This is a genomic window from Desulfonatronum lacustre DSM 10312, from assembly GCF_000519265.1.
In the GTDB taxonomy this organism is placed as follows: Bacteria; Desulfobacterota; Desulfovibrionia; order Desulfovibrionales; family Desulfonatronaceae; genus Desulfonatronum; species Desulfonatronum lacustre.
Genome location: NZ_KI912608.1, coordinates 3,209,427 through 3,324,769 on the forward strand (window position 1 = coordinate 3,209,427; position 115,343 = coordinate 3,324,769).

The window sequence follows — 115,343 nt, forward strand, 5'->3', positions numbered from 1 at the left end:
ATCGACCGCTTGCCCTTTTTCGAAGCCCGAAAGATGATCCCGATCATCTTGGGATAGAAGATCGGGCTGGGAAAAGTTTTGGCGAACCAGGAGAGATTGCGGTACGGGGAGGTGTAATCTTCCGTCGGAAGGGCATCGAACATGCCGGGATTCCTTTTTTTAAATCGAGACGTCCAACTGTTTTCGGAAAAACTTACCGGGAATCGAAAAAAAGGCAACTTCGTTGTTCGAGGACTCGTTGATTCATGAATACGGGAATCGCACTGACATCTTCAGGCTTGTCGGGCGGCTACTTTCCGGGCTCAAACGCCGAACGCATGAACTCGATCTCCCGCCTGCTCGCTCCCCAGCTCGACCCTTCGTCTTCCCAACTCTGAACGGCCGCGGCAATGGCTTTGGCCAGCGTTTCGGCCTCCCTGGCTTCCACTCCGAATTCGGCGGCCACGTCAAAAGCCAGTTCCAGGCTGGCCGTCCCGTCTTGATAATCGATCCGGGTATGCAGGATGCGCGGTTTGACGTGTTCCGGAGTGGGTTCCAGATCGTAAAGAGGAGAAAGCCGCCAGCCTTCCGGTCCGGAATAAAGAAAGGCATGGTTGCGTAAATGGTCGTCCACATTGGCGATCAGAATATTGAACACCAATCGTTTCCAGAGTTCCTTGAGGTCCGCTGCCGGTCGCGCACCATATTCGCGCAGAACCTCGGCGATCTCCAGATAGCTGCCGTGCTCTCCGTCGGATGCCCCGAGCATGCTCAAGGCTGAGAGAAAAGGAATTCGGGAGCCATCGGCGTTCCGATCAAATCGACGCAGGAGCAGGATGTTCTTGTCGGCTATCCGCTCCAGACGCACGGCTGGCACGTTCAGGCCGGCCTTGTGCGCCAGGCGATGGGAGACGAACTCCCAGAGCTGTACATCGTGGTCATCGCCGCTGTTGGGAAACTTGGCCACCATCAGTGTCCCGTCGTTGTCCAGCACCGATGCTTTGGGCCTGGCTCCGCCCAGTGAGGAGCCGGGGCCGACGAGTTGCTTGAGGTCGTCATCTTTTTCCGTACGCGACGTCGTCCGTTCGGCGGCTGCCAGAAGACGGCCGAGACGGACCAGGGGCGGGATGGGGTCATTTTTGTCGGTGGCCAGAAACGGCCCTTGCTTGTGCAATGAGAAACGCAAAGCGCCCTGTCTGGCCAAATCGTTGACCATGAGCAGATAGTCCGCCTCCAGGAGCATCCGAGGTGCACGCTGTTCCAATTTGGCCAACCGGGCTTCCCGACGATCCATCAAGGTCCGCCCCCAGCGGTCCGGGGCTGAATCACCAATGGCTCCGAACAAGGCCTTGTCCGTGTGAAACGTGCCTTTCCGTAGTTCCAGGGCGGGCTCCAGGGAAAAGCCCGTCGCGCAGCTTCTCCAGGCGTAATCGTATTCGAATGTGGCGCTTTGCCGACCCCTGGCTTCATGAACCCAGAGCGTGCCCACGAAAATTGGGCCGTTACGCGAGTCGACGTGAACGAAAATTTCCCTGGACAAGACGAGTCACTCCCCCAGCTTTTTCAAGCCTCGGGCGCGCTTGGGTAGTCGTTCGGCCTCAAGGGCCTGACCAACCGGGTCGTTGCCGATATCGGCCAGCCTCATCCATTTCGTGCCCATGCCCAAAGCGAAAATCACCGCGGCATAGGACCCCATGCCCACCCCGGGATCGCCTTTCTGGATTTTAGCCAAGGTCTCCCGACTGATCCCGGCCCGTTCCGCTACCAGGGCCATTTTCAGCCCGCGACGCAATCTGGCTCTGCGGAGGTCTTCTCCGAGGTGGACAAGCCCTTGACGGACGCTGAGCGGAGGTTTGAGTTTCGGCATGATATGCTCATAAAAATTGGCATGAGATTAGATAATGCCAAAGATCTTCATCATTAAATAAAAAGGGTAAACCTCGTTACAGATAATCGTTTCTGCCGAAGCCACGGCCCTGTTCGGGGCATCTGTGCCGTTATGCCTCTTTCAATTTCTTCTTGGAGGTAGCAGGGTTTACCCAAACTTACTCTTCCGCAAAGGCCATTTGAGGGGCATAGTGCCGTATCACCCGGCCTGATGCGGCAAATGGATGTCTGGTCGGTAACCAAACTCGACCAAAGCGAGAGAATAAAACGTCGGTTGCGGGCAACATTTCATAGCACCTGGATTTCTCAAGCCGGGATGTTCATCTCCGTGCTGAGATTTAACGAGTCTGTTGAGCTATGCCTGTCAAACAATATGGACCTCTCCCCAAGTTCTCGCCTATTGCCTTTCTTGCAACATGCCTCGCTGTATCAAATCAATATTTTGACTCGGACAGATCCGGACCACGGATTATCAATCGACAAGTTTCCAAATAGAACTTGGGCCTCTTCCTGATCGACGCACATATGAAGCGGACTTGAGAAAGGCACTTGTCTGTGATGTATGCTTGAAACCAAGATGGTGTTTTATGTCAGCATTGCTCGCCTTGCGGTGGCGCATGAGATACTTATACATTGCTACATGCTTCGAACTTGTAGATGTTACTCGAAATAACTTGGTAACACTTAAAATTTTTGTCCATTCCTGCTTACAACGAATGAAAATTCCTGCCTTTATCCCACAAAGCTCAACACTGGCTAGCTTTTCGGTAGCTCGTTCTATCGCTTCCCAAGGATTGTCAACAAATTTGGCCAACTGTTTCATTAAAACTTGGACAGACACTGCACCTATTTCATAAACAGAATTCAATATTAATAACTCAGAAATTCCATACTCTTCCACATCGTCATTTGCCAGAACAAATACGCCAATACGTAAAAACTCACCTTGCATTGATACTTCAATACTATCATCAAGTTCTGTAAATTTAGGGAATGCACGTCCATATCTTAGAGAGTTAATGCTCATCCGTAAAACGCCCATTCCTGCTCTGTCAACTAGATTGTATTCCGTAAGTAGTTTAGCAAGTGCCTTGTTCCTGTGTCGAGGTTCGTGTTTTGCTATATTTTCAGCAGTAACACCACCATAAAAAATTCCTGGACTTGTGATGATGAGTTTGTCTGAAGTGAAATTCACGGAAACCATGCCATCGACGGCATAATCACGATGGACAAGTGCGTTCAGATATGCCTCATGAAATGCGATTTTGTCTAGAAGTTGAAATGTGTACTTTTTTTCTTGAAACACAATTAGTTTGAATTCGTTACAGACGTCAAAGTGTGTCTTACACGTTTTATAGTCTCCCAAAGGCAATCCTCCCAGACATCATTAATGTGGAGACATCCCGATGTGGTCTTACGAGAATATCGATATTCATACTTTCCCAAGTGCTTCCGTATCGCGGTGGCCTTGCCAAGGAACAGAAGGCCACTTTTTGTTAAGATACCGTTACATGTAGCGCCAATAGCCTCCAGAAAGGATGCCCTATTTATCCCGTCTATCTTCCTACGAGTGAGAAAATCTGTAAGAGCCTCTAATACAGCGCTTTCGTTAAGCAATTCACTTGGATCGCCATCGATATATTCGGCGCTCCAATCATAGTCTTGGAGGTTCTTGACAGCAAGTTTAATTTCGTCTGGTGTCATGGGACGGCTGGACTTGCCGTCACGGATGCAAACCTTTCCGCTAGTTGTAGCAACAAGCGTATCTCGCCGTCGCGGAATTTGGATCACTAAGTAATTTTTCCCATCGTAGGGAACCATAGCAATTTCAATATCAACTGCTGGCTTTAGTTTACCCCGTAGTCTTTCTCTCGTTGTATGAATGTCAATAGGACAGAAACCAGCAAGTTGATCCTGCCATCGACCGTGAGTTATATTGCTGCTATCCTTGACTCCGATTAATATAATACCACCCAAATGGTTCGCTAGCGCTGAAATTTCCTCCGCTAAGTCTTTGGCATTGTGAAGCGCACTTTCTGAAGCATAATGTTTAAATTCAAGTATGTCGGATTCGTACTTTTCGCTCGGTTCGTTCCTTAGTTTTTCGAACAACTGTGCGTATTGTGTTAAGTTCATGCTCTTCTCCCGATTTCGTAATTGTTCCTATCGTGGTGCTGTATTGTAAACTCGCTGCTTGTCAAGGGGTCAGATTATTTTTTTCTCTAATGATATTTTTGATCGCTGTGGCAGTAGGAACTCCCTGTACCGCAGACTGTGGTGCAGGGGCAATAAGTATGATGGGCGAGGCGTCAAACTTGCGGCCATTGGCGGTGCCGGTGAGGTCGGCTACCAGGGCGGCAAGTAGATTCTCGCCAGCGGTGCGAGAGGCGGCAAGCCGGGCTTCCAACTCGTCCACCAAGGCCATCAGTTGATCCACTTTGGCCACGATCCGGCGTTGTTCAGCGAGGGGAGGAAGGGGAATTGGCAAGCTGCACATAACAGTGCGCCCAACGTTTTTCATTGAACTACTGGTACCGGATGCATTGCGGGCATAGTACGCGCGTGATTGATCGGATGAATTCGCTAAGTTGATGAATGCTTTATCAATCTCATCCGGAAAAGTGAAGCGGACGATTTTGTCACTCATCATCAGGCGTGGAGGTGTTTGGCCGACAACAACGCTTCGGGCGACAAGTTCTTCTGTATTGGCTCTTGACAATAGAAAGTCACCAGGGCGAACCTCACAACCAGGGCGTGCATCGACTCCTAGCGGAAGAGCCTTATTTTCCTCTGGTTTGAAGACGCTCCAAGAAACTGCGCTGACTTTCAGAACACCCCAATCAGTTCCTGATCGTGCTTGGGGCACGCATTGCGGGCTCCAGCCCGAATCGCTGGAAAGGGAAATGTTCCCTAGGCGGACCCAGGTCCAAGAAAACGGGACTTCGTACGGGACGTCGTCCTCTAATACCGGCTCGTATTGTTTTGCCTTCATTGCTTGCCGAATTTTGGAAATACGAGTGATCAACTCCTCCACCGGTTCATCATCCGGATATTGAGGCACAAGTTTCCCCTGCACCGCCAGGGTAAGGATGGTTTTGCGCAGGTCGGCGGGTGTAATCGTGTACGATGGATGGAAAAGAAAATTGAGGTTGGCCGGGGTGGGGGCGTCGGCAAAGCGGGCCAGGGTAGCGCGGGCGAGGTCGTTGTGTTGGGTTTCCCGTTCCTGCTGCTGCGCCTCCAGTTGATCACACAACGCCATCAACTCATCCACCTTGGCCACGATCCGCTTTTGTTCAGCGAGGGAAGGGAGGGGAATTGTTAGCTCTTTCAGTGTATTGGAGTTGACTGCGGCCTGATTGATCCATCGAGTACAGATTTTCGCAAAGTAGCCGCTATTGCGGAGCAGGGTGAGATAGTAAACCACGTATCCCGGATATATGCCTTCCTTGAGTCGAAGCCGTGTGATGTGATTGCTGAAACCGTAGTCATAGTCGTGATCCACCAAGCTCGTTTTGCCCACAAGCTCCTGGCTGTTCGTGTTGTTGAAAAGAATGTCGCCTTGGCGAATCGAAGCCTTCTTGGCATCTATCATCTTTGGATCAACACGGACAATCAGGTCAAAATTCAACGTTCCCAGAGTGGAGATGTTGTGGGTGCGTAGGTGAACGTGACCATCCGCGGTTTGGTGGCTTCTGGAACACGCGAAGCCCGGAGTTATTGAGGAACAAATTGATGCAATTGTCTGATCCTTCCATTCTGACAATAAACCGTCATGATCGAGCATTCTGCCTGTGAACCCGCCGGAGAATGCGAGGCGCAGCACCAGCTCCCGCATCTTCCCCACCGCTCCCGGCGCGTCGGCGAACAGCTCGAATTTCTCGAAAAACGTTTCCAGTTTCATGAAGCCTGCTCTTTTCCGGATTCTTCGCTGTCCAACACTTCGCGGTAGCGTGGACATAGTTGGCGGTAGATCAATTGTGGTGTCGCTGTCTCCACAATCTGAGATTCGGGAGTCACTGACTCCCGAATTGGGATCAGCAGAAAATCACTCAGAGGAAAAAGCGCGTTAAAACCCGCTTGCGCTTTCATCGGCTCAATGCCTCCATCAGCTGGGCCTTCAACTTCCCCCGCGTTGCGGCAATCTGTTCCAGCAGCTTTTCGTACTCCGGCAGCAGTTGCTCCACGTCCCCCGGGCCGGTGTCGGCATTGTGCGGATTTTTCAAATCCAGGTTGTAGTTTCCGGCCTTGATCTGATCGATGGGTATGCGCCAAGCTCGTTCGTTCTCCATGCGACCGGCGAAGCCGTCCTGTTCCCTCCCCCACCACGCACGCTCGGCTTCGAATTCCTCGATGCGGATGGGTTTGCCCTTGTTGTAGCTTTTGGCTCCGGGCGGGTACGGGTGCTCGTAGTACCAGACTTCCCGGGTGGGTGCGCCCTTGGTGAAGAACAGGAGGTTGGTGCGGATGCTGGTGTACGGGTTGAAGACGCCGTTGGGCAGGCGGACGATGGTGTGCAGGTTGCACTCGGTGAGCAGGGCTTCCTTGATGCGTGTTTTCACGCCTTCGCCGAACAGGGTGCCGTCGGGCAGGACGATTCCGGCGCGTCCGCCGGGTTTCAATATCTTCATGAGCAGGACCAGGAACAGGTCCGCCGTCTCGCGGGTCCGGAACTCGGCGGGGAAGTTGGCTTCGATGCCGTCCTCCTCCATGCCGCCGAAGGGCGGGTTGGTGACGATGACGTCCACGCGCTCCCTGGGACTCCAGTCGCGCAGGGGGCGGGCCAGGGTGTTGTCGTGGCGGACGCCCACAGGCACGTCGATGCCGTGCAGAAGCAGGTTGGTGATGCACAGGACGTGGGGCAGGTGCTTTTTCTCGATCCCGGCGAAACAGACCTGGATGCGCTGTTCGTCCGCCGCGCTTTTGGCCTGTTTGCGCAGGTGCTCGATGGCGCAGACCAGAAAGCCGCCGGTACCGCAGGCCGGGTCGAGGATGGTTTCGCCCAGGCGCGGGTTGACCTGTTCGACGATGAATTGGGTTACGGCCCGGGGAGTATAGAATTCCCCCGCGTTTCCGGCGGACTGCAAATCCTTGAGTAGCTTTTCGTAGATGTCGCCGAACATGTGGCGATCATCCGAAGCGTTGAAGTTGATGGCGTTGATCTTGTTGATCACCTGGCGCATCAACGTGCCGTTTTTCATGTAGTTGTTGGCGTCCTCAAAGGACATCCGGATTAGGCCGCTGATCTTGTCCCCGCCCACGGTTAGGGACTTGAGTTTGGGCAAGAGCGCGTTGTTGACGAAATCCAGCAGCGCCTCGCCGGTGACGCCCTCCTCGTCCGCGGCCCAGGCGGACCAGCGCAGATTCTCCGGCAGGGGCGAGCGGTAGGTGTCGCGGAGAAGCTGCATCTCCTTTTCGCGGTCGTCGAAGATCTTCAGAAAGAACATCCAGCCGAGCTGTTCCAGGCGCTGGGCGTCGCCGTAGGTTCCGGCGTCCTTGCGCATGATGTCTTGGATGGATTTTACGATGCCTGAGATGTTGGGCATTAATTTACAGGGGATGGTTCAAAATGGGTGAGCAGGTTGTTCCTGGCCGCGATGTTTCCGGCCACGGCCAGTTGTCGGACTTCCTTGTTGATGCGTTCTGCCAGTGCGTCCTCAGCCATATCCAGTTCGTAGTCCATCTGCAGGCCCAGCCAGAAACTGGAGGAATTGCCGAAGTATCTGGAGAGCCGCAGGGCCGTATCCGCCGTGATGGCGCGTTTCCCGTGAATGATCTCGTTGATCCTGCGCGGGGAGACCGCAAGATCCCTGCCCAGCCGATTCTGGCTGATGGCCAGCGGCTTGAGGAATTCCTCTTCCAGAATCTCACCAGGATGTACGGGAAGAATTTTCTTCATTTCTCACCCCTTGTGATAATCGACGATCTCAACGTCATGCGCGCCGCCATCGCGCCAGACAAAGCAGATTCGCCATTGGTCGTTGATTCGGATGCAATGCTGTCCCTGGCGGTTGCCCATGAGAGCTTCCAATCGATTTCCCGGGGGGATGCGAAAATCATCAAGGCTTGAGCTGCGATTCAGCATTCGCAGCTTCCGGAAGGCGGTTCTCTGGTTTGCCAGACGTGCTTCCTCGAATCGTTTTTCCCTGGATCAAGCACAAGGCATGCATCGTGTCAACGCGCTCGGTTACTTGACGCGCTCACGTCCAAGTCATTGCCAGCACCGACCAATCCGACTATTCTTGTGCCCTTAATTCGCGCTTGAACCGCGTAACGTCCCGTCGTTTATACTCCTTGCCCGTTTAGTCTCAGGAGGTTCCGCTCATGGAAGTCGCCGCCGTGGTTGACCAGGTCGCCAATCTACAGATTCTGAATCAATTTTTGCTGTCCCTGTTTTTGCTCATCCCCATGGTTCTGGTGGCCAGGACGGCCGTGGCCGGAACGCGCTATTCGCCGATCCTGATCATCGTCATTTTCGGCCTGACCATGGGCTACGTCCTTGTCTCCAGCGGCGTATCCACGCCGGGATTGCCTCAGTTTTCACTGATCGACCTGATCAGCCGCTCCACGATCGTCGCCCTGACCGTCTCTTTTTTCGTGGGCGGACAGGAACTGCGCAAGATTTTGGGGGGCATCGAGCTGGACCCGGACGACATGGTGACTCCGTCCCAGGAAGAAACCTTCCTGGGTACGGGCCGGACCCAATTGATCTTCATCGTCCGGGCTTTTTTTCTGCTCATCGGGATTGAGGCCTTGTACCGGTTGACCCTGGGGTTGAGTTTTTCGGACCTGAGCCGATTCTATCCGCTGATCGCTTATCTCGGCTTGGTGGGCGCGGTGATCATGATCGACCACAAGGCCCAGGTGACCAACAAGCGGCTGTACATCAAGATGGGCATCGTGGAAATGGTGGCCATTCTCGGCATTCTTCTGGGGTCCTACACCATCGCCATGTGGATCAAGCCGCTCATCGCCTTGCCGCAGATTTTTTTCGCCATGATCATCTCCGCCGGGCTGGGAGCGCTGATGTACCGCTGGCGTTTCGGGCCGACGATCCGGGCCTTGCTTTTCGCCGGAATTCCCGTGGTGTTGGCGGCCAATTTCATGATCGGTGGGTCACGAATCACCGAGGCCTTCGCCATCACCGGGATGAACGCGGTACTGGCCTACGGCTTTTTCGGTCAGATGTTCTGGATGTTCGGCGGCATTGCTCTGCTGATGCTCTTCGGGAAGACCGACCACGCCCGAAATTTGGCTCCGGGTATGGCCGGGGCATTGTCTCACTCCGGCCTGACCGGGGCCTGTACGGCTGGAGATCTGGGAAAAACCGCGGCCTACCGGGCGCCGATCATGATCAACGTCCCGTTTTTCGGGCACATTTTTGTCTTTTCCGTTCTGGCCATGAGCGCCCAACAGGGGAGCCTGATGATGTGGCCCTCGCTGCTGATCGTCCTGATCGGAGTGGGCCTGACGATTTATTCGCTGAAAACCATGGGCAAGGCCGACGGCAAGGACGCCAATGAGGTCAAGGGGCTGATGCAGTTCTCCTTCGGCTGGCAGTTGTGCGCGGTGTTCGGCGGTTTCGTGCTGCTCAGCGCTGTCGGCATGCCCTTGGGCTTCACGGCCATGTCCGTCTCCTCGGGTATTTCCCACTTCGGTCTTTTTGCCGCCACCCAGGGTGGAATGTTCGGTGAGGAAGCGGCTTTGCTGATCCCCTTCATCTTTTCCATGCCGTTTTTGGTCCATCCCCTGGTCTTTTTCATGTTCGGACGAGCCATGGAAAGTGATGGTGAAATGCCCCGCATTCCAGTCTTCATCCTGGCGGGCATCGGCTTGCTGGGCGTGCTCTATTCCATGATTGCGGTATAACAACAGTCCGTTGAACCATCCACCACCATGTCCGACCATCGCGTAACCAAGTTCGCCATTCCGGAAATCATCTTCGGCCAGGGCAGCATCGGCTATCTGGCTCAGTGCTCTCGTCGGCTGGGAGCGAAGCGGGCCCTGTTGGTCACGGACCAGGGGCTGATCGATTCCGGGTGGGCCGGGCATGTGATGGATATTCTGCGGGACGACGGGGTGGACTTCGTGCTTTTCGACAAGGTCAACTCCAATCCCCGGGATTATCAGGTCCATGAGGGCGCGGATCTGTACGTCCGGGAAAAGGCCGACGTGATCATCGCCCTGGGCGGGGGCAGTCCCATGGATACGGCCAAGGGCGTGGGGACCATCGTGGGCAACGGCGGACGGATCGCGGACTACGAAGGGGCGAACCGGATCATGCGGCCCCTGCCGCCGATGATCTTCATCCCCACCAACGCCGGCAGCGGTTCGGACATTTCCCAGTTCTGCATCATCACGGATGTGGAGCGGCAGGTGAAGATGTCCATCATCAGCCGGTCCCTGGTGCCCAACGTTTCCATCATTGATCCCAACCTGTTGATGACCAAGGGCGATCAGCTGGTCGTGTCCTCGGCCATTGACGCCCTGGCCCACGCCATCGAGTCCTTCGTCTCGCCCCTGGCTTCGCCCTTTACGGAAAATCAGGCCTTAAAGGCCATTGAGCTGATCGCCAAAAATCTTCAACCCGCCCTGGAGAACCGAACCCCTGAACTCATGGAGCAGCTCTCCATCGCCAGCACCGCCGCGGGGATGTCCTTCAGCAACGCCGGATTGGGCATCGGCCACGCCCTGGCGCACTCCCTGGGCGGAATCTTCGACACCCTGCACGGCCTGGTGCATCCCATCGTGCTGCCGGCGGTGATGCGCTACAATCTCCCGGCCTGTCCGGAAAAGATGTGCGCCATCGGGCGGATCATTCAGGGTAATCCGAAAAGCTGCTCTTCGAGTCAGGGAGAAGAAGGCATCGCCCAATTGGAGGAACTGTTCGCCCGGCTGGACGTGCCGCACCGGATGCGGGACATCGTACCCGACGATTCCAAGCTGGAACAGATCTGCCGGATGGCGGTGCACGACGCCTGCATGTTGACCAATCCCCGCAAGGCCGACTGGGAGGATCTGTTGGCCATTTGCCGGGAGGCGTGGTGATGGTCCAACCCACGGACCTGCAGGATCTGATCGGCATCGAGCACAGCAAGCTCGGCTTTTTTCAGGAACTGCGCCAAAAGGTCGAGGAACTCAAGGAGTCCAACAAGCGCTCCGAGGAGCAGCGCCGGGAAATCGCGGCGATTCTGGACGGGATCACGGACGTGATGATGGTCTTGTCCGAGAATCTGCGGATCATCTCGGTGAATCACGTCTTTCGGCATTTGTTCGATGATCCCCATCCCGAGGGAAAGTTCTGCTATGAACTTTTCCGTCATGAGGATCACCCCTGTCCGGAGTGTCCGGCGTTTCGTTCCCTGGCCACCAACTCCGTCTGCCGAGACACGGCCATCTTCAAGCTCAAGGGCCGGAACCTGCAATTCGAGATGGTGGCCTCGCCGCTGAAGAATCCTGAGTGGCCGGAACATAGGGTATTGATCTTCAAGCGTGACGTGACCTTGGAGAAGGAGTACCAGGCCAAGTATTATCAGGTGGAGAAGATGGCCACCATGGGCATGCTGGCCGCCGGCGTGGCCCATGAGGTGAACAATCCCATGGCCGCCATCCGCGGCTTCGCCGAAGGCCTGCAGCGCCGTCTGCCGCGGATCGAGGGAGAGGTGGACCCGGAGCTGGCCCAGGATTTTCGCGAGTATACGGACATCATTCTCAAGGAATGCAATCGCTGCCAGAAGATCATCCAAACCTTGCTGACCTTCAGTCGGCCGGTTTCCGCCGCCTTTTCCCCTCTGGCCCTGAACCAGATCGTCACGGACACTCTGCGCCTAGTGGACCATCATCTACGCAAGCGCGTCGGATTAAAGATCGACCTGCGTCTGGCCGACGAACTGCCGCTGATCTACGGGGATGAATCCCAGCTCAAGCAGGTGATCCTGAATCTGCTGGTCAACGCCCTGGACGCCATCCAGGGCGAGGGGACCATCCAGATTCGAACCAGCTTCGTGGGCGAGGCGGAGGTCTGCCTGTGCGTCGAGGACACCGGCTGCGGCATTCCTCCGGAAAATTTGGACAAGATGTTCGAGCCCTTTTTCACCACCAAGCCCGTGGGTAAGGGAATCGGGATCGGGCTGGCCTCGTGTTACAGCATCGTCCAGGAACACGGCGGGGATATCTCCGTCGTCAGCGAGGTGGGCAAAGGGTCCCGATTCACCGTCTGTCTCCCATTGAACGCGAATGAAGGATCTCGTGAGCGAACACTATTCGGTCCTCGTCGTTGACGACGAGGAATCCATTCTCAAGCTGTTTCAGAAGGAATTCTCCCGACCGGAACGGAGCATTCACGTCGCGCCTTCCGCGGCCCAAGCCCGACAGTTGTCCCGGCGCAACGTCTACGACGTGGTGATCCTGGACATCCGCCTGCCGGACGCGGACGGATTGGACCTGTTCACCGAGTTCAAGGAACGGCTCCAGGATGTGGAAATCATCCTGATTACCGGCCACGGCAACATCGACAACGCGGTCCAGGCCATGAAGCTGGGGGCCTACGACTACATCACCAAGCCCTTCAATCTGGACAAGCTGGAATTGGTCATCGAGCGGGCTTGGCAGCGGGCCTGCATGCAGCGGGAAAACCGCGGCTATAAGCTGTCGTCGGTCAACCAGCGGGCGCACCGGATGGTGGGCACTTCGGAGAGCATTAAACAGATCCGTTATCTGGCGAGCCGGGCTGCCCCCACGGATGTCCCGGTCCTGCTGACCGGGGAAAGCGGGGTGGGCAAGGACGTGGCTGCCCAGGTCATCCATTCCGACAGCAAGCGGGCGGACAAGCCGTTGATCATCAAGAACTGCGCGGCCCTGGTCAAGGAACTGGCCCGCAGCGAGTTGTTCGGCCACGTCAAGGGCTCTTTCACCGGGGCCACGGAATCCCGCGATGGCCTGATGGCCTTTGCCCACAAGGGCACGCTGTTCCTGGACGAAATCGGCGAGTTGCCCATTGAGGTCCAGGCCTCGCTGTTGCGGGTTCTGGAGAACAAGACCTATCGCCGGGTGGGGGAAAAAGAGGAGCGGACCATCGACATCCGGTTCATCTTCGCCACCAGCCGCAATCTGTTCACCGAGGTGGAGGAGGGCCGATTTCAGGAGGCTCTGCTGCACCGGATCAACGTCTTCAACATCCATACGCCGCCCCTGCGGGAGCGCAAGGAAGACATCCCGCTGCTGGTGGAGCACTTTCTGGCCAGTTTGCCTTCCACGCCGACCCGCTACCGGATAACGGACAAGGCCATGCACTGTCTGCTGAACTATTCCTGGCCCGGCAACGTGCGCGAACTGCGCAACGTCTTGGAGCGGAGCATGATCCTGGCCGACGAAGGGATCATCTCGGACCGGGCCTTGCCCCGAGAACTGGTGGACCAATCGCCGCATTTGGAGGACAGGGCGGACGGCGATGGGCTCTTTTCCCTGCGGGTCATGGAGCGAGAGCATATTACGCGGGTTTTGAGCCATTTCGAGGGCAATCGGCAGCAGGCGGCCAGGGCCATGGGCATCGGTCGGAAAACCCTCTACCGGAAAATGAAGGAATACGAACTGAACTGACGAGATTGTTTGTGTATCTTTTTGACCCAGGGGAGGGCTTGTCCCGTGTCAAGGTGATACACGGTTTTTAACCATATGAAGAATAAAGCTATTATTTGTCTTGGGCGGGAGGTTTGTTTCTGGAAATGGTGGACTGCTCCTCGCCGCGTCCTCCAAAATGTCCCCTTGGAGTCGGGGCATGGCGCGGAGATGTGAACGACCTATTCGAATTTGCTGGATTTTTTTGTATGGCCCGGAAGTTGCTTAAGGGGAGCCAATAGTCGCTGCAGCGGAAAGCAAGCGTGAATGTTGTGTTTCTTCTCCCCTTTAACCAAAAGGATGGTTAGCATTATGGCCGTACGTGAACAAGTTTATGGATTTTTCATTCCCAGCGTGACATTGATCGGCATCGGCGCCCACAAGGAAATCCCCGCCAAGATCAAGGCTCTGGGCGGCAAGAAACCCCTGCTGGTCACCGACAAGGGCATCACCGGAATCGGCATGACCGACCAGATCGTGAAGTTGCTCAAATCCGAGAAGATGGATTGCGTGGTCTACGACGACACCATCCCCAACCCCACGGACGAAAATGTCCACGCCGGCGTTGAAGTCTACAAGAAAAACAAGTGCGACAGTCTGATCACCCTGGGCGGCGGCAGTTCCCACGACTGCGGCAAGGGCATCGGCCTTGTCGTGGCCAACGGCGGCAAGATTCACGACTTCGAGGGCGTGGACAAGTCCACCAAGCCCATGCCTCCCTATGTGGCCGTGAACACCACCGCCGGTACCGCTTCGGAAATGACCCGCTTCTGCATCATCACCGACACGTCCCGCAAGGTGAAGATGGCCATCGTGGACTGGCGCGTCACCCCGGGCGTGGCTGTTGACGATCCGCTGCTGATGATGGGCATGCCCCCGGCGCTGACCGCCGCCACCGGCATGGACGCCCTGACCCACGCCGTGGAAGCCTATGTTTCCACCATCGCCACCCCGATGACCGACGCCTGCGCCGAGAAGGCCATCGAACTGATCTTCCAACACCTGCGTCCCGCCGTGGCCAACGGCCAGGACATCAACGCCCGCGAAGGCATGTGCTACGCTCAGTACCTGGCCGGCATGGCCTTCAACAACGCCAGTCTGGGCCACGTGCACGCCATGGCTCACCAGTTGGGCGGCTTCTACGACCTGCCTCACGGCGAGTGCAACGCCATCTTGTTGCCCCACGTGGAGAAGTTCAACCTGATCGCCAAAGTGGAACGCTTCGCCAAGATGGCTCAGCTGATGGGTGAGAACATCGAGGGTATGAGCCCCCGCGCCGCCGCCGAGAAGGCCCTGGATGCCATCAAGCAGCTTTCCACCGACGTGGGCATCCCCTCCGGCCTGGTCGAGCTGGGCAAGCGCTACGGCAAGGACGTGAAGAAGGAAGACATCGCCGTGATGACCGGCAACGCCCAGAAGGACGCCTGCGGGTTCACCAACCCCCGGTGCCCCAAGGACGCCGACGTGGCCGCCATCTTCGAGGCCGCGCTGTAAGACTCGCTTTTGTGGTTTGGGCAGGAAGGTCGGGCCGTTGGCTCGGCCTTCCTGGTTTTGAGTGGTGTTCACGGTTCAGGAGTTCAACGGTTCAGCGGTTGACATGGAAATTGCCGGACAATTCAAATGTTCCGCCGTCGTCAGGTATCTACTCAGCACATTTTGTATCCGCCCTTGCTCCGGCAATCGGGAGTCGGGGTCGCTATCGGAATCGGAACAGGAAAAATTTTGAACGCTTCCCAGCGATTTCGATCCCGATACCGATCCCGACTCCGACCCCGACAACGGCATTACTCTATGCTGAATAGTTACGTCGTCAGTATGTCTTGAACGGCTTAATTGAACCGTGAACCATGATCCAATCAGATGTCGAGGAGGTCCGGTCGTTGACGAAGTTCGTTCGGGTACGCTACCTGACTTGCTTTCAAGGGTCCGATCTCCTTTTCCTCTGATTCCCCCGCCAACCCTCCCTCCAAGGAGCCGAGAACACATGGAAGTCGTCGACATTCATGCTTCGTGCGATCACGAATTCATAGCCCAGGTCGAAGCGGAGAGCGAACAAAAAGTCCGGCTCTGCTATCAGTGCGGCAACTGTACCGCCGGGTGTCCGTACACCTTTGTTTATGACATATCGGTCAGCCAGGTGATGCGCTTGTTGCAGGCCGGTCAGAAAGAGCGCCTTCTCTCCTGCAAGTCCATCTGGCTGTGCGCCACTTGCGAATCCTGCACCACCCGCTGTCCCAATGAAATCGACGTGGCCCGGATCATGGACGTGCTCCGGCACATGGCCCGACGCGAAGGCTACGCCACGGAGAAGAACGTGAAGACCTTCTGGGACACGTTCCTGGGTTCCGTGGAAAAGCACGGTCGGGTCTTCGAGATGGGCCTGCTGGCGACGTACGTGGCCAAGACCGGTCGGTTCTGGACGGACATGGACCTGGGCCCGAAGATCCTGCCCAAGGGCAAGCTCTCCTTCAAACCTCATGAAATTCAAGGCAAGGACAAGGTCGCCGAGATTTTCAAACGCTTCAGGGAGATGCAGCAATGACCAAATACGCCTATTATCCCGGTTGCTCCGGACAGGGCACCTCCCAGGAGTACGACTCCTCCACCCGGGCCGTCTGCCGCGCCCTGGGCGTGAATCTCGTGGATATCCCGGACTGGAGCTGTTGCGGCTCCACCCCGGCGCATACCGTGGACCATCTGCTCTCTTCGGCCCTGGCGGCCCGCAATCTGGCCCTGGCCGAGGACCTGGACGCGGCCGCGGTGATCACGCCCTGTCCGAGCTGTCTGACCAACCTGAAGGTCGCCGTGCACCGGATGGGCGATCGGGAGTTTCGGCTTCAAGTGAACAAGCTGTTGGACAAGCCGGTGGACCGAACGACCCCGGTAAAGTCCGTGCTGCAGGTTCTGGCCGAGGACGTGGGGCCCGCCGCCGTGGCCGAGATGCTCCCGAACAAGCCCCTGGCCGGGCTGAAACTCGCCCCGTACTACGGGTGCATCATGAACCGCCCCCCCGAGGTGATGCAATTCGACGACCATGAGAATCCCACCGCCATGGACAAACTGATGGCCGCGTTGGGCGCGGAAGTGTTGCCGTTCCCATTGAAAGTGGAGTGCTGCGGCGCCTCCTTCGGCATTCCGCGCAAGGACATCGTGGCCAAGCTTTCCGGCAAACTGCTGGAAGCGGCCGCGGACCTCGGGGCCCACGCCGTGGTCACGGCCTGTCCGCTGTGCCAGATGAATTTGGATCTGCGTCAGGGCCAGGCCTCCGCCGCCATGGGGCGTAAATTTCAACTGCCCGTGTTCTACTACACGCAGTTGATCGGTCTGGCCCTGGGTGTTCCGCAAAGCGAACTGGGGTTGTCCAAACTTTGCGTCAATCCCCGGCTGGCCCTTGACGCCATGCACGCGGCACAAGCCGAGAAACGAGAGCGGGAAGCCAAAAACGAGGCCGGCAAGCAACAAGCGCCCCAGGCCAAGGCCGCCTAGCTGTCCGTTGCATTTGGAATTTTTGAGTAACTACTCAGCACAAAATAATTCTGTTGCCGGGGTCGGAATCGGAATCGGAATCGGGATCGGGATCGAAAACGCTGGGATGCGTTCTAAATTCTTTCTGTTTCGATTCCGAATCCGATACCGACCCCGATTGCCGGAGCAAAAACGGACACAAAATGTGCTGAGTAGATACATTTTAGAACACGAACAGCAAGATACGTTTTTTTCAACACTCAGCTAGAGCGTAGGGCGAAGCTGGAGGAACGTTCATGAAGATTGGAGTTTTCATCTGTCACTGCGGCAGCAATATCGGTGGGACGGTGGACGCGGCCAAGGTCGCCGAGGCCGCTCGCGCCTTTCCCGACGTGGTTTTCACGTCGGATACCATGTACGCCTGTTCCGAGCCGGGACAGGACGGCATCATCCAGGCCATCAAGGACAACCAGCTCGACGGCGTTGTGGTGTCCTCCTGCACGCCCAGGATGCACGAGCCGACGTTTCGGCGCACCGTGGAACGGGCCGGGCTGAACCGGTTCATGTTCGAGATGGCCAACATCCGCGAGCACGTCTCCTGGATCGGCAAGGACAAGGAGGCGAACACCAACAAGGCCATCGAACTCACCGGCATCGCCGTGGAAAAGCTGCGCCGGGATCAGCCCCTGTTCGCCAAGCAATTCGACATCAACAAGCGCGTCTTGGTCATCGGCGGCGGAGTGGCCGGGATACAGGCCGCCCTGGACTGTGCCGACGGAGACCGGGAAGTGATCCTGGTGGAGCGCGAATCCACCATCGGCGGCAAGATGGCCAAGCTGGACAAGACTTTCCCCACGGTGGACTGCAGCAGCTGCATCCTCGGGCCGAAGATGGTGGACGTTGCCCAGCACCCCAAGATTCAGCTCTATGCCATGTCCGAGGTGGAAGAAGTCGGCGGGTACGTGGGCAACTTCGAGGTCAAGATCAAGCGCAAGGCCCCCTACGTGAATTGGGAATTATGCACCGGTTGCGGCCTGTGCATGGAGAAATGTCCGAGCAAGAAGTCCCTGGATCACTTCAACGAACAGGTGGGCACGACCACGGCCATCAACATCCCTTTTCCCCAGGCCATTCCCAAAAAGGCCGTGATCGACCCGGAGTTCTGCCTCAAATTCACCAAGGGCAAGTGCGGGATCTGCGCCAAGGTCTGTCCGACCAATGCCATTGTCTATGACCAGCAGGAAGAGATCGTCACCGAAAGCGTCGGGGCCATTGTCGCGGCCACGGGCTACGACCTGTTCGACATTTCCAAGTACGGTGAATACGGCGGCGGACGTCTGCCGGACGTGATCACCGGCTTGCAGTACGAGCGGCTGCTCTCGGCTTCCGGTCCCACGGGCGGGCACGTCAAGCGGCCTTCCGACGGCAAGGAGCCCAAGACCATTGTTTTCGTGCAGTGCGTCGGCTCCCGGGACAAGAGCGTGGATCGGCCCTATTGCTCGGGCTTCTGCTGCATGTACACGGCCAAGCAGGCCATCCTGACCAAGGATCACATTCCGGATTCCACGTCCTACGTCTTTTACATGGACATCCGTGCGCCGGGAAAGATGTACGACGAGTTCACCCGCCGGGCCATGGAGGAGTACGGTACCCAGTATGTCCGGGGCCGGGTCTCCATGATCTACCCCAAGGGCGACAAACTGCTGGTCCGGGGCGCTGATACCCTGATGGGCACCCAGGTGGAGGTGGAGGCGGACCTGGTGGTCCTGGCCGCCGGGGCCGAAGCCGCCGTCGGCGCGCCGCAGCTGGCGGAAAAGCTGCGCATTTCCTACGACAAATACGGTTTTTTCATGGAGAGCCACCCAAAGCTGCGGCCCGTGGAGACCAACACCGCCGGGGTGTACCTGGCCGGCGCGTGCCAGGGACCCAAGGACATTCCGGCCTCCGTGGCCCAGGGCAGTGCCGCCGCGGCCAAGGTTCTGGCCTTGTTCGCCAAGGACAAGCTGGAAAACGACCCGATGATCTCCTTCGTGGACATCAAGCGCTGCGTGGGCTGCGGCAAGTGCATCCAGGTTTGCCCCTTTGGCGCGATCAAGGAAGTGGACTTCCGGGGCGAGCCCAAGGCCGAGGTCATTGAAACCGTGTGTCAAGGCTGCGGTCTGTGTACGGCCACCTGCCCCCAGGGCGCGATCCAGCTCTCCCATTTTACCGACAACCAGATTCTCGCCGAGGTGAACGCCTTATGTCAGCTCTAGCCGGAAAGGAACTTCGTATCGTTGGATTCTTGTGCAATTGGTGCTCCTACGGCGGGGCGGACACGGCCGGGGTGGGACGGTTTACCCAACCCACGGACCTGCGGATCATCCGCGTGCCCTGCTCGGGCCGGATCAACCCCCTGTTCGTGGCCAAGACCCTGCTTTCCGGGGCCGACGGCGTTCTGGTCTCCGGCTGTCACCCCCGGGACTGCCACTATGCCGAGGGGAATTTCTACGCCCGCCGTCGGCTGGAAGTCTTCAAGCGGCTTTTGCCGACCATGGGCATTGACCCGGACCGGTTTGAGTACACCTGGGTTTCCGCTTCCGAAGGGCAACGGTGGCAGAAGGTGGTGACCTCCTTCACGGAGCAGATTCACAAGCTCGGCCCGGCCCCCCGGTTCGGCTTGACTCCTGATCAGAACCCGGCAACCGCGGCGGCGTGCTAAGGAGCGCAACAGTGACGATTCTCACGCAACTCAAGGAACAGATAGCGGCGCAACTGCCGAAGCTGGACATGGTCATCGGCTGGGAGCGGGGCTACGACGCGCTGCACGCCACGCCCTTGTTCATCCGCGCGGCGGAGGACGTGGAGCGGCTGCAAATCGGGCCCCTGGCCGTGCACAACACAGCGACCTACCTCACCGGCCTGAAGAACAAGAAGGTCGGGCTGGTGGTCAAGGGCTGCGACAGCCGGGCCGTGATCCAGTTGCAGCAGGAAGGGTTGATCAACCGCGAAAACGTGGTGGTCTTCGGCTTCCCCTGCGACGGGGTGGTGGACCTGACCAAACTGCGCCGCGAGGTCGGCGACCTGGGCCGGGTCACGGAGGTGGACGCCTCGCCCACGGAACTGCGGCTGAACCTGGACGGCCAGGAGCGCAACGTCGCCCTGGCCGACGTTCTGGCGGACAAGTGTACGCGCTGCCGGTTTCCCAACGCCCTGGTCCACGACCATTTCGCGGGCACGCCCCGGGAAGCCCATGCCGTGGACGACGACTACGCCGACGTCCTGGCCTTCGAATCCCAGCCCCTGGAAGCCCGGTTCGAGCACTGGCAACAGGAAATGAGTCGCTGCATCCGGTGCTACGCCTGCCGCAACGCCTGTCCGATGTGCGTCTGTCGGGATCATTGCGTAGCCCAGAGCCGGGACCCGCACTGGATGACCCAGGACGACGCGGTCCGGGAAAAATGGCTGTTCCAGGTGATTCATGCCATGCACCTGGCCGGGCGCTGCGTGGAATGCGGGGAGTGTCAGCGGGCCTGTCCGGTGGATATCCCGATCCTGGCGCTGAAGCGCAAGCTGAACAAGGAAATCAAGGAAGTCTTCAACCACGATGCCGGTGTTGATCCCAACGCAATACCGCCATTGCTCTCCTTCCAGGTGGAAGAGGAGAACATCAACGAGCGAGGTTGGTGATGGCCGAGGCCAAATTCATAGCAAACGACAAGCTGACGGCCTGGCTGGACGAATTGTCCGCGACCATGCGGGTGCTCGCTCCGGCCAGGCAAGGCGACGCGGTGGTCTTTGTCCCGTATGTCGCGGGCCAAAATGTGGAATTGGGACAAGAGGCAACGGCCCCGCCCAAAAGCACCGTCTTTCCGGCCAGCGAGGATCTGCTGCGCTACGACTACCGCAAGAACCCGGAAAACCTGGGTCAGGTGGACGTGGAACTGTTTCCGACCATCACTCCGGAACCGACCTTGGTTTTCGGTTCCCGGCCCTGCGGCGCTCGGGGATTCCTGATTTTCGACCGGGTCTACGACGGCGCGAAGTATAAAGATCCGTATTATCTGGCCCGCAGGGAAGCCACCCTTTTCGCGACGATTGCCTGCCTGAAGGCGGAGAACGCCTGTTTTTGTCACAGCGTGGGCTCCGCTCCGGGGGACGCCGCGGGTTCGGACCTGCTCCTGACGCCCATGGACGACGGGTACGTGGTGGAGGCGGTCAGCAAGAAGGGTGAAGCGTTGCTGGGCAGTTCCCTGTTCACGGCCGGGAAGAAAAAAGCCGGACAGGCCAAGAAGCTGCGGGAGCAGGCCCTGAAGGACATGGGCGAACCGCAAGACTTCGGCCCGGCCAAGGACAAGCTGTTGGCGCTGTTCGACGACATGGGCTTCTGGGAGGATGTCTCGGCCAAGTGTATCAGTTGCGGGGCCTGCACCTATCTTTGCCCGACCTGTTACTGCTTCAACATCACCGACGAAAACGCCGGGCTGACCGGTCGACGGGTGCGGTCCTGGGACAACTGCATGTCCTTTCAGTTCACCCTGGAAGCCAGCGGCCACAATCCCCGGCCCACCAAGGCCCATCGCCTGAAGAACCGGGTCGGGCACAAGTTCAGCTATTACCCGGCCCTGCATGAGGGGATCATCGCCTGTTGCGGCTGCGGCCGGTGCATCAAGAGTTGTCCCGTGAGCGTGGACATCCGGGAAATCGTGACCAAAGCCATGGCCCATCAACCACCGGCTGTCGAGGAGGCCGCGAAATGACCGAGAATCCGAAACAGTCGCCTCTGACGGCCAATCCCTATCTGCCGGAGATCGGCACGATCATCGAGACGATTCAGGAGACGCACAACATCAAGACCTTCCGGATCGTCCTGGGCAGTGAAGAGCGGATGCAAAACTTCCACTACGAGCCGGGTCAGGTGGGGCAGTTGTCCGTGTTCGGCATCGGCGAGTCCACCTTTGTGATCAACTCGCCGCCCACGCGCAAGGAGTACCTGCAGTTCAGCGTGATGCGCGCCGGTGAAGTGACCACCAAGCTGCATTCCCTGTCCAAGGGTGATCGGATCGGCGTACGCGCTCCGCTGGGCAATCACTTCCCCTACGAGTCCATGAAGGGCAAGGACGTCGTCTTCATCGGCGGCGGGATCGGCATGGCCCCGTTGCGCACCCTGCTACTGTTCATGCTGGACAACCGCGAGGACTACGGCAAGATCAGCGTGCTGTACGGCGCACGCAGCCCTCAGGACATGGCTTTCAGCTACGAACTGCCCGAATGGCTGGAGCGCAAGGACATGGAGACCGTGCTGACCATCGACCGAGAGGCCGAAGGCTGGGAGCACAAGGTCGGGCTGATCCCCAACGTGCTCCTGGAGATGGCCCCCAAGCCCAAGAAGGCCGTGGCCGTGACCTGCGGCCCGCCGATCATGATCAAGTTCACCCTTCAGGCCCTGAAGAAGCTGGGCTTCAAGGACGATCAGATCGTCACCACCCTGGAAAAGCGCATGAAGTGCGGCGTGGGCATCTGCGGACGCTGCAACATCGGCACGAAATACGTCTGCGTTGACGGGCCGGTGTTTACCTACGAACAGTTGCGTGAATTGCCCAATGAACTTTGATCCGGGCTCGCCCGGATTCGGTTTGCGACGGATGTGAACCAAGGAGAGAAGCTATGGCTGAATTTTTTCAGGCGGCCGAGATCGCCGAAGCCGCGGTGACCATCGAACAACAGGGGCAGGCCTTTTACATCAGCGCGGCCCAGGCCGCGAAGAACCCGGATGTGAAGGACTTCTTTCTGTATTTTGCCAAGGAAGAAGCCCGGCATGAACAGATTTTCCAGCAGCTCAAGGACCGGTTGGGCAAGTTCGAGCTGCCGGCCTGGAGCACGACGGAAGAGTATGGGATGTATTTGAAGGCCCTGATTGATTCCCACTCGATCTTTTCCCCGGAGCTGCAAAGACGGTTGGCCGAAGCCACTAGTGAAAACGAAGCCATTCGTCTGGCCATGGGCTTTGAAAAGGACACGATTCTGTTTTTCATGGAAATGAAGGAGCTGGTCCCGGACACTGAAAAGAAATTCGTGATGCAGTGCATTGACGAGGAACGCTCGCATCTGCGCCAGCTCTCGAAAATGCTGACGTAGGGGGCGGATACGTAGGGATGTCATGTTGCACTGTGTTCAGCGAAACGGCTGAGCACGAACACGATACATGCTGACGGACTGTTGGGGTAATTTGCGTTTGAGCCGGGCACGGTGACTCAGGGAAGTATCTGGCTCGCCTGTTTACATCCCGATGCTCGGGACGTAAATTTGAACGGCTGGACGGATAATCGGCGACTTGGTGATTGGCTGAGTGTTTTTGCATGCAGGCATAACATATTAAGGAGGTTCTTTGATGGACAAGATTTTACGCATTGATGTCGGCGCACAGGGCGGACCCAAGGCGACCGTGGAGCCGGTGGGCGACTACGCGGGTATGGGCGGTCGGGGCATGACCACCATGGTGGTGTACAAGGAAGTCCCGGCGGATTGTCATCCCTTGGGACCGGAAAACAAGCTGGTTATTTCCCCCGGCTTGATGAGCGGTTCGGCTGCCTCTTCCTCCGGCCGCCTTTCCGTGGGCTGCAAGAGCCCGTTAACCGGGACCATCAAGGAATCCAACGCCGGCGGCACCGCTGCCCAGGCCCTGGGACGTCTCGGCTACGCCGCGGTGATTCTGGAAGGCGAGCGCCAGGGCGACGACATGTACAAGGTGTTCATCGACGATCAGGGCGTGAAGATCGAGAAGGCCAACGAGCTGAAGATGTTGCCCAACTACGAGCTGATCGACAAACTGAAGCCCGTTTACGGGGAAAAGGTTTCCGTGATCTCCATCGGCACGGCTGGCGAGATGCGCTTTTCCAACTCCTCCATCGCCGTGACGGATCCGGAATTCCGGCCCACCCGGCACTGCGGACGCGGCGGCGTCGGCGCTGTCATGGGCTCCAAGGGCATCAAGTGCATCGTTGTGGACGCTTCCAACACCAAAATGCGTCAACCCGCAAATCCGGAAGGGTTCAAGGAAGCCAACCGCAAGTTCGTGGAAGGGCTGAAGCAGCACGCGGTCACCGGCCAGGGCCTGCCCACCTACGGCACCAACGTGCTGACCAACGTGCTCAACGAAGCCGGCGGCTATCCCACCTACAACTTCCGTGAAGGCCGCTACAAGCACCACCAGAGTCTGTCCGGCGAACTCCAGGCCGAGAACATGAAGAACCGCGAAGGCGGCCAGCCCACCCACGGCTGCCACCGCGGCTGCGCCATCCAGTGCTCCGGAATCTATACGGACAAGGACGGCAACTACATGACCAAGCAGCCGGAATACGAGACCGTCTGGTCCCACGGCGGCAACTGCGGCATCGACGATTTGGACGTGGTGGCCAAGCTGGACTACCTGGACGATAACTATGGGGTGGACACCATTGAAATGGGCGTGACCATCGGCGTGGCCATGGAAGCCGGAGTGATTGAGTTCGGCGACGGCGAAGGGGCCATCAATCTGGTCCACGAAGTGGGCAAGGGCACTCCGTTGGGTCGCATCCTGGGGGCGGGCGCCGCCACCACGGCCCGTTGCTACGGCCTGGAGCATGCTCCTGTCGTCAAGGGTCAGGCCATGCCGGCTTACGATCCTCGCGCGGTGAAGGGCATTGGGGTGACCTACGCCACCACGACTCAGGGAGCTGACCATACGGCAGGTTATGCCGTGGCCACGAACATTCTCAAGGTCGGCGGCGATGTCGATCCGCTCAAGCCTGAAGGCCAGGCCGAACTGTCCCGGAACCTGCAGGTGGCGACGGCGGCCTTGGACGCCACGGGCTACTGCCTGTTCATCGCCTTCGCCATTCTGGATCAGCCCGAGACCTTCAACGCCATGGTCGATTCCATCAACCAGATGTACGGCCTGAACATGACCGGCGACGACGTGGTCGCCCTGGGCCAGAAGATCCTGAAAATGGAGCGAGAATTCAACAAGAAGGCCGGTTTCGGTCCTGAGCATGACCGTCTGCCCCGGTACTTCTCCCGCGAGCCCCTCGCGCCCCACAATGTCGTGTTCGACGTGTCCAATGAAGAATTGGACAGCGTCTACAACTTCTAAACGTAAGAACGATCTTTTGTTCGGCACCCCGGGAGGCGGCCAGCCTCCCGGGGTGCCGCTGTTCTGTTCAGGACCCGTTTTTATTCATTTGCTTATTTGCGTGGCAGGGCGGCGTTTGCCGCATCTAACGTCAATTTCCAAACCTGACTTCGGAGAGATCAGCCATGCCGTACACCGCTCCTTATCCTGAACCCTATGACAAAACATTGGACAATCTGCCTCTGATCGTGATGGAGCACGATGCCCCGGAATGGTTCGGCATTCTTCTCCAGGGCTTTGACATGCCCGTGCCCAAACCCTGCACGCTCAGGGAGTTTTTGTGTGAACTGGTCGGCGTTTGCGGGGTGTATACGGAAAAATACTTGCAGACGATTTTCCTCAACGGGAAGGCCATTGACGATCTGGACCGGGCAATGATCGTTCCCTCCTCGCGTTTGGCTTTGTCCGCGGCCATGCCTGGCTTGGTGGGGGCGACAATGCGCCGGGGCGGCTATTACAGCAGAATGCGCGAGGGGATCTCACAGTCCAGGGAGAACACGACCGACTCGACGGAAGAACAGCCTTTTCGCCTGCAAGTTCGTCTCTACAATGCCGTAGGCCGTGAGCTTGCCGGCTTGTTTCTGCACCAGGGGGTTTTTGTCCCCTCGGAATATCTTTTGAAGTTTTTAAAATCCCAACCCCCGAAATTTTTTGACCACTTGCATAAAGTTGTCCTCAACGGCACGCCTTTGCCCGTCACGTCATCATCCCTCGATTCTTGGCAACTTCCCCAGGGCGACATCGCTCTGAGAGTAACGGCCGTCCAACCGTAACACCCCATCCCCCCAGCTTTGGGGATATGTTCGTCGCAGGGTTCCTGGGCAGTAAGCCACCCTGTCCAAAAATAGTTTGACGATTTTACGGATAACAATTATCCATAAAGAAATGTTTTCGCAAAATGGGACGTGTCATGGAGAAACCACTTTCGAGTACCAATGAACGCCTTGAGCAGATGATCGCACGGCTCAAGGAACGCGATTTTCGGCTGACCCCGCAGCGGATGGCCGTGCTCAAGATCTTGGCTTCCAGCCACGGACATCCATCGGTGGAACGGATTTACGAGCAGGTTCGCCGGGATTTTCCGACTACGAGCATTGCCACGGTTTACAAGACCGTGGCCCTGTTGCGAGAATTGGGCGAGGTGCTGGAATTGGGCTTTCCCGACGGCAGCAACCGCTACGACGGCAGCAAGCCGTATCCCCATCCCCATGTCATCTGCATTAAGTGCAAGACGATTCTGGACCCAAAGCTGAACGGTCTGACGGATCTGACTAAAGAGGTCAGCCAGGAAACCGGCTTTCGGGTCACCACGCATCGTGTGGATTTTTTCGGGGTCTGCCGGGCCTGTCAGGGGGCTGCATCCGGAAAAGAGACGGAAAACATCGGTTCGTAGGAGATGGCAACCAAATCGTTATCAGAACCTCAACCGTTCATGGAACGAAAGGAGATCTCGGTATGAGTGAAACAGGCAAATGTCCCGTTACGGGCAAGACGCATGACCACCCGGCCGCCAAAGGCACGTCGAATCGCGAATGGTGGCCCAATCAACTGGACCTGGACATTCTGCACCAGCACGCCCCTGCCTCCAACCCCTTGGGGCCGGATTTCAACTACGCCGAGGAGTTCAAGAAGCTCGACCTGGACGCGGTGAAAAAGGATCTCGTCGCCCTGATGACCGACTCCCAGGAGTGGTGGCCGGCGGACTGGGGCCATTACGGCGGGCTGATGATCCGCATGGCCTGGCACAGCGCGGGTACCTACCGCACCGCGGACGGACGCGGCGGGGGCGGAACCGGGAACCAGCGCTTCGCGCCCATCAACAGCTGGCCGGACAACGTCAATCTGGACAAGGCCCGACGATTGCTCTGGCCGATCAAGAAAAAATACGGCAACAGGATTTCTTGGGCCGACCTGATGATCCTGGCGGGCAACTGCGCGTTGGAATCCATGGGTTTCAAAACTTTTGGGTTCGGCGGCGGACGTGAGGACATCTGGCAACCGGAGGAGGATATCTACTGGGGCTCGGAGGCCGAATGGCTGGGCGACAAACGCTACAGCGGGGATCGGGACCTGGAGAATCCTCTGGCCGCGGTGCAGATGGGCCTGATTTACGTGAACCCCGAAGGCCCGGGCGGCAACCCGGACCCGGTGGCGTCGGGCCGCGACGTGCGGGAAACTTTTGCCCGCATGGGCATGAATGACGAAGAAACCGTCGCCTTGACCGCCGGCGGCCACACCTTTGGCAAATGCCACGGCGCGGGCGATCCGTCCCATGTCGGCCCGGAGCCCGAAGCCGCACCCATTGAGGAGCAGGGCTTCGGCTGGAAGAGCAGCTTCGGTAGCGGCAAGGGCGGCGATACGATCAGCAGCGGCATCGAGGGCGCCTGGAAGCCGAACCCGACCAGGTGGGACATGGGTTATCTGAAAGTGCTGTTCAAATACGAGTGGGAGCTGGTCAAGAGTCCGGCCGGCGCAAACCAGTGGCTGGCCAAGGACGTGGAAGACGAGGACATGATCGTGGACGCCCACGATACCACGAAGAAGCGCCGCCCCATGATGACTACGGCTGACCTGTCGCTGCGCTTCGACCCGATCTATGAGCCCATTGCCCGGCGCTACCTGAACGATCCGGAAGGCTTCGCGGATGCGTTCGCCAGGGCGTGGTTCAAGCTGACCCACCGGGACATGGGCCCCAAGGCCCGCTACCTCGGCCCGGAAGTCCCGGCCGAAGACCTGATCTGGCAGGACCCGGTCCCGGCTGTTGATCACCCCCTGGTCGACGCCAAGGACGTCGCCGACCTCAAGGCCAAGGTTCTAGCCTCCGGCCTGTCCGTGGCGGAACTGGTCTCCACGGCGTGGGCCTCGGCCTCCACCTTTCGGGGCTCGGACAAGCGCGGCGGGGCCAATGGCGCCCGGATTCGCCTGACGCCGCAAAAGGATTGGGCCGTGAACCAGCCGGACCGGTTGGCCAAGGTGCTGGGCGTGCTGGAATCCATCCAAAGCGACTTCAACGCCGCCCAATCCGACGGCAAGAAGGTCTCCCTGGCGGACCTGATCGTCCTGGCCGGATGCGCCGGTGTCGAGACCGCGGCCAAGGCCGGCGGACATGCTGTGGAGATGCCCTTTTCCCCAGGCCGTACGGACGCCTCGCAGGACCAGACCGATCAGGAATCCTTTGCTTTGCTGGAACCCGAAGCCGACGGCTTCCGCAACTATCAGAAAAAGGCCTATTCCGTATCCGCCGAGGAGATGCTGGTGGACAAGGCCCAGTTGCTGACCCTGAGCGCTCCGGAAATGACCGTGCTCGTCGGCGGGTTGCGGGTGCTGGGAGTCAACGTCGGCGGATCGGCCCACGGCGTGTTCACAGACCGGCCCGGAGCTCTGACCAACGACTTCTTCACCAATCTGCTGGACATGGGCACTGTGTGGAAAGCCATGTCCGAGACAGGAGACACCTTTGAAGGCCGAGACCGCAAGACCGGGGACCTGAAGTGGACCGGCACCCGCGTGGACCTGATCTTCGGCTCCAACTCGCGATTGCGCGCCCTGGCCGAAGTCTACGCCCAAAACGACGCTCAGGAGAAATTCCTGCGCGACTTCGTCGCGGCCTGGACCAAGGTCATGAACCTGGACCGCTTCGACCTGACTTGATCCCGGCTTAACGGTCTTTGGGAGTAGGGGCGACCGGCCGGTCGCCCCTACGGCTCCCCCGCTATTGCAGCGTCATGCTCCGTTGGACATTCGGTCCTTGTCATTTAAATGATCGGCCTTATCTCTTGTCTCGAACAGCTTGACGATTGTCGCTGTTCATGATTGCAAGGCTCGCGGTGAACATTGTGCGTTTTGTGGGTCACAGGCCTTGACCATCCTTTCATCAACCAAATTGCAAGGAGATTATGAAAATGTCCGAAAAGCGTTGCTGCCCCCATTGCGGCGTGGAGTTGACCTCGACCTTGGGACCGCCGGAGTCCGGCTGGGGGGCGCTGTTGGTCTGTGAAAACAATGATTGCGCAGTCTTCAGGGGCTCCAATGAGAACATCAAGTACAAGCCCGGCGACTCTCCACTGGGTTGCCGCTACGCCGAAGACGTGGAAGGCGGCTATAAATCTTTCAATATGCTGGCTTTTCGTGGATTCTAACCTTTCGCCTCTCCGCTCAAATTCCCTGGGAACGATTGTTCTCAGGGAGTTTTTTTTGTATCGTCAAGGCCATGGAACATGACCCACCCACCCCATGGCTGAAGTGGTCCAGAGAGATTCAAGCACTGAGCCAGACCGGCCTCGCCTTTGCCCAGACCCACTACGAACGAACCCGCTATCATCGCCTGTTGGAGTTGGCCTCGGAAATGGTTTCCAGCCGGACTTGTCTGGAAACCGACGACGTCTTGCGTACGTTTCTGGTGCAGCCCGGCTACGCCACGGTCAAAGTGGACGTGCGCGGGGCCGTGGTCCGGGACGACCGCATTTTGCTGGTCCGGGAGCGGGCCGACGGCAAGTGGGCCATGCCCGGCGGCTGGGCCGACGTGGGCGAGTACCCTTCGGCCATGATCGCCCGGGAGATTCTCGAGGAAAGCGGATACGAGGCCAAGCCGGTCCGGCTGATCGGCGTGTACGACGCCAACCGGGCCGGACGGCCCATGGAATTCTTTCACGCCTACAAAGTGCTGTTTTTGTGCGAACTGACCGGCGGAGCGCCCTCGGCCAGCGATGAAACCTCGGACGTGGGCTTTTTCTCCTTCGATGATCTCCCGCCTCTTTCCGAGCACCGCACCAACCACGTCCATCTCTCGGAGGTCCGTCGTCACCTGGCGGACCCGACCCGCCCGGCTGCGTTCGATTGATCGCGGCCATGACCCTTGTCCAACTCCGCGCCGCTCTTTTCAGCGGACAACCCGTCGGATGGTGGAGTACACGGATTGATTCATGAAATCGATTGTTCTGCTTGCCGTGATCCTGATGACCCCCCTTGTGGCCGGATGCTCCGGCAAGAACCCGCACTACGACCCTGACAAGCCGCACCATACCCCCACGGGCTTTCAAAACAACTATCCCCATTCCCGGCCCAGCGGCCCGGACTTCTGGCGTTGGTTCTTCCAGAGGCGGCTGGCCGGACTGCCAAAGAAGCCCACATTGGAACTGGCCCCGGTGGCCCCGGACCTGGAATACCTGCGAACCAACCTTTCCGAGCCGGCCGTGACCTGGGTCGGGCACGCCACGGTACTGATGCAGATGGGCGGGCTGAATATCCTTACGGACCCCGTCTTCTCGCAGCGGGCCTCACCGGTGCAATGGGCCGGACCAAAGCGGTGGCAGCCACCGGGGGTGGCCCTGGATGAGCTGCCGCGCATCGACTTGGTGCTGATTTCCCACAGCCATTACGACCATCTGGATTTGAACTCGGTTCGGGAGTTGGCGGCGCAACCCGGCGGCTCGCCGCTGTTCATGGTTCCCTTGGGCCTCAAGGAATGGTTCGAGCGCAATGTTCCCGCCTCCCGCGGCCATGTGCGGGATTTCGACTGGTGGGATAATCTGGAGATGGATGGCGAAGAGTGTCGGACCACGGTCCACTTCGTCCCGGCCCAGCACTGGTCTCAACGAACGTTACGGGATCGAAATCAAACCCTGTGGGGTGGCTGGGTGGTGGAGCAGCCGGATTTCGTCTTTTATTACGCCGGGGACATGGGTTATTCCCAAGATACCAAGGACATCGGAGAACGCTTCGGCGGCTTCGACCTGGCGGCCATCCCGGTGGGCGCGTACGAACCACGGTGGTTCATGCAAAGCCAGCACATCAACCCGGAGGAAGCGGTGCTGGTGCACCGGGACGTCCAGGCTCGCCGTTCCATTGGCGTGCATTGGGGAACTTTCCATGGAATCACGGATGAGTCTTTGGATCAGCCTATTGTCGACCTGGCCGAAGCCCGGCAGCGGCACGGCCTGGCTGAAGACGACTTCTTTTTGCTGCGCCACGGCGAAACGCGGCGACTTGACGACAACAGGTGACCAAGGAGTCTGATCCATGCCCGGAATTCGCAAAAGCCTTTTACAGCTTATCTTCTCCGGATCGTTCATGAAGCGCTGGAACGACAAGCTGCGTCCCATGGAACTGATGGAGGTGGACAAGCAGGCCCACAAGATGATCGTGGCCTGGATGCTCTTTGAACTGAACACCCGTGAAATGTCTGCAGAAGAGAGGCTGGCCATCGGCGAGCGGATCGTTGAGGGGGGGATTTTCGAATATCTGTACCGCCTGGTGATCACGGACATCAAGCCGCCTGTGTTTTATCAGATCAAGGCCAATCCGGCCCATTACCGCCAATTGACGGACTGGGTCCTGGACCGGCTCAAGCCGCGGGTGGAGTGCCTCGGAACGCCCTTCTGGGACCGGTTGCGGCTGTGGCTGGACCATCCGGAGGAAGGGGACTTGGCGCGGCGGATTCTGGACGCGGCCCACAGCTATGCCAGCCGATGGGAATTCCACCTGATTACCCACGTCCAGAACTACGACGACGAGTTGGAGGAGATAGAGGAGAGTTTTCGCGGGCAACTGGAGACCCACCGGGACTTGGAGGGCATGCCCGAACTGCTCCAGGGCACGGGAAGTCATCTGGGCCGACTGGCCCATCTCAGCGGACAACTGCGCTTCCAGAAGCGCTGGTCCCAGACCCCGAGGGTTCCGGAAACCTCGGTCCTGGGACATATGTTCGTGGTGGCCTGCTTCGGCTACTTTTTCAGCATGGCCGTGGGCGCCTGCCGGGCCAGGGCGCAAAACAACTTTTTCGCCGGACTGGTCCACGATCTGCCGGAGCTGCTGACCAGGGACATCATATCACCGGTGAAGCGCTCGGTGGCCCGGATCGGCGATCTGATCCGGGAGTATGAGTTCAAGGAGCTGGAGCGGCGGGTCTTCGCTCCCCTGGAAAAGGGCGGATATCGCGACCTGGCGGAACGACTGTCCTATTTTCTGGGCCTGGACGTGGGGTCGGAGTTCGAGAGCACGGTCATCCTGGACGGTTTGATCCGGGAGGTGAACTGGGACCAGCTGCAGACCGCCTACAACCAGGACCGCTTCGACCCCAAGGACGGCAAACTGCTCAAGGTCTGCGACAACCTGGCCGCCTTCATGGAGGCCTACACCTCCCTGCGTAACGGCATCAGCAGCGACCAACTCCAGCAGGCCCTCTGGCGCATCCGGTCCGAATACCAGCAGACCAGTCTGGGCGAAGGGGTACACATCGGCGCGTTGCTGGCCGATTTCGACTGATCCGTCTCCCGTTTGTCCGTCTTTATCCCATCAGCATGCCCATCAAGGCGCGGACCATTTTGTCGTTGTAGCCAGGGCTCTGACTCAGCGCGTTCAGGGCGCTGCCCGAGGTCAGAGCCTCGGCGTACGGACGATCGGTAATCATGGCGCAATAGGAATCCACCACCGCGCACAACTGGCCGACCATGCTGATCTCCTTGCCGGGCAGCTTTTGCGGATAGCCCTTGCCGTCCAACCGTTCATGGTGCTCCAGGGCCTGCTTGAGGATCAAGTCCGAGCGGACTTCCAAAGAGTGGAGCACTTTCCCGCCGATCCAGCAGTGTTCTCGAATTTTTTCCAGCTCATCCCGGGTCAGCGGCATGGTCTTGGCTCGAATGAAGGCCGGAATTTTGGACATGCCCAGGTCGTGGGTCAACAGCCCCATGGCTACCTCGTCCAGGTGCCTGCGTCGCAGATCCCCGTCATTAAGGCGCAGGTACAGGGCCAATCCGATGAAAAGGGAGTTGACGCCATGATTGGCCAGGGCATGTTCTTTCCAGAGGTTTTTTCTGAGTTGCTTGATCCGATGCTGATCCTGCCACAGGTATTCGGTCAGAACGAGCAGGTCGGTTTGCAGGGCCGAGAACACCGGGGCCACGGGTTGATCCAAAAAGGCGTTGAAGCGATCGGTCAAACCTTGTTGGAAAATCAGGGCGATTTCCGAGCTTTTCAGGCTGGAGTCCACTAGGACCAGATCAAGCTGCTTGCTGATATGCTCGGCGTAAACCGGGTGGTCTTTGCGGGCGACAAAAACCAACCCTTGGGCGCATTTGTCCAGGATCATCTGCCGTTGTTCCGCCGAGATCCGCTGGCCGGACTGGGTCAAGGGGATCAGTTGGGCGACCTGTTCCCTGAATTCAAACGTGTCCAGGGGCAGGCGAAATTTCGGAAAACTCTCCAGGATCACCGGGCTGACCTGATAATATTCCTCATGCAGGTCTTCGCTCGGTTCTATGGCTTTGTTCCGCATGCGCGTTCCTCGTCAGACAATGGTGCGTCTTTTTTTCATTCTTTCCTCGCTGCTCCACTTAAGGGCAATCCCCATCAAAAGCAACCTGTTCCCTCCTTGCTCCATGGGCTGATTTTTCTGATTCTCATGCTCTATCGGATCAGTATCGAAGTGAATCGTGATTGAAATCGGCCACGCCACTTTTTTCACCTCTCGGAACTTGATGTGCCTCGTGGTCTCTATTTTTGGTATTTATTTGTGAATGCTTGGATTTCCTGGGAAATTGAAAAATGCTTGACATTTAGTAAGATGTGCGGAAGATGGTGGGAAAAAGTGGGAAAATGTGGGGATGAGTGGAAAGCCGATGACCTTTCGCGGACATGCATATCGCAGCCTGGACCCCAAGGGGCGTCTGGTGCTTCCTACGGAATTTCGGGATGTTATTCTTTCTGCTGGGACGCATGGCCGGGTCATTCTGACGAATTTCGACGGATGCGTGGTGGGATACTCGCTTCAGGAGTGGGAACGCATCGAAGAGAGTTTTCAGCGCATCAACATGCTGAATCGACAGCTGCGGGATTTTCAGCGGTTTTTCATATCCGGGGCCATGGAAGTGGAACTGGACAAGCAGGGCCGGATTCTCATTCCTCCACATTTGCGCACCTACGCCGGTCTCACGCGGGAAGTCGCCCTGGCCGGCGTGGGGCGAAAATTCGAAATCTGGGACTTGGAGCGGTTTGAAGAACAGCGGCGCAAAATGGAAGAAAGCTTTGATCTGGTCATGGATGCCCTGGCTCAGACGGAATGCGACCTACGCCTTTAGGCGCGCAGGCTCGGTCCGGCGGTGTTCGTCGCGGATGTCACTATCCGTGATTTCGCCTTTACGTCTTGAGAGGTCGTCGTGACGTCCATGCCCGAATCCTCTGCTCTGCCCGCGCATCAACCGGTCCTGGTCGAAGCGGTCCTGACACATCTCGCTCCGCGTCCTGGCGGACGCTACCTGGATGGGACCCTGGGGCTGGGCGGGCACGCCGGGGCCGTGTTGGAGGCCACCGACGGAGCGGCCAAAATATTGGGACTGGACCGCGACCCCTTGGCTTTGGAGACGGCGAGGAAAAGGCTTCATGAGAGGTGGCCGGCCGCTGAATTGACCTTGCGTCACGAGTGCTTCAGCCGATTTTCGGACGTCATGGACGAACTGGGCTGGGAACTGCTGGACGGCGCGTTGCTGGACCTCGGTTTCTCTTCTTTTCAGGTGGACACTCCGGAGCGCGGGTTCAGCTTTCTCGCGGACGGCCCCTTGGACATGCGGATGAATCCTCACGGGGCGGGAGTGACGGCGCGGGAAGTGGTCAACGCGTATCCCGCGCGACAACTCGCGAAGATCATTTATGAGTTTGGTGAAGAACCTCTGGGCGGAAGAATCGCCAGAGCCATCGAAACAGCGCGGCGCGACGATCCCATCGAAACCACCCTGGAGTTGGCGCGCATCGTCGAGCAGGCCTACCCTCCGGCCCGAAGGGCTCGGGCCCGCAACCATCCGGCGACTCGCACCTTCCAGGCTCTGCGTATGTTCGTCAACGACGAGACCGGAGAAATCACCCGGTTTTTGGGTCAGATCGTACCGCGACTGGCTGAAAGCGCACGAATCGTGATCATCTCGTTTCATTCCATCGAGGATCGTATAGTTAAACGATATTTCGTGGAGCAGGCCAAGGCCTGCCTGTGCCCGCCCAGGCAGCCCTTTTGTTTGTGCGGCCATCGGGCGACATTGAAAATACTGACCAAGAAGCCGTTGATCGCATCCAGCGCCGAACTGACCGCCAATCCGCGCAGTCGCAGCGCGAAGCTGCGGGCGGCCGAACGGATCGCCGCTTGATGATGTCTTTTTTACTCCGAACTTTCAGGGTCGCGTCATGAGTGCAAACGTCAACGCTCCCAGAAAAAACCAATCAACCGGCTGGTATTGGGCCACGTCCTTGTTGGGGATTTGCGGATTGGTCCTGGGGTTGGCGGTGGTCTGGGTCAATATTGAACGTCTGGATCTGGCCTATGAATTGAAGCAGCTCCAGACCGAACTGGAGCGCAAGAACGATCTCCAGGCCAAGCTGGAAGTGGAACGAATGAACCTCTTGTCTTCGTCCCGGCTGCGGGCGTTGGCTGAAGAAAACGGACTCCGCCAAGCCGAACCCGGCCGGATCAGGCTCCTGAGTCCCTGAGTTCGACAGGCCGTTCATGGTGTTAGACGCATGAAAAACGACCGACTGAATAAATCCTCGTCCCGTGATTGGGTCCGGATTCGCATGGCCCTGCTGGGGGCGTGCGTGCTCTTGATCTGGGGCGGGCTGTGGTATCGGGCGTTTCAGGTTCAGGTCGTACGCGGGCCGGAGTTGACGGCCATGGCCGCTAGACAGCACAAGGCCGCGGAATTCGAGCGCGGGATGCGCGGTGAAATTTTCGATCGTCAAGGGCGACTGCTGGCCAAAAGCACGGGAATTCAATCCGTCTACGTCCGCCCCTTGGAGCTGGAGGACCCGGAGGCGGCGGTTCCGATTTTGGCCGCTGCCCTGGAGATGCCCGCCGGTCAGGTCCGGACCTTACTCGGAAGACCTCAGAATTTCATCTGGCTGTCCCGCCAGATCAGCGACCGCAACGCCCGGAACATCATCAACGCCGGGCTGCGGGGGGTATACCTGACCGAGGAGTCGGCCAGGTTCTATCCTCATGGACATTTGGCCGGGCAGGTGCTCGGCTTCGTGGGGCTGGACGGGGAAGGACTGGAGGGCGTTGAAAAGACCTACGACGAAATGCTGGCTGGACGCAAAGCCACCTTCGTGGCCCAGCGGGACGCCTCCGGACGGCGGATGTATCTGGACGCCCAAGGCCGTGAAGAGGATCTGCGGGGCCGCAACGTCACCCTGACCCTGGACGCGCAGATTCAGTTTTTCGCCGAGGAAGCCCTGGCCGCCACCGTCACGTCCTTCAACGGGAAAACCGGGATGGCTCTGGTGGTCCATGTGCCCAGCGGAGATATTCTGGCTATGGCCAACTATCCGTTCTTCAATCCGAACATGCCGCGCCAGAATGCGGAACAGTGGCGCAACCGAATCCTTTCGGACGCCCTGGAGCCGGGGTCCACGCTCAAGCCCATGTTGATGGCCGCGGCCCTGGAAGAACGCGTGATTACCAACGACACGATCTATTACTGTGAAGAAGGTCGGTGGCGACTGACCGGGGTAAACATTCGCGACGTCAAGGGACGGGGGTGGCTCCCGGCGAACAAGATCCTGCGGTATTCCAGCAACATCTGCTCGGCCAAGATCGGTCTGGATCTCGGAGCGACGAAATATCACGACTATCTCCAGAAAATGGGTTTCGGCGAGCGATCCGGCTTGCCGTTGCTCGGCGAGAATCCCGGTCTCCTAAGGCCTCCCAGATCATGGTATCCGGTGGACCTGGCCGCCGTCTCCTTCGGACAAGGCATGTCCGCCAACGCCCTGCAGATGGCCAGGGCGTATCTTGTTTTGGCCAACCGCGGGGTGATGCGTCCTTTGCGGCTCGTCCGCGAACCTGAACAGGACGTTGGCACTCTTTCCGTGGTTTTGCGGGAAGAGGTCGCCCAGACCGTGATGCGCATGCTTCAGGAAGTGGTGGAGGAGGACGGTACGGGTACGCAAGCCCGGATTCCCGGCGTGATCGGCGCCGGAAAGACCGGCACGGCCCAAAAGGCCACTGCTTCCGGCACCTATGGCGACCGGTACGTGGCCTCCTTCGCGGGATTCTATCCGGGCGATGAGCCGGAGTATTTCATCTACGTGGTGGTCGACGAGCCCCATCCCCAACACTATGGCGGCGTGGTGGCCGCGCCGGCGGTGCGGGACATCGGACTGCGCTCCCTGGCGTATGCCGGGAAGCTGCCGGAGGGGAGCGTTTTTGTCGCCCAAGAAGATGATCGGGGTCAAAACCATGGTGTGGCTCAGAATGCGCGAGTTGAGAGGGTCAGCCTGGAACGGAATGTCGACACTTCCCTGGAAGGGGCCGCGGCAATGGAATTCGACTTGGCGGACGCACTGGATCTTGGCCGGGATATGGTCCCCAACGTGACGGGGATGAGCGTGCGCCGGGCCGTGGAGCGACTGCGCGGCTACGGTGTGTTGCCCGAGGTTGAAGGCGGCGGCGGGATTGTCTCCAGGCAGGCCCCCGAGCCGGGGCAATCGTGGCCGCAACATGAGCGGCGGTTGACTCTGTGGCTGGAGGTGTCATGAGGCAGATGACCAAGCCGCGGGTTGAACTTTGGGAAACGCTTCTCCAAAAGGTCCGCGATGGTTTGATGGTCCGGACTCACTCCAAAGCGGTCCAACCCGGCGAAGCTTTCCTCGCGCTGTCGGGGTCGCGAACGGACGGGGCGGCGTTCATCGCGGAGGCGGTGACTCGCAAGGCCGGATACGTGATTGCTCCTGAGGGATATCTTCACGGTTCAGGCAGTGAAACGCTGAAAGGGACGGCGATTCTGGAACACCCCGATCCTCGGCGGGCATTGGGCGAACTGGCCGCGGCCCATCACGGCACGGACCGGGCCTGTCCGGTGTTGGTGGGGGTGACCGGGACCAACGGAAAGACCACGGTGGTTTTCCTGACTGCCCATCTGTTGCGATCAGCGGGGCTGCGCGTCGGGACCATCGGGACCATCGGCGCTCAGTGGCCCGGCGGGGAATGCGATCTCGGCATGACCACGCCGGATTGCTGGCGGCTGCACGGAATTTTGGCCCGGATGCGGGATGCCGGGGTGAGCCATGTCTGCATGGAGGTGTCCTCCCATGCCCTGGCCCAGCAGCGGACCGCCGGATTGCGCTTCAAAGCCGCGGTGTTGACCAACGTTACCCAGGACCATCTGGACTACCACCTCGACATGGAAAGCTATTTTCAGGCCAAGGCCTTGTTGTTTACTCCCGGAGCCTCGGGGCCCAAGCATCGCGTGGTCAACATGGATGACGACCATGGTCGCCGGTTGTTCAGCCGTTGGGGCGGCCTGGGGTACGGCCTGGAGCAGGGCGAGGACCTCGTTTCTGATGAGAACCAGCCGGATGTGGACGGCGAACCCGCGGAAGTTCTTCGGGGCGAAATCCTGGCTTGCGACCGGGCCGGGCTGCACCTGGGCATGAACTGGAAATCGTCCGCATGGTCGCTGCGTTCCTCCTTGGTGGGCCGGTATAACGCGGCCAACCTGCTGGCGGCCCAGGGAGCCGGGTTGCGGCTGGGAATGGAACCGGAACAGATGGCTGCGCTGGAACGATTTCCCGGCGTTCCCGGGCGACTGGAGCGGGTTCCCAATCGACAAGGTCTGGATATATTCGTGGACTACGCCCACACCCCAGACGCCTTGGAAAGCGTTGCCGGCGCGTTGCGAAAAGCGGGATTCAAACGTTTGATCATCGTGTTCGGGTGCGGTGGGAATAGGGACAAAACCAAGCGCCCCTTGATGGGGCAAGCCGTAGGCCGCCATGCGGACGTGGCGGTCCTGACCTCGGACAATCCCCGGCATGAAGACCCGAAAGCGATCCTGGCCGATGTCCTGCCCGGACTCGCGGCCTGTCCGCGGGTGATCACGGAAGTGGACCGAAGGTTGGCCATCCAACTCGCCCTGGACATGCTGCGTCCCGGCGACGCGCTGTTGGTGGCGGGCAAGGGGCACGAGTCCACGCAGCAGATTGGCGAAGAAAAACATCCTTTTCACGACCCCACGGTCATTCGTGGGATTCTGGGCGAGGCCGATGCCGAATTTGCTTCAACCGACGCGGGGATGGTCCCATGCGCATGAGTCTGAGCCGAATCGCACGAGTCCTGGGGCTTGAAGCACCGGTCGGCGACGCTGACGTGCTTGTCGCCGGGGCTTGTATCGATAGCCGGGACATCCGGCCTGGAGACCTGTTTTTCTGTCTCCCTGGCGAGCGCAGCGACGGCCATCATCACGCGGCCCAAGCCGTGGAAAGAGGGGCCGTGGCCGTGGTAGCGACGAGGGCCGTGCCCGAATTGGATGGGCGGGCTCCGATGCTGGTGCTTCGCGACGGGATGACCGCCCAGGCCGCCCTGGGCGAGGTGGCCTCGCTCTGGCGCGAAGGGTTCGCGGGACAGGTGATCGGCGTGACCGGCTCGGCCGGCAAGACCACGGTCAAGGAGATGGTGGCCCAGGTCTGTTCCCAAGCCGGCGCGACATGCCGAAACCGTTTGAACTGGAACAACCAGATCGGAATGCCCCTGTCCCTGTTGTCCTGTTCCGGAGAAGAGGCTTTTTGGGTCATGGAGGCCGGGATCAGCCGCCCTGGGGACATGGACGAACTGGGAGCGGTCCTGCGACCGGATCTGGCGATTCTGCTCAATGCCGGGGCCGCGCACGTGGCCGAACTGGGCGGCGTGTCCGGTGTGGCCGCGGCCAAGGCCCGGCTGGTCAGGTATCTCAATCCGGAGGGCAGAGCCTTGGTCAACCAGGATTGCCCGGAATTATGGCGGGAAAGCCTGGCCTTCACGGACCGGATTCACGGATTTTCCACGAAAGACCCCGACGCGGAGTTTTGGTCGGGAGAACCGTTCCAGGTCGATTCGGACCGGATGGGGTTGGCGTTGCGCCTGCGTGGCCGGAGTCTGACATTGTCCTGGCCGGTGGAGCGGGCTCCCGTGGCGCAAAACGTGCTGGCCACGGCTGCCGCGGCCGCCTTGCTGGGCATCGACACGGACGCGATTCAAAAAGGGTTGAGCGTCGATTTGGCCCTGCCGGGGCGCTTCAATGTGGAACGGCGCGGAGCTTGGGTCCTGGTGGACGACACCTATAACGCCAACCCTCTGTCCATGCGCCTGGCTCTGAACAGGGCTCATGCCCTGGCCGAGGGACGCCGCCTGGTTTGCGTTCTGGGAGACATGCTGGAATTGGGGGCCTCGGCCGGGGCCGAGCACTACGAGCTTGGCCGGGTCTTGAGCGGAGTCTGCTCCGAGGTCTACTACCACGGCGGACACGGCGCGGACGTGCGGGACGGACTGGCGGCGGAGAAGGCACCGGCGCGGTTCACGGCATGCGAGACTCCGGAACACTTCCTGAAAACGTGGCGCAAGTCCGTCGTTGCCGGAACAGCCGTGGACGGAGCCGACCAAGATGAGAGTGGAGGCGTGATCCTGTTCAAGGGGTCCCGGGCCGGAAAAATGGAACTGTATCTTGAAGCCCTGCGAACGGAGCCGAGCGCATGATCTATCACTTACTTTACCCGCTGGGGAGCGAATACATCGTTTTCAACGTGTTTCGCTACATCACCTTCCGCTCCGTGTACGCTCTGCTCACCGCGTTGCTGATATCCATCGTGCTGGGGCCACTTTTCATCGCCTGGCTGCAACGGCTGAAGTTCGGCCAGCACATTCGCGAGGACGTGCCCAAGCACAACGGCAAGGCCGGGACTCCGACCATGGGCGGCCTGCTGATCGCCTTTTCCCTGCTGACCAGCGTCCTGCTCTGGGGGGATCTGACCAACGTCTACCTCTGGTTGACCATTTTCGTCTTCGTGGGCTTCGGCTTAGTGGGCTTTTGGGACGACTTCCTGAAGGTGGTCAAAAAACGCAACCAGGGCTTGAGCGCCGGAGGCAAGCTGCTGGGACAGATCGTGGTGGCCCTGGGGGCGATATCGTTGTTGCTGTTGCAACCGGCCTATTCCACGATCCTGTATTTTCCGTTTTTGAAAATGCTCCAGCCGGACATGCTCTGGATGTACATCCCCTTCGCCGTGCTGGTGATGGTCGGCTCGTCCAACGGGGTGAACCTGACCGACGGCCTGGACGGCCTGGCCATTGGGCCGTTGATCGTGGCCGCGGCGTGTTTCGGTATCTTCGTTTACGTGGCCGGTCACGTGCAGATCGCCAAGTACCTCCAGGTGGCCTACGTGCCCGGCGTCGGCGAGGTGACGGTGTTCTGTGCCGCCCTGGTGGGCGCGGGGCTGGGCTTCTTGTGGTTCAACGCCTACCCGGCCCAGGTGTTCATGGGCGACGTGGGCAGTCTGAGCCTGGGCGGCGTTCTGGGATTCATCGCCGTGTTGGCCAAACAGGAATTATTGTTGTTGATCGTCGGCGGGCTGTTCGTGGTGGAGACCCTCTCCGTGATCCTCCAGGTGGGGTATTTCAAGATGACCGGGGGCAAACGCATTTTTCGAATGGCCCCCCTGCATCACCATTTTGAACTCCAGGGCGTACCGGAGTCCAAGATCATTGTCCGATGCTGGATTTTTTCCATCATCATGGCCCTGATTTCCCTGAGCGCCTTGAAACTTCGCTAAGGTCGAGCACAGCACATGTCCAGCCTGCACCAATCATTGCCCGGCTCAGGGCCGTCACGGATCCAACCCGGAGAAACAGCCGTGGTCGTCGGCACGGGCCGGTCCGGTCTGGCCGCGGCCGCTTTGCTGGACCATCTGGGCTGTGCTGTTCGGTTGGTGGATTCCGGGAAGGTGAGTCGGGAGGTCCGTGACCAGGCTGAAAAGCGGGGCTGGGACGTGCGGGAGGGCGGTCATTGCACGGAGCAGTTCGACCGCGCCGCTCTGGTGGTCCTCAGTCCGGGCGTGAACCGGCGCAAGCTGGAACCCTGGTTGACCGGCCTCGGGGCGGATCAGGTGATCGCGGAGCTTGAACTGGCCCTGGGTTTCGTGGACGCGCCGATCACCGCGGTGACCGGGACCAACGGCAAAACCACGACGACCACCTTGATCGGACGCTTTCTGGAAGCCATGGGCCGCCGGGTATTCGTGGGCGGAAACATCGGGACCCCGATGTCCAGTTATGTTTTGGAGTGCTTGAGCGCCGCGGATGCCGGGTCGTCCTCGAATTTCGAGAAAGCCGACAACCTCGTTTTGGAAGTGAGCAGTTTTCAGCTCCTGAACACGCGTTCGCTACGTCCCAGGGTCGGCGTGCTGCTCAACGTCAGTCCGAACCATTTGGATTATCATCAGGACATGGAAGAGTATCTGCAGGCCAAGCTGTCCTTGTTCGCCACCCAGGAACCCGAGGATACGGCTGTTTTTCCCGAGGAGATGCGGGAGCTGGTCCAGGCGCGTCGCGTGACCCGGGCCCGGACCGTGTATTTTGGGACGCAATCCGATTTGACCTGTCCGGCCCTGCCCGGACGGCACAACCAGGCCAACATCGCCGCCGCGTTCCAAGCCTGCCAGCCCTTCGGCCTGACCCGCGCCGCGGCCCAGACGGTCCTGGACGGTTTTTCCGGCCTGCCTCACCGGCTGCAAATCGTGGCCGAGCAGGGCGGCGTGGTTTTCGTGGACGACTCCAAGGGCACCACGGTTCAGGCCCTGAGGGCCGCTCTGGAGGCCTTTGACCGTCCGGTGCTGCTGCTGGCCGGAGGTGTGTTTAAAGGTGGCGATCTGGCTGGTCTGAAACCTCTCGTGCAAAGCAAGGCTCGGGCCGTGGGGCTGTTTGGGGCCGGTCGGGAAATTTTCGAGGCGGCCTGGGGCGACCTTGAAACGCCGCTGTTTTGGGAACCGACCCTGGAACGGGCCATGGACCGGCTCTGGCTCCAGGCCCGTTCCGGGGATGTGATGCTGCTCTCGCCGGCCACGGCCAGCTTCGACCTCTTCCGGGATTACAAGCATCGCGGCATGACGTTTCAGAATCACCTCCAGACCCTTGCGGAGCGTGGCCATGAATAGACTTGCCGCGGTGTCCGCCCGCGGGCCCGGAGTGGGGCGCGGCGAAGGAGTTGATTTCTGGTTGCTGTCCGTGGCCCTGCTGCTCTCCGGTTTGGGCTTGGTAATGGTGCTCAGCTCCAGCGGGATCATGGCCGAGCGCTTTTATGCGGATAAATACTATTTTTTCAAGCGACACTTGGTCTTTCTGATTATCGGGCTGGGCGTGATGAGCGCGGCCGCGGCTATTCCCCGTCAGTTGTATCTTCGGTTCACGTATGTCTGGCTGACCCTGGCCGGAGGTTTGCTGGTCCTGACCCTGGTTTCTCCCCTTGGAGTGCAGGCCGGAGGGGCGACACGCTGGCTGTCTTTGGGACCAATCATGATCCAGCCCCTGGAAGTTGCCAAAGTGGCTTTGGTCCTTTATCTGGCCTCGTTTTTCAGCCGCAAGCAGGAAATGATCCGCACCTTCGGGGTGGGCTTCCTGCCGCCGGTGTGCATCACCGGAGCGTTGAGCCTGCTGCTCCTGGCTCAACCGGACTTCGGCGGCGCGGCCTCGTTGATGCTGATCCTCTTCTGCATCAGTTTCGTGGGAGGGACCCGGCTGGTTTATTTGGGGGCGACTTCGTTCATGGCCCTGATGGGCGCGATTTTCCTGGTGATGAGTTCGCCCTACCGTTTTCGGCGCTGGTTCGCGTTCTTAGATCCGTTCCAGGACGCCCAGGACGTGGGCTATCAACTGGTTCAATCCCTGTACGCCCTGGGCGGTGGAGGATGGCTGGGCGAAGGATTGGGCGCCGGGAAGCAGAAGCTGTTCTTTCTGCCCGCGGCGCATACGGACTTTATTTTGGCCGTAATCGGCGAGGAGCTGGGTTTTATCGGTGTATCCGTGATTTTCGTTCTGGTGGGCGTCTTGCTTTGGCGAGGACTCCGAATCGCCAGGTTGCAGGACGGCTTGCAGGAACGGTTCGTCGCCTTCGGGATGCTGTTGGTTCTGGCTTTGGGGGCCATGCTGAACATGGCCGTGGTTCTGGGCGTGGTCCCGCCCAAAGGCGTGCCCATGCCGTTTCTGAGCTACGGAGGCTCCAGCCTGGTCATGTCCCTGCTCTGCGTGGGCGTGTTGCTGAACCTGTCACGGAGCGCCGGTTCGCCGAGCCGACGAAACGGAGCAACGCCATGAACCGGGTGATCCTGACCACCGGGGGAACCGGAGGCCATATTTTTCCGGCATTGGCCGTGGCCGAAGAGCTGCGGGAGCGGTATCCCGACATCCGATTGCTCTTCGTGGGCGGTGGGCGTGGGCCGGAGGGAAGATGGGCGGCAAGCGCCGGTCTGGACTTTCAGGCCCTCCCGGTCTCTGGAGTTTTTGGGCGAGGTTGGCGGGCCCTGGGCCTATTGTGGTGGTTGCCGCTGAGCGTGTCGCGGGCCATGATCATTGTTCGCGGGTTCAAGCCCGACGTGGTGTTGGGTTTGGGCGGCTACGCCGGGTTTCCCCTGGTTTTGGCGGCCTGGTTGCTCCGCGTGCCCACGGCGATTCACGAGCAGAACGGCCTGCCCGGAATGACCAACAGGCTGCTGGGCAGACTGGTCCGTCGGGTGCTGCTTTCCCTGCCGGACGATCACCATCTGTTCGACCCTCGGAAGGTGGTGGTCACCGGGAATCCGTTGCGCAAGGCGGTCCGTCAGCTGCGCTCCGCCCAGCCCGAAGGGGACAGCCCGCGGCGCAACGTGTTGATCCTCGGTGGAAGCCAGGGTGCCAGAGCCCTGAATCAGGCCGTGCTGGATTCCATGGATGGGTTTCGCGAAGAGCGGATTTCCCTATGGCATCAGACCGGGCAGGCGGACTGGGAGAGGATTTCCGGGGAGTATGCCCGGGCCGGTTGGAATCAGGTTCGTGTGGAGCCGTTCATTGAGGACGTGGCCGAGGCCTATGCCTGGGCGGACTTGGTGGTGTGTCGGGCCGGGGCGACCACGTTGGCTGAATTGACGGTCATGGGCAAGCCCAGCGTCTTGGTCCCCTTTCCCTATGCCACCCATGACCACCAGATGCTCAACGCTCGGAAGTTGGAGCAGGCCGGAGCGGCCATGGTGTTGGTGGAAAGCTACCTGACTCAGGTCCAACTGTGGACCGTGATCAAGGATTTGTTGGATATTCCCGGCAAGTTGCGGGACATGCGCAAGGCGGCCTGGGCAATGGGATGTCCGGAAGCCGGGGCTGACGTGGTTCGAGAACTTGAAGGATTGGTGCAACGCGGATGAAGTCGAAGGTCACGTCCATCCATATGGTTGGTCTGGGCGGTTCCGGAATGAGCGGAATCGCGGAAGTGCTGCTTAACTTGGGCTATAGCGTCTCCGGTTCGGACGTGGCCCCCGGTCCGGTGCTGGACCATCTGCGGACCCTCGGTGCGGTCACGTATGTCGGGCATTGCAAGGGCCGATTGGACCAAGCCCAGGTGTTGGTCAAGTCCACGGCGGTGCGGGACGACAATCCGGAGGTTCAGGAAGCCCGCGCCCTGGGGATTCCGATCATCCCCAGGGCGGAGATGCTGGCTGAACTGATGCGCCTGCGGACCGGGATCGCCGTGGCCGGAACCCACGGCAAGACCACGACCACTTCGATTCTGGCGACTATTTTCAAGGAAGCGGAGTTGGACCCCACGGTGATTATCGGCGGACGGCTCCGCAGCTACGGCAGCAACGCCCTACTGGGGCAGGGGGAGTACCTGATCGCCGAAGCGGACGAATCCGACGGCTCGTTCCTGTGCCTGTTTCCAATCATCAGCGTGGTGACCAACATCGACGCGGACCACCTGGATTTTTACCCGGACTTGGCGAGCATCAAGGAGGCCTTTGTTCAGTTCATGAACAAGGTGCCGTTCTACGGCCTGAACGTGGTCTGCGGCGACGATCCGGGGGTCCAGGCCGTTTTGCCCCAGGTCCGTCGTCCCGTGGTGACCTATGGGTTTGGAGCGGACAACGACGTGCGCGGCGAATTGCTGGAAGGTCGTCCGGGCAATCCCTTCCGGATTAGTTGGCGCGGTGAACCCTGGGCCGAGGTCAACCTGGCCCAACCGGGGCGGCACAATGTTTTGAACGCCTTGGGCGCGGTGGGCGTGGCCATTGAAATCGGCATGCCCAAGGAAGCGGTGCTGCGCGGTCTGACCAACTTCGGCGGCGTGGGGCGGCGCTTCGAGATCAAGGGTGAGCGTGAGGGCGTGACCGTGGTGGACGACTATGGACATCACCCCAAGGAAATCGTCGCGACCTTGCGCACCGCACGGGAGTTTTTTCCAGGGAGGCGGTTGATGGTGTTGTTCCAGCCTCACCGATTTTCTCGGACCAAAGCGCTGTTCGGTGATTTCTGCCGGGCCTTCGACCAAGCCGACCGCTTGCTGTTGCTGGAGATTTATCCGGCCTCCGAGGCCCCCTTGCCCGGCATCAGCGGGAGCAGTCTGGCTCAGGGCGTTCGGCAGGTCAGCCAGACCCCGGTGGACTTTTTTCCGGACATGCGCACGGCAAGTGAGGCTCTGCCGGACATCCTGCGACCGGGCGACGTGCTGTTGACGTTGGGGGCCGGCAATGTGTGGCAGGCCGGACAAGGTTTTTTGGAGGCCGTGTGAGGATGATCCCGTGAAGGTGGTCCCATGAAGGTGATTAAAGGCCCGCTTCTGGCCGACCGGACGACTTTGAGATTGGGCGGCAAGGCCATGGCCGAAATCGTGGTCCGTGAAACGTCGGACCTGGCCGATCTAGCCGGCTTGTTGGCCGAGCAAACGGCCAGACTCGGCGGCCGGTCCATGGTCCTGGGGGAAGGGAGCAATATCCTGGCAGCGGACCGGGATTTGGATCTGGTGTTGGTCCGGCTGGAAGGCGGCGGTGATCCCGAGATTATGGAACAGGGTGACGATGGAAACCGGATTTCAGAGGTGGACCGGGAAGCGGTCCGAATTCGGGTCCCAGGAGCCTTGCGGCTTCCACGGCTGTTGGGATGGTGCGCGGCTCGCGGCCTGCGTGGTTTGGAGCCATGGACGGGGATTCCCGGTTCCGTGGGCGGGGCCGTGGCCATGAACGCCGGTTCGTACGGGCTGGAGATGGCCCAGGTTCTGGAACGAGTCCTGATCTGGACCCCGGACCGGGGCGGCCGGTGGCTTGATGCCGCTGCTCTCCAATTCGGATACCGACGGTTCGATTCGGGGCTTGACGATGCGGTTCAGCTGGTGCTGGCCGCGGAACTGCGGGTCGAACGGGACGAGCCGACTGAAGTGCGAACACGGATGCGCAACTGGTTCGACCGTAAAAAAGAGACTCAGCCGATCACCGTGGCCTCGGCCGGGTGCGTGTTCAAGAATCCCGACGCGGAAAACCCGGCGGGCAGGCTTTTGGACCGGGTCGGGCTGCGCGGATTTCGAAAGGGCGACATGGCCTTTTCCGAGCGGCACGCGAATTTTTTGATCAACCTCGGCGGCGGCTCGGCTGACGACGCCTTTGCTCTGCTGGATCTGGCCCGGGAACGGGTCGCGGCTCGTTTCGGCCTGGAACTGGAAACCGAGGTCAAGGTGCTGGCATGAGCGTGGCCGCCGCAAGACTCCGACCCGGCGGCTGGTTCAGTCCCGGGACCCGCAAGAGCAACAAATGGGCGGGCGGAAAAAGTGCCCCGTCCGTGCCCAAGCGAGCCGCGAAACCGTCGGTAAAGCCGGCCCGGAACAAGGCCGCGAGGCGTCCGGTACGCATCGGGGGGCTGCTGACGGCGCTTATTCTGTTTGTATTGAGGTTTTTCGGTTGGACCTTGGGGTTGCTGCTGGTGGCGACGCTTCTTGGAAGCATCAGCCTCGGGCTGATCTACGGTTACCGGGCGTTGACCACGTCCGCTCATTTTGCCGTCTCCCACGTGGAGATCATCGGCAACAGGCAGCTCAGCACGCCGGAGGTGCTGAACCTGAGCGGCGTGACAGTGGGGATGAACCTCCTGGAGGTCAGTCTGGGCGAGGTCAGCCGAAAACTGCAACACAACCCATGGGTCGAAAGCGCCACGGTCCGGCGGGTGCTCCCGGACGGGGTGGCCATCGACATCGTGGAACGTGAACCGTTTTTCTGGGTTCAGCAGGGCGGGACCTTGTTTTACGCGGATCGCAACGGAGTTCCCATCGCCGCACTGGAACTGGGCCGCTTCGTGTCCTTGCCGGTCCTGATTTTGGAGCAAGGCGTGGAGCCGAACTGGCGGTTGATGGAAGAGTGGGTGCGGGCCGTGGAGCGGTTGGAATTCCCGTTTGGTTTTTCGGACGTGGCCTGGTTGAAGGTGGAGGACGCGAATCTTCTACGCATCCACCTGGAAGATCGGGGCTTGGTGATTCATTTTGATCTGAGCGACTGGCGCGGGCATCGCGCAATAATGAATCAAGTTTGGGAAGATTTGCGCTCTCGTGGAGAGCTGAACAATATTGAACGGTTGACTGTCATGTCGGGCAAGGCCTGGGTCCAGTTGAAACAGTCCTGACAGCGAAATCGAGGAGCGGAAAATGGCGAAAAAATCATCATCCAAATCCGATCTGATCGTCGGGCTGGACATCGGAACCACCAAAATCTGCACCGTGGTAGGGGAGGCTACGCCTAACGGCGTAGACGTGGTAGGCATCGGCACGGCCCCGTCCTCGGGACTGCGCAAGGGCGTGGTGGTGAATATCGAGCAGACCGTGCAGTGCATCAAAAAGGCCTTGGAAGAGGCGGAACTGATGGCCGGCTGCGAAATCCGTTCGGTGTATTCCGGCATCGCCGGCAGCCACATCAAGGGCTTCAACAGCCACGGCGTGATCGCGGTCAAGGGCGGAGAGGTGACGCCCAAGGACATGGAGCGGGTCATCGACGCGGCCAAGGCCGTGGCCATCCCCCTGGACCGCGAGGTGATCCACATCCTGCCCCAGGAGTTCATCGTCGACGAACAAAACGGCATCGCGGACCCTATCGGCATGGCCGGGGTGCGGCTGGAGGCCAAGGTGCACATCGTGACCGGAGCGGTGAGCAGCGCCCAGAACATCATTCGTTCCTGCCATCGAGCCGGGTTGGACGTGGCGGACATCGTCCTGCAGTCCCTGGCCTCCACCGAGGCCGTGCTGACCCCGGAGGAGCGCGAAATCGGCGTGGCTCTGGTGGACATCGGCGGCGGGACCACGGATGTGGCGATTTTTTCCAACAATTCCATCAAATATACGTCGGTCCTGGCCCTGGGTGGAAGCAACCTGACCAACGACATCGCCTTCGGCCTGCGCACGCCGATGTTGGCCGCGGAAAAGATCAAGATCAAATACGGCTGCGCCCTGACGGACATCGTGCAAAAGGACGAGATCATCGACGTGCCCAGTGTGGGCGGTCGCGAGGCGCGGCGGGTTTCCCGGCGGGTGCTCGCGGAGATCTGTGAACCGCGGATGGAGGAAATTCTGGCCCTGGTGGAACAGGACCTGAACCAGTCCGGGTGCAAGAATCTTATCGGGGCCGGAATCGTTCTCACCGGCGGGTCGGCTTTGTTGGACGGGATGGCCGACCTGGGCGAGCAGATTTTCAACCTGCCCACCCGCATCGGCTATCCGCGGGAAGTGGGGGGGCTGAAGGACGTGGTGATGAACCCGATGTATTCCACCGCCGTGGGACTGCTGATGTATGGAGCGCGCAAGGAAGGGCTGGACCAGCGATTCCGGATCCGGGACACCCATATTTTCAACCGCATCCTGAACCGGATGCGCAAGTGGTTTTCCGATGTTTCCTGAGTGGGAAACGCGCATTGGAATTTCAAATTTGAGATTTGAAATTTGAAACTCATGGAAGTGCGCGTTGATGCGTCGCGGGAACGCATTTGACTGAGATGGCGAACGGTAATGACGAAAAGAGATGCCGAGAAAAGATGCCTGAAAAGATGACAGACGGGTGCGACGAGCGAGACGGACGGGAACAACGCCGAGGGATGCGGAACAACAATTTTTTGACCATCAGGTAAGCGAACAGGGAGGAGAAGCGTATGCAGTTCATGGAACTTGAAAACGACATCAATGCAACGATCAAGGTCGTCGGGGTCGGCGGCGGGGGCAGCAACGCCGTGAACAACATGATCAGCTCTTCGTTGAAGGGCGTCACGTTCATCGCGGCCAACACGGATTTGCAGGCCTTGAACAGATCTCGGGCCGAATTCAAGATTCAATTGGGCGAGAAGCTGACCAAGGGGCTCGGAGCCGGGGCGAATCCGGACATCGGTCGCGAGGCGGCCCTGGAAAGCGTGGACCAGATCCGAAAGATACTGGAGCCGGCGGACATGGTCTTCGTCACCGCGGGCATGGGCGGCGGCACCGGCACCGGAGCGGCCCCGGTCATCGCCGAGGTGGCCCGGGAAATGGGCGCCCTGACCGTGGCCGTGGTGTCCAAGCCGTTTTATTTTGAAGGCAAGAAGCGGTTGCTTCAGGCCGAGAAAGGGGCCGCGGCCCTGGCTGACGCCGTGGACACGATCATCACCATTCCCAACGACCGGCTGCTTTCCCTGGCCGCACAGAAGGCCGCCTTCCTGGACATGCTCAAAAAGGCCGACGAGGTGCTGTTCTACGCGGTCAAAGGCATTTCCGACCTGATCATGGTCCCCGGGCTCATCAACCTGGACTTCGCGGACGTCAAGGCGGTCATGTCCGAGATGGGGCTGGCCATGATGGGCACGGGTATCGCCAAGGGCGAGGGCCGGGCTCGGGAGGCCGCGCTGAAGGCCATCAATAGTCCGTTGTTGGAGGACGTGAGCATCGACGGAGCCAAGGGCGTGCTGCTGAACATCACCTGCGCTCCGGATATGACCATTGATGAAGTCAGCGAGGCGGCCAGCATCATTCACGAAGCGGCCCACGACGACGCCAAGATTTTCTTCGGCACCGTGTTTGACGAGGATGCCGGCGACGAGATGCGGATCACCGTGATCGCCACGGGCATCGGCACGAACGCCGCCACTGTCGGGCGAGGCGAGGATTCGTCCCGAGTGATCGATCTGGGCGGGGTGCGCAACAACGCGCGCAACTCCGGCAATATCGTCCGGCGTCCGTACGTTCCTTCCAGCGCTGAGGATCGCAGCATCCCGGCCTATCTGCGCAAGGGGCTGCGCAGTGAACATGGACAGCTCAACCAAGGACATTCACACGGTTCTTCCAAGGGGATGGCCCAACCCCAGACCCAAGCGCCGAACCGGATGCTCCGCGTGGCCTCCGGCGGGGGAGGAGAGGATTTCGTCTTTGATGAAGAGGAGTTCGAGATTCCGTCCTTCCTGCGCAAGCAGGCGGATTGATCCAGGCTGCGGGGTTTCGAAGCCTGACCTCGATAATCAAGTGGACCATGGTCGGCGCGTCGTCGGTGCGCGTGCCGCCTCAACAACGCCGGAGCAACGGGTGAAGCGCGATCGCCGTCCCCCCGGCTCACGGGCCATTCCAGAGCAGGAGTGGGGCGGTCGCCTGCCCATGGCCCTGGTCTTTCCCCAGAAGCCTGCTCTGGCCTATTCCAGCCTGGGATGGCAGGCGGTGCTGGAGTTGTTGCGGTCTCGTCCGACATTGGCCTTGGAGCCGGTGTTCTGGGATCCGGACCGGCATGAGTTGGTCCGGCCCTTTGGAAAACGCGGACTGGACGCCTTTGGCGTCGTGGCCTTCAGTCTGACCTACGAGTTCGATTACCTCCATCTGTTCCGTATCCTGACGGCGTCCGGGATCGCCCCCGACGCCGCGCGACGCCCCTCCTGGCCACTGGTCATGGCCGGAGGGGCGCTCGCGTTTATGAATCCCGCTCCCATCGCCCCCAGCGTGGATCTGTTCTGGGTGGGGGAGGCCGAGGCAGGGCTGGTCGACTGTCTGGAGGTCCTGGCTGAAGCGTATGTCCGAAACGCTTCCCGTGATGACGCTCTGGACTTGATCGCGGCCATGCCCGGGGTCTACGTTCCCGGAAAGAGCACGTTGCCCGTGCATCGAGCCGTGCATCTGCATCCCTCGTACCTGGGTGGACTGGAAGCCCCGGTCAGTTCCTGCTTCATTACTCCGGACGCCGTGTTCCGGGACACCCTGCTGTTGGAGGTCAATCGTGGCTGTCCGCACGGTTGCCGATTTTGCGCAGCGGGATACGTGTACCGTCCACCCAGAATGGCTTCCCTGGACGACCTCCAGGAAATCGTGCTGCGCAAGCGGCCACGTAAAGTGGGGCTCGTGGGCACGGCCCTGACGGACTGGCCGGATCTGGGGCGTTTTCTCGCCTGGCTTGGCGAGCAAAAAGTGGACGTCTCCCTGTCCTCCTTGCGGGCCGAGGGACTGACCGAAGAGCTGCTGGACATCTTGCGCGCCCTGGGAACGCGTACGATCACCCTGGCACTGGAGGGAGCAAGCCGGACGTTGCGGGACTCGATGAACAAACATGTTCGAGAAGAGGCTTTTCTGCGGACCGTGGAACGCCTCTCCCGCAAGGGGTTCAATCATCTGAAAATTTATTTGCTGGTCGGTTGGCCGGGAGAGACCGACGCGGACTGGGAAGAGTTTGGTCTGTTTCTGCGGGAAGTGGACCAGGCTCGGACTACTGGTGGCGGGCGAGGGAAAACCAACCTGAAGCTGATCACCCTGGGACTGGGCTGCCTGGTGCCCAAACCCTGGACGCCCTTGCAATGGGCGGCCATGGCCGATGAACAGGCCTTCAAGGATCGAGTATCCCAAATCCGTAAGGCGACCAAAAGCATGACCGGGGTACAAGTCCGCTCGGACGCGCCGGGGCTGGCCAGGATTCAAGGACTCTTGGCCCGAGGCGACGAGCGGGTCCACGAGTTGATCCGACTTGCCGCCGGCCAGAAAGGTCGCGAGCTGGAGGTGTGGACCGCGGCCTTGGCGCAGTGGCCGGGCGATCCGGCTTGGTACCTGGACCGGGAACGGGCGCGGGACGAGATTTTTCCGTGGGAAGTGATCGATCCGGGACTGGACCGGGAATATCTGTGGCGGGAATGGGAGAAGGTTGGGACGCGGCGCACGTCGCCGCCCTGCCCCATGGATTTCGCTCCGGACGGACTTCAGGCGGGGTGCTTGAAGTGCCGCCGTTGCGGGCTGCAAAAATGGCTTCAGACCTGAAGCCGACTACACGCCTCAGGAAAAACCCCTTCCCGGAGTACAGCCGGAAGTTGGAGCAAAGCCGGAGGATGATGCTTCGGAGGACCGTCCAGATGTGGATGCACGGCAGACGGACATAACTTTTACGGCTTGTCCCGAACCACACTTCGGACAGGGCTTGGCTTCCTGGTCCGAAAGCCGGGTCAGTTCCTCGAAAACATGGTTGCATTGGGGACATGCGTATTCGAAAATGGGCATGGAGTTGCTCCTTGGGATTGAGAGTTTTGTTGGATTGCGTCGCGTCTGACTCCAGGATGTTTACGCAGCAGGCTCGGATGTCAAGTAACGCTCAAAGGATGATCCGGCGTTGACGAGGTTTCGGCATGCGTCTTTGCGTCATTAATTGTGCACTGCAAAATGAATTGCAATCCCTGGGGAACACGGTTCTGGGGCTGCATCCCAAACCCGGAATTCACGATCTGCCCCGCCTGCTGGAAGAGCATCGCTTTGAGCCGGACGTGGTGATTCAACAGGAAAGTCTTGGTCCGCGCGTGCTTCTGAAGGGCCTGGAGAACATTTCCGGGCTCAAGGTCTTCTGGTCCATCGACACCCATTTGAACGCCTTCTGGCAGATGGAGTACGTCCGTCTGTTCGATTTGGCCTGCTCCACGCAGCGGAACTGGAGCGAGTATCTGCACAAGCAGACCAACGTCCCGGCATTCTGGCTGCCCTGGTTCGGACGTCGCCTGCCTTGGAAGGGGTGGAATCAGCGTCAGCGGGCGGTCTGTTTCGTGGGCCGAGTGACCGAGCATCGCCCTTCCCGCAAGCGATTCGTCGATTTTTTACGCCGCGAGTTCCAGATGGAGCTGGTCCAGGACGTCTCTTTTCAACAAATGCTGGAGGTCTACCGGGAAGCGCGGTTGGCGCCCAACGAGTCCATTTTCGGGGAAATCAATTTCCGGTTGTTCGAGGCCGCGTCCTGCGGCTGTCTCGTGCTCAATCCTTCCGGGATTCCAGGGCTGGAAGAGACCTTTCTTCCGGACAGGGAAATCGGGGTATTCAGCCACGCCCTGGAACTCAAGTCCAAGGTCAACCATTACTCTCGGAATCAAGGCCTGGCAGAGCAAATGGCCAAGGCGGCCTGGGCCAGGATCCAGGAGGAGCATCTGGCGATCCATCGCGCTCAAAAGCTGCTTGAGGCAGTGACCCAGGCCACGGGTCGGTCATCAAGCCGACCCGAACCTCCAGCGCTGTCGTGGGCCTTGACGCTGTACCGATTGTGGCAGGCTCGGCGGGTGCCCATAGCCACGGAAGTCTTGGAGAATCAGCTATTGGCTCTGCCGGAATCCCCTCGCAAGCGCGAAGCCTTGTTAGGGTTCTGGCTGGGAACGAATCGACGGGATCTGGTTCTTCACGACCTCATGACATTGCTGCAGCCCGACATCGCTTATGGAAACGAACCGTCGTTGGCGAGGAACGCCTCCCTTGCTGCTTTGCATTTGGGAGAGTTTACCCTGGCTACCGCCTTCTGGATGCGCTACCGGAAATCTACCGGACGCATGGCCAAGAAGCCGCTTACGCCTCATCGACTTTACCTGGAGTGGTCACGCGAAATGATGCGGGATGATTATCGAGTGCGCCGCGGATTTGTGTACGACCACGAGCGCCAGATCCCGGAGTCCGCCCTGGAGTGTCTGATTATGGGCCACCGTCTCAATCCTCATGATATGGACATCTGCAAAGCCATGGATGCTCTTTTGCAAAAAGAACCCGGGTTTGAGCCGACTCGCTTGGCTCTGCTGTCCCACGTGACCCTGCACCAGCCCCTCAACTGGCAGGCAGGGCTGAAACTGGGTCTGGTCAACCTCCAGGACTTCAGGCTAGAACAAGGTCTGGAAGAGCTGCTTCTGGCCGCTTCAAGGGCTGAGGAGCAGGGTGAATCACGAAAATTCAACAACGCCCTGGCTGCGGCCGATCCGGACGGCTCGATCCGCGCGACTTTGAATCTTTAACCCGGTGCGGAGCGATTATCCGTTCCTCTTTCCCATGCTTGAACTGCTACGCATCCGCAACCTCGCCCTGATCGACGATCTGGAACTGGAATTCGGCCCCGGCTTGAACGTGATCACCGGAGAAACCGGGGCCGGCAAGTCGTTCATTCTCCGCGCCCTGGATTTCCTTCTGGGAGAGAAGCTGGCCGTGAATCTCGTTCGTCCGGGCCATGACAAGGCCCGGGTGGAGGCGGTCTTCGCGGGCGGAGAGAACGGCTCCTCCGCCGAAACGGTGATCCGTCGCGAACTGTCCGCGCAATCCGGTCGCTCCCGTGTCTGGGTCAACGACGAGTTGGCCTCTCAAGACGGTCTGAAACGGCTGCGTTCCAGGTTGATCCTGCACGCCAGCCAGCACTCCCAGCAGCAACTCCGTCTGCCGTCCTTTCATGCCCGCCTGCTGGACCGGTTCCTGGAGCAGCCGGAACTGGTCAGGGAAAAGGATCGCCGCTTGGCCGCGTTGTCCACCCTGGTGGATCGCCAACGCGAACTGGAGGAGCGCTTGCGGGGCTTGCGGGATCGCAAGGATCTCCTGGAATACCAACGCTCGGAGATCGCCAAGGTCGACCCCAGGCCCGAGGAGGAGGAGGAACTGGAGGCGCGCAAACAAGTCCTGCGCGACCAGGCCCAAGCCCAGCAACACGTCGATTCAGCCATAGAGCTGCTTTGCACTCCGGATACCGGGCTGCACGACGCCCTGGGCAAGTTGCGCAAGGCCGTGCTGAACCTGGAGAATGCGGGTTCGCCGCGGATTTTGGAGACGGTCTCGGAGGTTGAGGGGGAGTCAAGCGAAACGGCTCCAGAGACGGTATCCGATGCCGAAGCGCTGCTTCAGTTCGGCGAGCACCTCCACGATTTGGAGCGCCGCCTGCGCGGCATGGCCAGGACCCAGACCGCCCAGGGCGAGCTGGAGTCCATCGAGGCCCGACTCTGGGATCTCTCTCAACTTAAACGCAAATTGAAACGACCGCTGGAGGAAATCGTCCGGCTCAAGGAGGAAGTGGACGCCAACCTCTCCTATCTGGACGCTTCGGGGTTGGACCTGAAGCAGTTGGAGCGCGACATCGACCAGGCGCGAAACGATCTGGCCGGAACCCTGGCCGCCCTGGACGAGGATCGACGGCGTACCGCCACGGACGTCGGAGGCCGCTTGGGCCGGGACTTGCGGGAATTGGGCTTTTCCGAACATCTGAATATCGAATTCACCTTCGCCCCCCTGGAAATCTTTCCCGGGCTGACCGAACACCGCCCCCGGCTGCTCTGGGCCCCCAACCCGGGCCAGCCTTTCCAGCCCCTGGAGGAAATCGCCTCCGGCGGCGAACTGTCCCGCGTACTCCTGGCGATCATCGGCCTGATGGCCGACGCGGACAATCCGACCCTGATCTTCGACGAAGTGGACGCCGGCATCGGCGGCATGACCCTGAACAAGGTCGGTGACCGCCTGCGCTCCCTGGCCGCGGTGCAGCAAGTTCTGGTGATCACCCACTGGCCGCAGCTTGCGGCCCAGGGCGACATGCACTTCCAGGTCCGCAAGGAAGTGGTGGACGGGGCTACCTTTACCCGCTGCACGGCCCTGGAAGGGGCGGAACGGGAAGAGGAGTTGCGGCGGATGACCGGTGGCGGATGGAAAGCATAGCGGCTTTTCTCACTCCAGTGGTCAATACATTAAAAACATTGTGAAGGATTTTTACCCAACCGGCAATTCCAGAGTAAGAGCATTTCATCCGAATTCGCGTTGTAAAAATAATCTGCGGTCATGGCTTTCTCCTGGCTGTCCGTCATGGGCCAGGACATCGGCACATCATCCCTGTTCGACCAAAACATGATCCTGCAATATTCTCCTTGCGTACAGATTTGCTTGATTGCATCGAGATACACGTTCTCATCCGCCTCTTTTTCTTTTGCGACGACGACAAATTCCATCATCCCCCGACTTTTGATCTTTTCCCAGTCTTGCGCGTGTCCTGCCGAAAGAAGCAAGAGAAAAAGCGCGATTGTCAGAATCCAGTATTTGAAAATGGCAAACATGATATTCTCACTTCGCTGTTTGTTCGGTAAGAAACGCTGCTTAATTGGGAAATCGCTCGTTGCATGGAGACGCGTTCTTCATGCCCCCACCTGAATGTCCAATGTTGATAGTTTTTTTTCCCTGCCGAACGCGAGAGCCACATAGATGCTGATCTCGTAAAGGATTATGAGCGGCACGGCCATCAATATTTGGGTAACGCCGTCCGGTGGAGTCAAAATGGCGCCCACAATAAAAGCAAGAAGTATGGCGTACTTGCGTTTTTTGCGTAAATAATCGGCCGTAACCAACCCCAGTCTGGCCAGGAAGAAAATGAATAGGGGCAGTTCGAAAATCACGCCAAAGGCCAGGAGCAGTTTTACGGAAAAGCTGAAATATTCACGCAGGCCAGGCATGGGTTTGATCGCATCGTCCGCAAAACCCATGAAAAACTCAAACCCGAAAGGAAAAACGATAAAATATCCGAAGAGGGCTCCGCTGACAAAGAACACCGCCGAGAGGACAGCAATGAGAACGATGTGTTTTTGTTCCGATTCGTACAACCCCGGAGTGATGAATCGCCAAATCTGGTAAGAAATATAAGGGCTGACCAGAAAGAGACCCGCCACAAAGGCGACCTTTACATGGGTGAAGAATGCTTCGGGCAGGGATGTGTATATCAGATGACTTTCCAGGGGCATGACTTCAAGCAAGGGAGCCGTCATCAGCTTGAAGAGATCCTGGGAAAAGGCGTAGCAGACCAGAAATCCGAAAATGGCGGCGATGACGGATTTGATCAGACGGTTGCGCAGATCCTCCAGATGGTCCGTGAGCCGGACTTCTTTCAATTTTTCTTTCGGATCAGATGACTGAAGCGTTCTGTTCATACGCTTGGACTCCGCTCTGGATTGTCGGTTCGCACGAGCTTCCGCTTGTGCGGAGAATGCGGGTATGGATTCTCCCTGTTCCGAGCGAGTCATCCATAACGTGACATTTCGGTTCCCGAATCCGTATTTTAATGCCAGTCTCAAAAGACCGGACGATGCAGGAAGGTGTGGATTCCAGATGGAGAATCTAAGGGGCGGCGAGATCGGTAAATATTTTGCCTGGGAGGGAGAACTGAAGCGCGATATTCAACTTTTCCAGCTCAGTATTGATGACGGAGAGAAATGTCGAGGGGTTGTCGTGAGACATGGAGAGTATGCCTTTGCCTTCCAGTAAAGAAGGAGATTTGCGGCGGATCTCGGCGGAAGAATTACGGTAGAAAAGATGGACCTTTTTTTGCCATATGTCAAGAGAACTCACAGAGGGTTCATATCTACGTCAAAGTTTTCTAAACTATTGGAATGTCGAAGGGCGTCTCGGAAAGTGACTTTTTTCTTGTCGACCAACAACGCCCTTTTCTTTTCCTGAGAGTTCAAAATATCTTTGAGCTTTGGGAAGAGATACGGTAAACTTTCCATCCATGGCCCGATTCCTCCGATATTTCCTCGTCACGACTGAACCCTGAATAGAAGGAGAGCCCTCATGCCCAATCTTTTGGATCAGCTCAAGGCCCATTCCACCGTCGTCGCGGACACGGGTGATTTTGCCAGCATCAAGGAGTACCAGCCCCAGGACGCCACCACCAACCCCAGCCTGATTCTCAAGGCCGCCGGGATGAAGGAGTATGGGGAGATGGTGGACGGGGTCATTGCCCGAGCCCGGGATGAAGCCGGATCGACGGAAGCGTTTCTGGCCGAGGCCGTGGACAAGCTGTTTGTGGCCTTTGGCGTGGAAATCCTGAAAATCGTGCCGGGGCGCGTTTCCACCGAGGTGGACGCCCGGTTGAGCTTCGACGTGCAGGGTTCGGTGGACAAGGCCAGACGTTTGATAGAGCTGTACGAGCGAGCCGGAGTGGATCGGGAACGGGTGTTGATTAAGCTGTCCAGCACCTGGGAAGGGATCGTTGCCGCCAAAATCCTGGCCAAGGAAGGCATTCGCTGCAACATGACCCTGCTGTTTTCCTTCGCCCAGGCCGTGGCCTGCGCCGAGGCCGGGGTGCAGCTGATTTCCCCCTTCGTGGGCCGGATCATGGATTGGTACAAGAAGCATGAGGGCAAGGACGGATATGCTCCTCAGGACGATCCCGGCGTGCACTCCGTGACGCGGATCTACAACTACTACAAAAAACACGACTACCCCACAGAGATCATGGGGGCCAGCTTCCGCAACGCCGGGGAGATTCTGGAACTGACCGGCTGCGACCTGCTGACCATCAGCCCGGATCTGCTTCGGGAACTGCATGACGGCCAAGGCACGCTGGAGCGCAAGCTGAGTCCCGAGTCGGCGCGGAGCCTCGGGGAAGAGAAGCTGTCCCTGGATGAAAAAGCCTTCCGTTGGATGCTCAACGAGGACCAGATGGCCACGGAAAAACTCTCCGACGGCATCCGGCTGTTCGCGGCGGATGCGATCAAGCTGGAGCGGATGATTCAGGACAAGGGCTGACTTTGTAAAAAAACGGCGGCAACAGAGGGGCGTACGCTATACGCCCCTCCCTCTCAAAACCTTCCCAGCCCCTCCATGATCTCTCCATCCGGGGCTGAGCCGAAGCCCAGGGAGAGGAGGAAGCGTTCGTCCTCGCTCCATCTGGACCGGATCTTGACCCAGAGTTCCAGATAGACCTGGGTTCCCAGCAATTCTTCCAGTTCCAACCGGGCGTTTTGTCCGATCTGCTTCAGGTTGCGGCCTTGCTTGCCGATGACCATGGCCTTGTGGCTGTCCCGCTCCACGAAGATCACGGCGTGGATGCGGGTCAGGCCGGGCTTGCTCGTGTCGTCCCAATTTTCGATGTCCACCGCGGTCCGGTAGGGCAGTTCCTCGTGGAGATTCAGAAAGAGCTTTTCTCGAATGATTTCCGAGGCCATGAACCGCAGGGGCACGGTGGAAAGCTGGTCCTCGGGAAACAGCGGCGGGCCCGTGGGCAGGGCCTTGGCGATGCCGGCGATCAGGGTCTCCACGTTTTCCCCGGTGGCCGCGGACAGGGGAATGATCTCGGCTTCCGGCCACGTCCCGGCGACCTGCTCCATCAGCGGCAACAGTCGCTTGCGATCCTTGACCTTGTCGATCTTGTTCACCGCGACCAAAAGCGGCTGAGGCAGACGAACCCGTGAACCGTGCAATGGTTGGAGTTCCTCGGAAAAGAGGTGCGGTCGGCTTGTGTACAGCGCTCCATCCAGGACGATCACGGCCATGTCCGCCCGGGACAAGGCCTGCCAGGCGGCCTTGAGCAGAAAGGCGTTCATCTTGCCCCGCAGGCGGTGCAGTCCGGGGGTGTCCAGAAACACGACCTGCAAATCGTCCCTGGTCAGAATCCCGGTGACCTGGTTGCGGGTGGTCTGGGGTTTGGGGCTGACAATGCTCACTTTCTGACCCAGCATGGCGTTGAGCAGGGTGGATTTTCCGGAGTTGGGAGGGCCGAGCAGGGCCGTCCAGCCGGTCCGGAAGGTATCGATGTCGTGCGCTTGTTTTTCTTTGGTCAGATCATGGGCGAGGGAGGCGTCTTGATGGGACATGGGGTTATCCTTTTGAGAAAATGCAGTTATCGGGATCGAAATAGGATTATTGGTGAGCAAACAGTATCGATCCCGATTTCGATACTGAAAGAGAAGCTTCGAATAATAAATCGTGTCATGGGATCGGCGTCGCGGTGGCGGCCTGCCGCCAGACCAGTTCGTCCAGTTGGCGGACGATGCGGCCGAACAGGCCGCCGTATCCGGGAAAGCGGCCGATCAACTCCCGGCGTTGTTTCTGGACCTGGTCGCAGGCGCTGCCTTCCGGGGAGGAGGGCGTACGCTGCATGACCAGGCGTTCGGCGATAAGGTAGGCTTCCATTTTCCGGCGAAACTCGAGGGCCAGGGTTTCCACGTCATCGGCGTGACGCGCCCAAAGGGCCTCGGTTTCGGCATGGGGCGGCAGGGAGCGAATGGTTTGGACCTGGGCGGTGAGGGTGGTCAGCACGAAGCCGGGGATGCCGCGCCGCCAGCCTAAAAGCCAGGGATGTCGCCAGAACAGGAGGAAGTGCCGCATGCCCAGGGCGATGATCGCCTCCAGGTGAGCGGCGATGCGGGCCAGATGGGGATCATCCCAGGCCACGGGCGTTTCGGCGAGGTTCCAGGCCGGCGCTTCCCGGTTCTCGAAAAGGCGCGGGGGTTGCCCCATCAGGAAAGAAAGCATATGGCCCAGCCAGGAATTGGCCGCCGGGGAGCCGGGGGTTTCCAGGTGGGCATAGCTCAGGATATATCGTCCCGTTCCCACCGGGCCCGTGACGATGCAGGGTTCGCCGCGGAGCAGTTCCGGGTCCAGGTTGATCCCGTAGAGCCGTTCCCAGGCGGATCGCTCCGGTGCCGCCACCTGCTCCAGGGCCAGGTCGGAGACCCAGAAATCCGGTCCGGGGCGGACATAGGCGGCCAGAATGTCGATGCCTCCGGTGGTCGCGTCCTCCGGGACGGCGAACTGGGAAGGCCACCAGACCGGAAGGTCGATCAGGGCGGGGACGTTTTGCGGAACCAGCGGGTGGCCTTGTTGCGGCGCGCAAGCCACCGAGCCGCTGAAATTCGGCAGGCGTTGGGCCATGGGCTTGCGGCACAGCGGGCATACGGCCAGCCCGTGGTTGTCCGGCAGGGCCAAGCCGGCTCCGCCGCACAGGCCAACATAGACGCCGCCGGAACGAAGGTAGTCGCCCACGGCCTTGCGCCCATCCGGCCCCAGGGCCTCGGCCTTGAATCTGGCCCATCCTCCGGGTACGAACAGGGCCGTCGGCGGCTGGTCACGCAGCAGGCCCGCCGCGATTTCCGAAGCCCTGGCCAGTCGCAAAGGGACGCCCCAGGCAGCCAGGCACCTCCAGAGCAGGATCGCCCAAAGATGCGACTCGTCCCACAAGAGACAGATGGAGCCCGAGCCAGAGCGCGAGCCTGACCCAAGGGGGGCGGGGCGCGGAAAGTGCCTTTTGTCCAAAGCGTCCATGGGCTGATGGAGTACCAGGACCGCCGACGCGAAACAAGCCATGGCACGGGTTCGCAGCAATCGGAGCTTTTCAACGGGCTGTTACCGTACACGACGAAAGAGAGGGAGAAAATATCCAAATGACCGAAACCAAACTGCCCAAGGGGTACGAACCCCGTGACGTGGAAGCCAAATGGCTGGAATACTGGGAGGAACAGGGTACGTTCACCGCTCCGGCCCAGGCGGAGCGACCAACCTATTCCATGGTCATCCCGCCGCCCAACGTCACGGGCTCCCTGCACATGGGCCATGCCCTGAACCTGACCCTCCAGGACATCCTGGCTCGGTTTCATCGCCAGCAGGGCCGCGACGTGCTTTGGGTGCCGGGCACCGATCACGCCGGGATCGCCACTCAGAACGTGGTGGAAAAATCCCTGGCCGCTCAGGGCAAAAGCCGGGAGGAATTGGGCCGGGAAGCCTTTGTGGAGCGGGTCTGGGCCTGGAAAGAAGAGTACGGCGGCAAAATTTTGAACCAGGTGCGTCGTCTGGGGGCCTCGGTGGACTGGACCCGGCTGCGCTTCACCATGGACGACGGGTTGTCCAAGGCCGTGCGGGAAGTGTTCGTCCGGCTGTACGAGGAAGGGCTGATCTACAAGGGCGACTACATCATCAACTGGTGCCCCCGGTGTCATACGGCCCTGGCCGACCTGGAGGTGGAACACGCTCAGGCCGACGGTCGGCTGCACGCCATCCGGTATCCTTTGGCCGACGGCTCCGGGGATCTGACGGTGATGACCACCCGGCCGGAAACCATGCTCGGTGACACCGCGGTGGCCGTGCATCCCGAGGACGAACGCTTTGCGCACTTGGTGGGCAAGGAAGTCATCCTGCCTCTGGTGGGCCGCAAGCTCCCGATCATCGCCGACGCCTACGTGGACCGGGAGTTCGGCACGGGCTGCCTGAAAGTCACCCCGGCCCACGATATGAACGATTTTGAACTGGGCCGACGCCACGATCTGGACGTGGTCAAGGTCATCGACGATCACGGCCGGATGAGCGCCGAGGCCGGGCCGGAATACGCCGGTCTGGACCGCATGGAGTGCCGCCAGCGCATCGTCGCGGACCTGGAGGAAAAAGGGTTTCTGGTCCGCGTGGAAGACCACCCGCACAGCGTGGGGCATTGCTACCGCTGCCGGACCGTGATCGAGCCCGCGGTCTCCAAGCAGTGGTTCGTGGCCGTGGGGCCTCTGGCCGCCAAGGCCCGCAAGGCCGTGGAGGACGGAAGGACGGCGATTTATCCCCGGCAGTGGGAGCGGACCTATTTCGACTGGCTGGACAACATCCGGGACTGGTGCATTTCCCGTCAGATCTGGTGGGGCCACCGTATCCCGGCCTGGACCTGCCAGGCCTGCGGCGAGATGATCGTCTCCCGGGAAGACCCTAAAAGCTGCCCCAAGTGTCCGGGCAAGCTGATCCAGGAAAGCGACGTGCTGGATACGTGGTTCTCCTCGGCCCTCTGGCCCTTCTCGACGCTGGGCTGGCCGGACGAGACCCCGGAGCTGAAGAGCTACTACCCCACCTCGGTGCTGGTCACGGGTTTCGACATCCTCTTTTTCTGGGTGGCCCGGATGATGATGATGGGCCTGCACTTCCGCGACGAGGTGCCCTTTGAACACGTCTACATCCATGCCCTGGTCCGGGACAGCGACGGCCAGAAAATGAGCAAATCCAAGGGCAACGTGATCGACCCCCTGACCATGATCGATCAGTACGGCACCGACGCCCTGCGGATGACCCTGACGGCCATGGCGGCCATGGGCCGGGACATCAAGCTGTCCGAGGACCGAATCCAGGGTTACCGGTTTTTCGTGAACAAACTCTGGAACGCGGCCCGTTTCGCCCTGATCAACCTGCCTCAGGACGGGGCCGGGGACGCGCTTCCCGCTTCGGCGGACCTGGATTTGCGCCACCGCTGGATTCTGACCCGTTTGGAGCAGGTCAAGCAGGAAAACGCCGCGGCCATCACCGAATACCGGTTCAACGACGCGGCCATGGGGCTGTACCAGTTCATCTGGCACGAACTCTGCGACTGGTATCTGGAGATGATCAAGCCGGACCTGCCCGGGATCGCCCAGCCTGAAAAGGACGAGGTTCCAAAGCAAGATCAAGCTCAAGCTCAAGCCCAAGCTCAAGCTCAAGCCCAAGCCCAAGCTCAAGCCCAAGACCAGGGCCAAGACCAGGGCCAAGATCAGGGTCAAGATCAGGGTCAAGAGAATGCCCGCTCCCAAGACACGGCCCAGGTTTGCCTGCAAACCGCGCTTTCCGAAGTGCTGCTCCTGCTCCACCCCATCATGCCCTTCGTGACCCAGGAAATCTGGAACTCCCTGCCCGCTCGCGGTACGAATTCCAATCTGGCCGCCCAACTCTATCCTCCGGCTCGGCCCGGACAGGTGGACGAGCAGGCCTTGCGGGATATGGGGCTGATCCAGGAGATCGTGGTCAGCGTGCGCAACATCCGGTCCGAATTGAGCATCGGGCCGTCCCAGAAATTGGACGTGCTGGTGCGTTGCCCGGAGGCCGCCCTGGCCGAAGTGCTCTCGACGAACCGGGAGACCATCGTTCACCTGGCCCGTCTTGGGGGATTTCAGGTCGAACCGGACCTGAACCCGCCCAAGGCTTCGGCTTCCGCCGTGGTCCAGGGGGTGGAGGTGTTCGTGCCCCTGGCCGGGGCCGTGGACTTTCAGACCGAACTGGCCCGCCTGGACAAGGAATTGAGCAAGGCCGCCAAGGAACTGGACATCGTCACCCGCAAAGTGAACAATGACGATTTTTTGGCCAAGGCCCCGGCCGAAGTGGTGGAAAAAGAGCGGACCAAGGCCAGGGATATCGCCGCAAAACAATCCAAACTGCTGGCCCTGCGCGAACGGTTGCAGGGGCTGATGGAGTAGGAGCATTTCATGTCCAAAGTCTACCTGCTGGGCGCCGGGCCCGGCGATCCGGAGTTGATCACGCTCAAGGCCAAGCGGTTGCTGGAGAGCGCGGATACCGTGGTTTACGACTACCTGGCCAATCCGCGATTTTTGGCCTGGTGTCGGCCGGACGCGGAAATATATTACGTCGGCAAGAAGGGCGGCGACCATACCCTTCCTCAGGACAAGATCAACGATTTGCTGGTGGAGCGGGCCAAGGCGGGGAAGGTCGTGGCCCGACTCAAGGGGGGCGACCCATACGTCTTCGGGCGGGGGGCGGAGGAGGTCGAGGAGCTGTTGGAGCACGGCATCGAATTCGAGGTGGTCCCCGGTGTGACCTCGGCCGTGGCCGCTCCGGCCTATGCCGGGATCCCGCTGACCCATCGCCGTTTCGCCTCTTCGGTGTCCTTCATCACCGGCCACGAGGATCCGACCAAGGCCGAGAGCGCTCATGACTGGGAGGCCTTGGCCCGAAGCACCAGCACCCTGGTTTTTTTCATGGGCGTGAAGAACCTGCCGGAGATTTCGGCCAACCTGATCAAGGCCGGACTGCCCGGAAGCACTCCGGCGGCCCTGGTCCGCTGGGGAACCACCTGCCGGCAGCGCTCGCTGATTTCCACATTGGCCGAGATTGCCGAGGAGTCCCAGAAACAAGGGTTCAAGCCTCCTTCGCTGCTGGTGGTGGGCGAGGTGGTCAGTCTGCACGACAAGCTGAACTGGTTTGAGCGGCGGCCTCTGCTGGGCAAGGGCGTGGTGGTCACCCGTTCCCGTGAGCAGGCCAGCGACGTGGTGGCCTCCCTGGAGAGCCTGGGAGCCTGCTGCCACGAGTTTCCGACCATTGCCGTGGAGCCCATGGAGGATGCCGCGCCTATTCAGGAGGCCGCAGGACGGCTGGGCGAGTACGACTGGGTGGTCTTCACCTCGGTCAACGGCGTGCGCATGTTCTGGGACGTGTTGGAGGGCCGAGGGCTGGATGCCCGGGCCTTTGCCGGAACCCAGGTGGCGGCCATCGGCCCGGCCACGGCCGAGGGGCTGGCCCGGCGGGGCATTCGGGCTGATTTCGTCCCGGAAAAGTACGTGGCCGAGGACATCGTCCAGGGGCTGCTGGTCAGGGACGTGGTGGGCAAACGGGTGTTGATTCCCAGGGCCGAGCAGGCTCGGGAAGTGCTGCCCGAGGAATTGCTCCGGGCCGGGGCCCAGGTGGAGGTGTTGCCGGTGTACCGGACCCTGCCGGTGGCCAAGGGCGCACAGGACGTGACGACCGCCCTGGAGAACGGAGAGATTCACTATATTACGTTCACCAGTTCCTCCACGGTGACCAACTTTTTCGCGGCCATCAGCCCGGAGTTGATCCAAAAGCACCGCGCCGCGCTGAAATTGGTCTGCATCGGCCCGGTCACCGAACGGACACTGCAAAACCAGGGCTTTCAGGGCGACATTCAGCCCGAGGACTATACCATTCCGGCCATGGTGCAGGCCATCCTGGACCATGCCGGCCAGGGCCGACACGGGGGCGCGGGGGCATGACTCTGCCCGTTGGCGTACTCATTTCCGGGAGCGGGTCCAATTTGCAGGCCCTGATCGACCGGATGGAAGCCGGGGTGCTGGACGTGACTATCCAGACGGTGATTTCCAACATCCCCGGGGTCAAGGGGCTGGAACGAGCGGCGAATCACAATATCCCGGCCCAGGTCCTGCCTCATCGGGATTACCGGGACCGTGAGTCCTATGACCGGATAGTGGTCCGCGCCCTTCGCGACGCCGGAGCCCAGGCCGTGGTCCTGGCCGGATTCATGCGTCTCGTGGGGTCGGAACTCCTAGCCGCCTTTCCCGGACGGGTGCTGAACATCCATCCGGCGCTGCTGCCGTCCTTTCCAGGACTGCACGCCCAGGACCAGGCCGCAGCGTACGGCGTGCGTTTGGCCGGATGCACGGTGCACTTCGTAGATGAAGAGGTGGATCACGGTCCGATCATCATCCAGGCCGCGGTCCCGGCCTTGCCCGGTGAGGAAGCTGAAGCACTGGGCAGTCGCATCCTGGCTTTGGAGCATCGTATTTTTCCTCAGGCCCTCCAATGGCTGGCCGAAGGCAGGCTGGACGTCCAAAATCGTCAGGTGGTGGTCCGTCCCGGAGAGCGGTCCTTAGCCTCCAGGAACGAGCTGCCGCCGTGTCTGGTTTTTCCGCCGTTGGAAGAGGGGTTTTAGGGAGAACGAACATGAGTGACTTTGAGTTTGAACTGTCCCAGGCAGAGCGAGATTATCTGCGGGAATTGGTCCGGCTGAGCATTGCTTCCCGGTTTGACGCGAACGTGATGCTGCCGAAACCGATTTCGGAAAAGCTGGAACAGCCATTCGGCGCGTTTGTAACCCTGAAAAAGCAAGGCCATTTGCGCGGGTGCATCGGACATATCGTCGGCGACCAGCCGATCCGGGAGACCATCATCCGCATGGCCAAGGCCGCAGCGTTCAATGATCCCAGGTTTCCTCCCGTGAACAAGGAGGAACTGAACGATCTGAGCGTGGAGATTTCAATCCTCAGCCCACTCGTGTCCTGCGCCGCCGGGGATATCGTTCCGGGCCGGCACGGACTGCTGGTGCGCCGCGGTCCGCATTCCGGCCTGCTTTTGCCCCAGGTGGCCGCGGAATACGGCTGGGATCGGGAGACGTTTCTGTCGCAGACCTGCCGAAAAGCCGGACTCCCCGGCAATGCTTGGCAGCAGTCGGGCACGGAGATATTTTGCTTCGAGGCGGTTATTTTTTAGCTGACCTGCAAGGTCGTTTCGGTGTTGTATGGAGGTTTTGTCATGAATTCAGATTACGACCAAGAATCCCCTTTGATCCTCATCGTTGACGACGAGGCGGTGAACAGGTTGATTCTGGAGTCCAACCTGAAGCGACAGGGGTTTCGGACCGTCTCGACGTCGTCGGGTCAGGAGTGCCTTGATCTGGCCCGACGGGAACAGCCGGATCTGGTGCTCCTGGACATCATCATGCCCGGAATGGACGGGTTCCAGACCTGCCAGACCCTGAAGGACGCGCCTGAAACCCGAGACATTCCGGTCATCTTTCTCTCCGCTCTCACGGACACCGGGGTGAAGACCAAGGGGTTCGAGGCCGGCGGGGTGGACTACGTCAGCAAGCCCTTTGACGCCAAGGAACTGCTGGCCCGGGTGCGCACGCATCTGACGTTGCGCAACCAGGAACGGCAGCTGCGGGTCTACTCGGAGAGGCTTGAAGAAATGGTCGACGAGCGAACCACCAAGCTGAAACAGGCCGAGCTCGACTTGCAGCGCAACTATGACATGCAGACCGCCTTGAATCATCTGCTCCAACTCTCCCTGCAGGAATTGCCCCTGGAAGAACTGTTGCAGCAGTGCCTGGACAGCATCCTGGGCATTTCCTGGCTGACGTTGCAGAACCGTGGCTGCGTCTACCTCCAGGAGGACGAAGGCGGCTGTTACCGCATGGTGGCGCATCGCAATTTACCGGAGCACGTCCAGGAGCAGTGCAAGACCATGGTTCCCGGCGATTGCGCTTGCGGCCGAGCCATCGGGGAACAGCGGGTTCTCGTGGTCCCGGACGAGGAGGTCGACCACAATAAACTTTTGCCGGAAGGCGTCGAACCGCACAGCAATGTCTGCGTTCCGATTCGATCACAACATGCGACCTTGGGAATCTTGAACCTCTCTATCCAGCGGGGCGCTCGGCTGACGCAGCCGGAGTCGGCTTTTTTCGGGGCCGTGGCCAACACCCTGATGCAGATGATCCTCTACAAACGGGCCGAGCAGCGTATGCTGCACCATGTCCTTCATGAGCCGTTGAGCAATCTGCCCAACAGGACGGCCTTGCTGGACGGCCTGAACGTTGAGATCAACCAGGCCCGGGACGTGGAAGGCTACCGGTTCGCCCTGGTGTTGATCAATCTGGACCGCTTCAATCGGTTCAACGAAAGCCTGGGCTACGACCTGGGCGACAAGTTGATTCTCTCCAGCATTCAGCGCATTCTTGATGAACGAAAAGTGGACGAGGATGTCTTTCACCTGGGTGGTGACGGGTTCGCGGTGTTGATCCGCCGACTGCGGGAGGTCGCAGATCCGCTACTCCTGGCTGAACGGATTTTGGACGGCCTGAAGCAGCCGCATCAACTGGACGGCCATGAAATCCAGACCTCGGCCTCCGCCGGGGTGGTGCTCTCCGATGTCCGGTACCACCGCGGCGAGGATCTGCTTCGAGACGCGGATATCGCCCTGCATCTGGCCAAATCACGGGGCCGGGGCCGATTCGAGGTCTTCAGCCACGTGATGCACGAAAAAGCCAGGCAGGCCATGCAGACGTTCATGGACCTGCGTTTGGCCCTGCAGCGGGAAGAATTCGTCCTGTTTTATCAGCCCATCATCTGTCTGACCACGAAGCGGACCATCGGAGTGGAAGCCCTGATCCGTTGGATTCACCCCGTCCGGGGCATGATCAGTCCCGCGGAATTCATCCCTCTGGCCGAGGAGACCGGGTTGATCCTGCCCATGGGGCGCTGGGTCCTGGAAAAAGCCTGCCTGGATATGCGTGTCTTCACCGAGAGCAAAGATTCGCCGAAATCTTCGAAGCCGTTCATGGTCAGCGTGAACCTGTCCGGGAAGCAGTTCGCTCAACCGGATCTCTACGAGCAGGTGGAGGCCGTGCTTCAGGAGACCGATTTTCCACCGGAGTGCCTCAAGCTGGAAATCACGGAGAGCGTGGTCATGGAAAACGCCGAAGCGGCCACGCGGATTTTGGAGCGCCTCAAGCGCTTGAAGATCAAGATTTCCATCGACGATTTCGGCACCGGCTACTCGTCTCTCTCCTACCTGCACCGCTTTTCCGCGGACATCCTGAAGGTGGACCGCTCTTTCGTCAGCCGGATGCACCTGGGCGGCGAAAACCTGGAAATCATCCGGACCATCGTCACCCTGGCCCAGGCGCTGAAGATGGAAGTGGTCGCGGAAGGCGTGGAGACCGAGGAGGAACTGAAGACCCTGACCATGCTGCGTTGCGATTACGCCCAGGGGTTCTATTTCGCCAAACCCATGCCGCTTGAGCAACTGCGCGAGGGGCAGTTCGGCCTCTCCCGGGACGAGCAATCAGCGGCCATGGACAGGCGCGGCGGTCCGCCTGATCGGCGTGAAACGCCTGGACGGCGCGAGATGGACGGTTGACCCGGGTCGATTTCGGCCTTGTTTTCGGCTTGCCCCAATGGGCTTTGCGGGGTAAGGAAACCCCCTCACTATGATTGACCAGAAAAACATTCGCAACTTCAGCATCATCGCGCACATTGACCACGGAAAATCCACCCTGGCCGACCGCATCCTGCAGATCACCGGCCTCGTGGACGCTCGCCAGATGAAGGAGCAGTACCTGGACCGGCTGGACCTGGAACGGGAGCGGGGCATCACCATCAAGGCCCAGAGCGTGCGCATCCCCTACAAGGCCAAGGACGGCCGCGAGTACATCCTGAACCTGATCGACACCCCGGGGCACGTGGACTTCAGTTATGAAGTCTCCCGCAGCCTGGTTGCTTGTGAAGGCGCTCTACTGGTGGTGGACGCTTCTCAGGGGGTCGAGGCCCAGAGCCTGGCCAACGCCTACCTGGCCCTGGAAAACAACCTGGAGATCATTCCGGTTCTGAACAAGATCGACCTGCCCAGCGCGGAGCCGGAGCGGATCAAGACCGAAATCGAGGAAGTGATCGGCCTGGACTGCCGGGACGCGCTGATGATCAGCGCCAAGACCGGGCAGGGCGTCCCGGAAGTTCTGGAACGGATCATCACCGACCTGCCGCCGCCCAAGGGCGACGAGAACGCTCCGCTCAAGGCCCTGATTTTTGATTCGTGGTACGACACCTATCTCGGGGTGGTGATTCTGTTTCGGGTCATGGACGGCCGAATTCGCAACGGACAGTTTATCCTGCTGCATTCCAACAAGGCCCGGTTCGAGGTCGCCAAATTGGGTGTTTTTTCTCCCGAGCCTCTGGCAGTGGACGAACTGGGACCCGGCGAAGTCGGTTTTCTGTGCGCCGGGATCAAGAATCTGACCGACGCACGGGTCGGCGACACCATTACGGACCCGGACAACCCGACCCCCACGCCCTTGCCCGGATTCAAGAAGATCACGGCCATGGTCTTTTGCGGAATGTATCCGGTGGAGCCCAATGAATACGGCTCGCTCAAGCATTCCCTGGAAAAGTTGCAGCTCAACGACGCGGCCTTCTCCTTCGAGCCGGAAACCTCCCATGCCCTGGGGTTCGGTTTCCGTTGCGGCTTTCTCGGCCTGCTGCACATGGAGATCATCCAGGAGCGGTTGGAGCGGGAGTTCCAGGCCCGGCTGCTGGTCACCGCGCCTTCGGTGATCTACGAGGTCAAGACCCTGGAGGGCGAAATTCTCTCCGTGGACAATCCCAGCAAGTTGCCTCCGGTGAGCAAGGTCGAGTACATCGCCGAACCCTATGTGCACATGGAGGTCCACGTTCCCAATGAGTATTTGGGCGCGGTGCTGGCCCTGTGCGAGGAGTGCCGGGGCAAGCAGAAGGATCTGCGCTTTCTGTCATCCACCAGGGTCATCGTGACCTACGAACTGCCCTTCGCGGAAATCGTCTACGACTTTTTCGACCGGCTCAAGTCCGTAACCCGCGGCTATGCCTCCCTGGACTACGAATTCATCGATTTCCGGCCCTCGGAACTGGTCAAGCTGGACATCCTGATCAACAACGAGGGCGTGGACGCCCTGTCCATCATCGTGCACAAGGAAAAGGCCTACGCCCAGGGCCGGGAGCTGGCGAGCCGCCTGCGCCAAGTCATCCCCCGTCAGTTGTTCGAGGTGGTCATCCAGGCCGCCATCGGGCAACGGGTCATCGCCAAGGAACGCATCGCGCCGATGCGCAAGAACGTCACGGCCAAGTGCTACGGCGGGGACATCACCCGCAAACGCAAGCTCCTGGAAAAACAAAAAGAAGGGAAGCGGCGTATGAAACGGATGGGCAACATCGACATTCCCCAGGAAGCCTTCCTGGCCGTGTTGCGCAAGGAATAGGACACTTAAGGAGTCTTCATGAACCCCCGCTGGCAAACCGCGCTCAAGGAATATTCCGAGGCCTTGATCATCGCCCTGATCCTGGCCCTGATCATTCGCACGTTCATCATCCAGGCATTCAAGATCCCCTCCGGCTCCATGCTGGAGACCCTGCAGATCGGAGACCGTCTGTTCGTGACCAAATTCGCCTACGACATCAAGCCCCCCTTCACGGACTGGAGCATCCTCTCGACCCAGGACCCCGCGCACGGCGACGTGATCGTCTTTCGCTATCCGGAGGACCCGTCCAAGGACTTCATCAAGCGCGTGGCCGCGATTCCCGGTGATGAAGTGGAAGTGCGGGACCAGGCCCTGTACATCAACGGCGAGGCGGTGGACGAGCCCTATCTGACCCTGCACCCCGGCCCGACCCGGGTCCATTTCGGGCCGCGAACCGTACCCGAGGATCACTACTTCGTCCTGGGCGACAACCGTTTCAATTCCCACGACTCCCGATTCTGGGGGTTTGTGCCCAGGTCGCAGATCCGAGGCAAGGCGTGGCGGATATACTGGTCCGCCAGTCCGCGCTGGTTTTTGAGCGACGTACGCTGGGACCGGCTCGGCCAGCGCATTGAGTAGAGCCGTTTCGCGCATGTCCAAATCCCTGGCGACCACCCTGGGGGAATACGTCAAGGCTATTCTCCTGGCCGTGATCCTGGCCCTGCTGATCCGGTCCTTCGTGGTCCAGGCCTTCAAAATACCCTCCGGCTCCATGCTGGACACCCTGCTGGTCGGCGACCATCTCCTGGTCACCAAGTTCGCCTACGACGTGAAGATTCCGCTGACCGGGGCCGTCATCGAGCTGGATGAACCGCAGCGCGGGGATATCGTGGTGTTTTTGTTCGGTCAGGACGTGCCAGTCTTTACCGAGGAACCGGCCCGGTGGCTGCAATGTTCCCTGCCCGTGGCCGACGAGGCCTGCCCTCAGGACTTCATCAAGCGCGTCGTCGGCCTGCCCGGAGACATCGTGGAAATCCGCCGGAAACGGGTTCTGGTCAACGGGCGAGAGCTGGACGAACCCTATGTCCGGTTCCGGGACGCCACGCACCGTGAGGTCCAGCCTCGTGATCGCCTCGGCCCGCTTAAGGTTCCCGAGGGCAAATATTTCGTGCTGGGCGACAACCGTGATGAATCGCTGGATTCCCGCTTCTGGGGGTTCGTGGATCGGGAACGGATCAAGGGCAAGGCCTGGCGGATCTACTGGTCCTGGGAGGCGGGGGAGGGCCCTCGCTGGGAGCGGATGGGCCGCATTTTACGATAAGCCGACGACCTATACGGGAGGAGCATGCTGGCCAAGATCGCCACCTCCGCGCTGATGGGCATCGAGGCCTTTCACGTGGAACTGGAAGTGGATTTCGCCCGCCAGGGCATGCCTTCGTTTACCATGGTCGGTCTGGCCGAGGGCGCGGTGCGCGAAAGCAAGGAGCGGGTTTTCGCGGCATTGAAGAACACCGGCTTCAAGCTGCCCCCGGCCCGAATCACCGTGAACCTGGCCCCGGCGGACATGCGCAAGGAAGGCAGCGCCTACGATCTGCCTCTGGCCGTGGGCCTGCTCACCGGGGTGGAGGTGCTGCGTCAGGAACAGGTCCAAGACTTTTTCCTGGCCGGAGAATTGTCCCTCAACGGCGAACTCAAGCCCGTGTCCGGCATCCTCCCGCTGGCCTTGAAGGCCCGAACTCAGGGAGCGCGAGGGCTGATCGTCCCCGCGGACAACGCCCAGGAAGCGGCGGTGGTCAAGGAATTGTCCGTGTACGGAGCGGAGAGCCTGGCCCAGGCCGTGCGTTTCCTGCTGGGCGAGGAAGTCATCCCCAAGGCGGTCTGCGATCTGGACGAACTTTGGAAAAATCGCACCAAATCAATCCTGGACTTCAGCGAGGTCAAGGGCCAGGAGCATGCCAAGCGGGCCATTGAAATCGCCGCAGCGGGAAATCACAACCTCCTCTTTCTCGGCCCACCGGGCAGCGGCAAGACCATGCTGGCCAAGCGGCTGCCTTCGATATTGCCGGCCCTGGAGTTCGAGGAAGCCCTGGAAGTGACCAAGGTCTACAGCGTGGCCGGGATGCTTTCCAAGGACCAGCCGCTGGTGGTGATCCGGCCGTTTCGCTCCCCGCACCACACCATTTCCGACGCCGGGTTGATCGGAGGAGGACACTACCCCAGGCCGGGAGAAGTCTCCCTGGCCCATCGCGGCGTGCTTTTTCTGGATGAACTGCCGGAGTTCAAGAAGCATGTCCTGGAAGTGCTGCGTCAACCCCTGGAAGACGGCGTGGTGACCATTTCCCGAGCCGCCATGTCCCTGACCTATCCCGCGGACCTGATGCTCGTGGCGGCCATGAATCCCTGCCCCTGCGGCTACCTCACCGACGAACAGCACCAGTGCACCTGCTCGCCGCAGCAGATCCAGCGCTACCGCTCCCGCCTTTCCGGGCCGCTTCTGGACCGGATCGACCTGCACGTGGAAGTCCCGGCAGTGCCGTATAAGGAACTCCGCAGACAACGTGGCTCCCGCGATTCCGCGACCATGCTCGAAAGCATCGAACAGGCCAGGGCCTTGCAATACCAACGCTTTCGCAACTCTCCCCTGCTGACCAACAGCGATCTGGACGGGAAGTGGTTGAATGCATTCTGCCCACTGGGCGATGCGGAACATGAATTTCTGGGGGCCGCGGTCCAGCGATTGAGCCTCAGCGCCCGGGCCTACACCCGTGTGCTGCGCATCGCCCGGACCATCGCGGACCTGGAAGGGAGGGAGACGCTGTCCGCGGACCACCTGGCCGAGGCTATCAATTATCGGACCTTGGATCGACAGGCCCAGACGTGGACCTGATCCGAATATGATCTGACCAAAAAGTAACTATTCAGCATAGAGTAATGCCGTTGTCGGAGTCGGGATCGGTATCGGGATCGGGATCGAAAACGCTGGGAAGCGTTCAAAATTTTTCCTGTTCCGATTCCGATAGCGACCCCGACTCCGATTGCCGGAGCAAGGGCGGATACAAAATGTGCTGAGTAGATACACCAAAAAGGGCTTTGCCCGTGCCAAATGCCTGGGCCAGATGCCTGAGCCAGATACCTGGGCCAGATCCTGTGCTTGGCCTGGGCTTTGCGATTTTACAAACTCCAAGCCCGACTCGATCAAGATACCGACCAGACTCCTCCCATGACTTCTCCCCTGAGCATCACCGACCCGGACACCATTCAAGGCTTACTGCAAGACGCCCTGGATTTGCGCGCCAAGTTCATCATATCCCTGACTCGCGAACAAGGCAGCCGGTTCGACGTCTCCGGAATGCTCCGGGAGATCAGGGACAGGAATCTGACCGTCGAGGTTTCCGGGCTGAGCGCCAATCCCAAGTCCTGGGTGGGGCAGGTGGTGACGTGTTATTTCAAGGTCCGGGACAACTCTCGAAAGGCGGACATTTTTTACAACTTTCCCAGTCCGGTCCTGGATGCCGCCGCCTCGCGATTCGACTTCAACCTGATCCTGAAACGCCCCGTCGGCCTGGACATCGGCCAGCGTCGGTCCAGCATCCGTCTTGATCCGGCCTCAGGCGACATTTTGAATTTTTCGCTTTGGGAAGATGGGAAAATGGTCTTCCGGTGCCCCGAGGCCGGTCGGGCCAAACTGCGTCCGCCCATGGTTGGGGGACAGCACTTCGAGCAGGGTCTCGTGACCATTCAGGACGTTTCGGCGGGCGGTATCCGGATGCGGTTGGCCGCGAAGTTGCTCAAGGACATTTCCGCCGAAACCCTTTCGAAGGGGGAGATTCCCGCCGCGGAGGGCAAGCCCGTGGGCCCCGCCGCGTGGACGAAGGGAGCGAGACTGGTCGTCTGGATTGTCTTGAGCGAACAGGCCGATAACGGCCATCAGGTCTTCTGGTTGAAAGGGCGGATCAGCTACAGGCGGGAGGACTATCTGAACAAGGACGTGGAGTTCGGGCTGGAAATCACCCATCACGGAAAAAATGACCAAAGCGGTAAGACCGCTTGGACCCCCGTGCGGGAGAACGACGTTCTGGAGCTGGGAACCTGGGTCTACCAGCGCTATCTGGAGCGGTTTCGTCGAGGGATCGCCTAGTGAATCCGGGTCGGTCCTTCAGCCTCGCAAAAAAGAGAGCCGCTCAAGTATTCTTGCGCGGCTCTCTTGCTATACGGAAGTATCGTCCCTGTCCGGGGCTCAAATGAGATGCCAAGATGGATCGAAAGCGGGAAAGGCGTCAGATCCGCAGGCCGGTGTTGCGGATGACCTCCAGGAGCAGGCCCTTGTCGATGGGTTTGACCAGATACGAGCTGGCACCGCCTTTGTAATAGGCGTCCACGACGTTTTTCGGATCACCCAGGGCCGTGAGCATGATCACTCGTGTTTCATCCTTGGGGCTGACGCCTTGGGAGCGTTCGTACTCCCTGATTTCCATCAGGGCTTGCTGGCCGTCCTTGACGGGCATCATGATGTCCATCAAGACCAAGTCGTAGGGCTGCCCTTCCTCGTGGGCCATCTTGAAGGCCTGGACCGCCTCTTCGCCATTCACCGCCAGATCGCACTGCGCGTAGGGCTTGATGATCCGTTGAAGCATCAATCTGCTGGTAAAGTCGTCCTCCACGATCAGAAAGCGCATACCCACCTCGTTGGTTTCCGGGCTCGGTAGCCGAGCACGTTAATGGAACAGAGCCCTACCCCAAGTCTTGCCCTGTCGCAAGCTGGAAGGCATTTTTCCGCGCCCGAAGTCCGTGACCAAATTTCAGGCTCTTGACACTTCCCGTGTCAGAATTCCTACCTTCGCGCAGGGTGAAAAGTCACGACAGCTCTTTACTTCCCCTTTTTCTGCTTTTCCTTCTTGGCATCTTTCTGCTTCTTGTCCTTGGCCTTTTCCTTCTTGCCTTTCGTGTCGCCCATGAGATGACTCCTTTTTGGTTCAGTCAGGTTGTGGGAGTGGTGTACTCAGCCGTTACTGCCCGATCTCATTCAACTCATCCCGAAATTTGCTTTGTCTGCCTGCACCGTGATCGTGTCGGTGACCTGGATGCCGAAGACCTTGCCGGACTAGGACCATTCTGGATATGGAGGGGGTTAACCTCATAAATTCTGACCGGTTCCGTATCACTCATCGTAAAGGCGCGCAAGCAGGTTCGCCAATTACGAAAGGGCAGATTTGGGCTCACGCGCTCTCGGAGCGGTATCGATAGTGATCGCGGTTTGGATTTTTAATGAGAACAGATTTACAACAAAAAAGGCCTCTAGAAATTCTAGAGGCCTTGATTGTCTTGGCTCCCCGGGACGGACTTGAACCGCCAACCTAGTGGTTAACAGCCACCCGCTCTGCCGATTGAGCTACCAGGGAATGCGTTGAAGGAAACGTGTCTATATAAGACTCACCCTCTCGTCAAGTGGTGGAAGCGGAGAAAGGGTTTCTTTCATCTTTGATGTATTCGGTCAAAACGACAAGAACAGTCGCTGCGAGGTGAAACAAAGGGGAGGCCTGGGCCTCGATCATCCGCTTGCGCAGTTCGCCGACCCAGGGCGAGAGCACGTGGCGGGCGAATTCGGAGGGTGGTTCGCCGGGCGAGTTGCCAGATGGTGAAGCAGTCGGAGACAAAACCGGCGATGGTTGTTGTTCCGGAAAAAGGGACATCAGGTAGACCAACTCAATGGCAATGTGGTCCGGGGGCATGCCCAGCGTCATGTCGACCTTCAGGCCTGCCCGATCCAGCCGGGACTGCATGGCCACGGCTGGATCGCCCATCATCAGGCCTTCGCCTGTATAACACGATTGGCACAAAGGAACGCTCGTCCCGCCGCGGTGGTTCACGAACAGCCGGACGTATTCCGCCTCCAGGTTTTCCGGTGTCATGGCCGAGGCATTCTCGTCTGCAAGGAGGTGGACCTGTTCGGCCAGATCGAGCAGGTCGACGTCAACCAGTCCCCGTGATTGCAGGAAAAGAAGAATCCCGGCCAACTTGGGCAGGCAGTCGGTCCGGACCTGGGACCAGCGCCCTCCGTCGGCTCCCCGGAAGACCCAGGCCACGGCCTCCAGCCCCCACAGCAGAATGTGGCGGGCATCATCGCTCATCATGGACGTTCTCCCGTAGGGTTCCTGGGTTCAACGGTTCACGGTTCAACGGTTAAAAGATGTACGGTACGGTGGTCTCGTCGCTGAAACGTGAACCAACCCCAAACCTAAATCTTCCGATCCGGCAGAATCAGGTTCAAGATAATGCCCGCGATGGCAGCCAGGCCAATGCCCTTGAGCACGAACTCGCCGGTCTGGAAGGCCATGCCGCCCATGCCGAAGACCACGATCACGGAGATGATGATCAGGTTGCGGGGCTCCATAAGGTCTTCCTTGGCCCGGACCAGGGTATTCAGTCCGACCACCATGATTGCGCCGAAAAGAAGAACCAGGATGCCGCCCATGACCGGAACCGGGATGGTCTGCAGCAATGCGCCGAGCTTGCCCACGAAGGCCAGGACGATGGCCGCGATGGCCGCCCAGGTCATGATTGCCGGGTTGAAGGCCTTGGTCAGGGCCACGCCGCCGGTGACCTCGGAATAGGTGGTGTTGGGCGGACCGCCCAGGCAGGCGGCTACCGTGGTGGCCAGACCGTCGCCGAACATGGTCCGGTGAATGCCCGGATCCTTGACGTAGTTTTTACCGGTCAGGCTGCTCACGGCCAGGATGTCCCCGAAGTGCTCGATGGCCGGGGCAATGGCGATGGGGACGATGAACAGGATGGCCTGCCAGTTCCATTCCGGAAGGACGAAGTTGGGCAGGGCCAGCCAGGGGGCCTCCCGGACCGGCGTGAAATCGACCAAGCCGTACAGCAGACAGAGCACGTATCCCACCAGGATGCCGAACATGATCGGCACCAGGCGGAAGACGCCCTTGCCCAGCAGAGTGACCAGGATGGTGGTGGTCAGGGAGGCCAGAGCGATGAACAATGCCAGGCCTTCGCTGATCAGTTGGATGGACCCGTCCCCGGTCTTGCCCAGAGCCATGTTCACGGCCACTGGAGCCAGAATCAGCCCGATGACCATGATCACCGGAGCATAGACGATGGGCGGCAGGAAGCGCATCAGGATGCCCGGCCCCTGCCACTTGATGAACAGGCCCAGGAGCACGTAGACGAGACCGGCCGCGGCCAGGCCGGACATGGTGGCCGGAATGCCCCAGGTCTGGACGCCGAACATGATGGCCGGAATGAAGGCGAAGGAGGAAGCCAGAAACACCGGGACCTTGCCCTTGGTGATGATCTGAAACAGCAGTGTCCCGACGCCGGCGGTGAACAGGGCCACGTTGGGATCCAGGCCGGTGAGCAGCGGGACCAGAACCAGGGCGCCGAAGGCGATGAACAGCATTTGCAGGCCAAGCAGGCTGTCTTTGAGCCGAAAATTGTATTCCGGCGTGGAAATCGTCGAAGTTGTTTTTTCCGTCATGATGGCTCCCTCGATATTATTTAGTACCGAATATCTTGTCCCCGGCATCTCCCAGCCCGGGCAGAATGTAGCCTCGGTCGTCAAGGCGTTCGTCCACTGCCGCCAAGTAGATTTCCACGTCCGGATGGGCCGCTTCCACCCGGCGCAGGCCTTCGGGCGCGGCCACCAGGAAGACGCCCTTAATCCGGCGACAACCGGCTTCCTTGAGCAGGTCGATGGTGGCCAGCAGGGTCCCGCCGGTGGCCAGCATCGGGTCCAGGATCAGGGCCATCCGTTGGTCGATGTTTCCGGCGGTTTTGACGTAGTAGCGGACCGGTTCCAGGGTTTCCTCGTTGCGGTAAATGCCGATCACGCTGACCTTGGCCCCGGGGATCATGTCCAGCACGCCGTCCAGCATGCCCAGACCGGCCCGGAGTATGGGCACCACGGTGATCTTTTTGCCCTTGATCCGCTGCACTTGAACGGGCCCGCACCATCCCTTGACGGTCCTGGTCTCGGTGACGAGATCCTTGGTCGCCTCGTAGGTCAACAGTCTGGCCAGTTCCGAGGCCAGTTCCCGAAAGTTCTTGGTGCTGACGTCATGCTGGCGCATGACCCCGAGCTTGTGCTGCACGAGCGGATGATGAACCACATGGACGGACACTGACACCTCCTGGGCGTTAATGGGGCTTAACAGTCCGTTGAAAAACTCCCAATTGCCGCGTCGCTGCAAAAAGTTCAAACTCTCGCGTATTACTAACTACGCTTCAACCTTAAACTTTTCTCGCTCCTTGCACTTGGGGTTTTTGAACGGACTGCCGACAAGAACTGGATGGACGCGAAAATCTCCGATTCCTAAACCGTATTGAAAACCCCGGTCAAGCTGAACATCGCGGCGCGTTCGGCCCGCGTCGTCGATTTCTTGACGAATCGGCGGACTTGGCATACGCAATCACGTTGTCGTTTCGGCTGATCGCGGACCAAATAATCGCGAACTCGCGACGACTCGTCGCACTCCGTGGATGGCCTCATTCCGGCGCAGGATTTCCGCCTTCATGAACAGAGCTTCTCTTGTCATGCCGTCTACGTCATCAGTCACCTCGCCCGCTTTTCCCGAATCACCCCATCATGGTCGGCGGCCATGAACAACTGAGGAACGATTTTGACTACCGAGCAGAACCAAAACTTGAGCCAGCTCCAAAAACAGCGACTGGAGAAATTCACCCAGCTTCAGGCGTCCGGAGTGGCCCTGTATCCCAACGATTTTCGAAAGAACACCGAACTGGCGCGGATCAAGGCCGCGTACCAAGACCATGACGAGACGGCCTTGGAGGCCTTGGAAGAGACGTTCGCCGTGGCCGGACGGGTCATGAGCCAGCGCTCCTTCGGCAAGGCCGCTTTTTTGCACCTTCAGGACGCCACGGAACAGATGCAGGTTTTTGTCCAGCGTGATACAGTGGGCACGGAAAAGTACGCGCTGTTCAAGAAATTCGACATCGGTGACATTGTCGGCGTGAAGGGCGGTTTGTTCCGGACCAAGACCGGCGAACTGACTATCAAGGCCGAAAGCGTGGACCTGGTCAGCAAGGCTCTGCGTCCTTTGCCCGAAAAGTATCATGGCTTGAAGGACGTGGAAGTCCGCTATCGTCAACGCTACGTGGACCTGATGGTCAACCCCCGGACCCGGGAGATTTTTCAACGCCGGACCCAGATCGTGCGCTTTCTGCGTTCCTACCTGGACAACGAGGGCTTCATGGAAGTCGAGACGCCGATGATGCAGCCCATCCCCGGCGGCGCCACGGCCCGACCCTTCACGACCCATCATAAGGCCCTGGACATGAAGCTCTATCTGCGCATCGCTCCGGAGCTGTACCTGAAGCGGCTGCTGGTGGGCGGATTCGAACGGGTCTACGAGATCAACCGGAATTTCCGCAACGAGGGCATTTCCACCCAGCACAACCCGGAATTCACCATGCTGGAGTTCTACCAGGCCTATGCCGACTACCGGGATTTGATGGACCTGACCGAACGGATGTTCGCGGATTTGGCCCGTACCGTCACGGGAAACGAGGTGGTTCCGTATCAGGGCGAGATGATCAACCTGGGCGGCTCCTGGCAGCGGCTGACCTTTTTCGACTCCCTGGAGACCTTGGGCGGGCTGCGGCCGGAGCAGTACATGGAGTACGACCAGGCCAGAAGCCTGGTGCTCAAGCTGGGGGAAAAGGCCCATGTGAATGAAAAGCTGGGCAAACTCCAGGCCAAGCTGTTCGATCTGCTGGTGGAACCCAAGCTGATCCAGCCCCATTTCATCTATCACTATCCCACGGATATTTCTCCTCTCTCCCGGCGCAACGAGGACGATCCCCAGGTCACGGACCGGTTCGAGTTGTTCATCGCCGGCAGGGAAATGGCCAATGCCTTTTCCGAATTGAACGACCCCATGGACCAGCGCGGCCGCTTCGAGGAGCAGGTCAAGGAGAAGGAGGCCGGAGACGAGGAAGCCCACTTCATGGACGACGACTATGTCCGCGCCCTGGAGTACGGCATGCCTCCGGCCGCGGGCGAGGGCGTGGGCATCGACCGATTGGTGATGCTGCTCACGGACAGCCCCTCGATCCGCGAAGTCATCCTGTTTCCGTTGCTGCGTCCGGAGGTCGGCCCAAACCCATGAGATTCGAGCGCTTCATCGCCCTGCGCTATCTCCTGACCCGAGGCAATCACGCCTTCATCTCCGTTATTTCCTGGGTTTCCGTGCTTGGCGTGGCCCTGGGGGTGGCGGCTTTGATCGTGGTTCTGGGGGTGATGAACGGTTTCAGCAACGAGCTGCGCGACAAAATTCTCGGGGTGAACGCCCATATCGTGGTCACCAGCCTGGAAGGCGTGATCCGGGATTATGACCATCTGACCGAGCGCGCCGGGTCCGTGCCCGGGGTGGTCGGGGCGATGCCTTTCGTCTTTTCGGAAGTGATGCTGAGCACGGGTATGGGCGTCAAGGGCGTGGTCCTGCGCGGGATCGACCCCGCTGCCGCTCGCGGCGTGATCACCCTGTCCCGTGACTTAATCATGGGCGATGTCCAGGATTTGGTGGATGATCCCGCTGGACGGGGAATTTTCGTGGGGTCAGAATTGGCCGGGAGGCTCGGGTTGCGGGTAGGTTCCGAGGTGAACCTGCTTTCGCCCGCGGGGCAGCGTTCCGCGGCCGGTTTTGCCCCCAGCGTGGAAACCTTCGTGGTCCGGGGAGTGTTTCGCACCGGGATGTTCGAGTACGACTCATCCCTGGCTTACGTGACCATTCCAGCGGCCCAGTCCGTGCTGGGGTTTCGCGGCGATCTGGTCACCGGCCTGGAAGTCCGGTTGCGCGACGTGGACGCCGCGCCGCGTGTCGCCCAGCAACTGGAAATATCTTTGGGTGGCTTTCCCTTGCAAGTCCGGACGTGGATGCAGATGAACCAAAACCTCTTTGCCGCGCTCAAGTTGGAAAAAGCGGCCATGTTCGTGATTTTGGTGATGATCGTCCTGGTCGGCTCCTTCAGTATCATCACCACGTTGGTGATGCTGGTCATGGAGAAGACCAGGGATATCGCCATCATGGCCTCCATGGGCGCGGGGCCGAAACGGATCGCCCGGATTTTCATCCTCCTGGGCACGATCATCGGAGCCGTGGGCACAAGCCTGGGCTTCGCCATCGGTTTGCTGCTCTGCTATCTGCTCCAGCGCTATCAGTTCATTCAGCTGCCCATGGACGTCTATTATCTGGACCACCTGCCGGTGCAGCTCCAATGGACGGACATGACCATCATCGCCGTGGCGGCCATGGGGATGTGTTTTCTGGCCACGCTCTACCCGGCCCGCCAGGCGTCCCGGTTGCAACCCGCCGAGGCTCTGCGGTATGAGTGACGCGTTGTTGCTTGACGTGCGGGGACTCGGCAAGGAGGTGCACAGCACGGCGGAGCGGTTGACCATCCTCAAGCACGTGGACTTCACCCTGCGGTCCGGAGAAACCGCGGCCGTGCTCGGTGCGTCCGGATCGGGGAAATCCACCTTGTTGCACATCCTGGGTACCCTGGACCAGCCCACCTCCGGCTCGGTTTTTTTTGCCGGTCGGGACACGACCACGTTGACGCGGGCTGAAAAGGATCGACTGCGCAACGAGAGCGTCGGCTTCGTGTTCCAGTTTCATCACTTATTGCCGGAGTTCTCCACGTTGGAAAACGTGGCCATGCCCGGTCTGATCGCCGGGCGATCCCATGCCTGGTCCCGGCGTGAGGCCGCCACGATGTTGGACATGGTCGGCCTGGCGGACCGCGGCAGGCATCGGGTGACCACCCTTTCCGGCGGCGAGCGCCAACGGGTGGCCATTGCCCGGGCTTTGCTGCTCAAACCCAGGCTGATCCTCGCGGACGAACCCACCGGAAATCTGGACGAGGAAGCCGGAGAGAGCGTGAAACGCGTCCTTTTGGAATTGAATCAAACCCTGGAAACGAGTTTGGTCGTCGTGACCCACAATCAAGATCTGGCTCAAGCCATGCGGCATCGATACGAGTTGCGTGGCGGTGAACTGTTTTCCTTGTAACCGTTCGAAATCCTTACCCGACAGTTTGTTCAAAAACTCCAAGTCCAAGGAGCAAAAAATGTTCAAGGTCGAAGCGTATTCGTTCATACGTGAGAGTTTGAACTTTTTGCGGCCACGCGGGGAGTTTTTCAACGGACTGGTAACCCTGGCGTTGCTGCGAGGCACTTTATGACCCCAAAATTCCGTCCGTTTTCGCTCAAGTCGAACCGCCTGAGACCGATCGGCGGCGTTCTCTTCGCCATGGCCTTGTTTTCCGTGTTTTGGCTCATCGCGCCACTGCAGGCCGCGGCGCAGACCGGAGCCCAGGCCACAGCCCAGACCGGTTCCGCCATGAAGTTGATCGTCCTGCCCTTCGAAATCAACGCCGCGCCGGATCTCGACCATCTCCATGAGGGCCTTCCGGAGCTGCTGCGGGAAAGGCTGCGGGCCAACGGCTTCGAGGTCCACCCCGGAGACCAGACCACGCAACTGTTGCGCGACCAGGAATTAATCGAGTTGGACCTGTCCGCGGCCCGGGACATGGCGTTGCTTTCCGCTTCCGCGCACGCCATCTACGGGAGTTTCAGCCAGATCGGCGAGAACATCAGCCTGGACGTGCGCTTGGTGGAGGCTTTTGGTCTGAAACCGGCCAAATCGTTTTTCGTGGTCCGGGACGGGTTGATCAACCTGCTGCCCGCGGTGGAAGAGCTGGCCGAGCTGGTCACCCGCGAGTTGCGCCAGGTGGAGACCATCGCCGAGATCCTGGTGGAAGGAAACCAAACCCTGGGATCGGACGTGGTTCTGCTGCGCATTCGCAGCCAGAAGGGGGATATTTATGACCCTCAGATTGTCAACGAGGATATCCGGCGTCTTTTTGAATTGGGCTTTTTCGACGACATCACCATCCGGGTGGAGGACGGCCCCAGTGGCAAGATCCTGACCTTCGAAGTCACCGAGCGTCCTCGAATCCAGGCCATCAGCGTGGTCGGGGCCAAGGAAATCAAGGAAGGGGACATTCTCAAGGCCATCACCACCCGCACGGGAAGCATCATCAATCCCAGGATATTGTCCGACGACCTGGGCAAGATCAGGGAATTGTACCGGCAAAAGGGGTACTATCTGGCCCAGGTGGACTACAATCTGGAACAGACCGATCCCCGTCAGGCCAGACTGAACATCACCGTTGATGAAGGCAACCGGTTGTTTATCCGCGATATCGTCATCGAGGGGGCCCAGTCCCTGAGCCAGCGCGAGTTGCGCAAGGAGTTGGTGCTCGGTGAGCGGGGGCTTTTTTCCTGGATGACCGGTACGGGGATTTTGCGGGAAGAACTGCTGGAACGTGACGCCGCGGCCCTGGAAGCCTACTATGCCAACCGCGGTTTTCTGGACGCACGGGTCGGCCAACCTGAAGTGGAATACCTGGAAGAGGGCATCCGCATCACCTTCAAGGTGGAAGAAGGGCCCAGATACAAAATCGGAACCATCGCCTTCCGCGGCGATCTTCTGGACCCTGAAGAAGAACTTCTGAAGCTGATCTCCCTGGACGATCTTCAAGCACGAGGCACGTACTTCGACCGATCCGTCCTGCGTCAGGACCTGCAGACCTTGGCCGACCACTATACTGAGTACGGATACGCCTTTGCCCAAAGCGACGCTCAGTTGGACATCCAGCGGGACGAACTGCTGGTCAACGTGATTTACGTCCTGGACAAGGGCTCTTTGGTCTACATTCGTCGCGTGCTCATCGAGGGCAATACGAAAACACGGGACAACGTCATCCGCCGGGAAATGCGCCTCGGGGACGGGGATTTGTTCAGCGGCGCCAAATTGGCCCGTTCCAATGAACGCCTCGTCCGGATGGACTTTTTTGAAATGGTGGACATTGAAACCCTGGCCACTCCTGATCCCAGCGAATTGGACCTGAAGGTCACGGTCAAGGAAAAGCCCACCGGAATGCTCAGCGCCGGTATCGGCTATTCCAGCCTGGACAAGGTCTTCGTTTCCGGCCAGGTCCAGGAGCGCAACCTGTTCGGCAGGGCCTACAATCTGTCCCTCAGAGGCACGTTTAGCGGACGCAGCACGATGTACGACATCAGCCTGACCAACCCGGCTTGGCGGGATACGCTTTTGGGCGTGGGCACGGACATTTATTACTGGACGCGGGATTTCAAGGATTACGACCGGAAGGCAGTGGGCGGTCGATTTCGCCTGTCCTATCCGCTTGGCGAGTACACCAGGTTGTACTGGAACTATCGCCTGGAGCGGTACACCATTTTCAACATCAAGGAGAACGCGGCCCAGCGCATCCGGGACGCCGAAGGCACCAAATGGGCCAGTTCCACCTATGCCGCAGTCAGCCGGGACACCACCAACAGGATATTCAATCCGTCCCGCGGCACGGTGAACACGCTGTCGGTCCAGTATTCCGGCGGTATTTTGCAGGGCGACGACCATTTCATCAAATCCACTTACGATACCCACTTCTACTACCCGCTTTTCTGGGACACGGTCTTCCACTGGCGAGGGCAGGTGGGCTTCCTGTTCGACAACGACGGAAATGAGGCCCCGGTTTTCGAGCGGTTCTATCTTGGCGGCATCGACAGCGTTCGCGGCTATCCGGGGATGGAAATTTCGCCGCGCGATCCGGAGACCAGGGATCGAATCGGTGGGACGCAACAGTTTTTCACCAACTTCGAGTACCTGTTCCCCCTAAACCAGGAAATGGGCTTGGTGGGCTTGGTCTTTTTCGACGCCGGCAACGTCTGGGACGACGGAGAATCCTTCGGGTCCAAGCTTTATAAAAGCGTCGGCACCGGTATCCGCTGGTACTCGCCTCTGGGACCGCTGCGTCTGGAATACGGTTATGGACTTGATCGCCTCGAAGGTGATCGCCAAAGTGGAATAGAGTTTACCATTGGCCAGATTTTCTAGATAAGGGTAAGTATTCAGATTGATTAACTGGAAAAAGGTAACTTTCAAAAACTTGCGGCAAGCATGACCTGGATTCCCGCCTTCGCGGGAATGACGTGTTTTCCAATGCCATCTCCGAGTCAGTCATACCCGCGAAGGCGGGTATCCAGGCCGTTTTTACTCGGATGAGCTGAGTAGTTACGATCAGGAATAGTTTTTTGCGTCACCCAACTAATCAGACAACAATCCAAGGAGTCAGTATGCGTTTTTGTTTTCGTGCGTTGCTCGTCGCGGCGCTGTTTCTGGCGGTCGGAGCGGCCACTCCGGCCTGGGCCCAGGTCAAGGTCGGCATCCTGGACATGCAGGCTATCATCGCGGAGTCGATTCCCGGCCAGCAGGCCATGAACGAACTGCGCACCCGATTTGAATCCATGAAGGGTGAATTGGACGCGCAGAACGAGACCATCACCAAGTTGCGCGACGAGCTGCAGCGTCAAAGCATGGTCCTCAGCCAGGAAGCCCAGCAAGACAAGGAACTGGAGTACCGCCGGAAGGTGCGTGACTTTCAAGACCAGTTTCAGGCGTTTCAGGTGAAGATGAAGACTGAGGAGGATCGTCTGAGTGAGCCGATCCTGGAACTGCTGATCAATGTCATCGACACGTACGGCAGGCAAAACAATTTTACCATGATCATCGACGGCAACGCCTCCGGCTTGGTGTATGCCGACGACGCCGTGGTCATCACTGACGCCCTGAAAGAAGAATTGAACAAGGCTTGGCAGGCCAGGTAACGGTCATGGCCCATACGCTCTCCGAACTGGCCGGGCTGTTGGAACTGTCCATGCAGGGGCCGGACTTGGCCATTCACGGGCTGGCCGGCTTGGAAAGCGCGGGGGCCGACGAACTGAGCTTTCTTGCCGGACCGAAGCATTTGTCCCAACTCCGAATGACCAAGGCCGGGGCGGTGATCGTCCCGGCCGAGTTTGCCTCGGAGGTCGGCTCGGCCTTGATCAGCGCCAATCCTTACCTGGATTTCACTCGGGCTCTGCGTCTGTATGCCGTCCCACAAGGGCGATTTTCCGGTCACGACGAGGCGGCCTGGATCCATCCGGAGGCCCGTGTGGATTCCTCGGCGACCGTGTATCCTTTCGTCTTCGTGGGGCAGGGCGCGGAAATCGGAAAGGATTCTCGGCTGTTCAGCGGCGTGTACGTGGGCGAGGACTGCCGGATCGGTGATCGGGTGACCATCTATCCCAACGCGGTGCTCATGTCCGGGACGGTGGTGGGCGACGACGTGATCATTCACCCTGGGGCCGTGTTGGGCAGTGACGGCTTCGGCTACACTCCCGGCCCCCGAGGTTTGGAAAAGGTACCCCAGATCGGCAACCTCGTGGTCGAGAATCACGTGGAGATCGGGGCCAACACCACCATCGACCGGGCCACCTTGGGGGCCACCCGAATCGGAGCCGGGACGAAAATCGACAACCTCGTGCAGATCGGACATAACGTGGAGGTCGGGCCCCATTGCATCCTGGTTTCCCAGGTGGGCATCGCCGGGAGTTCCAGGCTGGGCGAGCGGGTCACCCTGGCCGGCCAGGTTGGTATCGCCGACCATCTGCACCTGGGCGACGGCTGCCGGGTCGGAGCCCAATCCGGGGTGAACCGGTCCCTTGCCGGAGGCCAAGATTATCTCGGCTCTCCGGCGGTGGAAGCCAGGAAGTTCCTCCGAGTCGCCGCTACCTGGAACCGCCTGCCGGACATGGCCAAGCGTTTGGCCGCGCTGGAAAAAGAACTCGAAACTTTGAAAACGAACCTTTCCAAGGAAGAATCATGAGCAGTACCGACCCTTCGCGTATCGATATCCGGGGGATCATGGATCTGTTGCCCCATCGTTACCCGCTTTTGCTGGTGGACCGGGTTCTGGAATTCGAGCCCAAGACCTCCATTCGGGCGATCAAGAACGTTACGTTCAACGAGCCCTTTTTTCAGGGACATTTTCCCGGCTATCCCCTGATGCCCGGAGTGCTGATCATCGAGGCCCTGGCCCAGACCGCCGGATTATTGCTCATGGTGAGCAAGCCGAAGGAAGAGCTGCATAACAAACTTTTTCTGTTCACCGGGTTGGAGCGGGTCAAGTTCCGTCGGCAAGTGGTGCCCGGAGACCAACTGGAGTTGAACATGAGTCATGTAAGAAACAAGATGAACGTCTGGAAAATGGCAGGAACGGCCCAAGTCAATGGACAGGTGGTGGCCGAGGCGACGCTCAGCGGCGCGTTCGTGGATCGGGAGCAGGCGTGATGGGTACCCAGATTCATCCCACCGCCGTTGTTGATCCGGGCGCGCAACTGGGGCAGGACGTCCGGATCGGACCGATGTGCGTCATCGACGCGGACGTGGTCATCGGTGACCGGACCAAGGTCGATGCCCATGTCCGCATCCACGCCCATACCCGTCTCGGAGCGGACAACCACGTGCATTCCTTCGCCTTCATCGGCGGCGATCCCCAGCATGTGAAGTACAAAGGCGAACCGACCCTGCTGGAAATCGGCGACCGCAATCTGATCCGGGAATACTCCACGCTGCACCGAGGCACAGTGGGCGGTGAAGGGGTGACCCGCCTTGGCTCTGACTGCCTGCTGATGGCCTATGCCCACGTGGCCCACGACTGCGTGGTGGAGGACAAGGTCATCATGGCCAACGCGGCCACTCTGGGCGGACACGTCCACGTCGGCACCAAGGCCGTGCTCGGCGGGTTGTGCGCCGTGCATCAGTTCGCCCGGGTCGGGGCCTACGCCTTCATCGGCGGCAAGGCCGGGATCAGTTTGGACATCCCTCCCTACATGATCGCCACGGGCACTCCGGCCAAACTGTACGGTCCCAACGTCATCGGTTTGAAACGCCAGGGGTTTTCGTCCGAGGCCGTGGCCAACATCGAAAAGGCCTACAAGATCATCTGGCGTTCCGGAAAGAAGCGCCAGGACGCCATCGAAGAAGTCCGGCAGATCTGCCCGGAATCCTCTGAAGTCGCTTTTCTCCTTGAATTCCTTCAGGGCACGACCCGGGGCGTTTCCGCGGACAACCAGCTCGAGGTCAACGGGCAGGACATTCCGGTGTATTGAGGCGGAATGTTGCAGACAGGATTCAGAAAACACGGGATGTTCAGAATTCAGGAGTCAGGAGTAAGGAGTCTGAATTCTGAATACTGATTTGCCTGGAAAGATCTGGAGGCGGGGTAGGCGACGATGGATTTTCTTGGCCAATCGGGCACGGTGGACGCACGTTCCGGGACTCTGGCGATTATTGCCGGAGGTGGCCGTCTGCCGCGGTTGGTGCTGGACGGGGCGCGGGCCATGGGGTTGCGCGTGGTGGGAGTGGGGTTTGGCGGAGAGACCGAAGCGGACCTGCCCCGGGATATGGATGCGTGGCAATGGCTGCACCTGGGACAGTTGGGCAAACTGATCGCCTTTTGCAAGCAGCAAGGCGTCGGGCGGATCGTCATGGCCGGCAAGGTGCATAAGGCCCGGGCCGTGGATTTTCGACCGGACTGGCGAGCGGCCAAATTGCTCTGGAAGGTTCGGAACACGCAGGACGACGTGCTGTTGCGGGCCATCACCCAGGAATTGGAGAGCGAAGGCATGGCCGTGGTCGCGGCCCAGGAGTTTCTGCCTCATCTGAAAACCCCGGAAGGCGAACTGACCCGGCGCAAGCCCACGCCGGAAGAGCGGGCGGACATCGATTTCGGCTGGCCCCTGGCCCGGCAAATGGGCTCCTTGGACGTGGGGCAGTGCGTGGTGGTTCGTAAGCGCAGCGCCGTTGCCGTGGAGGCCCTGGAGGGCACCGACGCCACGATTCTGCGGGCCGGCGAGTTGGTCGGGCCGGGATGCGTGGTGATCAAAGTTTTCAAGCCGATCCAGGACCCGCGACTGGATCTCCCGGCCATCGGTCCGCAAACCATCCGGACCATGATCCAGGCCCAAGCGTCCTGCCTGGCCGTGGAAGCCGGCCGCAGCCTGTTTCTGGATCTTCCGGAAAGCCTCAGCTTGGCGGAGTCCCACGGGATCAGCATCGTCGGCCTGGCGGGATGAGACCGACGACCGGGCGTCGCTTTACGGCTCGGTGATGATGCGCCGGGGCGCGTTGAAGATGTTCAGCCGTCCCGGACGGGCGTATCCGACGAGCGTCAGATCGGCCCGCCTGGCGATGTCCAGCCCCAAGGAAGACGGGGCGGTTCGGGAAAGCACGATGGGTATGCCGATCCGGGCGCATTTCAAGACCATGTCCGAGGTCAGCCGCCCGGTGGTGTACACGGCTCCGCCCGTGGGAAAACGCCTCAGCAGGATCGCCCCGATGACCTTGTCCACGGCATTGTGTCGCCCGACATCCTCGAAACATCCCAGAAAACGTCCCTCGGCCCAGTAGCCGCAGGCATGCACGCAGTGGGTGTCCTGCTGCAAGGTGGAAGCGTTCAAGGTCCCGCGAATCAGCTCGCCGACCTGGGTCAGATCGATCCGGCTCTCCGCCGCCGGCGAAAAGTCCTCCTCCAGCATCCGGCGGCTGATTCGCCCGGTTCCGCCGCAACCGGAGGTGATGATGGTCTCCGGCTCCGCTTCCCGATCTTCCCCCCGCTCTCCGTCTCTTTCATTTGTCCGCGCGTACACCGTGACCCGGCCCTGCTCGCAGAGCACGACCTCCACGATGTCGTCGGGCGTGGTCACATATCCTTGTCCGAAAAGAAATCCGGCCCCGAACACGTCCAGGTCACGGGCCAGAACCATGGCCGTCCCAATGACCCGCTCATTCAGGGCGACTTCCACGGGTTGCTCAACAAGAACCTGTTCCTGAGCCGCCTTCTGCCCGTCGCGGGCGATGATCAGCGTGGAAACGGCGATATCCAAAGGTTGGGCGTGCATGACGAGGCGTATCTCCTGTATTCAAAAATTTTCCAGGCTCTAGCAGATTCCAGGTAAAGCCGAAAGGACGAAAACCGGCCCGGCGGCGATTGACGGAAGAAAGGTCGAAAGGATAAGTGGACGAGCAGTGCCCGGGTGGTGGAACTGGTAGACACAAGGGACTTAAAATCCCTCGCTCAGAGATGGGCGTGCCGGTTCGATTCCGGCCCTGGGCACCATATGACAGTCCGACCGAGCAAAACCGGCTCGGAATGAAATGGGCGATGGTACAAAAGGCGAGGTCGGGCGGGCAGCTCGGCCTCGCCTTTTTTGGCTGTTCGAGTTGTTCGCTGAACTCCCCCCGCTCAAAGCGGGGTTCAAAGCCCCGACGCCGACAATTCCCGTATCAGGGCCGAAAAGGCCCGCATTTCCCGGTCCACGGTCAACGCGGCCACGCTTGCGGCCACTTCTCCTGGGCGGCGGGACGATGTGCGCAGCCAGTGCACCGCGTCGGTCAGGTCGCCTTCCAGTCCACTCTTGAGCACGTATCCCGTCCGTCCATGGGCGATCACTTCGGCGGCGCCGTTGTTGGCGGTGGTGAGCACCGGACAGTCGCAGGCCATGGCTTCCAGGCAGGCGTTGGCAAAGGGGTCGTAGAGCGTGGGCAGGACCATGATGTCCGCGGCTTGATAGAGTCGGGTCAGCTCCGATCGGACGCCCAAAAAGCGCACCTGGGAGTCAAGATTCCATTTTTGAAGCAGTGATCGGAATTGTTCCGGCCTGCCCTTGCCCACCACCAGCAGCACGCCCCGTGGCTCATTCGGCACAACGGCTTGATTATAAGCGGCCAGGAGTTCCAATGCTCGGGCCAACCCTTTGCGTTGCCAGCCGCTGCCCACGAAGAGAAACAGTCGGTATGGGGTCGGCAGGTTTAATTCCGGCAGGTCTGATATTGGCGGGTTGAGCGCTCGGACAAGCTGCCTGGTCGGATCGGGGTTTGGAAAGAAACGCTGCGGATCAAAGCCGTTGAGCGCCACCCGCAATTTATGAGCGGCCTGGGGATACGTCCGTTCCATCTCCCGACGGACCATTTCCGAGTTGGTGACCACCAGGCGGGCGGAGGCCACGGTTTTGGCTTCCAGGCGAGGGTAGAGCCAGTGCAGGGGGTTGGTCATCCACAACGGGGAGCTGCCAAAACGCAACGAGCGCCAGCGCAGATGCACCCCGTCCCCGGCCCGGTAGATGTGACATTTCGGCCCCCGTTCCAGACTGAGAATCACGCCAGGCCGGTCCGTCAGGGCCGCATCCACGTCGGACGCGAAGCGCAGCGCTCGCCACCAGCCCGGCCCCGCGCCGCCGGCCAGTGCCCGTCCGGCGATGCGCGTTCCCGCTGCAAGCCGATGAACCTCCCAGAATGCGGACAAATGCTTCACCAGCCGCGCCGCCGCTGTTTCGGCCCCGCCGCCCGTGGACTGACGGCGGACCACGTAAACTGCTGGTCGTGGTGGGTCGCAAATGGGAGGCTGCATTAAATCAGACATGGGGAGTTAGGATGCATTAAAATGGTGGGACAGGCATCTTGCCTGTCCACGCAGGCAGGATGCCTGCGCCACAAATCAGCAACAGCCATATCTCTAACGCTCCTCGGCTTTGACGGGCCGTCCGGCATCCAGATCCGGGAGCAGTTCGGCCAATCGGGTCAGGACGAGGTCCGGAGTAAGGCTTTGAAGGCAGTTCAGGTGGCCCTCCGGGCACTGGCGTTGAAAGCAGGGGCTGCATTGCAGGCTCAGGGAGACGATGCGCGAGGTCGGGCTGAGCGGCGGGGTGAAGCCGGGGTCCGAGGAGCCGTAAACCGCTACGAGGGGACGATCCAGGGCCGCGGCCACGTGCATCAGGCCGGAATCGTTGCTGACCACGGCCCGGGCCAGGGAAATCAGGTCCACGGCCTGGGCCAGGGAGGTCCGTCCGGCCAGATTCACGGCCGCCGGGCCGACCAGATCGCACACGGTTTGGGCTGCTTCGCGGTCCTTGGCCGACCCCATTACCCATACCTTCCAGCCCCGTTCGGCCAGGATACTGCCCACTTCAGCAAAGTGCCCGGCCGGCCAGCGCTTGGCCGGACCGTACTCTGCCCCGGGGCAGAGGACCAGGATGTTCCGGGCCGTGTCCAAGTTCAGCTCGCCCAGGGCTTGTTGGACGTCCGCGGCAGGGACTTCGAGGCGCGGGGTGGGCACGTCCGGAGGCTGCTGCGCGTCCTTGGGCAGCCCCAGGGCCACGAACCGTTGGACGGTCATGGGCAGGCGGTGCTTGTCCAGTTTTCGCGGATCGTTCAGCAGGCCGTATCGGCACTCGCCGAGATAGCCGGTGCGCTGGGGAATGCGGGCCAGGAACGGTACCAGGGCGGATTTCAGGGAATTAGGTAGGACCAGTGCCTGGTCATAGCTTCCGCGCAGGCGGCGGGCCAGGGCCAGCCGCTCCCGCAGTCCCAGCCGTCCGTGTCCCGCGGAGAGGGTCACGGCTCGGCGCACTCCGGGCATCCGCGCTACCAGGGCCGCGCTCCAGGCCGGGGCCAGGACGTCCACCTCTCCGTCCGGGAACCGCCGGAGCAGCATCTGCACCAAGCTCTGGGCCATGACCATGTCCCCGACCCAGGAAGGGCCGACAAGTAGAATTCTTGAGGGGCTCAAACCCATGTGAACCGCCCGCTCCCGATGGTTGCTCAAGGCACCAGGGACGCCAAGGATAACATTATGAAAAGCAATGATGGTCTTTCGGTGTCGCTATCGGAATCGGGATCAATTTAAGGGAAAGGCGATCAAAGTATCGATACCGATTCCGATACCGACGCCGACTCTGATAGCTGCATTTTCTCAAGCGAGTAACGCATTATCGAATTTGAATTGGTAGGAAGCGAAGCGATCGGTTGTTCCAACAAGGCGGCCCACGCCTATTCGTCGTTCAGCCACTGCCGCCACAATGGTTCGTACGCGCCCTGAGCCGTGAGGATGAACCGGATGGCTTCTCGGGCCGCGCCGTGGCCCCCGGCGACCTGGCTGGTCCAGACGGCCAGTTCCTTGATCTCCGGCTGGGCATTGGCCACGGCCATGGGCAGGCCGACCAGGCGCAGGGGGGCCGCGTCCACCCAGTCGTCGCCGAGATAGGCCAGTTGGGAAAGATCAAGCTCCCTGCTCCGGCAGATCTCGCGGATGATCGGGGCTTTTTTGACCTGGCCGGGGTGGTATTCCGTGATGCCCAGTTCCTTGGCCCTGGCCGCCACGGCCGGGGAGTCCAGGCCGGTGATGATGGCGAACTCCAGCCCCGCTGTCTGGGCCATCTTGATTCCCAGCCCGTCCTGGACATTGAAGCGCTTGCTGACCCGCCCCTGGGCGTCGAAATACAGCCCGCCGTCCGTAAGCACTCCGTCCACGTCCAGGATCAGCAGCCGAACCCGTCGGGCACGTTCTTCAGCATTCATGGTCAAGCCTCCAGATCCGCAGCAGATCACCCAGCAGCGCGGGCAGTTTGTCTAAAGGCCAACTATTGGGCCCGTCGCACAGAGCCTGATCCGGCCTGGGGTGAACCTCCAGGAACAGGCCGTTGCACCCGGCGGCCACGGCGGCCCGGGTCAGAACCGGAACGAATTCCCGTTGCCCGTCCGAGGCGTGCCCTTTGCCGCCGGGGAGTTGGACCGAATGGGTGGCGTCAAAGATCACCGGATGACCGGATTGGCCCAGCAGCGGAAAGGAGCGAAAATCCACCACCAGATTGTTGTATCCGAAGCTGTTGCCCCGCTCGGTCAGCCAGATCAGGGAATTGCCCGTGGAGCGGACCTTGGCCGCGGCGGGCAGCAGGTCCCAGGGGGCCACGAACTGGCCCTTCTTGATGTTCACGATCCGTCCGGTTTCCCCGGCGGCCAGCAGCAGGTCGGTCTGGCGGCACAGGAAGGCGGGAATCTGAATCACGTCCGCCACCTGGGCCACGGTGGCCGCCTGCCTGGGCTCGTGGATGTCCGTGACCACGGGCAGGCCGGTCCGTTCCTTGATCGTGGCCAGCCACTCCATGCCGCGCTCCAGGCCCGGGCCGCGGAAGGATTCCAACGAACTACGGTTGGCCTTGTCAAAGGAACTCTTGAAAATCACGGGGATCTGTTCGCGCCGGGCTATGTCCGCCAGAGACTCGGCGACCTCCAGGGCAAGTTCCAGGCTCTCCAGCACGCACGGTCCGGCGATGAGAAACGGCCCGGCTTTGGATCGTTCATACAATTGTTTCGGGTCGATCATGGCGTGTCCGTTACTGCTTGGTTGCATTTTTGAAGGCCAGGGCCGCGCCGATAAAGTCTCGGAACAGGGGGTGCGGCGCCAGGGGGCGGGATTTGAATTCCGGATGGAACTGGCAGCCCAGAAACCAGGGATGGTCGGTCAGTTCGACGATTTCCACCAGGGCGTTGTCCGGGGAGAGTCCGCTGAGCACCATGCCGGCGGCTTCAAAGCGTTCCGCGTAGCGGGAATTGAATTCGTAGCGGTGGCGATGGCGCTCCTGGACCAGTTCCTCGGCGTAGGCGACGAAGGCTTTCGTTTCCGGTCTGATCCGGCAGGGGTACGCGCCCAGACGCATGGTCCCGCCCTTGGCGCAGCCCGCGTCGCGTTTCTGGAGGCATTGCCGACGATGGTCGTACCACTCGGACATCAGATAGATCACCGGGTCAGCGGTGGTGGGGTCGAACTCCTCGGAGTTGGCCGTGGGCAGGTTCAGGACGTTGCGGGCGAATTCGATCACCGCGCACTGCATGCCCAGACAGATGCCGAAAAACGGAACCTGTTTTTCCCGGGCATGCCGGATGGTCTCAATCTTGCCTTCCACCCCGCGATGCCCGAAGCCTCCGGGCACCAGCACCCCGTGCAGCCCGGCCATGGCCTGGGCCACTGTGGCTTCGGTCAGATCCTCGGAGTTGACATACTCCAGGTGCACGGAGACGTCGTGGGCCACGCCTCCGTGGATCAGGGCCTCGTGCAGGCTTTTGTAGGACTCCCGCAGATCCACGTATTTCCCGACAATGGCGATGCGCACTTCGTCCTTGGGGGCCTTCAGCCTGGCGACCAACTCCTTCCAGCGCGGCAGGTGCGGGTTCTTGGCCGGAAGTCGCAATAAAATGGCAATCTTCTGGTCGACCCCCTCCTCGTACAGGGCCAAGGGCACTTCGTAGATACTTTTGACGTCAATGGCCGTGAACACCGCGTCTTCGTCCACATTGCAGAACAAGGCGATCTTGGCCTTGATGTCCTTGCCCAGGTCGACTTCGCTGCGACAGAGAATGATGTCCGGCTGAATGCCGATGGAGCGCAGTTCCTTGACGCTGTGCTGGGTGGGCTTGGTCTTCAGCTCTCCGGCGGCGCGCATCAGCGGGACCAGGGTCAGGTGGATGTACAGGACGTTGTCCTTGCCCAGATTGGAGCGCAGCTGGCGGATGGCCTCCAGAAACGGCAGGCTCTCGATGTCGCCCACCGTGCCGCCGATCTCGATGATGGCCACGTCCTCGTCGTTCTGGGCCACGCTGAGCACCGCGCTTTTGATCTCGTCGGTGATGTGCGGGATCACCTGCACGGTCCCGCCCAGATAATCCCCGCGCCGCTCCTTGGTAATCACGGAGTTGTAAATGCTGCCCGAGGTGTAGTTGTTGCGCTGGGACATGGAAATGTTCAGGTAGCGCTCGTAATGGCCCAGATCCAGGTCGGTCTCCGCGCCGTCGTCAGTCACGTAGACCTCTCCGTGCTGGAACGGGTTCATCGTGCCCGGGTCCACGTTGATGTAGGGATCGAGTTTCTGGATGGTGACCTTCAACCCCCTGGCCTGCAACAGCGCCCCGATGGACGCGGCGGCCAGCCCCTTGCCCAGCGACGAGAGCACCCCGCCGGTGACGAAGATAAACTTGGTTTTCATGCCGACTCCTTATTGAAGGAAATGCGCCGTGGCTCGACGATTGGAAGCCCGTCCGGGGAAACCGCGTCCCCCCAAAACCAAATTATATTGCCCCAAAAGGTCGTGAAAATCTACCGAGGCCATGGTTGACGAATTTCAAGGTTGTCTCTATCTCCTCAATTTCGTGGCAGTTGTGGATTCAAGCTCGGGTTGTTTTTTTCTGGAGGCAATGTGCATGAGCAACGTCAACGTGCTGGTGATCGCGGGATATGGGACCAACTGTCAGCGTGAAACCGCTCATGCGGCCACGCTGGCCGACGCGGACCGCGTCGTGGTGGCGCATTTTTCCGAACTGCTCGCCGGAGACGTGCGGCTGGGCGATTTTAATTTTCTGATCTTTCCCGGCGGCTTTTTGGACGGGGATGACCTGGGGGCGGCTCAAGCTGCGGCCTTGCGCTGGCGCTACGCGAAAACAGCCTCCGGCGCACCCCTGGTGGACGAGTTGAAGCGCTTTTTCGACGCTGGCGGCCTGATCCTTGGCATCTGCAACGGCTTCCAACTGCTGGTCAAGCTGGGCATGCTTCCCGGTACGGATAAAGGCGCGTTTGAACGCCGAGTCAGCCTGAGCCACAACGACTCGGCCCGGTTCGAAGACCGCTGGGTGCACCTGCGAACCAACCCGGACAGCCCCTGCGTGTTCACTTCCGGGCTGGACGGGTTGTACCTGCCGGTCCGGCACGGCGAGGGCAAGCTCGTGCCCAAGGACGGCCCGACCCTGGACGCCCTGGAGCGCGACGGCCTCGTGGCTCTGCGGTACGTTGATCCCGAAACCGGCCAGCCCACCATGGAGTACCCTCACAATCCCAACGGGTCGCCCGGCGGCATCGCTGGCCTGACCGACCCCACCGGACGCATTCTCGGGCTGATGCCCCACCCCGAGGCCTACAACCACCCGACCAACCATCCGTCCTGGACTCGCGGAGAGCATGCCCCGCTGGGCGTCTCGTTGCTGGCCAACGGTGCGGCCTATCTGCGGGCGCGGAAGTAATGAGCCGGTTCTTGACAGCCATGAAGCCATCTCGTACTGCTTCCCACTTGTTCTTTGAGAGTGACGCGAACGTCCTGAGAAGGGGTCCGCGAGCATTGCCCGGCCTGAAAAGCAGGTGAGCCGTCCATGACCCGCGGCGGTAGGAATCCTTGGGAGGAGCCCATGCGGCTGGCCCTGGCCGAAGCCCAGGCCGCTAGGGACCACGGAGAAGTGCCGGTGGGCGCGGTGGTTCTGGACCGCAGCGGATCGCTCCTTTCCACCGCACACAACAGGACCGTAACGGGCCACGACCCTGTCGGGCACGCTGAAATCCTGGCCCTGCGCGAAGCCGCGATCAAGGTCGGCAACCATCGTCTGACCGACTGCGTCCTGGTCGTCACCCTGGAACCGTGCCTGATGTGCCTCGGAGCCTTGATCCAGGCCCGCGTCGCCGGTGTGGTCTTCGGCGCACGGGACCCCAAGGCCGGAGCCGTGCTCTCGCGGATCAACATCAACGACCTGGACTGGCTGAACCATCGTTTCTGGGTGATCGAAGGCGTCCTGGCCCAGGAAAGCAGCGACCTGCTGAGTTCCTTTTTCGCCGCGCGCAGAAAATAATCAATCACAGCAATCGCCCAAACCTAACTGTCGAACGACAAGCAATCGTTCTCTGATCACGCCGTCACCGGAGAGGTACCGAAGTGGCCGTAACGGGGGCGACTCGAAATCGCCTTGTCCCTTAACCGGGGCACGTGGGTTCGAATCCCACCCTCTCCGCCATATCAACAAACCAAGATAGTCTAAGGTTTTCTAAGTAAAGCCCCTAGCCCTTGCGAAATAAGGGTTCAGGGGCTTTCTTTTTGTCTCAAATAGTCCAAAACAGCCTTTGCAATCTAAGTCCGGAGTGGTGCAAGACTGGTGCACACGCGCCGCGAGGGGTGGCGCTTGCACCATCCGAGATTGGAGGTTGCGCTATGTCTCTGACAGTTAAGAAGATCGACACGCTGAAGCCGAAAGAGAAAACTTACTTGGTGATCGACGCTGACGGGCTTTACCTGGCCGTCTATCCATCCGGGAAAAAGGTCTGGAGGTTTCGGTATCAACTGGATGGCAAGCGTAATCAGATTGTTCTCGGGCAATACCCGGACCTCTCGCTTGCCGATGCCAGGAACAAGGCCGGTGAAAAGCGTAACCTGCTGGCCGAGAAGATTGATCCATCAAAAGCAAGGTGCAAAGGTGGTGCAATCACCACTTTCAAGGATGTGGCCCTGGCGTGGCATGGTGCAAACAGAGGGAGATGGACTCCCGACCATGCGGACCTGACGCTTCGGCGGATAGAGCAAGACCTGTTCCCGTGGATCGGTGCAATGTCCATTGAGGAAATCAGGGCCTCGGACATGCTGACCACGTTGAGACGGGTGGAGAGTCGCGGGGCCTGCGAAGTGGCCCGGCGGTTGCGCGGCATCGCCTCGAATATTTTTCAGTACAGCATCGCCGAGGGGCGGGATCACAACGACCCGGCGGCCTCGGTGCAAAAGGCATTGGTCCAGCGGACCGTCAAGAGTTTCTCCGCAATCACCAAACCAAACGAGGTGGCCGAGCTACTGCGCAATATTGCCGCCTACAAAGGAAGCAACGTTGTCCGTCTGGCCCTGCTGTTCAGCGCGTACACGTTCGCAAGGCCCGGCGAGGTGAGGCACGCCGAGTGGAACGAGATCGATTTTGATACGGGCTTATGGACGATCCCGAAAGAAAAGACGAAGCGCCGGCGCGAACACGTGGTACCCTTGGCCCGCCAAACTCTGGAAGTACTCAGAGAGTTGCAGCCTCAAACAGGTGGCGGGCAGTGGCTTTTTCCCAGCAACCGGGGAAAGGGGCGGTGCATGAGCGAAAACACTGTCCGTATTGCGATCCGGAGCATGGGCTACGACCAAGACCAAATGACGGCCCACGGGTTCAGGTCAACGGCATCCACCCTGCTTAACGAGTCAGGCAAATGGGATTTTCAAACCATTGAATTGCAACTTGCACATGTCCAGAGGGACAAGGTGGCGGGCGTCTATAATCGCTCAGAAAGGATGGATGAGCGACAGGCCATGATGCAATGGTACGCGGACTATCTGGATCTGCTCACGTCCGGCGGTAAGGTGCTGTCGTTCCCGAGCAAAGACGCTGCTGTAAACGAATAGCCCAAGAACGGAACGGCCCCAAGCGGGTGGTGGAGCACCCGCCTGGGGCCTGACCAAGCCATAAGAGAGGTATGGAATGGCTGAGACTTCACTATCGAACGTGGTGCAACTTGAAAAGCCCGAGAACCAGACGGTCCTTCTCGAGGACAAGGCCAACAGTGATTTCCCGGAGTTTCAACTAAAGTACGTGCTCCCTGCAGGCGACAACCAAGCTCACTTCGAGGCTTTCCTAAATGGCCTGCGGGCGTTCTACCTTTTGATTGATAGGCATAACTCATCCGGCACAGAGGATGACCCGCCTTTGCCATCTGCTGGCCTGCTGACTTGGGCGGAAGCCTTGCTTGGCCAGTACTGGGCACTTTGGGAACGAGGCTTTGACTTTTTTGAAGATACTTCCGGAAAGGTAGGCTTTTTTGGGGTAAGCGGGGGCTTGCGTGCCTTGGTGCAAGTTCTCCGCTCGCAAGACGAAATTACCCATGGTGCCGATGTTGTTTGGGTCGTTGAAAGGCTTGAGGAACATCGTTGTCAGATCCTCGAAGGACTTGGGAGTCTGAAAAAAGAGGCTGTAAACGGATGAACAAAAAATCCCCCAGCCACTCTTGGAAACCCTGACCTCCTTCATGGCTCAGGCTGACAATCTGGCCGGTTCGGCAAGGCTGGCTGCCACGGCCATGAGTGACGAAAACCCCGACGCTGCTGGTTGCTCCGCGGCTTTGGCTCACGGGCGTACTGAAATCGCTCGTCGGCTTGACGAAGAGGTGGTTAACGTCTGAACAAATTTCCCGGCCTACTCGCGGCCTGATCAGTTGCGGGGAAAAACCGCCGACCCTGGGCGGCCTGGCCGGGTTCACCATCAGGGGAAGTGAGGGGCTTCGATGGAAGAAAAATTGTTGCGGTATTGGGAGAGAGAGCGCTGGTTTCCCGGCTACGGCCTGAGGCAAGTGTTCAGACTCTTGGAGCGGGAGCTTCTAGGCTTTGTGAAAGAAGGTTTGCCTGTATATGACCGTCAAGGTAACCCTCTAGATTACAGAAAAACTAATTGCTGGCACTCTGACGGTAGCCCTTACGTTCCCTCAATCCATTACGGACATGATGAAGAGAGGCTGTTGAAGACGGTCGATAGTCAAAAGTTTTTGAAGGATGAAGTCATTGCGTTTTTTCAAAAGACTGGTCGTTCTGAAATGCTCCCCGCCCGTGCACCCCGCCCGGCTGGAGTTGTGAACCCCGAGGTGCGGATTGATCCTCCGCGGAACAATCGAGAGGATCAGACTTCGAGTGAAGAGGCCGGTCCACATGTAAAGGTTCCTTGCTCTATCCCAAAGGAAAAATGGCCCTTGTTTGTCGAAGCTGAAAGGAAAGAGCTGTCAGCGCGAGGTATACCGGCAGGGCACGGCGAAAACACTTTATGGAATATCATGCAAAAATACGGTTTTTTTCAGGAAGAATTTGATAGTGGCCAGATGAAGAGAGATTCAGCCATCCGGAGCATGCAAAGGCTTCTAGGTCAGGCAGCCCCAAAATAATAGCTGTCACCCCTGACATTGACATACCCCATGACACAGGAGGCGTTCATTACGGACGCCTCTTTTTTTTGTCTATCACGAACATAACCATTCAGAATATCGCGGCATGTTTATTTTCGGTAGGGCGCGTGGCAATTATTGACCGTCATGCCCCGTGTCATGGTTCCATTGTCTCCAACACATCCACCACAATCCAGGAGACACACATGGATCACACGACACCGTCGGACAGACTAGTCAGAATCAATGGAATCATCCCCGAAAAGTTGCCAATTGGGAAGTCCACATTTTGGTTATGGGTCAAGCAGGGGAAAATGCCTCCGCCTGTAAAGCTCTCTCCCCGTGTTTCGGCTTGGTGGGTGAGCGAAATCGACGCGGCAATTGCTCGGTTAGACCAAGCGGCAGGGAGGTGATCGCCATGCCTCCTGAAAATGAAAACCCCGGCGCAGGGAGGGCACCGGGGCTTGGGGAAAAGCTGTGTGGAACAGCTTCAGAATGCCCCATTCCCCCCGAGAATGCAAGCTTTTCCACTGACGGAATCCTGGAATCCCTGGCCTCCATCCGCTCCGATTTTGAGCGGCATGGCTTGAACACCGGTGAGCTGATTCCGGACGGCAACCTGTACCGCTGCCCCACTGCCGACAAGCCAGAATCCCTTAACGGCTGGTGGCTCGTTTGGCCGGACGCAAAGGGCGCGGTCTGCGGCGATTGGCGGGCGGGCTGGTCCCAATACGTCTCGGGCAATGGCTCCGCCCCTCTCACCCCGGCTGACCGGGCGCGGATCGAGCAGGCCCGGCAGGAGGCCCGCCGGGCGAGGGCTGCTGATCAACAGGCTGCGGCGGAACGTGCGCAATCCCTGTACGACCGGGCGCGGCCTGCATCCCCGGATCATCCATACCTGGTCAAGAAGGGCATCAAGCCCCTGCCCGGCCTGCGTCAGTCCGGAAAACTGCTGATCGTCCCGATCATGAACGACTCCGGAAAAATCGTCTCGCTGCAATACATCGGCCCGGACGGTCAAAAGCGCTTCCTCAAGGGCGGCCAGACCGGCGGCGGCTTGTTTGCGATCAAGGGCGGCGAAACCCTGGCGATCTGCGAGGGCCTGGCTACCGGCGCATCCATCCATGAGGCCACCGGCTGCACCGTCCTTGTAGCCTTCAATGCAGGCAACCTCCGGCGCGTGGCTGAGCTTGCCCGCAAGAGATACCAGGATCGGCGGATCACCATCTGCGCGGACAATGACACCGAAACCCAAGGCAACCCCGGCCTGACTGCTGCCCAGGACGCGGCGCGGACGGTCTCCGGCCTGCTGGCCGTGCCAGACATGGGCGGGAAGCCATGCGATTGGAACGACCATCACCTTGCCCACGGGCTGGAGCGCACCCGGGCGGCCCTGGAGCAGGTCCAGGAACCCGGACCGGCCCAGGCCCCGGACGAGTGGCCGAACCTGATCCCCTATGGAGACCACGAGGCCCCGGCCATCCCTTGCGACACCCTGCCCGGGTGGGCTGGGCAATATGCGGCGGACATGGCCGAGGCGATCCAGGTACCCCAAGCCCTGGCCGTCTGCTCAACCCTTGGCGCGATTGCGACGGCTGCGGCTGGAGCAATCCAACACATCGAAATCCGGCACGGCTACACTGAACCCGTCAACCTCTACCTGCTGGCCCCCCTGCTGCCCGGCGAACGGAAATCGGCGGCCCTGAGCGCTGCTTTTGGCCCCCTCTACCAGTGGGAACAGGAGCGACGGCTTGCCATGCTGGACGAGATCACGGCGGCACGATCCCGGCGCAAGTCCATGGAAAAGATGATCGAAGCCAAGCGGGCAAAGCTGGCCAAGATCAAAGACCGCGACGAACTGCACCGGGAAATTGAGGCCATTGCCCAGGACGAGCTTGACCTGCCCGACATCCCCGCACCCCCGCAGCTACTGGCCGACGACGTGACCCCGGAGCGGCTGGCCAAGATCATGGCCGACCAGGGCGAGGCGCTGGGCATTGCGAGCGCTGAGGGCGGCTTTTTCGAGAGTTTCGGGCGATATTCAACCAACAACATCCCAAACCTCGACCTCTTCCTGAAGGCCCATTGTGCCGAGCCCTATCGAGTGGACCGCATGGCGCGGGATTCAATCGCCTTGGCATCCCCCAGGCTGACCCTGACCCTGACCCCGCAACCGGAAATCTTGGAGGCCCTGACCAACAAAACGGGATTCCGAGGGCGTGGCGTGATCGCACGCATCCAGTACATACTCCCTGACTCCCGGCTGGGGCATCGAGACATGGAGGCCCGGCCCATCCCGGAGCATACAGCCCGGACCTATGCCGAGGGCATCCGGCGGCTGCTGGACCTGCGAGGCGCGGCCCTGACCCTGGACTTGTCACCGGGAGCTTATGCCCGCTGGCTGGACTTTGCGCGGACCGTGGAGGCCGAGCTTGGCCCGGACGGCGCTTTTTCCACCATGACCGATTGGGCGGGAAAGCTGCCGGGCGCGGCGGCCCGGTTGGCCGGGCTGTTCCATTGTGTCACGGCGGACATTCCCAGCGAGCGGACCGTATCCACCGAAACCGTGGAACAGGCCCTGACCCTGGCGGCCCTGCTGGCTGACCATGCAAGGGAAGCGCTGGGACGCATGGGCGCGGACCCTACCCGACGGGCGGCCATTAAGGCTCGGGACTGGATTAGGCGCACCCGGGCACGGACGTTCACGGCGCGGGAATGCTGGAGGGCGCTTCATGGATCATTCACCTGTATGGATGACCTGCGGCCTGGCCTTGAGGCCCTGGAGGAGCGCGGATACATCCGGCCCCTGCCTGCAGCCCCAGGGCGTGGAAGGCCATCCCCGCGATATGAAACCCGGCCCGAAACCCTGGAGGCGACACCATGATATTTGCGAACGCTTGGGCGCAAAAAACGAAAACAGAAATCCCGAAACACCGTGCCAAAAGTGCCAATAATCAGGGCAAGGAGGTTTCTGGCACTTTTGGCACGGTAAACCGGGATTCTGGAAAAAGCGTTGATGGTAATTTGGGCACTTTTGACACGGTAAACCCCCTCTCTGAAAAACAAAACATCAACTGCCCCAACGGAAACAGTGTTTCAATACCAGAAATCAGAAATCACCGTGCCAAAAGTGCCAATAATCAGGGCAAGGAGGTTTCTGGCACTTTTGGCACGGTAAACCGGGATTCTGAAGAACGTACAGGTAACCCGGCCCGTGAATTCATAGAACTGGCCCAGCGTGGAGCAGTAACCCTGCACACCGATCAGAGCGGCGGGCTTTGGTGGGCTGCCCCAGGGTTCCGTGACGATCCTGATTCCCTGGCTTGGTTGGCTGGCCTTTGGTCAGAGGCGTGGCCGGATTTGTTTCGGCTGCTGGATGTGGGCGACCTGGACCACCTGCTTGGCAAGCGGCGGATCATCTAGACCATAATTCCGATGGAGAAAATAAAGTGACAGAAAATCAAGAAATTAGCGTACCCGAAATTCCTGGTGGATATGTTCTACTGTCCCGGCAAATCATTGAATCCGACCTGATGAACAAGCAACCGATGGTCTTTAAGTTGTGGATATGGCTGCTATGCAAGGCGCGTAGGAAGCCCACAAGCAAATATCGAGTTGGTGAAGTTTTTACCACGATTGAAGAGATGAGAGACGCAATGTCTTGGTTCTCCGGTTATCGAAAAATCAGGCCCACAAGGGATGAAGTACGGAGGGCGTACGGAAGCCTTGCGGAAGCCTTGATGGCGACCACAACGAAGACCACACGCGGCATAGTGATAAACATCTTAAATTTTGAGAAATATCAAGACCCAAAAAATTACGAAGCCCACACCGGCGGCCACGCGGCGGCCACGCGGCGGCCTCACGGATCGCCATACTATACACAACAGGGGAACAGGGGGGAAAGGGGTGTTAAAAGAGATACGGTCATCGACCCCGAGTTTGTCCGGTTCTGGGATGCCTACCCTCGCAAGCTGAAAAAGGCGGAAGCCCTCAAGGCATGGCAGCGGGCCATGAGGAAGCCCCCGATTGATTACATCCTGGAACAGCTCGAGAAATGGAAGGCGTCCGGAGACTGGACCAAGGAAGGCGGGAGGTATGTCCCCCATCCTACCACCTGGATCAATGGCGAGCGGTGGAACGATGAGCCGTATGGATACGGGAGCACGGGCTATAACTGGCGTGAGGAAGAAGACAGGCCGAAGGACTGGTCCACGGTTCCCAACTCGGACTGGATTCTCGAGGAAGAATGGCCGGAAGATATAAAGCCTCAATGACCTGCAATTCGAGGCAAGTGAGGGGCAAGTTTTGCATGGGTCAAACAAAGGGAACGCGGAAGAGTGCAAGGGAGCAAGGAAACATGAGGAAGGAAAGGGAAGATCAAGCAGGGCGGCGGGGTTTCTTGCGCAAGTCGGGCAAGGGTTCGGGCCTGGAAATGGGGCTGGGATCGAGCGTGATCGGGGCCGATTTCGGGGAGGATTCCGGACATAATCCGGACAGGGCCATGTCCGATCCTGCATCTATGCGGGTTCCGGGTGTCCGGCCTGCTGATTACGTATCAGTTGCGCGGGGGTTCGGACGGGCTCATGGGCTCTTGGGGCTGCGCGTCCACCTGGCCGGCGGCGGCGTGGCCGGCGTCCGGGCCGGGTCCGACGGGTCCGGGGTCTGCCCCCCACCCCCCGCCCCCTTCGACCCCCCACGCCCCCGTCCAGGCGACGCGGAAAAATTTTTCCCCATAGACTCCCCCTCTTGGAAACGTGACTGGATTTTTTGCCGAAACCTTTTGGCCGGAACCGACCCGGCCCGAAAAATTCCCGAGCGCAACATCCTGGAAAAGAAATCGACCATGGCGATCAGAGCCCGCAGATTTTCCGACGACGAGCTGATGGACCTCCTTCGTTCCGGGAAGCCTTTGACCGAGGCGGCGGACATTTTTGGTGTGAATTGTTGTAGTAGCGTCTCGCTCCGGAAGGCCTGCGTCATTGGCGATGCGTAATTAGTAAGCAAAAAACCTTCAAACACAATTTTACCAGTTTCACGAACACTAGCCGCACACAGGCCCCGAAAGTTATTTTTTACCCCCCGGAACGCTTTAACGAGACAGGAGAAAGAACATGAAAAAATTGCAAGCCACGCTAAAGGATTGCTTGGCTCTGAAGTGTTTGGATTGCTGCGGCGGCGATTGGGATGGCGTCTTACATTGCACGTCGCGGGATTGCCCGCTTTTGACCACAAGGCCAACGGGTAGAAGAGACAAGCTTAAAGCCAGGTTTTGGAGCGAAACCGGGGGCCACCTTAAGGCTCTGCCCGTGCTCAGAAGGCGCGAAGTTTCGGTAGAGCAAAGAGCGGCGGCAGCCCTTCGGTTGGCAGAGGCCCGAGCAAGAATCAGCCGTGCATGATTACGATTTGAACGACCCATTCGGACATCCCAGCGCGTGGGATGAGCCGACGGCCCCCCGGGTCAGAGGTTCCGTCTGTAGTGGTGATGATATTCCCAAGATCCAGGATCGTTCCGCCCTTGGGGTAGATCCACAAGCCTCTGGTCCGAAAGGAATTGGGCCTATTTCTCCAAGCTTGGCCGAATTAGCAAAGGCGTGGCCAGAGTGGGTCACACGGTCCCAAGCGACGAGCATATTCCCCGGTTTGTTCACAGCCCGTTATCTACGGCGTTTGGATGCCCGAAGTAGAGGCCCGACGCCATTTCGATATGGGCCGCGAGGGCGGGAGTATCTGACCATAGGCCTTCTGGCTTGGATCGAAAACCGCTGGCTGTAATCACAGTTATCGCAAACACCAGGAGAAAACCGTATGCCTATTGATCCTGAACGTATTCTTTGGGACGAAGAGGAACACAATCACTTCCTGAGCAGTCGCCAAGCTGGTTTGCTTGAGCGTCTCCTTGGTAGGCCGCTATCGGAACAAGAACGCGCCAATGCTGTTGTCGCCATGGAGGCGCGTCGCAGAGGTGAACCGGCGCGTCCCGGATATGATCTCGCCGGTGGCGTCAGGGATGTTGCCGGGCTTTTGTTTGACGTGCCGGTTCATGTTGCTGGGGCCTTTGGGCATTTGCTTGAAGATTCAGATCCACGCGCACGGCACACTTGGCAAGATCGATCCCGCGAGGCTTCAGAGCTGCGGCATTCCCAGCGACGTGAAGAACTCGGGGATAAGGCGGCAAAGCATGTCTTTCCTTCGATTCTTGGGCTGACCCCGCCGATTACAAGGGGCGATATTGTTGACGCATCGGCCAGCACTGGAAGCACGGGCGTGACCATGGGGGCAGGATTGGCCGGAGCGGTTGCCGGGTCCTTGGCGGGTCCGGTCGGGACCGTTGCCGGAGGCCTGGGTTTGGCTGGCGCTTCCGCTTTCATCATGGACAGAGCCAGAACACGCGACCTTCTGATTGATTCGATGGACGAGGCCCTGCGCTTGGAGCGTGGCCGACCAATGAACGACGAAGAGCGTGAAGAGTATTTGCAAAGGGTCAACATGGATGTGGTGAGACATGCCTTGGCCGAAGCCGGTCCGGAGGCGGTTGGCAACCTCCTGGCCCTGTCTGGCATCGGATCAATCTTCCGGGGAGTCGGAAAGGGGTTCGGAAAGAAAATCCTTCACGGAGTTGTGAAAATCTATGGAGGAGAGCTGGGGACCGAGACCGTTACCGCGAAACTTCAACATCCGATCCTGGCCCGGCATGGCCAAGCCGAAGGGGATTTATCTTGGCGTGACGCTTTTCAAAGCGTTTACCCCTCGTCAATGGTCCTGTCCTCCCTGGCTGCCGGTGGTGGTGCTCTTGCGGGCAACGCGGCCAGGAACAGGGGCAAGCAGACGGAGCAGGGTCAGGTGGTCCCTTTGACTGAAGACATGGTGATTTCTCCGGAGAGTGATGTCATTGCCTCCGCGAAAACAGGTCAACCTTTCGAAATTGAGGCTTACCGCGGCGAAGGGGCAAGCCTTGCTGATGTTTACGGGCAAGAGGCCGTGTCCGAAGGTCGGGCTGTTCCCGTTCTCGGTGACGGAATGTATGCTGCATTCTCCGAGGCTGACGCCAGGCCCTACGGTGAGGTTAAAAGAGTCAAGGTCAGTCTCAAGAATCCCTTGGTTATCTCGTCGGCCCGGGAGTGGATGGCCTTGACCGACACAGCAAAGGCCCCGCATCTGCAATCAACAAGCATCGAGGCCTACAACGACCCCGCGGGCATACCGGCTGCGGCAAAGCGCCTGCAAAAGCATGTCCGAGGTCTCGGGCATGACGGAATTATCGTGCGCAACGTGATTGACAACAAGCGTCTGCGCGAAACCTTTGTGTCCGACCAAGTGATTCAATTCCCGCAACAACATGGGGAAACGGACCTGCAGGTTTTCCGCGAAGCCTTCAAAGACTGAAAAGATTGAAAGGTCTTGCCTCTCAAACCGTTTCATGTTTGGTTACGGAGAGCCCGCTCCCAGGTCGCGACGACTACAGACAGGCGCGGCTTGCGTAGCTCCGGATGAGCACAAACCTCACCGGCTGCACCGGGCTTTCCTTCTTCCCCCTCCAACATGGATCACGCCATGCAGCCAGACAAAGGCAATCGCCTGACTCCCGCCGAGATCGAGGCGCTGAGACAGGACGCGCAGAGAGTCTTAGGCTACGGGAAAGGCAAGTTCAAGCACTTGTTCGAAGGGCTGACTGAAGCCCCGGCCAAAGGGAAGGATGACAGCCCCGCGTCCTCAATCAATCGTCTCTTGACGCCCTCCGAGATCGAATCACTCAGGAGGGACAAGAAAGAGGCCCACGAGCAGATGAAGGGCAGGTCGAAACACCTGTTCGAGAATCTGTAGAGATCATCTTTTCATGCGCGAAGTGGCAATCCTCGACCAGGCCAGCCGTGGCAATCACGTTGTCCGGACGTGTGTTGACAAGGTGACGAGGCTCAAAGTCGCCCAGACTGGCGATGGGCGCATTGCGTTCTTGGAATAGGATCTGACCTCTCGTTTTTTGGATGTGTTCCCAGCGGCGGTTCCAGTATCGTTACTGAGCGCAGTCGCTGAAGTTGCTCCACCCCTGCATAATCACAACGGAGCTTTCCAAGGTGAATGCTCTCTATGACTGCATGATGGTTCTTTCAGATAGTCTTCAGCATATTTAACGCCATCATTTTCAATTGTTATTTTTGCTTTTTCAAGCATTTCTTTCACCAACCAATTAACACAATTTGAGCAAATATATTCAATTTTTGCGGTTCCTCTATAAATCAAAGCAAGCTTTCCTGTTCTCCGAATTGGGATTGACATACCCCGAGAATGCATCAAAAATTCTGGATAATATTTTCCACAAGCAAAACATTCCAGAAATTTTCGCCCAAGCTTTTTCTCTTGATTAACTCGAAAAAAGTCAGCCCATCGCATTGCTGGCAATTTCATTTTCCAACTCCTAGCTCATAATAATTTACGAATTTAAAAATGATCCAGTCGATTGTGGCAAAACTCCTCGAAAGTCAACCGTGTTGCTTACAATATAACTTAATTTCCGTTGGCCTAGTTGTTTGTCGGCAGTATTTCGATTATCGAAGCCCGCTCCCAGGTCGAAACGACTAAGTGTAGGTCTGGTCTGCTTAGCCCCGGACTGTGTACCAAACCTCGCCTGTGGCATTGGGCTTTCTTCCTTCCTCCAACCCGAATCATGCCATGAGTCAATACCCTACGCCTTACCGCAAACCCCGGACCAAAATCTTTGAGCGTGTTGCCTTAGGCGGCCAGACCGGCGCGGACCATGGCGACCTTGATGCTGCGCATGCCCTCGGGGATGAGTGCGGCGGCTGGTGCCCGAAGGGGCGCTTGTCCGAGGTCGGCCCTATCCCGGACAAGTACCCGGAGAAGGACTGGCGGACGAAGGGCTACCCGGCCAGGACGAAAGCCAATGTTCCTGACTCCGACGGGACGTTGATCTTCTGCCACGGTAAGCCCACGGGCGGCACGGGCATGGGCCTTATCCTGGTGCATACCCTGGCTGCGTATCCGGTCAAGGCCGAGGCCTGCCATGGATAACGGCGTGGGAGCAATGTCCGTGGGCAAGGCGGCCCGTGAATTGGGGCTGCATCCGGACACAGTCCGGGGTTATCTCCAGACCGGAAAACTGGATGGCTGGCGTCTGCCCAGCGGGCAATGGCGGATTGACGTGGATGTGATCCACGCCTTTAAGCGCCGCTCCCGCCTCGAGGAGGATCAGGTGGCCTCCCTGGCTGCGGAAATCCTAGCCAAGATATATTCCAAGCCCAAGCCCAAGCCCAAGCGCAAAAAGTCCCCAGTGAAGCCTTGCCAGGGGTGACGTTCAGCGGGGACTTTCATCCTGGCTGCAACCAGTGACTGCCAGGATATGCCCTTGTATCATCGCCATGTCGTTCAGGCAGCCTTGCGCGAAGTGTTGGGCGAAGGGATCATCTGGTAACATAGGCGGCTTGATAATCGAGGTCCATTTTTTTGCCGCATGGATCACGATATGGTGCAAAAATATTTTATTTATAATTTTTATTTAATTATAATATGTATTTGAAGATGTTTTTTGTGTGACACCCTCTCCGCCAATATATCCAAAAATCCGCCGTTTTCCTTGAAGAAGGAAGCGGCGGATTTTTTTTCGGGCGTGGAGTGGAGGATTACAGGTAGACCAGCACCGTTCCGGCCAGGGCCAGGAAGACGTTGGCGAAGGTGTAGGTTCCGGCGTAGCCCAGGGCGGGGATGGGGCTTTTGGCGGCTTGGGTGATTACGTTCAGGGAAGGGGTGCTGGTCATGGCGCCGGTGATGGCTCCCAGGAGCAGGGCGGGTTGGATGCCGAGCACGAAGCGGCCGAAGAGCAGGCCGACGACGACCGGGGTGAGGGTGATCACCATTCCGCTGAGAAAGAGCGGCAGGCCCACGGACAGCAGGGCGTCCACGATGCCCACCCCGGCCTTGACCCCAATGCCGGCCATGAAGAAAAGCAGGCCCAATTCCCGCAGAATCCAGCGCGCCGCGGGGGGGACCCGGCCGAAGGTCGGATGCATGGAGCGCAGGAAGCCGATGGTCAGCCCGGCGAAGAGCAGGCCCCCTGCAGTGCCCAGTCCCACGGCCACGTCGCCGATTTTGACGCTGATTTGGCCCAGCAACATGCCGCCGACAATGCCGAAGCAAAATGTCAGCAGATCGGTCTGCACGAACCGGCGTTCCACGTATCCGAAGGCGCTGACCAGCCGCTCCAGACGGTTCTTCAGGCCTGTGACCACCAGTACGTCACCCTTTTCCACCTGAAAATCCAGGCTTACCGGCAGTTCCACCTGGGTCCGGATGACCCTGGTGATGAAGCAGCCGTAGACCGCGGGAATGTGCAACTCGCTGATCCGCTTGCCCACGGCCTCTGGCTTGCTGACCACCACGGCCACGGTGTCGATGGGGGTTTCCAGGAGGTGGGCGTCGAAGGTTCCCGGACCGATGGAGTCGGTCAATCCTTCCAGCTTGGCCAGCGGCCCGGCCACGGCGATCAGGTCGCCGTGTTGCAGGGTGGTCTGGGCGTCGGGCAGGAATAGTTCGTCACCGCGTCGAACCTGCTGAATCACGCACCCCGTGGTCCGCACGAACTGCAAGTCCCGGAGCGGTTTGCCGATGATTTTCGGATTGACGACTTCAAAGGCTCGGACCCGCAGGCTGCGGCTCTCTTCCAGATCCTGCTCCTCGCCATCGTCCGTTCCGAAGCCGCTCCGGCTCTCCCGGGTCAGCTTGGCGGCCTCGGCCGGCAGGTCGATGCGCAGCAATCTGGGCAGGAACCGGATGCAGGCGATCAATCCGGCCAGTCCGAAAAGATAGGTGATGGCGTAGCTGGCCGTGAGGTCGCCCAGGAGGACTTCGATTTGTTCCGGGGACAGGGCGTGGGCCAGGCCGTCGCGGATTCCGGCCTCGGAGGCGGCCAGGGTCGGCGTGCTGGTCAGCGCGCCGGCGACCATTCCGGCGATCATGGCCGGGCCGAGTTCCAGCATGGCCCCCAGGAGCAGGGCCGCGCCCATGGCGCTGAGTACGACCACCACGGACAGGGCCAGGTACTTCAAGCCGTCCTGAGCGAAGACGCTGAAAAAACGGGGACCGGCCTGCAAGCCCACCGAGTAGATGAACAGGACGAACCCGACTTCCTGCACGGCGTGGGGCACCTGAAATCCGAAGTGGCCGAAGAACAAACCGGCCAAGAGCACCCCGGAAGTGGCGCCCACTTCGAACCCGCGCCAGCTGAGATTGCCGACCAGGTAGCCCAGGCCAAGAACAAGGAAGAATACCAGCAGGTTGTTGGCGTGGAGCAGCGAGACGACGTCGATGACCATGGAAGCGATCCGTAATCGCTTTCCAGCGTCATTGCAAACCAGCTTCGCGATCGGATATCCCAAACGTGTATTGATATTGACGAATCAACGTCGTCATGCCCATACTTGGAGGATGGACACGCGAACCCACGGCGGAAACATCTGGCAACTGGCCCGGAACTTGGGGTGCAAACCACGGGAGATTCTGGATTTTTCGGCCAGTATCAACCCTTTTGGGCCGCCCTCCTGGCTCGGTGAAACGATCCGGAACGCGGTTTCAGACCTGCGGCACTATCCCGATCCGGACTGCTCCGAGCTGCTGGAGGCCGCTTCCGGGCATTATGGCATTTCCGCAAACGAATTGGTGGCGGACAACGGCACGGCGGAGATTCTGCATCGTTTGCCCCCCCTGCTGAAGGGGGGGGGGCCAGGCGCTGGACCGGACGCGGGGCTGGGGCGGGCCGTTATCCCCGGGCCGGCCTATGCCGATTACGCCGCGACGTGCGCGGCCCACGGGCTGGAAGTGGAGCATCTCCCCCTGGAGCCGCGTGACGATTTCGCGCTGGATTGGGACCGGCTTCACGACAGGCTCCGGGAGGGTTCGCGCTCTCCGAACCTGATCTTTCTCGGACAGCCCAACAACCCCACCGGGCGGACCTTTTCTCCCGACCGTCTGCGGACCCTGGCCGCGGAGCATCCCGAGTGCTGGTTCATCGTGGACGAGGCCTTCGCGGACTTCGTGCCCGGTCTGGATCGGTTGCTTCACCGGCGTCCGCCCAACGTGATTGTCCTGCTGTCCCTGACCAAATTTTACGCCCTGCCCGGACTGCGCATCGGTCTGGCGGCCATGGAACCAGCTCTGGCCTCGCGCTACCGGAAGCGCTCGCCGGACTGGTCCGTGAATACCCTGGCCCAGGCCGTGGGAACGCGGTGCCTTCAGGACGCCGCGTTCCAGCGGGATGGGCGGGAGCGCGCGGCCAGGGAACGGGACCGGTTCGTCGCGGCCCTGGCCGGGTTGACGGGACTGATGGTTTCCCCTTCGGAGGCCAATTTCCTGCTGTGTCGCGGAATCGGCCCGGAATTCGACGCTGGCTGGCTGGCCGGGAAGCTGCTGGAGCAACGGATCGCCATCCGGGTTTGCGCGAACTTTCCGGGTTTGGATCGATCGTATTTCCGGCTGGCCGTGCGCCAACCCGAGGAGAACGATCGCCTCCTGGAAACCTTGGGCCAGCTCCTGGAACCCGCGAACCGGACCAACTTCCCGGGTCAGTCCCAGGGCCAGTCCCAGGGTCAGTCCCGCACGCGATCCCGCAAGCGAACCACTCCGGCCCTGATGTTCCAGGGCACCTGCTCCAATGCCGGAAAAAGCCTGCTCACCGCGGCCCTGTGCCGAATTTTGCGCCAGGACGGGTTTTCTCCGGCTC

Annotated in this window: 102 protein-coding genes, 3 tRNA genes and 1 pseudogene (2 of these 106 cut by a window edge); 77 read left to right on the forward strand and 29 right to left on the reverse strand. The window is 59.8% G+C overall.

Annotated features, from left to right (window positions below):
* The 10 genes and pseudogenes from DESLA_RS0115145 to DESLA_RS0115190 form a co-directional block, all read right to left on the reverse strand.
* Positions 1–143: the start of a lysophospholipid acyltransferase family protein gene (locus DESLA_RS0115145; protein WP_028573115.1), read on the reverse strand. It extends 649 nt beyond the left edge of the window; the window shows 143 of its 792 coding nt (coding positions 1–143); its start codon is at positions 141–143; its stop codon lies off the left edge, out of view.
* A 146-nt stretch (positions 144–289) separates the two neighbouring features.
* Positions 290–1,519 carry a type II toxin-antitoxin system HipA family toxin gene (locus DESLA_RS0115150; protein WP_028573116.1) on the reverse strand — a complete coding sequence of 410 codons (1,230 nt, stop codon included), beginning with the start codon at positions 1,517–1,519 and terminating at the stop codon, positions 290–292.
* A gap of 6 nt (positions 1,520–1,525) precedes the next feature.
* A complete protein-coding gene (locus tag DESLA_RS0115155) occupies positions 1,526–1,846 on the reverse strand; it encodes a helix-turn-helix domain-containing protein (protein ID WP_028573117.1) in 321 nt (106 codons plus the stop codon).
* Between the two features lie 492 nt (positions 1,847–2,338).
* Positions 2,339–3,172, reverse strand: a complete 834-nt coding sequence (locus DESLA_RS22575; protein WP_084032112.1) for an ATP-binding protein — start codon at positions 3,170–3,172, stop codon at positions 2,339–2,341.
* Positions 3,173–3,174: 2 nt separating this feature from the next.
* The gene (locus DESLA_RS0115165) at positions 3,175–4,002 is read right to left on the reverse strand and encodes an AlbA family DNA-binding domain-containing protein (RefSeq protein ID WP_028573118.1); all 828 of its coding nucleotides are present in this window, start codon (positions 4,000–4,002) and stop codon (positions 3,175–3,177) included.
* Positions 4,003–4,063: 61 nt separating this feature from the next.
* Positions 4,064–5,767: a restriction endonuclease subunit S gene (locus DESLA_RS21950; RefSeq protein ID WP_051434740.1), complete on the reverse strand. Its 1,704-nt coding sequence runs from the start codon at positions 5,765–5,767 to the stop codon at positions 4,064–4,066.
* On the reverse strand, positions 5,764–5,955 hold the full coding sequence (locus DESLA_RS23240; RefSeq protein ID WP_028573119.1) for a hypothetical protein: 192 nt from the start codon (positions 5,953–5,955) through the stop codon (positions 5,764–5,766). The genes DESLA_RS21950 and DESLA_RS23240 overlap by 4 nt, the downstream gene beginning before the upstream one ends.
* Complete coding sequence (locus DESLA_RS0115180) at positions 5,952–7,409, reverse strand: type I restriction-modification system subunit M (RefSeq protein WP_028573120.1); 1,458 nt, start codon at positions 7,407–7,409, stop codon at positions 5,952–5,954. Before DESLA_RS0115180 ends, DESLA_RS23240 begins: the two co-directional genes overlap by 4 nt.
* Positions 7,409–7,762 (reverse strand): HigA family addiction module antitoxin, encoded by a 354-nt coding sequence (locus DESLA_RS20845; RefSeq protein ID WP_051434741.1) that lies wholly within the window; start codon positions 7,760–7,762, stop codon positions 7,409–7,411. The genes DESLA_RS0115180 and DESLA_RS20845 overlap by 1 nt, the downstream gene beginning before the upstream one ends.
* A 3-nt stretch (positions 7,763–7,765) precedes the next feature.
* Positions 7,766–7,966: pseudogene (locus DESLA_RS0115190) on the reverse strand (type II toxin-antitoxin system RelE/ParE family toxin); the annotation flags it as partial.
* 221 nt (positions 7,967–8,187) lie between these two features.
* Here DESLA_RS0115190 and DESLA_RS0115195 point away from each other — a divergent pair.
* From DESLA_RS0115195 to DESLA_RS0115295, 21 genes are all read left to right on the forward strand, one after another.
* The gene (locus DESLA_RS0115195; RefSeq protein ID WP_028573122.1) at positions 8,188–9,732 is read left to right on the forward strand and encodes a hypothetical protein; all 1,545 of its coding nucleotides are present in this window, start codon (positions 8,188–8,190) and stop codon (positions 9,730–9,732) included.
* A 27-nt stretch (positions 9,733–9,759) separates the two neighbouring features.
* Positions 9,760–10,911 (forward strand): iron-containing alcohol dehydrogenase, encoded by a 1,152-nt coding sequence (locus DESLA_RS0115200; protein ID WP_028573123.1) that lies wholly within the window; start codon positions 9,760–9,762, stop codon positions 10,909–10,911.
* Positions 10,911–12,143, forward strand: coding sequence for a two-component system sensor histidine kinase NtrB (locus DESLA_RS0115205; protein ID WP_028573124.1), 1,233 nt, complete (start codon positions 10,911–10,913; stop codon positions 12,141–12,143). Before DESLA_RS0115200 ends, DESLA_RS0115205 begins: the two co-directional genes overlap by 1 nt.
* Positions 12,112–13,461: a sigma-54-dependent transcriptional regulator gene (locus tag DESLA_RS0115210; protein ID WP_028573125.1), complete on the forward strand. Its 1,350-nt coding sequence runs from the start codon at positions 12,112–12,114 to the stop codon at positions 13,459–13,461. Before DESLA_RS0115205 ends, DESLA_RS0115210 begins: the two co-directional genes overlap by 32 nt.
* A 330-nt stretch (positions 13,462–13,791) precedes the next feature.
* A complete protein-coding gene (locus DESLA_RS0115215; protein ID WP_028573126.1) occupies positions 13,792–14,973 on the forward strand; it encodes an iron-containing alcohol dehydrogenase in 1,182 nt (393 codons plus the stop codon).
* Between the two features lie 490 nt (positions 14,974–15,463).
* Complete coding sequence (locus tag DESLA_RS0115220; protein WP_028573127.1) at positions 15,464–16,021, forward strand: 4Fe-4S dicluster domain-containing protein; 558 nt, start codon at positions 15,464–15,466, stop codon at positions 16,019–16,021.
* Positions 16,018–16,965 carry a CoB--CoM heterodisulfide reductase iron-sulfur subunit B family protein gene (locus tag DESLA_RS0115225; RefSeq protein WP_028573128.1) on the forward strand — a complete coding sequence of 316 codons (948 nt, stop codon included), beginning with the start codon at positions 16,018–16,020 and terminating at the stop codon, positions 16,963–16,965. The genes DESLA_RS0115220 and DESLA_RS0115225 overlap by 4 nt, the downstream gene beginning before the upstream one ends.
* A 275-nt stretch (positions 16,966–17,240) precedes the next feature.
* On the forward strand, positions 17,241–19,199 hold the full coding sequence (locus tag DESLA_RS0115230) for a CoB--CoM heterodisulfide reductase iron-sulfur subunit A family protein (RefSeq protein ID WP_028573129.1): 1,959 nt from the start codon (positions 17,241–17,243) through the stop codon (positions 19,197–19,199).
* Entirely contained in the window at positions 19,187–19,645 is a 459-nt protein-coding gene (locus DESLA_RS0115235; RefSeq protein WP_028573130.1) for a hydrogenase iron-sulfur subunit, read from the forward strand. Before DESLA_RS0115230 ends, DESLA_RS0115235 begins: the two co-directional genes overlap by 13 nt.
* Before the next feature lie 11 nt (positions 19,646–19,656).
* Positions 19,657–20,613: a 4Fe-4S dicluster domain-containing protein gene (locus DESLA_RS0115240; RefSeq protein WP_028573131.1), complete on the forward strand. Its 957-nt coding sequence runs from the start codon at positions 19,657–19,659 to the stop codon at positions 20,611–20,613.
* Positions 20,613–21,683, forward strand: coding sequence for a 4Fe-4S dicluster domain-containing protein (locus tag DESLA_RS0115245; RefSeq protein WP_028573132.1), 1,071 nt, complete (start codon positions 20,613–20,615; stop codon positions 21,681–21,683). The genes DESLA_RS0115240 and DESLA_RS0115245 overlap by 1 nt, the downstream gene beginning before the upstream one ends.
* Positions 21,680–22,537, forward strand: coding sequence for an FAD/NAD(P)-binding protein (locus DESLA_RS0115250; RefSeq protein WP_156932987.1), 858 nt, complete (start codon positions 21,680–21,682; stop codon positions 22,535–22,537). Before DESLA_RS0115245 ends, DESLA_RS0115250 begins: the two co-directional genes overlap by 4 nt.
* Before the next feature lie 53 nt (positions 22,538–22,590).
* Positions 22,591–23,061 (forward strand): ferritin-like domain-containing protein, encoded by a 471-nt coding sequence (locus tag DESLA_RS0115255; protein WP_028573134.1) that lies wholly within the window; start codon positions 22,591–22,593, stop codon positions 23,059–23,061.
* A 253-nt stretch (positions 23,062–23,314) separates the two neighbouring features.
* On the forward strand, positions 23,315–25,054 hold the full coding sequence (locus DESLA_RS0115260; protein WP_028573135.1) for an aldehyde ferredoxin oxidoreductase family protein: 1,740 nt from the start codon (positions 23,315–23,317) through the stop codon (positions 25,052–25,054).
* A gap of 164 nt (positions 25,055–25,218) precedes the next feature.
* The gene (locus tag DESLA_RS20850; RefSeq protein ID WP_051434742.1) at positions 25,219–25,866 is read left to right on the forward strand and encodes a hypothetical protein; all 648 of its coding nucleotides are present in this window, start codon (positions 25,219–25,221) and stop codon (positions 25,864–25,866) included.
* Positions 25,867–26,003: 137 nt separating this feature from the next.
* A complete protein-coding gene (locus DESLA_RS0115270) occupies positions 26,004–26,486 on the forward strand; it encodes a Fur family transcriptional regulator (protein ID WP_028573136.1) in 483 nt (160 codons plus the stop codon).
* 62 nt (positions 26,487–26,548) lie between these two features.
* Positions 26,549–28,744 carry a catalase/peroxidase HPI gene (katG, locus tag DESLA_RS0115275; protein WP_028573137.1) on the forward strand — a complete coding sequence of 732 codons (2,196 nt, stop codon included), beginning with the start codon at positions 26,549–26,551 and terminating at the stop codon, positions 28,742–28,744.
* 251 nt (positions 28,745–28,995) lie between these two features.
* Complete coding sequence (locus DESLA_RS0115280) at positions 28,996–29,232, forward strand: hypothetical protein (protein ID WP_028573138.1); 237 nt, start codon at positions 28,996–28,998, stop codon at positions 29,230–29,232.
* 71 nt (positions 29,233–29,303) lie between these two features.
* Positions 29,304–29,933: an NUDIX hydrolase gene (locus tag DESLA_RS0115285; protein WP_028573139.1), complete on the forward strand. Its 630-nt coding sequence runs from the start codon at positions 29,304–29,306 to the stop codon at positions 29,931–29,933.
* A gap of 82 nt (positions 29,934–30,015) precedes the next feature.
* Entirely contained in the window at positions 30,016–31,095 is a 1,080-nt protein-coding gene (locus DESLA_RS0115290) for an MBL fold metallo-hydrolase (RefSeq protein ID WP_084032114.1), read from the forward strand.
* 16 nt (positions 31,096–31,111) lie between these two features.
* Positions 31,112–32,356, forward strand: coding sequence for an HD domain-containing protein (locus DESLA_RS0115295; RefSeq protein WP_028573141.1), 1,245 nt, complete (start codon positions 31,112–31,114; stop codon positions 32,354–32,356).
* Positions 32,357–32,378: 22 nt separating this feature from the next.
* Here the strand turns inward: DESLA_RS0115295 and DESLA_RS0115300 are convergent, their stop codons facing one another.
* Positions 32,379–33,365 (reverse strand): HD-GYP domain-containing protein, encoded by a 987-nt coding sequence (locus tag DESLA_RS0115300; protein ID WP_035261924.1) that lies wholly within the window; start codon positions 33,363–33,365, stop codon positions 32,379–32,381.
* A gap of 328 nt (positions 33,366–33,693) precedes the next feature.
* Between DESLA_RS0115300 and mraZ the strand changes: the two genes are divergently transcribed.
* The 16 genes from mraZ (at position 33,694) to DESLA_RS20870 (ending at position 53,115) form a co-directional block, all read left to right on the forward strand.
* A complete protein-coding gene (mraZ, locus tag DESLA_RS0115310; protein ID WP_245590076.1) occupies positions 33,694–34,167 on the forward strand; it encodes a division/cell wall cluster transcriptional repressor MraZ in 474 nt (157 codons plus the stop codon).
* Positions 34,168–34,245: 78 nt separating this feature from the next.
* On the forward strand, positions 34,246–35,223 hold the full coding sequence (rsmH, locus tag DESLA_RS0115315) for a 16S rRNA (cytosine(1402)-N(4))-methyltransferase RsmH (protein WP_028573144.1): 978 nt from the start codon (positions 34,246–34,248) through the stop codon (positions 35,221–35,223).
* A gap of 37 nt (positions 35,224–35,260) precedes the next feature.
* Positions 35,261–35,563 (forward strand): FtsB/FtsL family cell division protein, encoded by a 303-nt coding sequence (locus DESLA_RS20855; RefSeq protein ID WP_245590077.1) that lies wholly within the window; start codon positions 35,261–35,263, stop codon positions 35,561–35,563.
* A 30-nt stretch (positions 35,564–35,593) separates the two neighbouring features.
* Complete coding sequence (locus tag DESLA_RS20860; RefSeq protein WP_035261927.1) at positions 35,594–37,609, forward strand: penicillin-binding transpeptidase domain-containing protein; 2,016 nt, start codon at positions 35,594–35,596, stop codon at positions 37,607–37,609.
* A gap of 5 nt (positions 37,610–37,614) precedes the next feature.
* Positions 37,615–39,162, forward strand: a complete 1,548-nt coding sequence (locus tag DESLA_RS20865) for a UDP-N-acetylmuramoyl-L-alanyl-D-glutamate--2,6-diaminopimelate ligase (RefSeq protein ID WP_051434908.1) — start codon at positions 37,615–37,617, stop codon at positions 39,160–39,162.
* The gene (locus tag DESLA_RS0115335; protein ID WP_028573145.1) at positions 39,153–40,580 is read left to right on the forward strand and encodes a UDP-N-acetylmuramoyl-tripeptide--D-alanyl-D-alanine ligase; all 1,428 of its coding nucleotides are present in this window, start codon (positions 39,153–39,155) and stop codon (positions 40,578–40,580) included. The genes DESLA_RS20865 and DESLA_RS0115335 overlap by 10 nt, the downstream gene beginning before the upstream one ends.
* Complete coding sequence (gene mraY / locus DESLA_RS0115340; protein WP_028573146.1) at positions 40,577–41,653, forward strand: phospho-N-acetylmuramoyl-pentapeptide-transferase; 1,077 nt, start codon at positions 40,577–40,579, stop codon at positions 41,651–41,653. Before DESLA_RS0115335 ends, mraY begins: the two co-directional genes overlap by 4 nt.
* A 15-nt stretch (positions 41,654–41,668) precedes the next feature.
* Entirely contained in the window at positions 41,669–43,033 is a 1,365-nt protein-coding gene (gene murD, locus DESLA_RS0115345) for a UDP-N-acetylmuramoyl-L-alanine--D-glutamate ligase (protein ID WP_084032115.1), read from the forward strand.
* Complete coding sequence (gene ftsW, locus DESLA_RS0115350; protein ID WP_028573148.1) at positions 43,026–44,189, forward strand: putative lipid II flippase FtsW; 1,164 nt, start codon at positions 43,026–43,028, stop codon at positions 44,187–44,189. Before murD ends, ftsW begins: the two co-directional genes overlap by 8 nt.
* Positions 44,186–45,268 carry an undecaprenyldiphospho-muramoylpentapeptide beta-N-acetylglucosaminyltransferase gene (murG, locus tag DESLA_RS0115355; protein WP_028573149.1) on the forward strand — a complete coding sequence of 361 codons (1,083 nt, stop codon included), beginning with the start codon at positions 44,186–44,188 and terminating at the stop codon, positions 45,266–45,268. The genes ftsW and murG overlap by 4 nt, the downstream gene beginning before the upstream one ends.
* Entirely contained in the window at positions 45,265–46,629 is a 1,365-nt protein-coding gene (gene murC / locus DESLA_RS0115360; protein ID WP_028573150.1) for a UDP-N-acetylmuramate--L-alanine ligase, read from the forward strand. Before murG ends, murC begins: the two co-directional genes overlap by 4 nt.
* A gap of 24 nt (positions 46,630–46,653) precedes the next feature.
* Positions 46,654–47,577, forward strand: a complete 924-nt coding sequence (gene murB / locus DESLA_RS0115365) for a UDP-N-acetylmuramate dehydrogenase (protein WP_028573151.1) — start codon at positions 46,654–46,656, stop codon at positions 47,575–47,577.
* Positions 47,574–48,503 (forward strand): cell division protein FtsQ/DivIB, encoded by a 930-nt coding sequence (locus tag DESLA_RS0115370; RefSeq protein WP_028573152.1) that lies wholly within the window; start codon positions 47,574–47,576, stop codon positions 48,501–48,503. The genes murB and DESLA_RS0115370 overlap by 4 nt, the downstream gene beginning before the upstream one ends.
* 22 nt (positions 48,504–48,525) lie before the next feature.
* On the forward strand, positions 48,526–49,767 hold the full coding sequence (gene ftsA / locus DESLA_RS0115375) for a cell division protein FtsA (RefSeq protein WP_028573153.1): 1,242 nt from the start codon (positions 48,526–48,528) through the stop codon (positions 49,765–49,767).
* Positions 49,768–50,015: 248 nt separating this feature from the next.
* Positions 50,016–51,311: a cell division protein FtsZ gene (ftsZ, locus tag DESLA_RS0115380; protein ID WP_028573154.1), complete on the forward strand. Its 1,296-nt coding sequence runs from the start codon at positions 50,016–50,018 to the stop codon at positions 51,309–51,311.
* A 100-nt stretch (positions 51,312–51,411) separates the two neighbouring features.
* Positions 51,412–53,115 (forward strand): radical SAM protein, encoded by a 1,704-nt coding sequence (locus tag DESLA_RS20870; protein ID WP_051434743.1) that lies wholly within the window; start codon positions 51,412–51,414, stop codon positions 53,113–53,115.
* Positions 53,116–53,130: 15 nt separating this feature from the next.
* Here the strand turns inward: DESLA_RS20870 and DESLA_RS22580 are convergent, their stop codons facing one another.
* Positions 53,131–53,352 (reverse strand): FmdB family zinc ribbon protein, encoded by a 222-nt coding sequence (locus DESLA_RS22580; RefSeq protein WP_028573155.1) that lies wholly within the window; start codon positions 53,350–53,352, stop codon positions 53,131–53,133.
* Positions 53,353–53,477: 125 nt separating this feature from the next.
* Here DESLA_RS22580 and DESLA_RS20875 point away from each other — a divergent pair, with 125 nt between their 5' ends.
* On the forward strand, positions 53,478–55,106 hold the full coding sequence (locus DESLA_RS20875) for a glycosyltransferase family protein (RefSeq protein ID WP_051434744.1): 1,629 nt from the start codon (positions 53,478–53,480) through the stop codon (positions 55,104–55,106).
* 34 nt (positions 55,107–55,140) lie between these two features.
* On the forward strand, positions 55,141–56,778 hold the full coding sequence (locus DESLA_RS0115400) for a DNA repair protein RecN (RefSeq protein ID WP_028573156.1): 1,638 nt from the start codon (positions 55,141–55,143) through the stop codon (positions 56,776–56,778).
* Positions 56,779–56,807: 29 nt separating this feature from the next.
* On the opposite strand, the gene DESLA_RS0115405 is transcribed toward DESLA_RS0115400, so the two are convergent.
* Both DESLA_RS0115405 and tatC read right to left on the reverse strand, forming a co-directional pair.
* Positions 56,808–57,170 carry a hypothetical protein gene (locus DESLA_RS0115405; RefSeq protein WP_028573157.1) on the reverse strand — a complete coding sequence of 121 codons (363 nt, stop codon included), beginning with the start codon at positions 57,168–57,170 and terminating at the stop codon, positions 56,808–56,810.
* Positions 57,171–57,248: 78 nt separating this feature from the next.
* Positions 57,249–58,034, reverse strand: coding sequence for a twin-arginine translocase subunit TatC (gene tatC, locus DESLA_RS20880; protein ID WP_051434745.1), 786 nt, complete (start codon positions 58,032–58,034; stop codon positions 57,249–57,251).
* A gap of 640 nt (positions 58,035–58,674) precedes the next feature.
* Between tatC and tal the strand changes: the two genes are divergently transcribed.
* Positions 58,675–59,634, forward strand: a complete 960-nt coding sequence (gene tal / locus DESLA_RS0115425) for a transaldolase (RefSeq protein ID WP_028573158.1) — start codon at positions 58,675–58,677, stop codon at positions 59,632–59,634.
* A 53-nt stretch (positions 59,635–59,687) separates the two neighbouring features.
* Here tal and era read toward each other — a convergent pair whose 3' ends face one another.
* Together era and DESLA_RS20885 are read right to left on the reverse strand one after the other, a co-directional pair.
* Entirely contained in the window at positions 59,688–60,701 is a 1,014-nt protein-coding gene (gene era / locus DESLA_RS0115430) for a GTPase Era (protein WP_084032118.1), read from the reverse strand.
* 115 nt (positions 60,702–60,816) lie between these two features.
* Positions 60,817–62,193: a type 1 glutamine amidotransferase family protein gene (locus DESLA_RS20885; protein ID WP_156932988.1), complete on the reverse strand. Its 1,377-nt coding sequence runs from the start codon at positions 62,191–62,193 to the stop codon at positions 60,817–60,819.
* Positions 62,194–62,270: 77 nt separating this feature from the next.
* Between DESLA_RS20885 and DESLA_RS0115440 the strand changes: the two genes are divergently transcribed.
* From DESLA_RS0115440 to DESLA_RS0115485, 10 genes are all read left to right on the forward strand, one after another.
* Positions 62,271–65,078: a valine--tRNA ligase gene (locus tag DESLA_RS0115440; protein ID WP_028573160.1), complete on the forward strand. Its 2,808-nt coding sequence runs from the start codon at positions 62,271–62,273 to the stop codon at positions 65,076–65,078.
* 9 nt (positions 65,079–65,087) lie between these two features.
* Positions 65,088–66,626 (forward strand): uroporphyrinogen-III C-methyltransferase, encoded by a 1,539-nt coding sequence (cobA, locus tag DESLA_RS0115445; protein ID WP_028573161.1) that lies wholly within the window; start codon positions 65,088–65,090, stop codon positions 66,624–66,626.
* On the forward strand, positions 66,623–67,303 hold the full coding sequence (purN, locus tag DESLA_RS0115450) for a phosphoribosylglycinamide formyltransferase (RefSeq protein WP_028573162.1): 681 nt from the start codon (positions 66,623–66,625) through the stop codon (positions 67,301–67,303). The genes cobA and purN overlap by 4 nt, the downstream gene beginning before the upstream one ends.
* Positions 67,304–67,314: 11 nt before the next feature.
* Positions 67,315–67,860, forward strand: a complete 546-nt coding sequence (amrA, locus tag DESLA_RS0115455; protein WP_028573163.1) for an AmmeMemoRadiSam system protein A — start codon at positions 67,315–67,317, stop codon at positions 67,858–67,860.
* Positions 67,861–67,902: 42 nt separating this feature from the next.
* A complete protein-coding gene (locus tag DESLA_RS21955) occupies positions 67,903–70,287 on the forward strand; it encodes an EAL domain-containing protein (RefSeq protein ID WP_051434747.1) in 2,385 nt (794 codons plus the stop codon).
* Between the two features lie 70 nt (positions 70,288–70,357).
* The gene (gene lepA / locus DESLA_RS0115465; RefSeq protein WP_028573164.1) at positions 70,358–72,157 is read left to right on the forward strand and encodes a translation elongation factor 4; all 1,800 of its coding nucleotides are present in this window, start codon (positions 70,358–70,360) and stop codon (positions 72,155–72,157) included.
* An 18-nt stretch (positions 72,158–72,175) separates the two neighbouring features.
* Positions 72,176–72,775, forward strand: a complete 600-nt coding sequence (gene lepB / locus DESLA_RS0115470; protein ID WP_028573165.1) for a signal peptidase I — start codon at positions 72,176–72,178, stop codon at positions 72,773–72,775.
* A gap of 13 nt (positions 72,776–72,788) precedes the next feature.
* A complete protein-coding gene (gene lepB, locus DESLA_RS0115475) occupies positions 72,789–73,457 on the forward strand; it encodes a signal peptidase I (protein ID WP_028573166.1) in 669 nt (222 codons plus the stop codon).
* A 24-nt stretch (positions 73,458–73,481) separates the two neighbouring features.
* A complete protein-coding gene (locus DESLA_RS0115480; protein ID WP_028573167.1) occupies positions 73,482–75,023 on the forward strand; it encodes a YifB family Mg chelatase-like AAA ATPase in 1,542 nt (513 codons plus the stop codon).
* A gap of 333 nt (positions 75,024–75,356) precedes the next feature.
* Complete coding sequence (locus tag DESLA_RS0115485; RefSeq protein ID WP_156932989.1) at positions 75,357–76,274, forward strand: hypothetical protein; 918 nt, start codon at positions 75,357–75,359, stop codon at positions 76,272–76,274.
* Positions 76,275–76,413: 139 nt separating this feature from the next.
* Here DESLA_RS0115485 and DESLA_RS0115490 read toward each other — a convergent pair whose 3' ends face one another.
* From DESLA_RS0115490 to upp, 5 genes are all read right to left on the reverse strand, one after another.
* Positions 76,414–76,812 carry a response regulator gene (locus DESLA_RS0115490; RefSeq protein WP_028573169.1) on the reverse strand — a complete coding sequence of 133 codons (399 nt, stop codon included), beginning with the start codon at positions 76,810–76,812 and terminating at the stop codon, positions 76,414–76,416.
* Positions 76,813–77,459: 647 nt separating this feature from the next.
* A tRNA-Asn gene (locus tag DESLA_RS0115500) sits at positions 77,460–77,535 on the reverse strand.
* Between the two features lie 42 nt (positions 77,536–77,577).
* On the reverse strand, positions 77,578–78,267 hold the full coding sequence (locus DESLA_RS21960; protein WP_028573170.1) for a TorD/DmsD family molecular chaperone: 690 nt from the start codon (positions 78,265–78,267) through the stop codon (positions 77,578–77,580).
* Between the two features lie 104 nt (positions 78,268–78,371).
* The gene (locus tag DESLA_RS0115510) at positions 78,372–79,628 is read right to left on the reverse strand and encodes a uracil-xanthine permease family protein (RefSeq protein WP_035261930.1); all 1,257 of its coding nucleotides are present in this window, start codon (positions 79,626–79,628) and stop codon (positions 78,372–78,374) included.
* 16 nt (positions 79,629–79,644) lie between these two features.
* The gene (gene upp, locus DESLA_RS0115515) at positions 79,645–80,271 is read right to left on the reverse strand and encodes a uracil phosphoribosyltransferase (protein WP_028573172.1); all 627 of its coding nucleotides are present in this window, start codon (positions 80,269–80,271) and stop codon (positions 79,645–79,647) included.
* A 495-nt stretch (positions 80,272–80,766) separates the two neighbouring features.
* On the opposite strand from upp, the gene lysS reads away from it, so the two are divergent.
* The 9 genes from lysS to DESLA_RS0115565 all read left to right on the forward strand — a co-directional run bounded on the left by lysS (position 80,767) and on the right by DESLA_RS0115565 (position 91,154).
* Positions 80,767–82,278, forward strand: a complete 1,512-nt coding sequence (lysS, locus tag DESLA_RS20900) for a lysine--tRNA ligase (protein WP_035261932.1) — start codon at positions 80,767–80,769, stop codon at positions 82,276–82,278.
* Positions 82,275–83,504, forward strand: coding sequence for a lipoprotein-releasing ABC transporter permease subunit (locus tag DESLA_RS0115525; protein WP_028573173.1), 1,230 nt, complete (start codon positions 82,275–82,277; stop codon positions 83,502–83,504). The genes lysS and DESLA_RS0115525 overlap by 4 nt, the downstream gene beginning before the upstream one ends.
* On the forward strand, positions 83,497–84,180 hold the full coding sequence (locus DESLA_RS0115530; RefSeq protein WP_028573174.1) for an ABC transporter ATP-binding protein: 684 nt from the start codon (positions 83,497–83,499) through the stop codon (positions 84,178–84,180). Before DESLA_RS0115525 ends, DESLA_RS0115530 begins: the two co-directional genes overlap by 8 nt.
* Positions 84,181–84,348: 168 nt before the next feature.
* Positions 84,349–87,090, forward strand: a complete 2,742-nt coding sequence (bamA, locus tag DESLA_RS0115540; RefSeq protein ID WP_156932990.1) for an outer membrane protein assembly factor BamA — start codon at positions 84,349–84,351, stop codon at positions 87,088–87,090.
* Positions 87,091–87,329: 239 nt separating this feature from the next.
* Positions 87,330–87,860 carry an OmpH/Skp family outer membrane protein gene (locus tag DESLA_RS0115545; RefSeq protein WP_028573176.1) on the forward strand — a complete coding sequence of 177 codons (531 nt, stop codon included), beginning with the start codon at positions 87,330–87,332 and terminating at the stop codon, positions 87,858–87,860.
* Positions 87,861–87,865: 5 nt separating this feature from the next.
* Positions 87,866–88,903: a UDP-3-O-(3-hydroxymyristoyl)glucosamine N-acyltransferase gene (gene lpxD / locus DESLA_RS0115550; RefSeq protein WP_028573177.1), complete on the forward strand. Its 1,038-nt coding sequence runs from the start codon at positions 87,866–87,868 to the stop codon at positions 88,901–88,903.
* Positions 88,900–89,367, forward strand: a complete 468-nt coding sequence (gene fabZ, locus DESLA_RS0115555; protein ID WP_028573178.1) for a 3-hydroxyacyl-ACP dehydratase FabZ — start codon at positions 88,900–88,902, stop codon at positions 89,365–89,367. Before lpxD ends, fabZ begins: the two co-directional genes overlap by 4 nt.
* Positions 89,367–90,188, forward strand: coding sequence for an acyl-ACP--UDP-N-acetylglucosamine O-acyltransferase (lpxA, locus tag DESLA_RS0115560; protein ID WP_028573179.1), 822 nt, complete (start codon positions 89,367–89,369; stop codon positions 90,186–90,188). The genes fabZ and lpxA overlap by 1 nt, the downstream gene beginning before the upstream one ends.
* 123 nt (positions 90,189–90,311) lie before the next feature.
* Positions 90,312–91,154, forward strand: a complete 843-nt coding sequence (locus DESLA_RS0115565) for an LpxI family protein (protein ID WP_051434748.1) — start codon at positions 90,312–90,314, stop codon at positions 91,152–91,154.
* 21 nt (positions 91,155–91,175) lie between these two features.
* Here the strand turns inward: DESLA_RS0115565 and fdhD are convergent, their stop codons facing one another.
* Complete coding sequence (gene fdhD / locus DESLA_RS0115570) at positions 91,176–91,979, reverse strand: formate dehydrogenase accessory sulfurtransferase FdhD (RefSeq protein ID WP_035261935.1); 804 nt, start codon at positions 91,977–91,979, stop codon at positions 91,176–91,178.
* 129 nt (positions 91,980–92,108) lie between these two features.
* Here fdhD and DESLA_RS0115575 point away from each other — a divergent pair.
* A tRNA-Leu gene (locus tag DESLA_RS0115575) sits at positions 92,109–92,197 on the forward strand.
* 138 nt (positions 92,198–92,335) lie between these two features.
* On the opposite strand, the gene DESLA_RS0115580 is transcribed toward DESLA_RS0115575, so the two are convergent.
* From DESLA_RS0115580 to pyrG, 5 genes are all read right to left on the reverse strand, one after another.
* On the reverse strand, positions 92,336–93,499 hold the full coding sequence (locus DESLA_RS0115580) for a glycosyltransferase family 4 protein (RefSeq protein ID WP_084032119.1): 1,164 nt from the start codon (positions 93,497–93,499) through the stop codon (positions 92,336–92,338).
* 93 nt (positions 93,500–93,592) lie between these two features.
* Complete coding sequence (gene waaF, locus DESLA_RS0115585) at positions 93,593–94,651, reverse strand: lipopolysaccharide heptosyltransferase II (protein WP_028573183.1); 1,059 nt, start codon at positions 94,649–94,651, stop codon at positions 93,593–93,595.
* A gap of 254 nt (positions 94,652–94,905) precedes the next feature.
* Positions 94,906–95,433 carry a KdsC family phosphatase gene (locus DESLA_RS0115590; RefSeq protein WP_028573184.1) on the reverse strand — a complete coding sequence of 176 codons (528 nt, stop codon included), beginning with the start codon at positions 95,431–95,433 and terminating at the stop codon, positions 94,906–94,908.
* The gene (kdsA, locus tag DESLA_RS0115595) at positions 95,423–96,238 is read right to left on the reverse strand and encodes a 3-deoxy-8-phosphooctulonate synthase (RefSeq protein ID WP_035261936.1); all 816 of its coding nucleotides are present in this window, start codon (positions 96,236–96,238) and stop codon (positions 95,423–95,425) included. Before kdsA ends, DESLA_RS0115590 begins: the two co-directional genes overlap by 11 nt.
* Before the next feature lie 10 nt (positions 96,239–96,248).
* Positions 96,249–97,895 (reverse strand): CTP synthase, encoded by a 1,647-nt coding sequence (pyrG, locus tag DESLA_RS0115600; protein WP_028573186.1) that lies wholly within the window; start codon positions 97,893–97,895, stop codon positions 96,249–96,251.
* A gap of 214 nt (positions 97,896–98,109) precedes the next feature.
* On the opposite strand from pyrG, the gene DESLA_RS0115605 reads away from it, so the two are divergent.
* The 14 genes from DESLA_RS0115605 (at position 98,110) to DESLA_RS0115675 (ending at position 110,437) form a co-directional block, all read left to right on the forward strand.
* A complete protein-coding gene (locus tag DESLA_RS0115605) occupies positions 98,110–98,922 on the forward strand; it encodes a phosphoribosylformylglycinamidine synthase subunit PurQ (RefSeq protein WP_028573187.1) in 813 nt (270 codons plus the stop codon).
* Between the two features lie 162 nt (positions 98,923–99,084).
* A complete protein-coding gene (tadA, locus tag DESLA_RS0115610) occupies positions 99,085–99,519 on the forward strand; it encodes a tRNA adenosine(34) deaminase TadA (protein WP_028573188.1) in 435 nt (144 codons plus the stop codon).
* A gap of 69 nt (positions 99,520–99,588) precedes the next feature.
* A tRNA-Ser gene (locus DESLA_RS0115615) sits at positions 99,589–99,681 on the forward strand.
* 194 nt (positions 99,682–99,875) lie between these two features.
* Positions 99,876–101,090: a tyrosine-type recombinase/integrase gene (locus DESLA_RS20905; protein WP_035261941.1), complete on the forward strand. Its 1,215-nt coding sequence runs from the start codon at positions 99,876–99,878 to the stop codon at positions 101,088–101,090.
* Between the two features lie 76 nt (positions 101,091–101,166).
* A complete protein-coding gene (locus DESLA_RS0115625) occupies positions 101,167–101,667 on the forward strand; it encodes a hypothetical protein (RefSeq protein WP_028573189.1) in 501 nt (166 codons plus the stop codon).
* Positions 101,668–101,710: 43 nt separating this feature from the next.
* Positions 101,711–101,863 (forward strand): hypothetical protein, encoded by a 153-nt coding sequence (locus DESLA_RS23015; RefSeq protein WP_156932991.1) that lies wholly within the window; start codon positions 101,711–101,713, stop codon positions 101,861–101,863.
* 102 nt (positions 101,864–101,965) lie between these two features.
* Complete coding sequence (locus tag DESLA_RS23020; RefSeq protein ID WP_156932992.1) at positions 101,966–102,613, forward strand: hypothetical protein; 648 nt, start codon at positions 101,966–101,968, stop codon at positions 102,611–102,613.
* A 206-nt stretch (positions 102,614–102,819) separates the two neighbouring features.
* Entirely contained in the window at positions 102,820–103,026 is a 207-nt protein-coding gene (locus DESLA_RS23730; RefSeq protein WP_028573192.1) for a helix-turn-helix transcriptional regulator, read from the forward strand.
* Between the two features lie 5 nt (positions 103,027–103,031).
* Positions 103,032–105,497, forward strand: a complete 2,466-nt coding sequence (locus tag DESLA_RS21965) for a DUF3987 domain-containing protein (protein WP_051434749.1) — start codon at positions 103,032–103,034, stop codon at positions 105,495–105,497.
* Complete coding sequence (locus DESLA_RS0115655) at positions 105,494–106,036, forward strand: hypothetical protein (protein ID WP_028573193.1); 543 nt, start codon at positions 105,494–105,496, stop codon at positions 106,034–106,036. The genes DESLA_RS21965 and DESLA_RS0115655 overlap by 4 nt, the downstream gene beginning before the upstream one ends.
* Positions 106,037–106,062: 26 nt before the next feature.
* Positions 106,063–106,890, forward strand: a complete 828-nt coding sequence (locus DESLA_RS21970; RefSeq protein WP_028573194.1) for an LvrA C-terminal domain-related protein — start codon at positions 106,063–106,065, stop codon at positions 106,888–106,890.
* Positions 106,891–106,973: 83 nt separating this feature from the next.
* Complete coding sequence (locus DESLA_RS0115665; protein ID WP_028573195.1) at positions 106,974–107,609, forward strand: hypothetical protein; 636 nt, start codon at positions 106,974–106,976, stop codon at positions 107,607–107,609.
* Between the two features lie 812 nt (positions 107,610–108,421).
* Complete coding sequence (locus DESLA_RS0115670; RefSeq protein ID WP_028573196.1) at positions 108,422–109,999, forward strand: hypothetical protein; 1,578 nt, start codon at positions 108,422–108,424, stop codon at positions 109,997–109,999.
* Positions 110,000–110,167: 168 nt separating this feature from the next.
* Positions 110,168–110,437, forward strand: coding sequence for a hypothetical protein (locus DESLA_RS0115675; RefSeq protein WP_028573197.1), 270 nt, complete (start codon positions 110,168–110,170; stop codon positions 110,435–110,437).
* Between the two features lie 231 nt (positions 110,438–110,668).
* Here DESLA_RS0115675 and DESLA_RS23025 read toward each other — a convergent pair whose 3' ends face one another.
* Positions 110,669–111,019 carry a hypothetical protein gene (locus DESLA_RS23025; protein ID WP_156932993.1) on the reverse strand — a complete coding sequence of 117 codons (351 nt, stop codon included), beginning with the start codon at positions 111,017–111,019 and terminating at the stop codon, positions 110,669–110,671.
* A gap of 264 nt (positions 111,020–111,283) precedes the next feature.
* On the opposite strand from DESLA_RS23025, the gene DESLA_RS20925 reads away from it, so the two are divergent.
* Positions 111,284–111,643 (forward strand): YpsA SLOG family protein, encoded by a 360-nt coding sequence (locus tag DESLA_RS20925; protein WP_051434750.1) that lies wholly within the window; start codon positions 111,284–111,286, stop codon positions 111,641–111,643.
* Entirely contained in the window at positions 111,636–111,923 is a 288-nt protein-coding gene (locus DESLA_RS0115685) for a helix-turn-helix domain-containing protein (protein WP_156932994.1), read from the forward strand. Before DESLA_RS20925 ends, DESLA_RS0115685 begins: the two co-directional genes overlap by 8 nt.
* A 328-nt stretch (positions 111,924–112,251) precedes the next feature.
* On the opposite strand, the gene DESLA_RS0115690 is transcribed toward DESLA_RS0115685, so the two are convergent.
* Positions 112,252–113,940, reverse strand: coding sequence for an aspartate:alanine exchanger family transporter (locus DESLA_RS0115690; RefSeq protein ID WP_028573199.1), 1,689 nt, complete (start codon positions 113,938–113,940; stop codon positions 112,252–112,254).
* A 112-nt stretch (positions 113,941–114,052) separates the two neighbouring features.
* On the opposite strand from DESLA_RS0115690, the gene DESLA_RS0115695 reads away from it, so the two are divergent.
* A protein-coding gene (locus tag DESLA_RS0115695; RefSeq protein ID WP_028573200.1) for a cobyric acid synthase crosses the window boundary here: on the forward strand, positions 114,053–115,343 show its beginning. Its footprint extends 1,463 nt past the window's final position; the window shows 1,291 of its 2,754 coding nt (coding positions 1–1,291); the start codon lies at positions 114,053–114,055; its stop codon lies beyond the right edge, outside the window.

What these genes read in the sequence shown, in the direction of transcription:
- DESLA_RS0115400 (WP_028573156.1), top strand. Translation starts at nt 55,141, where the DNA reads ATGCTTGAACTGCTACGCATCCGCAACCTCGCCCTGATCGACGATCTG.
- DESLA_RS0115235 (WP_028573130.1), top strand. Translation starts at nt 19,187, where the DNA reads ATGTCAGCTCTAGCCGGAAAGGAACTTCGTATCGTTGGATTCTTGTGC.
- DESLA_RS0115260 (WP_028573135.1), top strand. Translation starts at nt 23,315, where the DNA reads ATGGACAAGATTTTACGCATTGATGTCGGCGCACAGGGCGGACCCAAG.
- murB (WP_028573151.1), top strand. Translation starts at nt 46,654, where the DNA reads ATGAAGGTGATTAAAGGCCCGCTTCTGGCCGACCGGACGACTTTGAGA.
- DESLA_RS20850 (WP_051434742.1), top strand. Translation starts at nt 25,219, where the DNA reads ATGCCGTACACCGCTCCTTATCCTGAACCCTATGACAAAACATTGGAC.
- amrA (WP_028573163.1), top strand. Translation starts at nt 67,315, where the DNA reads ATGAGTGACTTTGAGTTTGAACTGTCCCAGGCAGAGCGAGATTATCTG.
- DESLA_RS0115665 (WP_028573195.1), top strand. Translation starts at nt 106,974, where the DNA reads ATGAGGAAGGAAAGGGAAGATCAAGCAGGGCGGCGGGGTTTCTTGCGC.
- fabZ (WP_028573178.1), top strand. Translation starts at nt 88,900, where the DNA reads ATGAGCAGTACCGACCCTTCGCGTATCGATATCCGGGGGATCATGGAT.
- DESLA_RS0115300 (WP_035261924.1), bottom strand. Translation starts at nt 33,365, where the DNA reads ATGCGGAACAAAGCCATAGAACCGAGCGAAGACCTGCATGAGGAATAT.
- DESLA_RS23020 (WP_156932992.1), top strand. Translation starts at nt 101,966, where the DNA reads ATGGAAGAAAAATTGTTGCGGTATTGGGAGAGAGAGCGCTGGTTTCCC.
- DESLA_RS20865 (WP_051434908.1), top strand. Translation starts at nt 37,615, where the DNA reads ATGACCAAGCCGCGGGTTGAACTTTGGGAAACGCTTCTCCAAAAGGTC.
- ftsZ (WP_028573154.1), top strand. Translation starts at nt 50,016, where the DNA reads ATGCAGTTCATGGAACTTGAAAACGACATCAATGCAACGATCAAGGTC.
- DESLA_RS0115285 (WP_028573139.1), top strand. Translation starts at nt 29,304, where the DNA reads ATGGAACATGACCCACCCACCCCATGGCTGAAGTGGTCCAGAGAGATT.
- DESLA_RS0115685 (WP_156932994.1), top strand. Translation starts at nt 111,636, where the DNA reads ATGGATAACGGCGTGGGAGCAATGTCCGTGGGCAAGGCGGCCCGTGAA.
- lepA (WP_028573164.1), top strand. Translation starts at nt 70,358, where the DNA reads ATGATTGACCAGAAAAACATTCGCAACTTCAGCATCATCGCGCACATT.
- mraY (WP_028573146.1), top strand. Translation starts at nt 40,577, where the DNA reads ATGATCTATCACTTACTTTACCCGCTGGGGAGCGAATACATCGTTTTC.
- DESLA_RS0115480 (WP_028573167.1), top strand. Translation starts at nt 73,482, where the DNA reads ATGCTGGCCAAGATCGCCACCTCCGCGCTGATGGGCATCGAGGCCTTT.
- DESLA_RS0115195 (WP_028573122.1), top strand. Translation starts at nt 8,188, where the DNA reads ATGGAAGTCGCCGCCGTGGTTGACCAGGTCGCCAATCTACAGATTCTG.
- lepB (WP_028573166.1), top strand. Translation starts at nt 72,789, where the DNA reads ATGTCCAAATCCCTGGCGACCACCCTGGGGGAATACGTCAAGGCTATT.
- DESLA_RS21955 (WP_051434747.1), top strand. Translation starts at nt 67,903, where the DNA reads ATGAATTCAGATTACGACCAAGAATCCCCTTTGATCCTCATCGTTGAC.
- DESLA_RS0115625 (WP_028573189.1), top strand. Translation starts at nt 101,167, where the DNA reads ATGGCTGAGACTTCACTATCGAACGTGGTGCAACTTGAAAAGCCCGAG.
- DESLA_RS21950 (WP_051434740.1), bottom strand. Translation starts at nt 5,767, where the DNA reads ATGAAACTGGAAACGTTTTTCGAGAAATTCGAGCTGTTCGCCGACGCG.
- tal (WP_028573158.1), top strand. Translation starts at nt 58,675, where the DNA reads ATGCCCAATCTTTTGGATCAGCTCAAGGCCCATTCCACCGTCGTCGCG.
- waaF (WP_028573183.1), bottom strand. Translation starts at nt 94,651, where the DNA reads ATGGGTTTGAGCCCCTCAAGAATTCTACTTGTCGGCCCTTCCTGGGTC.
- DESLA_RS20885 (WP_156932988.1), bottom strand. Translation starts at nt 62,193, where the DNA reads ATGGCTTGTTTCGCGTCGGCGGTCCTGGTACTCCATCAGCCCATGGAC.
- DESLA_RS0115440 (WP_028573160.1), top strand. Translation starts at nt 62,271, where the DNA reads ATGACCGAAACCAAACTGCCCAAGGGGTACGAACCCCGTGACGTGGAA.
- DESLA_RS0115290 (WP_084032114.1), top strand. Translation starts at nt 30,016, where the DNA reads ATGAAATCGATTGTTCTGCTTGCCGTGATCCTGATGACCCCCCTTGTG.
- DESLA_RS0115180 (WP_028573120.1), bottom strand. Translation starts at nt 7,409, where the DNA reads ATGCCCAACATCTCAGGCATCGTAAAATCCATCCAAGACATCATGCGC.
- DESLA_RS20855 (WP_245590077.1), top strand. Translation starts at nt 35,261, where the DNA reads ATGAGTGCAAACGTCAACGCTCCCAGAAAAAACCAATCAACCGGCTGG.
- DESLA_RS0115525 (WP_028573173.1), top strand. Translation starts at nt 82,275, where the DNA reads ATGAGATTCGAGCGCTTCATCGCCCTGCGCTATCTCCTGACCCGAGGC.
- bamA (WP_156932990.1), top strand. Translation starts at nt 84,349, where the DNA reads ATGACCCCAAAATTCCGTCCGTTTTCGCTCAAGTCGAACCGCCTGAGA.
- DESLA_RS0115255 (WP_028573134.1), top strand. Translation starts at nt 22,591, where the DNA reads ATGGCTGAATTTTTTCAGGCGGCCGAGATCGCCGAAGCCGCGGTGACC.
- DESLA_RS0115405 (WP_028573157.1), bottom strand. Translation starts at nt 57,170, where the DNA reads ATGTTTGCCATTTTCAAATACTGGATTCTGACAATCGCGCTTTTTCTC.
- DESLA_RS0115565 (WP_051434748.1), top strand. Translation starts at nt 90,312, where the DNA reads ATGGATTTTCTTGGCCAATCGGGCACGGTGGACGCACGTTCCGGGACT.
- DESLA_RS0115280 (WP_028573138.1), top strand. Translation starts at nt 28,996, where the DNA reads ATGTCCGAAAAGCGTTGCTGCCCCCATTGCGGCGTGGAGTTGACCTCG.
- DESLA_RS0115335 (WP_028573145.1), top strand. Translation starts at nt 39,153, where the DNA reads ATGCGCATGAGTCTGAGCCGAATCGCACGAGTCCTGGGGCTTGAAGCA.
- DESLA_RS0115490 (WP_028573169.1), bottom strand. Translation starts at nt 76,812, where the DNA reads ATGCGCTTTCTGATCGTGGAGGACGACTTTACCAGCAGATTGATGCTT.
- DESLA_RS0115690 (WP_028573199.1), bottom strand. Translation starts at nt 113,940, where the DNA reads ATGGTCATCGACGTCGTCTCGCTGCTCCACGCCAACAACCTGCTGGTA.
- DESLA_RS0115270 (WP_028573136.1), top strand. Translation starts at nt 26,004, where the DNA reads ATGGAGAAACCACTTTCGAGTACCAATGAACGCCTTGAGCAGATGATC.
- DESLA_RS0115200 (WP_028573123.1), top strand. Translation starts at nt 9,760, where the DNA reads ATGTCCGACCATCGCGTAACCAAGTTCGCCATTCCGGAAATCATCTTC.
- lepB (WP_028573165.1), top strand. Translation starts at nt 72,176, where the DNA reads ATGAACCCCCGCTGGCAAACCGCGCTCAAGGAATATTCCGAGGCCTTG.
- fdhD (WP_035261935.1), bottom strand. Translation starts at nt 91,979, where the DNA reads ATGCACGCCCAACCTTTGGATATCGCCGTTTCCACGCTGATCATCGCC.
- DESLA_RS0115220 (WP_028573127.1), top strand. Translation starts at nt 15,464, where the DNA reads ATGGAAGTCGTCGACATTCATGCTTCGTGCGATCACGAATTCATAGCC.
- DESLA_RS0115370 (WP_028573152.1), top strand. Translation starts at nt 47,574, where the DNA reads ATGAGCGTGGCCGCCGCAAGACTCCGACCCGGCGGCTGGTTCAGTCCC.
- murG (WP_028573149.1), top strand. Translation starts at nt 44,186, where the DNA reads ATGAACCGGGTGATCCTGACCACCGGGGGAACCGGAGGCCATATTTTT.
- murD (WP_084032115.1), top strand. Translation starts at nt 41,669, where the DNA reads ATGTCCAGCCTGCACCAATCATTGCCCGGCTCAGGGCCGTCACGGATC.
- tadA (WP_028573188.1), top strand. Translation starts at nt 99,085, where the DNA reads ATGCGGCTGGCCCTGGCCGAAGCCCAGGCCGCTAGGGACCACGGAGAA.
- DESLA_RS0115245 (WP_028573132.1), top strand. Translation starts at nt 20,613, where the DNA reads ATGGCCGAGGCCAAATTCATAGCAAACGACAAGCTGACGGCCTGGCTG.
- DESLA_RS0115530 (WP_028573174.1), top strand. Translation starts at nt 83,497, where the DNA reads ATGAGTGACGCGTTGTTGCTTGACGTGCGGGGACTCGGCAAGGAGGTG.
- DESLA_RS0115250 (WP_156932987.1), top strand. Translation starts at nt 21,680, where the DNA reads ATGACCGAGAATCCGAAACAGTCGCCTCTGACGGCCAATCCCTATCTG.
- ftsW (WP_028573148.1), top strand. Translation starts at nt 43,026, where the DNA reads ATGAATAGACTTGCCGCGGTGTCCGCCCGCGGGCCCGGAGTGGGGCGC.
- DESLA_RS23015 (WP_156932991.1), top strand. Translation starts at nt 101,711, where the DNA reads ATGGCTCAGGCTGACAATCTGGCCGGTTCGGCAAGGCTGGCTGCCACG.
- cobA (WP_028573161.1), top strand. Translation starts at nt 65,088, where the DNA reads ATGTCCAAAGTCTACCTGCTGGGCGCCGGGCCCGGCGATCCGGAGTTG.
- katG (WP_028573137.1), top strand. Translation starts at nt 26,549, where the DNA reads ATGAGTGAAACAGGCAAATGTCCCGTTACGGGCAAGACGCATGACCAC.
- DESLA_RS20860 (WP_035261927.1), top strand. Translation starts at nt 35,594, where the DNA reads ATGAAAAACGACCGACTGAATAAATCCTCGTCCCGTGATTGGGTCCGG.
- DESLA_RS0115225 (WP_028573128.1), top strand. Translation starts at nt 16,018, where the DNA reads ATGACCAAATACGCCTATTATCCCGGTTGCTCCGGACAGGGCACCTCC.
- DESLA_RS0115605 (WP_028573187.1), top strand. Translation starts at nt 98,110, where the DNA reads ATGAGCAACGTCAACGTGCTGGTGATCGCGGGATATGGGACCAACTGT.
- DESLA_RS22580 (WP_028573155.1), bottom strand. Translation starts at nt 53,352, where the DNA reads ATGCCCATTTTCGAATACGCATGTCCCCAATGCAACCATGTTTTCGAG.
- DESLA_RS20905 (WP_035261941.1), top strand. Translation starts at nt 99,876, where the DNA reads ATGTCTCTGACAGTTAAGAAGATCGACACGCTGAAGCCGAAAGAGAAA.
- DESLA_RS0115545 (WP_028573176.1), top strand. Translation starts at nt 87,330, where the DNA reads ATGCGTTTTTGTTTTCGTGCGTTGCTCGTCGCGGCGCTGTTTCTGGCG.
- tatC (WP_051434745.1), bottom strand. Translation starts at nt 58,034, where the DNA reads ATGAACAGAACGCTTCAGTCATCTGATCCGAAAGAAAAATTGAAAGAA.
- DESLA_RS0115205 (WP_028573124.1), top strand. Translation starts at nt 10,911, where the DNA reads ATGGTCCAACCCACGGACCTGCAGGATCTGATCGGCATCGAGCACAGC.
- lpxD (WP_028573177.1), top strand. Translation starts at nt 87,866, where the DNA reads ATGGCCCATACGCTCTCCGAACTGGCCGGGCTGTTGGAACTGTCCATG.
- DESLA_RS0115485 (WP_156932989.1), top strand. Translation starts at nt 75,357, where the DNA reads ATGACTTCTCCCCTGAGCATCACCGACCCGGACACCATTCAAGGCTTA.
- purN (WP_028573162.1), top strand. Translation starts at nt 66,623, where the DNA reads ATGACTCTGCCCGTTGGCGTACTCATTTCCGGGAGCGGGTCCAATTTG.
- lpxA (WP_028573179.1), top strand. Translation starts at nt 89,367, where the DNA reads ATGGGTACCCAGATTCATCCCACCGCCGTTGTTGATCCGGGCGCGCAA.
- DESLA_RS0115655 (WP_028573193.1), top strand. Translation starts at nt 105,494, where the DNA reads ATGATATTTGCGAACGCTTGGGCGCAAAAAACGAAAACAGAAATCCCG.
- mraZ (WP_245590076.1), top strand. Translation starts at nt 33,694, where the DNA reads ATGAGTGGAAAGCCGATGACCTTTCGCGGACATGCATATCGCAGCCTG.
- murC (WP_028573150.1), top strand. Translation starts at nt 45,265, where the DNA reads ATGAAGTCGAAGGTCACGTCCATCCATATGGTTGGTCTGGGCGGTTCC.
- DESLA_RS0115675 (WP_028573197.1), top strand. Translation starts at nt 110,168, where the DNA reads ATGCAGCCAGACAAAGGCAATCGCCTGACTCCCGCCGAGATCGAGGCG.
- DESLA_RS23025 (WP_156932993.1), bottom strand. Translation starts at nt 111,019, where the DNA reads ATGAAATTGCCAGCAATGCGATGGGCTGACTTTTTTCGAGTTAATCAA.
- DESLA_RS20845 (WP_051434741.1), bottom strand. Translation starts at nt 7,762, where the DNA reads ATGAAGAAAATTCTTCCCGTACATCCTGGTGAGATTCTGGAAGAGGAA.
- era (WP_084032118.1), bottom strand. Translation starts at nt 60,701, where the DNA reads ATGTCCCATCAAGACGCCTCCCTCGCCCATGATCTGACCAAAGAAAAA.
- DESLA_RS23240 (WP_028573119.1), bottom strand. Translation starts at nt 5,955, where the DNA reads ATGAAAGCGCAAGCGGGTTTTAACGCGCTTTTTCCTCTGAGTGATTTT.
- DESLA_RS0115580 (WP_084032119.1), bottom strand. Translation starts at nt 93,499, where the DNA reads ATGTCTGATTTAATGCAGCCTCCCATTTGCGACCCACCACGACCAGCA.
- DESLA_RS0115215 (WP_028573126.1), top strand. Translation starts at nt 13,792, where the DNA reads ATGGCCGTACGTGAACAAGTTTATGGATTTTTCATTCCCAGCGTGACA.
- DESLA_RS23730 (WP_028573192.1), top strand. Translation starts at nt 102,820, where the DNA reads ATGGATCACACGACACCGTCGGACAGACTAGTCAGAATCAATGGAATC.
- DESLA_RS0115670 (WP_028573196.1), top strand. Translation starts at nt 108,422, where the DNA reads ATGCCTATTGATCCTGAACGTATTCTTTGGGACGAAGAGGAACACAAT.
- DESLA_RS0115510 (WP_035261930.1), bottom strand. Translation starts at nt 79,628, where the DNA reads ATGACGGAAAAAACAACTTCGACGATTTCCACGCCGGAATACAATTTT.
- DESLA_RS21965 (WP_051434749.1), top strand. Translation starts at nt 103,032, where the DNA reads ATGCCTCCTGAAAATGAAAACCCCGGCGCAGGGAGGGCACCGGGGCTT.
- DESLA_RS20925 (WP_051434750.1), top strand. Translation starts at nt 111,284, where the DNA reads ATGAGTCAATACCCTACGCCTTACCGCAAACCCCGGACCAAAATCTTT.
- DESLA_RS20875 (WP_051434744.1), top strand. Translation starts at nt 53,478, where the DNA reads ATGCGTCTTTGCGTCATTAATTGTGCACTGCAAAATGAATTGCAATCC.
- DESLA_RS0115590 (WP_028573184.1), bottom strand. Translation starts at nt 95,433, where the DNA reads ATGAATGCTGAAGAACGTGCCCGACGGGTTCGGCTGCTGATCCTGGAC.
- DESLA_RS0115295 (WP_028573141.1), top strand. Translation starts at nt 31,112, where the DNA reads ATGCCCGGAATTCGCAAAAGCCTTTTACAGCTTATCTTCTCCGGATCG.
- DESLA_RS0115155 (WP_028573117.1), bottom strand. Translation starts at nt 1,846, where the DNA reads ATGCCGAAACTCAAACCTCCGCTCAGCGTCCGTCAAGGGCTTGTCCAC.
- DESLA_RS0115230 (WP_028573129.1), top strand. Translation starts at nt 17,241, where the DNA reads ATGAAGATTGGAGTTTTCATCTGTCACTGCGGCAGCAATATCGGTGGG.
- pyrG (WP_028573186.1), bottom strand. Translation starts at nt 97,895, where the DNA reads ATGAAAACCAAGTTTATCTTCGTCACCGGCGGGGTGCTCTCGTCGCTG.
- ftsA (WP_028573153.1), top strand. Translation starts at nt 48,526, where the DNA reads ATGGCGAAAAAATCATCATCCAAATCCGATCTGATCGTCGGGCTGGAC.
- DESLA_RS0115165 (WP_028573118.1), bottom strand. Translation starts at nt 4,002, where the DNA reads ATGAACTTAACACAATACGCACAGTTGTTCGAAAAACTAAGGAACGAA.
- DESLA_RS21960 (WP_028573170.1), bottom strand. Translation starts at nt 78,267, where the DNA reads ATGATGAGCGATGATGCCCGCCACATTCTGCTGTGGGGGCTGGAGGCC.
- kdsA (WP_035261936.1), bottom strand. Translation starts at nt 96,238, where the DNA reads ATGATCGACCCGAAACAATTGTATGAACGATCCAAAGCCGGGCCGTTT.